Source organism: Erwinia artemisiae (genome assembly GCF_051400835.1).
In the GTDB taxonomy this organism is placed as follows: domain Bacteria; phylum Pseudomonadota; class Gammaproteobacteria; order Enterobacterales; family Enterobacteriaceae; genus Erwinia; species Erwinia aeris.
This window is the reverse complement of record NZ_JBLFFM010000003.1, coordinates 448317-563130: the sequence shown is the minus strand read 5'-3', so window position 1 is coordinate 563130 and position 114814 is coordinate 448317. Positions and strand designations below refer to the sequence as shown.

The window sequence follows — 114814 nt, the reverse complement described above, 5'->3', positions numbered from 1 at the left end:
CTTTATTCAGTGGTTTGCCGAGCAGGCAAAGCGCGCTAACGGTGAAATCATTCCGCCGGCCAAAGCGGGATCGCGCATTCTGGCGACGCGCGAACCCATCGGCGTGGTCGCTGCTATTACGCCCTGGAATTTCCCGATGGCAATGCTGACGCGCAAGCTTGGCCCCGCGCTGGCCGCAGGCTGCACCGGCATTATCAAACCCGCTAATAACACGCCGCTGTCGGCTTTTGCTCTGGTGGCGCTGGCGAAAAAAGCGGGCGTGCCGGACGGCGTGCTGAACGCGGTGGCGGGCGATACCAAAGCCATCAGCGAAGCCATTATGGCCAGTTCGACGGTCAGGAAAATCTCTTTCACCGGTTCAACGGAAGTCGGCAAGCTGCTGATGCGTAACGCCGCTGAGACGATGAAAAAAGTGTCGATGGAGCTGGGCGGCAACGCGCCCTATATCGTCTTTGAGGATGCGGATATCGACGCCGCCGTTAAAGGTGCCATCGCCAACAAGTTCCGCAACGCGGGCCAGGTTTGCGTCAGCGTTAACCGCTTCTTTATTCACAACAGCGTTTACGACCGCTTTGTCAGCCAGCTGGCGGAAGAGGTAGGCAAGCTGAAGGTGGGTAACGGCATGGAAGAAGGGGTGATTGTCGGGCCGCTGATTGAGGCTTCTGCCGTAGATAAGGTGGAAGAGCATGTTAAAGACGCCAAAGCGAAAGGCGGCAAGATTGTCGTCGGCGGCGACCGGCACGCGCTCGGCGGCAATTTCTGGCAGCCGACGGTGATTGCCGAAGCCAATGAAAACATGAAGCTGGCCAAAGAGGAAACGTTCGGCCCGGTCGCCGCCTGTTTCCGCTTTGACAGCGAAGAAGAGGTAATCCGCCGCGCCAACGATACCGAATTTGGTCTGGCAGCCTATTTCTATACCCGTGATGTCCAGCGCATCTTCCGCGTAGCGGCGGCGCTGGAAAGCGGCATGATCGGCATCAATGAGTGCGCGGTATCCACCGAGCTGGCGCCTTTTGGCGGCGTGAAAGAGTCCGGGCTGGGACGGGAAGGATCGGTGCTGGGACTGGAAGAGTTTTTAGAGGTCAAAGCCCTGCATATCGGGGGACTGTAACTCACCGGGCGGCCACGCGTCGCCCGACCGTTTTCCTGTGGAGCGGCAGTATGAGAACAGAAATTTTTGATTTTAATGAAATCGTGGATCAGGCGCACTTCTTCCGACAGTTCAGCGATCGTTTTTCACTGGGCGATCGGCTTATTACCGATTTGGACAGCCTGTGGGAAGTGGTGAGCGACAGATCGCTGCCGTTGCCGCTGGAGATCGAATTTGTGCATCTTGGCACAGGCCAGAGACGGCGCTACGGCGCGTTGATCCTGCTGTTTGACGAAGCGGAGGAAGAGCTGGAAGGGCAGCTACGATTTAACGTGCGCTGAAACGAAAAAAGGCCCCGGCGAACGGGGCCAAAAGGTTCGTCATATAACCGTCAGGGTAACGGTGACGAGGAATTACTTATACAGCTCGGCGGTGACGTGCCAGGTGTTGTCGTTGCGCGCTTCGATAACGCGATAGGCGCTGGCGCCTTGTTCATCCGCTTTCTGCGACAGCTGCTGACGAATATCCATCGGTGCGCCCGCCACGCCGCCTAATGAAATGGTGCCGGCGGATTGTAGATGCTGCGATTGCTCTGCGTTAACCAGCTGTGCAGCTGAAGCGCCGAAGGAAAGTACGGAGAGCAGGCTTAATACGGCTAAAGTTGTTTTCATGATTTTCTTCCTCATTGTCCTCAACAACCCGCGTCTGAAACCTGTCAGGTCGTCGATATAGCGGCAGGCTTTACGCCTGCCCGTCGCCCATCTTATTTATAAAGTTCTGCGGTCGCGTGATAGTTGCCGTTGTTGTAGGCCTCAATCACCCGATACGATTTCGCGCCCTGTTCGTCGGCTTTCTGTGAAAGCTGCTGACGGATGGTGGTTGGCGCGCCGTCGATGCCGCTAACGCTGATGGTACCCATAGACTGCAGATTTTCGTTGGCAACCTGCTGATCGGTTACCAGGTTGGCAGCGCTGGCGCCGAAAGAGAGAACGGAAGCCAGGCTTAGTGCGGCGATAGTAAATTTCGTGTTCATAACAGATGCTCCAGAAGTAGGGCGATAACCGAAAGGGCTAAAAAACTTTTATTATTCTTGGGGTTATCGTCAGAGTTAGGTTGATTATTTGTACAGCTCAGCCGTAGCGTGATAGTTGCCGTTTAAATAGGCCTCGACCACACGGTAGGCTTTAGCGCCCTGAGCGTCGGCTTTCTGGCTCAGCTGGGCATTGATATCCATAGGGGATGCGCTGACGCCGCTCACGCTAACGGTGCCGATCGATTGCATGTTTTGCGCCTGATCCGCGTTAACAGATTCAGCTGCAAAAGCACCAAAAGAGAGCAGAGAGAGCAGGCTGGCGGCAGCCACGGTAGTTTTTACGTTCATGAAAATTTTCCTCGTCATTATTTTTATCGTGTTGTTAGTGTGATTCACATCACGAAAAGGATTATAGATCTGATAACGTAAAATATTAATAGCAGGCTAATAATGTTTTGTTGCGATATTTAAGCCGTTAACCACTTTTTAATAACGTTCAGTTATAAAAAACGCTTATAAGTTGCTCTGGCTGCGTTAAATATGCGTAAAAACATTGAGATAGATCAATTTAACTATTTGTGCGCTTCTTTGTGGCAGATCACACTGCGAGACGGGAGTCCATAAAGTTTAACGGCGATGTCAGCGCAATAAGCCAGTGGATTATGCTGTTTTTAACGGAGTGGAGAGAGAAAAGACAACGCGCCAACGGTCGCCGGCGCGCGGGGAAAACGATAAAGAACTGCATAAAAACCGGCGGCTTATAGTTCCTGATCGAATAATTTCAGGACGGAATCACGCAGGTGTCTGATGGTAACGTGGCGGGCTGGGGTAATGAAAATCGTGTCGTCACCGGCGATGGTGCCGAGGATGCCTTCGGGCTTGCCCAGCGAGTCCAGCATGCGGGCAATCAGCTGCGCCGCGCCAGGGCTGGTATGGATCACAATCAGCGCGTCATTATAATCGATATCAAGCACCAGATTCTTGAGCGGGCTGCTGGTGGTCGGCACGCCCAGCTCGGCAGGCAGACAGTAAACCATTTCCATTTTGGCGTTGCGCGTGCGCACGGCGCCAAAGCGGGTCAGCATCCGCGAAACCTTGGACTGGTTGATATTATCAAAGCCCTGTTCCTGGAGCGCAGTGACGATCTCGCCCTGCGAGCTAAATTTTTCTTCTTTTAATAAGGCTTTAAACGCCTTAATCAGATCTTCTTGTTTTGCTGGATTACGCATAGTTTTTCGCTAAAGGTCGCAAGAGAATTCCCGGCTGGGATAACTTCTTATTATGCATTTTTTTGCATTTTTATGCAAATTAAGCCTCTTTTTTACACCCTGTTAACGTTCGTTGCCAGATCGCGGCCGTGAAAAATTCGCCTTATTCCGCGACGTCGCGCACAATAAGTGAACAGATTGTTATAAAATTGATGTTGTTTGGCTAAGTATTAACGGTGTAGTGTAACGTTGACCGCGTTGCCTGCAGCCTCGAATGGCCTTACCGGGCATATTGCGGTCAGTCTCTGTCGCTTTATCCTGTATGATGCGCCGTCGTGCATGAGGGTAAATGCTGTCGCTCAGGCCTCGCAGGTCAGATATGCTCATAAGCAAATGATTCCACGGCACTTCCCCCTCAAAATAATAAGGAGTTTAGGATGAAAGTTGCAGTTCTCGGCGCGGCTGGCGGCATTGGCCAGGCCCTTGCTCTTCTGCTTAAAACCCAGCTTCCGGCAGGTTCAGATCTCTCACTGTACGATATCGCTCCCGTGACGCCCGGCGTGGCTGTCGATCTGAGCCACATCCCTACTGCGGTGAAAATCAAAGGCTTTAGCGGTGAAGACGCGACGCCAGCCTTGCAGGGCGCTGACGTAGTCCTGATCTCCGCAGGCGTAGCGCGTAAGCCTGGTATGGACCGCGCAGACCTGTTTAATGTTAACGCCGGTATCGTGCGCAATCTGATTGAGCAGGTCGCCGCTACCTGTCCAAAAGCGCTGATCGGCATCATTACTAACCCCGTTAACACCACCGTGGCTATCGCCGCCGAGGTGCTGAAAAAAGCGGGCGTCTATGACAAGAACAAACTGTTCGGCGTGACCACGCTGGATATTATCCGCTCCAATACCTTTGTCGCCGAGCTGAAGGGCAAAGATCCGGCGGCGCTGAACGTGCCGGTGATTGGCGGCCATTCCGGCGTCACTATCCTGCCGCTGCTGTCGCAGGTGCCGGGCGTAAGCTTTACGGATCAGGAAGTGGCCGATCTGACTAAACGTATCCAGAACGCGGGTACAGAAGTGGTTGAGGCAAAAGCCGGCGGCGGGTCTGCCACGCTGTCAATGGGCCAGGCCGCAGCGAAATTTGGTCTGTCGCTGGTGCGTGCCCTACAGGGTGAAAGCAACGTGGTGGAGTGCGCCTACGTTGAAGGCGACGGCGCGCATGCTCGCTTTTTCGCTCAGCCGCTGCTGCTGGGGAAAAACGGCGTTGCGGAGCGTAAGCCCATCGGCGCTTTAAGTACGTTTGAAGAGCAGGCGCTACAGAACATGCTGGAGACGCTGAAGAAAGATATCGCTCAGGGCGAAGAGTTCGTGAAGTAAGCCACTCAGGGCCAGCTTTCGCTGGCCCTTGCCGTTTAGCTGCCCGGATATTCCAGTACGGTAATTTGCAGCGTCATCTTGCGATCGTTACGCAAAATATCCACATCAATCGCCGTTCCCGGACGGATTTCCGCCACCTGGTCCATGGTTTCCAGCGCGGAAACCGCAGGCTTATGGTTCACGCTGACGATGACGTCGTTCACCTGCAGGCCTGCTTTCGCCGCCGGCCCGCCCTGCGCCACGTTGGTCACCACAATGCCCTGAACGTGATCGATGCTGCCGTTCTGGCCATGCATTTGCGGAATTTCACGTCCGCTGATGCCGATAAACCCACGGATAACGCGGCCGTCGCGGATAAGCTTGTCCATGATTTTCGCCGCCAGCGCGGTAGGGATGGCAAAACCGATGCCTTCCGGCGTTTCGCCATCGTTGCTTTTATCGAACGACAGCGTGTTAATGCCCATCAGTTCGCCCAGTGAGTTAATCAGCGCGCCGCCGGAGTTGCCTTTATTAATAGAGGCATCGGTTTGCAGGAAGTTCTGATAACGGGAAGGGCTGAGGCCTACGCGGCCGGTCGCGCTGATGATGCCCTGCGTAACCGTCTGGCCAATGTTGTAAGGGTTGCCTATCGCCATCACCAGATCGCCGATATGCGCCACTCGCTTAGGATTAACAGGAATAACCGGCAGGCCGGAAGCGGTGATCTTCAGCACGGCCAGATCGGTCAGGCTGTCCGAGCCTACCAGCATGGCTTCAAAAATTCGGCCATCCTGCAGCGCGACGATAATCTGATCGGCATCGTTAATCACATGCTTGTTGGTCAGGATATAGCCCCGCCCGTCCATAATCACGCCCGAGCCCAGCGTGCGGATTTCCAGGTTATGGGCCGACGCGTTGGCGCTGCGATTATAGACGTTCACCACCGCAGGCGCGGCGCGGCGCACGGCGTCGTTATAGCTGACGGGCTTCTGGCTGGCGCTGTCATCTTTTAGCGTAAAAAAATTATTGCCGATGCGCAGCGCGGGCAGCGCGACCAGCAGCAGGCCCGCTACCACCAGGCCAAGAAGCACTGAACGCATAAGTTTAGGAAACATGGCTTTAACTGATGAATGAATAGACGATGGGCAGGATAACATGAGTCGGGCGGACGCGCAGGTGTCCGCCCGAAGTTTTAGCGTAAAAGCAGGTAGAGGCTTTCACCGTTGCGGATAACATTCAGCGCCAGCAGCGAAGGTTTTGCCGCCAGCTGCTTGCGCAGGTCGGCAAGATTTTCAACGCGTGTGCGGTTAAGTCCGACGATAATATCGTCTTTTTGCAGGCCGAACTGCGCGGCCGGCGTGCCTTTATCGACGCTGTCCACGCTGACGCCTTTGGTGCCGTCTTTCGCCGCGCCGTCGCTCAAGGTCGCGCCCTGTAGCGCAGGGTTCAGCAGCTCTGTGCTGGCGGTTTGGGTGCTGTTATCCAGCTTCACGGTCAGCGTCTGCGGCTTGCCGTCGCGCAACAGGCCTACCTTCACCTCTTTGCCCGGCGCGGTGGTGCCAATTTTCACCCGCAGCGCGGCAAAGCTTTCCACCGGCTTGTCATCCAGCGAGGTAATAATATCGCCCGCTTTGATGCCGGCTTTAGCCGCCGCCGAGCCTGGCAGCACTTCATTGACGAAAGCGCCGCGCTGGGCGTCAACGTTAAAGGCTTTCGCCATCTCCGCCGTCATCTCCGTGCCTTTAATACCCAGCTGGCCGCGTTTCACCTCGCCAAACTCGATCAGCTGCTGCGCCAGATTCATCGCCATATTGCCCGGAATAGCGAAGCCGATACCGATATTGCCGCCGGCAGAAGAGAGAATAGCGGTGTTAATGCCGATCAGTTCGCCGTTAAGATTAACCAGCGCGCCGCCGGAGTTGCCGCGATTGATCGCCGCATCGGTCTGAATAAAGTTTTCCAGCCCTTCCAGATTCAGCCCGCTGCGTCCCAGCGCCGACACGATGCCGGATGTGGCCGTCTGGCCAAGGCCGAACGGATTGCCGATCGCCACCGCGAAGTCGCCGACCTTCAGCTGGTCGGAATCGGCCACTTTCACCTGCGTCAGGCCTTTGGCGCCGCTGACCTGGATCAGCGCGATATCGGTCTGTTCGTCGTGGCCAATAAGCTTAGCGTCAAATTCCCGGCCGTCGCTCAGCTGGACGCTGATTTTATCCGCGCCGTTAACCACATGATTATTGGTAAGGATATAGCCCTTTTCGGCGTTAATGACCACGCCGGACGCCAGGCCTTCAAAAGGCTGGCTGCTGTCGCCGCCGTCCTGACCTTCCTGCCCGAAAAAGCGTTTCAGCTGCTCGGGAATTTCCTGCGTTTGCGTCGGCTGCGTGCCCGCCACGTGGACGCTGACCACCGCAGGCAGCACTTTTTCCAGCATCGGCGCCAGGCTGGGCAGCGGCTGCCCCTGAATTTGTGCCGGCAGCGTGGCCTGCGCCGCCGGAGCTGAACCCATGCTGATACTCAGGGCTAATGCGCTCAACAGTAATGATTTCTTCATCGCTAAGACTCGCAAAAAGTGGGGGAGAGCATCCGGGACGAAGCCAGGACACAAGGGTCAGAAGAGTAAAAAGGGGCGATTAACGCCCCCTTTACCACAGGACGCGTCCGTTCTATTTCTCGTGCGCCGTACGCTCGCCGCGCAGCAGGCCGGTAGCGCTGTCAGGGTAATCACGCGGCATCTGCACCGGCACCTGATCGTTATCCGCTTCCGATTCGGTCAGCTGATAAGCAAACGGATTTTTTTCGCCCGGCAGGTTCGGCAGCAGGTCGTTGGAACCTTTCGCCATATGCTGATAAAGCTGGCGGTAGTCGCGCGCCATATTATCCAGCAGCTCGGCGCTCTGCGCGAAGTGGCTGGTCAGCTCTTCGCGATAATCAGCCAGTTCGGCTTTGGTTTTTTCCAGTTCGTACTGCTGGCTGCGCTGCTCGCGCAGTTTCTTGTTACCAAAACGCATCGCCAGCGCACCGATAATTACTCCCGCTACCAGGCCAATAAGCGCGTATTCCCAGGTCATAATAACTCCCGTGTTGTCTTCATCGTTCCGTAAAAACCTCTGGCCTTATGCCAGTCCGTTAACAGCCACTATAACCGCTAATCTCATGGAAGTGGAATCCTGCGGCTGCATCGCTTAGTGTAGAACGGCCTTTTTTTCGACAATCAATCACCTGACGCACCGAATAATTCAGGGAATGGGAATCTATGCAAACGAAGTCTCCTCTTGCGCTTTACCAACGGGCGCTGGAAAACGGCGAGTATCAACCTGATGATATTCAACGTGAAGCCGTTACCCGCCTGGATGGGATTTATCAGGCGCTGAGCCGGCGCGAACCTGCCGCCGCCGCCCCAACCAAAGGGCTGTTTGGCCGGCTGAATAAGCTAATGGGAAAAGGCAAAAACGAGCCGCAGACGCCTGTTCGCGGCCTCTATATGTGGGGCGGCGTCGGCCGGGGCAAAACCTGGCTGATGGACATGTTTTTTCAGGCAATTCCTGGCGAGCGCAAGCAGCGGCTGCACTTCCATCGCTTTATGTTGCGCGTGCATGAAGAGCTGACGGGCCTTCAGGGCCACAGCGATCCTTTACAGATCGTGGCTGACCGCTTTAAAAGCGAAACGGATCTGCTCTGTTTCGATGAGTTCTTCGTTTCCGATATCACTGATGCCATGCTGCTGGGCACGCTGATGGAGGCGCTGTTCGCCAGAGGGATCACGCTGGTCGCCACCTCTAACATTCCGCCGGACGATCTGTATCGCAACGGCCTGCAGCGGGCACGCTTTCTGCCAGCCATAGAGATGATAAAGCAACACTGTGACGTGATGAATGTGGATGCGGGCATCGACTATCGCCTGCGCACGCTGACGTCTGCCCATCTGTGGATGATGCCGCTGAATGAGGCGACCACGAAAGAGATGGACCGCATGTTTGTTGCGCTGGCCGGCAGCGATCGCAGCGATAAGCCCGTGCTGGAGATCAACCATCGTAAGATGCCGACGCTGGGCGTGGCAGAAGGCGTGGTGGCGATGGATTTCCTGACGCTGTGCGGCGAAGGGCGCAGCCAGCACGACTATATTGAGCTGTCGCGCCGTTTTCACAGCGTGCTGCTGTTTAACGTGCCGGTGATGATCTACAAAACCGAAGACCAGGCGCGACGTTTTTTAGCGTTGGTGGATGAGTTTTACGAACGGCATGTTAAGCTGGTCGTCTCGGCGGAGGCTACGCTGTACGAAATCTATCAGGGCGCGCGGCTGAAGTTTGAATATCAGCGCTGCGTTTCGCGGCTGCAGGAGATGCAAAGCGAAGAGTATCTCCGACTGCCGCACCTGCCATGAGTCGTTAAATTTCCCGGCGTCGGGACGCATTTAATTGTAAAAAGGGGTCGCGCTTTGCGGGCGACTTCTCTATAATCTTGCGACCCCACGTTACAGCAAAGGTTTTTTTCCCAAAACTCTTTGTGTTCCAGTAACTCTATCCGAAGGGGTGGGCTTGCTGGTCGAGATGGTCGTGTGAGCCTCAACCGTTTATTCAAGCGTTTGGGATTTCACCAACGTGTAACTTAATTTGGGTAAGCTTTTAGATGAAAACTTTTACAGCTAAACCAGAATCCGTCCAACGTGACTGGTATGTTGTTGACGCAACGGGCAAAACTTTAGGTCGTTTAGCGACTGAGCTGGCTCGTCGTCTGCGCGGTAAGCATAAAGCGGAATATACTCCGCACGTAGATACCGGTGATTACATTATCGTTCTGAACGCTGACAAAGTTGCTGTAACCGGCAACAAGCGTACCGATAAGATTTACTATCATCACACTGGCCACATCGGTGGTATCAAGCAAGCGACCTTCGAAGAGATGATTGCTCGCCGTCCTGAGCGTGTGATTGAAATCGCGGTTAAAGGCATGCTGCCAAAGGGCCCGCTGGGTCGTGCTATGTACCGTAAACTGAAAGTTTACGCGGGCAACGAGCACAACCATGCGGCACAGCAACCGCAAGTTCTTGACATTTAATCGGGATTACAGGCAATGGCTGAGAATCAAAACTACGGCACTGGTCGCCGCAAAAGCTCTACCGCTCGCGTATTTATCAAGCCGGGCAGTGGTAACATCGTTATCAACCAGCGTTCTCTGGAACAGTACTTCGGTCGCGAAACTGCCCGCATGGTAGTTCGCCAGCCGCTGGAACTGCTGGACCTGGTCGGTAAATTCGATCTGTACGTCACCGTTAAAGGTGGTGGTATTTCTGGTCAGGCTGGTGCGATCCGTCACGGTATCACCCGCGCGCTGATGGAATATGACGAGTCACTGCGTGGCGAACTGCGTAAAGCAGGCTTCGTTACCCGTGATGCCCGTCAGGTTGAACGTAAGAAAGTCGGTCTGCGTAAAGCACGTCGTCGTCCACAGTTCTCCAAGCGTTAATTTATTCTGCGCTTGCAGAATCGATTATCGAAAAACCCGGTGCCTGCACCGGGTTTTTTCTTGCCCGATTTTCGGCCTGGCTCGTAAAAACGCGACGGGCTCCGTCATTTTCCCGTCAAATCCGTATTCCTGCCCCACAAGCTGGCTAAAATCTGGTAAACTGAGTGACACTTTGTGCCTATTAGCCGGGCGGCTGCACAGACGAAGCGTCGTCCGGGTTAGCCGAGGCAATTTAGCCGTCTGGTCGCCGTGTGGCGGGCTTGCGCAGTAATTTTCTGGATAAACTTGGAGGTTTACATGGCTGTCGCTGCCAACAAACGTTCGGTAATGACGCTGTTTTCTGGTCCGACTGACATTTTTAGCCATCAGGTGCGTATTGTGCTGGCGGAGAAGGGTGTCAGCGTAGAGATCGAGCAGGTAGAAATGGATAGCCTGCCCCAGGATCTGATTGACCTCAATCCGTACCGTACCGTTCCTACGTTAGTCGATCGTGAACTGACGCTGTATGAATCCCGCATCATCATGGAATACCTTGATGAGCGTTTCCCGCATCCGCCGCTGATGCCTGTCTACCCGGTCGCACGTGGCGAAAGCCGCCTGATGATGCATCGCGTCGAGCAGGACTGGTACAGCCTGATGCGTAAAGTGGAAAACGGCACGGCGCAGGAAGCGGAAGCCGCGCGCAAGCAGCTGCGCGAAGAACTGTTGGCGATTGCGCCGCTGTTCTCTCGTACGCCTTTCTTTATGAGCGAAGAATTCAGCCTGGTAGACTGCTACCTGGCGCCGCTGCTGTGGCGTCTGCCGCAGATGGGCATCGAGCTGATCGGCGCCGGCTCGAAAGAGCTGAAAGGCTATATGACGCGCGTATTTGAACGTGACTCCTTCCTGGCTTCTCTGACGGAAGCAGAACGGGAAATGCGCCTGCATACGCGGGGCTGATATGGAAATGTCGCAACTTACCGCACGTCGTCCCTATCTGCTGCGAGCCTTTTACGAGTGGCTGCTGGACAACCAGCTGACGCCTCATCTGGTGGTGGATATCAACCTCCCCGGCGTGCTGGTGCCGCTGGAGTATGCACGCGACGGTCAAATCGTGCTGAATATTGCGCCTCGTGCCGTAGGCAATCTGGAGCTGGGTAACGACGAGGTGACGTTTAACGCGCGTTTCGGTGGCGTCCCGCGTCAGGTTTCGGTGCCGCTGGCGGCCGTGATGGCTATCTACGCGCGCGAAAACGGCGCGGGCACGATGTTCGAGCCTGAGCCGGCCTACGAAGAGGCGGGCGAATATAACCCGGCTACGGAGCAGGATGGATCACCGGAAACAGTGATGTCGGTTATTGACGGCGATCGCCCTGACGACAGTGGCCAGGATGATGACGGCAATGACGAGCCGCCGCCGCGTGGCGGACGCCCGGCGCTGCGCGTGGTGAAGTAGACGTAACAGCGAAACCGGCCCCGAACAGGGCCGGTTTTTTTATGCCTGGTAACCAACAATAAAATAAATTTCGCTGCAGCTTTTTCTGAAAATATCCTCTTTTTTATCTTGTTAAGAAACGATTATTCAGGAAATAAGTTACAGTAGTTTCCTTAATTACTCTTTTCTGTGTTCCTTATGTGTTATCGCTTTTATTCTTCAATTGATCATTATCAAAAAACAGCAATAAAAATTATTTCCTTTAATTAACATTATTGAAATAGACGGAAAGGTTAATTATTGTTTATGTTTTCTGACTGACTCACTGTCAGGTGATTTGTGGCGCGCTAAGGAATACAGCGAATGGAAATAGCCGTAAGCGTAGTTATACCCACCTATAACCGAGAAGCTTTGCTGAATAAAACGCTACAGGCGCTGACGCGGCAAACGCTGGATAAACGCTTTTTTGAAGTTATCGTCGTGGATGACGGCGGTAGCGATAATTCCTGTCAGCTTTGTCAGGACTATCAGGACTGCCTGAATATTCGCTATTACTGGCAGTACGACAACGGTTTTCGCGCGGGAAAGGCGCGGAATATCGGTATTACGGCGGCGGAAGGGGACTATATCGTGCTGATTGATTCCGGCGTGCTGCTGCGGCAGGACGCGCTGGAAAAGCACCTCGGCATTCATCGGAAAAGCCGCACGCCGGGCGTCTGCATCGGCTACGTCTACGGTTTTGAAATGCCGGACGCCATGCTGGCCGATCTGGATGCTTTTATTCGTGCAGAGGATGTCGGCGCTTCCGTAAACTTTTTTAAAGAGATGAAGGCAGAAGATATTCGGCAACAGCAGTATAACGAGCTGGGCTATAATATTTCTTCCTGGCCCGCGCCCTTTGATATTTTCTGGACGTGCCACGTCTCGGCGGAGCGCCAGGCGCTGATAAAAGCCGGGCTGTTTGATGAGGATTTTAACGGTTGGGGCGGTGAAGATGTGGATTTAGGCGTGCGGCTGTTTTTACAAAATAACCGATTTATCGTTGACCGGGAAATATGTTCGGTACACTGCCCGCATCAAAAACAGATTGCGGACCATAAAAACGAATCGGAAATTGCCGGCAAGAAAATTCACCAGAAATATCAGCTCTGGCAGACCGCTTTTTACGGCTGCGATCTGGGCGAAAGCAAGTTTTCGCTAAATAAAGTTATCCGCCACTATGCCGATCAAAACCGGGAAGAAAACGATGCCTTTATACGAAAATATCTCTATCACGCCTGAATCGACCGCTTTTAAACACTGTTCTTCGGTAGCTAAAGGAGTGAGTTTCTCTGGCGAACCTGATATTACGCTTACCTGGATAAAAGATAAAACGTACCACAAAGACTATATCGATCTGGCGGATTTTTCCCGCTGCATTTCGCTGGGCGAGGGCGCTTATCTGGAATCGCTGGACCGGGTAGCCTTTCACTGCGGGCGGGTTAAGCTGACGGTGGTGAAGCGTAACGGCTTTGAGGCGGGGAAAATTATTATCGGTGCCGGCTGCGTGCTGCAGGGAACCGCCATTATCGCCTGGCAGAACGTGACGGTTGAGGATCATGTAACCTTTGGGCCAGGCGTCACGCTGATGGACAGCAGCGGTCATCCGCTGCTTGCTCGCGGGACGGACGACGAGGCGGCGAGAACGCCCGTCAGGCCGGTACTGATCAAGGAACACAGCTGGATCGGCATGAATGCCATTATTCTGCCTGGCGTCACGGTGGGGCGACATGCGGTGATTGGCGCGGGCAGCGTGGTAAGAACCAGCGTCCCGGACTACGCGGTTGCAGCAGGTAATCCCGCTGTCGTGGTGAGATATCTTACGGAAGAGCAGAAAGAAACGGCTGGCTGAGCGGCTGCCCAGCCAGCCGTGAAGATCAATAAACGTCGCGCAGGTAGCGTTTCTCTTTCTTCAGCTGATCGATATAGTCCGCCGCGCGCTCTGCCGACAGGCCGCCGAACTGGGCAATAACCTCGTACAGCGCTTTATCCACATCTTTGGCCATTCGTGACGCATCGCCGCAGACGTAAAAACAGGCGCCTTCCTGTAGCCACGTATACAGCTCCGCGCCCTGTTCCATCATACGGTTCTGCACGTAGATTTTTTTCGCCTGATCGCGCGAGAAGGCCAGATCCAGACGGTTCAACACGCCTTTTTCCTGCCAGTTCAGCAGCTCGTCGCGATAGATAAAGTCATGCTCAAGGCGCTGGTCGCCGAAGAACAGCCAGTTCTTTCCTTTAGCACCGGTTGCCTCACGCTCCTGCAAAAAGGCGCGGAAGGGCGCGATGCCTGTGCCGGGGCCAACCATAATCAGCGGCGTATTGCCGTCTGCGGGAACGCGAAAAGCTTTGTTAGGCGAAATAAAGATCGATGGTTTTTCGCCGCGACCCACGCGTTCCGCCAGATAGGTGGAACAGACGCCGCTGCGCGCGCGACCCGCGCTGTGATAGCGCACCGAAGCGATAGTGAGATGCACCTGGTTTGGATGCGCCTTCGAGCTGGACGAGATGGAATAGGCGCGATGCTGCAACGGACGCAGCAGCGCCACAAACTCAGGAATGCCGATGGAACGCGCCAGCTCCAGCTGCAGCAGATCCAGCGAATCTTTGCCCCACAGCCAGACGCCCATGGCATCTTTATCGTCATGCTGCAGCACGTGACGCAGCTCCTGGTTGGTGGTGTTCTGGCCTACCCACTCAATCAGCTTGCGTGAAGGTTCGGAAATTTCAAACTGATAGGTCAGCAGATCGCCCAGGCTGCGGTCATAGCCGGATACCGGCGTATCGTAGTCTGCCTTCAGCTGTGCCAGCAGCAGGCTAACCAGCGTCGGGTCGTTAACCGGGATAACGCCCAGCGCATCGCCCGCTTCATATTTCAGGCCGCTATCGGTGAGATCGAACTCATAGTGGCGGATATCTTTATCAGAATCCGGCCCCGACAGGCGTCGGTTGGTAACCAGCGCGGCCGCATAAGGATTCTGCTTGTTGCTGCCCGGAATAACCGGCGCTTCGGGACGGTTTTCCAGCGCTTTGCCGCTGCTGCCCGCGCTGGCGGCAAACTGCGGCATAGAGGCGGTCAGCCACTGGTGCGAAGGCTCTTCATAGTCAATATCGCAGTCAATGCGATCGTAAAGACGCTTCGCGCCCAGCTGCTCCAGACGCATATCGATAAATTTACCCGCCTGGCAGAAGCCGTCATAACCGGTATCGCCAATAGCCAGCACGGCGAAGTTCATCTGCTCAAGACGCGGCGCGGTGCTGGCGGAGATAGCCTGCCAGAACAGCTGGGCGTTATCCGGCATTTCGCCTTCGCCATAGGTTGAGGTGATCACCAGCACGTGCCGCATCGAGGCGAAAATCTCAATGTCCACTTCGCCCAGCGCCTGTACCACCGGCACCAGCCCGCTGTCGCGGGCGGCTTTCGCCGCGCTCTGCGCCAGCGCTTCCGCATTGCCGGTTTGCGAGCCGAACAGAATATGCAGCTGCGTGGTGGCCGCCGCGCCGGTGCCGCTGTCGGCCTGCGGGCGCTCTTCCAGCACCAGCAGACGTGAATGTAATCCGGCAAGGAAACCCGCCAGCCAGTATTTCTGCTCGCCGTTAAACGGCGCGTCTTCAGGAATGTAAGGAATTTTCATCTGTTTTCTTTACTCGATCCGTCATATAAACAGGAGCCGGTCGTCAGGAGAGTTTCCCGACGGCAGCAGCAATCTCCGGCAGCGCGGCGCGGGCGAACAGCTCCTCAAAGTCCGGCAGTCCTCCCAGCACTTCGCGGTTGCGCGCATCCTGATAGATAATCCAGCCATAGGTTGCCAGGCTATCCATCGAGCGGATATTGCGCTGCGTCAGCGCCGCTTTGTAATCCGCCATGCGTTTGGCGGCAATCAGACAGGCCAGCTCGTCATCGCTGTAGTTTTCAATTGCCGAGCGCGCATGACGCTGTAGCTTGCTGACCAGCGCGAAATCTTCCGTCATCAGCAGGTTGCGTACCGCTTTTTCCACGGCGACGTTATTCACCGAGGTGCCTTTCGGCAGGCGTGAAAGTGCGAGCTGTTGCGCAAAGCTGAGCACGGTGTAGTTGTTCAGCAGGACAAACATCTCCGGCGTATCGGTCGCGCCGTAAGCGGGTACCGCGCCGTTGGCGATAGCGGATTTGTTCCGCCAGGCGGCTTTAAACTTCGCCACCTGGTGGGCGGCCATCGCGGTAGACAGCTCTTCCAGCAGATCCTTACGCGCTTTCGCCTTGAGGATTTCCTTGCTGTCCTGATAAAGCAGCAGCGAACGCGGCATCACGTAGACAAAGTGCTGGCACTCGGTTTCCCAGTGCGCCAGCAGCCAGGCCGCACGCGGCGAACCGGTCGCCGCAAGATGCCAGCGCAGCATGGTCAGCACCGCATCTTTGTGGGTTCTGGCCATCTCGTCGTTATCCGTGATGGAGCCGAACAGCACGGAGTCGCCTGCCGCATGGCTCGCCAGCTTGCGGTACGGGTCGTACTGATAAGCGAAGCCGCCGCTCATGCCGTTGCCGAAGCCGGTGCCGAAGGTGCCCAGGTTCAGCACCGCGCCGTTGGTCATATATTCGCAGCAGAAATCGCCCACGCCTTCGACTACCGCCGTGGCGCCGGAGTTACGCACGGCGAAGCGGTCGCCCGCCTGGCCCTGGACGAACAGTCGGCCGCCGGTGGCGCCGAACAGCGCGAAGTTACCGATTAATACGTTGCCTTCCGCATCCTGCGAGCCGCCGCCTGGCGACATCACCACGATTTCGCCGCCGCACTGGCCTTTGCCCACGCCGTCGTTACAGGTGCCGCGATGGCGCAGCTGCATGCCGTCGTTGCAGAAGACGCCGTAGGACTGCCCGGCCGAGCCGGACGTGGCGATCTTCACCGTTTCCGGCGCCAGATAGTGGCGGCCCCGATCGTCGGCCAGCGCGGCAGGCATCGCCGCCAGTTCCGCTTTGCTCAGCTTATGGTTCAGCAGGCGTTCGATATCGATAGCCAGCTGGCCGCCGACGCTTTTGTTGCGGTTGTTCAGCGTGATGCCGTTGCCCAGTTCGATAACGCTTGCCGTTGCCAGCGCGCGCTCTACCTGCGCGATCCAGCCATCGTCCAGCTCGTAATCTTTTTCCAGATAGACCGGCTGCATGATTTTGATTTCCGGCACCACGGTAAGCATGGCGCGCAGATCCAGCTTGCCGACTTCAAGCGGGTGATCCATCAGGTGCAGCAGATCGGAACGGCCGCGCGCTTCGCGCAGCGAACGCAGGCCAAGACGCGCCAGGATCTCACGCACTTCATGCGCCACGTTCATAAAATACTGCGCCAGCTGGCGAGGATCGCCGTCAAAGGCTTCGGCGTTGGTGGTCAGACCGGCCGGGCATTTCACGTTGCAGTTTTTCGCCATTACGCACTTCAGCATCATCAGCGCCGTGGTGCCGAATTCGAAGCTGTCGCTGCCCAACAGCGCGGATTTCACCACGTCGCTGCCGGTTTGCTGCGCGCCGGAGCTGCGGAGCAGCACTTTGTCACGCAGGCCGTTGGCGCACAGCGCCTGATGCACTTCCGCGATGCCGATTTCCGCCACGCGGCCGGTATATTTCAGGCTGGTGACCGAAGCCGCGCCGGTGCCGCCGGTGTTGCCCGCCACGTTAATCACGTCCGCGCCCGCTTTCGCCACGCCGACGGCGATGGTGCCGATGCCTTCAGACGACACCAGCTTGACGATAACGCGCACGCGCGCCGCTTTACAGTCGTGGATCAGCTGCGCCAAATCCTCGATGGAATAGGTGTCATGGTGTGGCGGCGGCGAAACCAGCTCCACGCCAGGCGTGCCGCCGCGCGCTGCCGCGATCTCCACGGTGACTTTGGCCGCAGGCAGCTGACCGCCTTCGCCGGGCTTGGCGCCCTGGCCGATTTTGATTTCCAGCTCTTCCAGCATCGGATCCGCCAGATAGGCTGCCCAAACGCCGAAACGACCGGAGGCCAGCTGCTTGATGCGCGAAGCGCGGATAGTGCCGTGACGCGAATAGTGCTCGCCGCCTTCGCCGCAGTTGCTCATGCCGCCGACCATATTGGTGCCGTGCGCCACCGCCTCATGGGCCGGGGCCACCAGCGCGCCGTGGCTCATTGCGCCGGAAGCAAAGGTGCGGGTGATTTCGCTGGCCGGCTGCACTTCGCTTAACGGCAGCGAAGGCGACGTGGTAAACATACGCGACAGATAGTCCGCCGCTTTGCCGCTGGCAATAATATGCAGACCGTTCGCCGTGACTTCACCGCTGGCGATCTCGTCGGCGAAACGGCCTTTCAGCGCGCCCAGCAGGGCGGAAAGACGTTCCACCTCGGTTTTCAGCCCCTTGATGGTGTCGGAAAGCCGCAGCGTAAAGCGGCCTTCGCTGCCGTCAGTGGCTTCGCACAGCAGGCCGCGCACGGCAAACCCGTTGTTGATCAGCGAGTAACGGCCCAGCTTGCGCGAAAACTCCGCTTCGCTGTCCACGTGGGTCAGATCCGCCGGGAAGGTCAGGATATCGCGCAGCGCCGCCGGACGACGTTTACGCTCTTCCTGCATCTGGCTGGAGAACTCACGGTAGTCCTGCGTGATGGTAAAGCTGTCGATGGTCGCATTCGGGATACGCTTAAAGCTGCTGTCGGCGAAGGAGTCCGGCTTGATATTAAAAGCGTTATCCAGACGGGCCAGCGTCAGCAGACGAATAAACTCATCTTCTTCACGCGGCTTGTCGACAAAGCGCAGCGGCTGCTCCGTCATATCGATAAACGTCCGCACCGCGATAGTGCCGTAAGAGTGACCCGCGCCTTCGGCACGCTCTTTAAACAGGCCCAGCAGCGGCACCTCTGATTCGCCCTGAATTCTCAGCGCGCTCTGGTGCCAGTCCACGGCCATTTGCGCGATAGTGGCGAAGCCCGCGCCGCCGACCGGCGTTTTGATATTCGGGAAATATTTCTTCAGCACCCGATCTTCCGTATCCAGGAAGTTAGGCTCGAAGAATTCGCCGCAGCTGTAGCTTTCAACCGTACAGAGGCCAACCTTGCCCATGGTTTTCATCAGCGCTTTTTCAGCCGCTTTGGCATAGCGCTTAAAGGCTTTGTTGCCTTCTTCGCCTTCGCCATATTTCTCCTCGGCGCGCATTTGCACGCCAAGTGGATAGATAGCGGACGCGCCAAAGCCCAGCGCGGCGGCGATATGGTGCGAAGAGATGCTCTGTCCGCTCTCGACCACCAGCGACACGTCCAGACGCAGGCCTTCCTGCACCAGACGCTGGTTAATGGCGGAAACCACCAGCAGCATCGGTATGGCGGCGCGCTCGCTCGAGATATGACGGTCGGTCAGCACCGCGATCCCGCCCTGTTCGCGGGCAAAATCCACCACCTGCTGCGCCAGATCGTCAATGGCCTGCTCCAGCGCGGCGGCGTTATCGGCACGGCTTTGCGCATCGCTGCCCACGACCGGACGATAAAGCATATCGAAACGGGCGTATGGCGCCACGTCCTGCTCGCGCAGCTGCAACATATCCAGATGCGTCAGGATCGGCGTCGGCACGATAATCTGCCGGCCTTTGCTGCGGCCCAGATGCGGCTTGGCGCCCAGCGCGACGCGCAGCGTCATGCCGTCCACTTCGCGGATGGAGTCCAGCGGCGGGTTGGTTACCTGCGCAAAACGCTGCGAGAAGTAGTGCGCCATGCCGCCTTCATGATCGGAAAGCCCGTTGATGGCGTTGCCGTAGCCCATGGCGGAAATTTTCTCCGCGCCGGTCGCCAGCATCGGATCCATCATGAACTTGAAGCTTTCCTGGTTGTAGTAGTAGGCCACAAAGCGCTGATAGGTTTTCAGGTCGCCGCCGTAGCGTAAAGGCGAACCCTGAATTTCCGCCGGCACCACCGGCAGATCGCTCAGCGTTACGCGCGCCTGCGCCAGCAGCGTCGGATAATCTTTTTCCGCCGCCAGTTTTTCCAGCGCCTCCAGCGTGGTGTAGCTGCGCTTTTCGCTGTGATCGTAATAGAGCATCCCGCCCGCTTCGATACGGCCGCGACGCAGCACGCTCTCCGGCGGGAAGGCGATCTGGCCGGCTTCGGACATCGCGCCGATATACTCGGCGGTTTCCACCGAGCGCAGCGGTCGCAGGCCAAGACGATCCAGACGCGCACCGATGACGTCGCCGTTGCCGAAAATCAGCGCGGCCGGGCCGTCGTTTTTCTCTTCGTACAGCGAGAAATACTCCAGCATGGCGCGCACTTCCGGCGACAGCGTATCGTCGTTTTCCCACGCGGGCGGCATCATTGAAACCACGGCGTTGATTAAATCGAGGTTATCTTCCATCAGACGGCTGTGGATGCTTTGATCCAGACGCGAGCTGTCGGACTGCCCCTTCGGCCGGACGATCTTCTTGCCGCGAGCCAGCGCCAGCGCGGCTTCGGCGATGCGGTTTTTACGATCGGTGTTCAGCTCGCCGTTGTGCGCCATCAGGCGGAACGGCTGAGCCATCGTGGTATGCGGATCGGTATTGGTCGAGAAACGGGTATGGAAAAACAGGCCGCGCACCTGGTGATCAGGATCGGTCAGATCTTTGAAATAGGGGATCACTTCATTGGAGTTCAGGCGCGCTTTGAACACCTGGGTACGTGACGAAAGAGAAAGCGGGTAAAGCCCGCCGAATTCGCTTTCGGTAAAGGCGCGCGCTTCGATAGCCAGCAGGGCGCGATAAATACGTTTTTCAAAGGCGGTCTGGTCTGCCACATCGGCAGGCGCGTTAAAAATCCACTGAACGATAGGCAGCTGGAACTGAAGGGCGGCCGGACGCAATACGCTGGTATCCAGCGGCAGCTCGCGCTTAAGGATCACCTCCAGCCCGTGTGCGGCCAGCGTCTCCTCTACCAGCCCTTCGGCGTTGGCGCGCAGCGCATCGTCTTTCGGCACGAAAAAGTTACCGACGCCAAAGCGACCGGAATTGAGCGGCATGCCGGTAATTTTGCGGAAAAAGTGCAGTGAAATATCAACGTTAACACCTGCGCCGTCGCCTACGCCCTCGGCAGACATGCCGCCGCGATGCGGCACGGTGCAGAGCGCGCTGTGCGCCATCTGAAGAATTTCATGGGTCTGCTCGCCGTCCTTACGGGTAATGAAACCGACGCCGCAGCTGTCGTTTTCTTTCGATGGGTCATACAGACCATAGGGAAACGCTTTTGGATTGGACATGGCAGACCTCCTGACTTCTTTGACATTACCTACGTTATTTCAGGCACAGAATGCAATGGAGAAGACTCCCCTGGCTCTGTATCGTTTTTTTCCTGACTGCTTTTAAGTGGGCGACTGTGCGCCGGGCATGTTCTCTTCAGGCCATGCTGAAGGGAGCTGCTCGTTATTTTCCGGGTCTCTGAGAGGAGAAAGCCTGGGGAGTCTTCTTGCTGCATAGATATGCCGAGACACTGGCCCGTCAGGAACGCTTCCAGCGAAATTCCAACTTATCGGGAAAGCGTACTCAGGTCAAATAGCGCGCTTAGGGGGGCTTTGTGGAGGTATCTTTTAGGTAAGTTATTGTTTTTATATATTTTATACCGATTTTTTCTGTGTATAGTTTCGTCATTTACCCCCCAGGAAGTGTGAACTGTCTCACTGTAGTGCAGGGCGCAAATCTCTGCACCATGCTGGTGCTGGGGGTATTGCCAGCAGAAAATGCTAATAAAGTAGCCTTAATCATTGAAAGCGGCTGTTTTTAACGGGGAGGCTTATTTGAATTAAACCCCCGTGCATCATTAGTAAAATTAATCAGGCTGGTTTTGATTGCATCCACGTTTAATGTGAATTTTTATTCATTGCGATTCAGGCGAAAGCGCGGCGGCAGGCGCTTATCGCTATGAATTGCAAAAACGGATAATGCACTTAAGGCAAAACGGGCTATGCACAGGTTAAACATCACTTTTCGCGTACCGATGGTGCTCAACCGCGTATACCCTGTACCGCTGTTACAAAGTCTGTTGGTAACCAAAGTCAACGGCCGCGCGGGTCGCGGTCACGCTTAATAGCGCAAAACAGCGGCGGTGTTCGCCAGACGGTCATGCTTTCCCAGCGCTAAATGGCGGCAGGCTTAGCGGATGGCCGGAGACGATACTGACCTGTCTTTTGACAGGCGCGCGGAACGTCAATTGTGGCATTGCTTTCAGGCTGCACCGCAGTGGTGCAGCCTGCGCAGGGGGCCGTGACCTTTGTCTTTTAAGCTTTTGCGGTATGATTGACGGTATTGCTCTCGAAGGGACCTTTTATGAAACAAATTCGTCTGTTAGCCCAGTACTACGTCGATTTAATGGTGAAGCTGGGGCTGGTGCGTTTTTCTTTGCTGCTGGCTTCTGCGCTGGTGGTGCTGGCAATGATCGTGCAGATGGCGGTCACGATGGTGCTGCGCGGACATGTAGAAAGCATCGATATGGTTCGCTCGGTCTTTTTCGGGTTGTTGATAACGCCATGGGCCGTCTATTTCCTGTCGGTGGTGGTTGAGCAGCTGGAGGAGTCGCGGCAGCGCCTGGCGCGCCTGGTGGATAAGCTTGAAGAGATGCGCCATCGCGATCTGGAGCTAAACCAGCAGATGAAGGAGAACATTACCCAGCTTAATCAGGAGATCGCCGATCGTATCAAGGCGGAAAAAGCGCGCCTGCAGGTGATGGACAAACTGACGGAAGAGATGACCAGGCGCGAGCAGGCGCAGATTGAGCTGGAGCAGCAGTCTTCTTTCCTGCGTTCGTTTCTGGACGCCTCGCCCGATCTGGTGTTCTACCGCAATATCGATCAGCAGTTTTCCGGCTGCAACCGGGCCATGGAGCTGCTGACGGGCAAAAGCGAGAAGCAGCTTATCGGCCTGACGCCGCACGATGTCTACGATCGTGATGCCGCCACCAAAGTGCTGGAAACGGACGAGAAGGTCTTTCGCCACAATGTTTCGCTGACCTACGAGCAGTGGCTGCAGTATCCCGATGGGCGCAAGGCCTGCTTTGAGATCCGTAAAGTGCCTTATTACGACCGCGTAGGTAAACGCAGCGGGCTGATGGGCTTTGGACGCGATATAACCGAGCGTAAACGCTATCAGGACGCTTTAGAGAACGCGAGCAGGGAAAAGACCACCTTTATCTCTACGATCAGCCACGAGCTTCGTACGCCGCTTAACGGCATCGTCGGTCTGAGCCGTATCCTGCTGGATACCGAGCTGAATCCGGAGCAGTTGAAATACCTGAAAACCATCCACGTCTCGGCCATCACGCTGGGCAATATTTTCAATGACGTTATCGAAATGGATAAGATCGAGCGCCGCAAGGTGCAGCTGGATAACCAGCCGGTTGATTTTACCGGCTTCCTGGCGGATCTGGAGAATCTCTCCGGCCTGCTGGCCCAGCCGAAAGGACTGAAGTTCGTGCTCGACGCCCATCCGCCGCTGCCGCATAAAATTATCACCGACGGCACGCGGCTGCGTCAGATCCTGTGGAACCTGATCGGTAACGCAGTGAAATTTACCCAGCAGGGCAGCATTATCGTGCGGGTGGCCTATCAGGGCGAGGATTGTCTGCGCTTTGAGGTGGAAGATTCCGGCATGGGGATCCCGCAGGATGAGCAGGACAAAATCTTCGCCATGTATTATCAGGTGAAAGATCAGCATGGCGGCAAACCGGCGACCGGCACCGGCATTGGGCTGGCGGTTTCGCGTCGTCTGGCGCAGAGCATGGGCGGAGATATCAGCGTGCGCAGCGCGCCCGGTAAGGGCTCCTGCTTTACGCTGACGGTTAATGCGCCGCGCGTCGTGACGCAGCATGAGGCCGAGCAGCCTGCGGACGATATGCCGCTACCGGCGCTGCACGTCCTGCTGGTTGAGGATATCGAGCTGAACGTGGTCGTAGCGCGTTCGGTACTGGAGAAGCTGGGCAACAGCGTTGAAGTGGCCATGACGGGCGCAGAAGCGCTGACGATGTTCGATCCCGAAGAGTTTGACCTGGTGCTGCTGGATATTCAGCTGCCGGATATGACCGGCCTTGACGTGGCGAGGGAAATCCATCGGCGCTACGGCCATCAACAGCTGCCGCCGCTGGTGGCGCTCACCGCTAACGTGCTTAAAGATAAAAAAGAGTATCTGGACGCGGGCATGGACGACGTGCTGAGTAAACCGCTGGCGGTACCGGCGCTGACCGCCATTATCCAGAAGTACTGGGACTACCAGGAGCAGGAGGACGAGCCGGCGGAAGCTTCTCACTCTGACGCGCCCGTGCTGCTGGATATCACCATGCTGGAGCAGTATATCGAGCTGGTTGGGCCGCAGCTGATTGTGCAGAGTCTGGAAATGTTTGAAAAGATGATGCCAGGTTATCTGGAAGTATTGGATTTGAACATGACCGCGCGCGATCAAAAAGGCATTGCGGAAGAAGGGCACAAGATCAAGGGCGCGGCGGGATCGGTTGGTCTGGTCCATTTACAGCAGCTGGCGAAACAGATCCAAAGCCCTGAGCTACCGGCGTGGTGGGACAATGTGCAGGAGTGGATTGACGAGCTGAAACACGAGTGGCGTAACGACGTTGCGGTACTGCGGGAATGGGTATCAAAGGCCCAAAAAAAATGACCCCGACCGAGGCCGGGGTGCGCGAATACTGCGCCAACACCAGGGAAACTTGAGGCCTACGCTGTTCTTAAAGTAAGAGTATCGAAGCGCAGGCGCGGTATTGGGTAAAACGCTCAGGAACTACCTTAGCAAAACTCCCATCACATGTTACAAGATTCATTAAAATGTGTGATGTGGAGCAGCGTTTCCAGACAGAAAACATTAATTTGATGATACAGTCAAGCACGGAATGAATTTATTCGCGATCTTGCGCAAAAATTGTACAATTGTGCCAGTTTTTGTCCGGTTTTGATTGACGTATTCAGGTAACCGGTTCCATTGATCGCTAGCAGTGATGCTAAAAGAATTTCACCTCGCCTGGCAAATATTTAACTCCATGTAAAACATGTTCTTTTTGTGAGATTGGTGTCTCTCTTGTGAAACCGCACGGTACAACAAAATGGAAAGTGATATTGGAAGGAATTAACGATTAATAAACATGTTTTTATCGTAATCCTTTTAACTTAAGGCGCAATTTTCGCTCACCAACCGAAAAGCATAACCTGGGCCCACAGCCATTCTGAGGGGCCTTTAAGATAAAATTAGCAAAAGCTAACTCACGCAATTTATAAGGTTCATGAATGAATTGGCTGGCATTGCGCGGACGGACCGCGTTGATTGTTTCTTCATCGCTACAGGTTCGTTTACGGCATGGAACCGATTCCGAATGCGCGGAAGTGATTGAAGCACTTAATACATTTACAAAGTGCTTCAAGTTGTAAGCGCATGCAAACGTTTACATTAAGTCAAATGCGTTGCGCCCCGCATCGCTTTTTTACATTGTACGAACGGGTTCCTATTACAGGAATTCATAAGATCATTATGGATAAATGTTAATGAAGCAGCGCAAAAACACCAGCGGACAGCGGCTAAAAACCTGGGCGTTACGAGTGACGATCGGCCTGGCCGGGATCGCGATCGCCGGGATCCTACTTTTTTCTTTTTTGCCCGTACCTTTCTCTGCCGTGATGGCAGAAAGGCAGATTGGCGCCTGGCTGAGCGGCGATTTCCGTTATGTCGCGCATTCAGACTGGGTAGAGATGAAAAATATCTCTCCCTGGATGCCGCTGGCGGTTATCGCCTCAGAGGATCAAAAATTTCCCGACCACTGGGGATTTGACGTACAGGCGATCCAGTCGGTGCTGGATGGTGAAGAGACCCGCATGCGCGGCGCTTCTACGCTATCGCAGCAGACCGCAAAGAACGTTTTTTTATGGGACGGGCGCAGCTGGATACGTAAGGGACTGGAAGCGGGCCTGACGGTTGCGATCGAAACCGTGTGGACAAAACGGCGCATTTTGACGGTCTATCTGAACGTAGCGGAGTTCGGCGAGGGCGTATTTGGCGTGGAAGCGGCATCGCAACGCTATTTTCATAAGCCCGCCAGTCGCCTGACAATGGCGGAAGCGGCATTGCTGGCGGCCGTGTTGCCGAACCCGATCCGTTTTCGCGCCGACGCGCCGTCAGCCTATGTGCGCCAGCGGCAGCAGTGGATCTTACGCCAGATGCGCCAGCTGGGCGGAGAAGGCTTTCTGAACGCGCATAAGCTACGCTGACAGAAAGGTGGCCTGAAAGAAAGAACCGTGCTCAGAGGCGCATAAGTGTGTGCAGAGCATCACGAGCAAGGACAGCGCTCAGGGGCGTAATAAGCCACGCCGAGAGGAAAAGGTACGCTTGAGGGTCAAGAACCGCGCTCAGGGGCGCTGAGCGCGTCTGAGCGGCTGATTAATCCTCGTCGAAGCCGGCGTTAAAGAGTTCGATCACCGCCGCCAGCGCTTTTTCTTCTTCCGGCCCGCTGGCTTCAATCTCAATCTGTCCGCCTTTCGCCGAATCCAGCATCAGCAGTGCAATAACGCTGCTGGCTTCCGCTTCCGTGCCGCTCTCGTTGCGCAGCAGCACCTCGGCATCAAAGCTTTGCACCAGTTCAAACAGCTTCATCGCCGGTCTGGCGTGCATACCCAGCTTGTTTTTGATCTCAACCACTTGTTTAACGGTCATGATTTGCGCTTTTCCAGAGTACGATGACGGGACTGCACGTTCTTGCCGCGCGAGCGGAAATAGTCAGCAAGCTGTTCGGCAATATAAACCGAGCGATGCTTGCCGCCGGTACAGCCAATCGCCACGGTAAGATAGCTGCGGTTGTTGGTTTCCAGCATCGGTAGCCAGAGTTCAAGATAGCTGCGCGTCTGATAGATAAAATTGTGCACTTCGGTATGACGATCCAGGAAAGCGGCCACCGGACGATCCAGCCCCGTCATCGGCCGCAATTTCGGATCCCAGTGCGGGTTCGGCAGAAAGCGGACGTCGAACACGTAATCGGCATCGATCGGAATACCGTGCTTGAAGCCGAAGGATTCAAACACCATCGTCAGTTCACGTTCCCGCTTGCCTAACAGGCGCGTGCGCAGCATTTCGGCCAGCTCGTGCACCGACATCTCGGAGGTATCGACGATCAGATCCGCACGCGAGCGCAGCGGCTCCAGCAGATCGCTCTCTTCATCGATGGCGCTTTCCAGCGAAAGATTTTTACTGGAAAGCGGATGCAGGCGTCGGGTATCGCTGTAGCGCCGGATCAGCGTATTGCGATCGGCATCCAGGAACAGCAGCTGCGGCGAAAAGCTGTCGGGCAGGCCGGTCAGCGCTTTCTCAAAGATTTCCGGCGACTCTGGCATATTGCGCACGTCAATACTGACGGCCGCCGAGATGTTACGATCCGCCAGTGACCTGGCCAGCTCCGGCAGCAGCACCACGGGCAGATTATCCACGCAGTAGAAGCCCATATCCTCCAGCGCCCTCAACGCGACGGACTTACCGGAACCAGAACGCCCGCTGACGATCATCAGCACCATGACTTATTCTCCTGATTTGAAGCCTTTCCAAAGGGACGGGGAACTTCCCTGTGCATACGCTCGGGCCGACAGACCGGCCCACTAAAGGCTTAAGAGGCGGCTTGTGGTTCCTCTGCCATGATAGCAAACAGCTCTTCATCGCTTTGCGCAGCGCGCAGTCGGCGGCAGACCGTTTTATCGGCCAGACGTTTTGCGACCAGCGAGAGCGTGTGCAGATGCGTTTTACACTGATCGGCAGGCACCAGCAGGGCGAAAAGCAGATCGACCGGTTGATTATCGATAGCGTCGAAGGCTACCGGCTGATCGAGACGGATAAACACGCCTACCGCGCGCAGCGTATCTTCCACCAGCTTGCCGTGTGGGATCGCGATGCCGTTACCTATGCCGGTACTGCCCATACGTTCACGCGTCAGGATCGCTTCAAAGATCGTCTGATGCGGCAGATTAAGCTGTTTGGCCGCCAGCTCGCTGATAATCTCCAGCGCCCGCTTTTTGCTCTGGCAGTGCACGCCGTTGCGGGTACAGGAAAGGCTCAGGACCGAGCTCAGTTCCAGTGTCAGGTCATTGTTCATCATAGGTTCACTTAGGTATTCACTTCCGCCTGGCAAAACGGCGCTGCCCGATCGTTCGGCAGGCCATCAGTCGAATGCATTATGCCCGTTGATTAACGGCCCGCCTTCTGCAATCAGAAGACGAGCCGGTTAGTTTACACCACATTCTTATCAGATAAGGGTGGCGAAAAAATAATCAATGCTGCAAGGGTAATTAATGCTGCTTCAGCTTGTCTTTATGTTTATTCAGCTGGCGTGTCAGCTTGTCAATCAGGCCGTCAATCGCCGCATACATATCTTTTTCTTCCGAGGTGGCGTGCAACTCACCACCGCTGACGTGCAGCGTCGCATCGGCGACCTGCGTCACCTTTTCCACCTTCAACACAATATAAACCTGCCCGATACGGTCAGTGTATTGCTCCAGCTTGGCGAATTTAGCCACCACGAATTCACGTAAAGGCTCGGTAATTTCAACATTCTGCCCGGTAATATTGAGTTGCATAAGCTCTTCCTTATCTGTTCGTTCAGACCAGCTGCTTGCGCTGATTTGAGGGCGGGATGGATAAAGACTCTCGGTACTTCGCGACGGTGCGGCGGGCCACGATGATCCCCTGGTCGGAGAGCAGGGTGGTCAGCTTGCTGTCGCTAAGAGGCTTGGCGGGATTCTCCGCCGAGATCAATTTCTTCACCAGCGCGCGAATGGCCGTGGAAGAGGCTTCGCCGCCGCTTTCGGTGTTCACGTGACTGGAGAAGAAATATTTCAGTTCAAAAATACCGCGTGGGCTGTGCAGGTATTTTTGCGTGGTAACGCGTGAAATCGTCGATTCGTGCATCTCTACGGCGGAGGCGATATCCGCCAGCACCATAGGACGCATAAATTCTTCACCCTGCTCGAAGAAAGCCTGCTGCTGGTCGACGATGCAGCGCGTGACCTTCAGTAGCGTATCGTTGCGGCTCTCCAGACTTTTTATCAGCCAGCGGGCTTCCTGCAAATTGCTGCGAATAAACTGGCTGTCGCTGTCGCTGCGAGAGCTGCCGCCCAGCGAAGCATAGTGCTGGTTAATCTTCAGGCGCGGCACGCTGTCGGCATTCAGTTCCACCACCCAGCGGGCGCCGATTTTACGCACCAGCACGTCCGGGATGACATATTCCGGTTCGCTGGTATTAATCGACTGGCCGGGACGCGGGTCAAGCGACTGGATTAGCTGCATGGCGTTTTTCAGCACGTCCTCTTTCAGCCGCGTGACGCGCATCAGGCTGCGGAAGTCGTGGTTAGCCAGCAGATCCAGATGGTCGCTGACAATAAGCCTGGCCTCTTTCAGCCAGGGCGTGTCATCCACGAACTGCGACAGCTGCACCAGCAGGCAGTCGCGCAGATCGCGTGCGCAGACGCCGATCGGATCGAACCGCTGAACGCGCTTCAGTACCGCTTCGACTTCTTCCGCAGAAAGCTCTTCGTTGCCGATACTCTCCTGGATCTCCTGAAGAGAAACGGTCAGATAGCCGGTCGGATCCACGGCGTCGACAATGGCGGTGGCGATGGCGCGATCGGTATCGGTAAAAGGCGTCAGCTCTACCTGCCACATCAGGTAGTCCTGCAACGACTGGGTGGTTTCGCCCTGATAAACAGGCAGCTCGTCGTCGTGGTAGTCGGTGCCGGTGCCCGACGGCGTGCCGGCGGTGTAGATTTCGTCCCAGGTGGCGTCGAGCGGCAGCTCTTCCGGCATATCTTTTTGTTCCAGCGCCTCGCGGGTATCCAGCGCCTCTTTTTCCTGATATTCGCGGCTGTCGACTTCTTCGTGAAGATCGGTTTGTTCAAGCAGCGGGTTGCTTTCCAGCGCCAGCTGAATTTCCTGCTGGAGTTCAAGCGTAGAGAGTTGCAGCAGACGTATCGCCTGCTGCAGTTGTGGCGTCATGGCAAGCTGTTGGCTAAGCCTGAGCTGCAAACCTTGCTTCATATTCAGGATACTTATTCCTTAAAAATCTTGACCGGTCTGAACACCTTATCAGAGTCTGAACTCTTCGCCCAAATAGACGCGCTTAACTTGTTCATCCTGGAGGATTTGCTCAGGCGAGCCGTGAGCGATCAGGTGTCCCTGACTGACGATATAGGCTCGTTCGCAGACGGCCAGCGTTTCACGGACGTTGTGATCGGTGATCAGCACGCCCAGGCCGCTGTCGCGCAGGTGTTCGATAATCTTTTTGATATCGATAACCGAAATCGGATCGACGCCTGCGAAAGGCTCATCCAGCAGGATGAATTTAGGGTTCGCCGCCAGCGCGCGGGCGATCTCTACGCGACGGCGTTCACCGCCGGAAAGCGCCTGACCCATGCTGTCGCGCAGGTGCGCGATATGGAACTCTTCCATCAGCTCGTTGGCGCGATCGGTTCGCTGTTCCGCCGTTAAATCTTCACGGATTTGCAGCACCGCCATCAGGTTGTCGTACACGCTCAGGCGGCGGAAAATAGAGGCTTCCTGCGGCAGATAGCCGATGCCCCGACGCGCGCGCGCGTGCAGCGGCAGAATACTGATATCTTCATCGTCGATAACGATGCGGCCCGCGTCGCGCGGCACAATGCCCACCACCATATAAAACGTGGTGGTCTTACCGGCGCCGTTCGGGCCCAGCAGGCCGACGATCTCACCGGATTTTACCTCCAGGCTGACATCTTCCACCACGCGTCGGCCTTTGTAGGCCTTCGCCAGATTTTGCGCAATTAAAGTCGCCATGGCTTAGTTACTCTTCTTGGGGGAGGAGGCGTTTTTATCCTGCAGCTGCGAAGGCACCAGCACGGTAGTGACGCGCTTGCCGGTATTGCCGTAGGCCTGCATTTTCTGCTCTTTCACCAGATAGGTGATGCGATCGCCTTTGACGTTGCTGTCCAGCTGCTCCAGATAAGCGCTGCCCGTCAGCTCGACGAAATCCTTCGCCAGCTCGTAGTGCATTTTCTGCGCATGGCCTTTAACGGGCTTGCCGTTGTCCTGCATCTGATAAAACGTCGCCGGATTGCCCCAGGCATCCACGATGGTTTTGTTGCTGTCGCCGTTCGGACGCGTGACCACAACCTTATCCGCGGTGATTTTGATCGAGCCCTGGGTCACGATGACGTTGCCGGTAAAGGTCGCCACGTTGCCCTGCATATCCAGCGCCTGATTTTCGGAGTCCACGTTGACCGGCTTATCCGAATCGCCCGTCAGGGCAAGAGCGGGCAGGCTGGCAGTCAGCAGCAGGCCGAGCGTCAAAAACTTAAGGTTGGTTCGCATTCTGAATTTCATAGGAGGTTTTGACCTTTTCAATCAACTCGGCGGTTTTCTTCCGTAAATTGCCACGCATCTTCATGCCGCTAGAGCTGAAGCTGGTGCCGTATAAGGTTACCCGATCTTCTGAGGTAACGTCCTGCGTGACAAGGTTCACTACGGCGTTATCGGTTTTAATTCGTTGTAGCTGGGCGTCCTGGGCCAGACTGTTGACCTCGACGTGGCCGTAAAGATAGAGCATACGGTCATTGGTTAGTTTGGCCTTGTCTGCCCGTACCGACCAGGTGGGCACTTTGTTTTCGTCATAGGTGGTCATGACCGGATTATCGAACCAGCTTACCGCGTCGGCGGAAAAGTAGGTTACTTTCTCGGATACCAGCTTGTAGCTCAGTCCGCCTTCCGGGTTATACACCACCGTATTGGACGACTGGCTCGTATAGGTCGGCTCCAGCGCGTTGCTGGCCGCGGGCGCAGGCTTATCCGTATCGGCCAGGTTCCAGCCAATCAGCACGATCGCTACCAGCGCCAGCAGGAGCGTAATCCAACGCCTTGTTTTACTCATACAGACTGCCCTTTGGCCTTATCAAACTTATCCTGCGCGATTAGGATCAGATCGCAAATTTCACGTACGGCGCCGCGTCCGCCCGCGAGGCGGGTAACGTAGTCGGCACGAGGAAGCAGCACGGGATGCGCATCGGCTACGGTCACGCTCAGGCCGACTTCCGCCATTACCGGCCAGTCAATCAGGTCATCGCCAATGTAGGCGACCTGCTCCGGCATCAGCGACAGTTTATCCAGAAGTTCGCGGAAGGCCAAAAGCTTATCCGACTGGCCCTGGTAAAGATGCGTAATGCCCAGCGTGGCGCAGCGATCTTCCAGCAGCTTTGCCTTGCGACCGGTGATAATAGCGACTTCCACGTCCGAGGTCAGCAGGCAGCGAATGCCGTAGCCGTCCCGCACGTTGAAGGCTTTTAGCTCCTCGCCGTTATTGCCCTGGTAAATCACACCGTCGGACATCACGCCATCTACGTCACAAATCAACAGCTTAATTTCACGCGCGCGCGCCATCACGGTCTCGCTCACGTCGCCATAACAGGTACTTATCCAGCTTGCGCCAGCCATTTTTTATTCCTTGTTAAACCACGCCGGCACGCAGCATGTCGTGCATATGCACTACGCCAAGCAGCCGATCGCCGTCGGCTACCATTAAAACGGTAATATTACGGCTCTGCATCAGATTCAGGGCATCGACCGCCAGCGTATGGGGCCGCACCCGTACGCCGCCCGAGGTCATAACGCTGGCGATACTGGCATGTTGAATATCAATGCCCATATCAAAGACGCGTCGCAGATCGCCATCGGTGAAAATCCCTTCGATCTTCATCAAATCGTCACAGATTACCGTCATACCTAAATTCTTACGGGTGATTTCCAGCAGGGCGTCACGCAGTGAGGCGTCACGGCCGACGCGAGGAATTTCATCGCCGCTATGCATAATATCGTCAACGGTCAGCAGCAGCTTGCGGCCCAGTGCGCCACCCGGATGGGAGAGGGCGAAATCCTCAGCCGTAAAGCCGCGCGCCTTCAGCAGCGCTACCGCCAGCGCGTCGCCCATCACCAGCGTTGCCGTGGTGCTGGTGGTCGGCGCCAGCCCCAGCGGACAGGCTTCCTGCGGTACTTTAACACAGAGATGGATATCTGCCGCGCGGCCCATCGCGCTGTCGGGACGGCCGGTCATACAGATAAGCGAGACGCGCAGCCGCTTCAGCACCGGGATCAGCGCCAGGATCTCGGAGGATTCGCCGGAGTTGGAAATGGCGATAACAATATCGCCCGAGCTGACCATGCCAAGATCGCCGTGGCTGGCCTCTGCCGGATGCACGAAAAACGCCGGGGTGCCGGTGCTGGCGAAGGTGGCCGCCATCTTTTTGCCGATGTGGCCCGATTTCCCCATGCCCATCACCACCACTTTGCCGTGGCAGTTGTAAATTTGCTTACAGGCTTCGGTAAAGTCTTCGTTAATGTACCGATCGAGCTGTTCCAGTCCCTGACGTTCAATCGTCAGAACATCTTTCCCCGCCTGCTGAAAATCAAAGTCGGGCCGTAGAGTAACAGGTGACATAGGTTCTAATCCTTTTACCAAAAGGTGGCCGAAGGAAGCCAGTAGAGTAACGCGACCCAGGCAACAAAGCCTGTCAGCAGCAGCGCGCCCGCCACTCTGCCGATACAGCGGCTACGGCGCAGGCAGATAAGCGTAAACAGCGCGCTGACGCCCAGCATGATCCAGTAGTCGCGGGCAAAAGCATGCATATCCACCGCGCCCGGATGCAGCAGCGCCGGAATGCCAAGTACAATGGCAATATTGTAGATGTTAGAGCCGATCAGATTGCCGATGGCGATATCATCTTCGCCTTTCAGCGCGCCGGCAATCACCGTAGCCAGCTCCGGCAGGCTGGTGCCGACAGCGATCACCGTCAGGCCGATCACCAGTTGGCTGACGCCAAAAAAATTGGCGATAACCGTTGCGTTGTCGATAACCATACGGGTCGACATCGGTAAAATAATCAGCGCCACGCCCAGCCAGAGAAACGCCACCGTGTTGCCTGTATCGTCACGCGGCAGTTCGGCAAGCTGTTCGCGCGTCAGCGAATCCGTATCGCCACGCTCCGCTTTGCGGGCAATGTTGATAATAAACAACAGGTAGCCTGCCGCAAAGGCAATCAGGATCAGGCCGTCATTGCGGCTTAGCATATTATCAAACAGCAGCAGGCCGCTGATTAATGTAATCAGCAGCATCAACGGCAGCTCGCGCGCCAGCAGCCTGGAATACAGCCTTAAGGGATGCAGCAGCGCCGCGCCGCCGAGGATCAGCAGAATATTGGTGATATTGGAGCCGACCGCCGTGCCAACCGCTAAATCCATCTGGCCGTGCAGGGAAGCGGAGAAAGAGACGATCAGTTCAGGCAGCGAGGTGCCTATGCTGACCACGGTCATGCCGATAATCAGCGGAGGAACGCCAATTGCGCGGCACAGGATAGCCGCGCTGAACACCAGACGATCTGCACCATATACCAGCAGGACCAGGCCGATAATCAATAGTGCGGTAGCTACAATCATGAAATGTCCTTTGATCGGGTATAATCGTCGGCTTGCCTTGCACGACGAGCAAAACGGGCCGGTAAAATGGCCGCGAACGCGCTGATTTTGACGGTCTGAAAGCAAAAAGTAAAACTTATGCCAACTTTCGCTACGTCAGACGGATAAGTTTCTGTAAAAGTGTCCAGTTCCGCTGGTTATACGTTACCATCGGTAGAGGATGAAATGCCTGGAAAAGAGGATAAGAGGTCACAATGAGCCAGACGGAGACGAATTTGGTGGACGTTCGGGGCGTCAGCTTCGCTCGCGGCGATCGCCCGGTTTTCGATAACATCTCGCTTACGGTGCCGAAAGGGAAAGTCACAGCCATTATGGGCCCTTCAGGCATTGGTAAAACCACGCTGCTGCGTCTGATCGGCGGTCAGCTGCGTCCCGATGCCGGCGAAATCTGGTTTAACGGGGAAAATATCCCCGCGCTTTCGCGCTCGCGTCTCTACGAAGCGCGTAAAAAAATGAGCATGTTATTTCAGTCCGGCGCGTTGTTTACCGATCTGACGGTGTTTGACAACGTCGCCTGGCCGCTGCGCGAACATACGCAGCTGCCGCCCGCGCTGCTGCACAGCACGGTGATGATGAAGCTGGAAGCCGTCGGCCTGCGCGGCGCGGCTCAGCTAAAGCCTTCCGAGCTGTCCGGCGGCATGGCGCGGCGCGCGGCGCTGGCCAGAGCTATCGCGCTGGAGCCGGATCTGATTATGTTCGACGAACCTTTCGTCGGGCAGGACCCGATCACCATGGGCGTGCTGGTCAAGCTGATTGACGAGCTGAACCACTCGCTGGGCATGACCTGCATTGTGGTTTCACACGACGTGCCGGAAGTGCTGAGCATTGCCGACTACGCCTACATTATCGCCGGACAGAAAGTTATCGCTCAGGGAACGGCCAGCGCGCTGCATGAAAATGAAGATGCCCGGGTTCGCCAGTTTATCGACGGCATCGCCGACGGCCCGGTTCCTTTTCGTTTTCCCGCAGGCGACTATCTGCAGGATCTAACCGGCTCAGGGAGTTAATCTGATGTTACTACGTGCACTGGCGTCCGTCGGACGTCAGGGGATCAATATTTGCGCCTCGTTTGGCCGCGCCGGGCTGATGCTTTTTCACGCGCTGATAGGCATTCCCCGCTTCCGCAAACATGCGCCGCTGGTGATCAAGCAGCTGTACAGCATTGGCGTGCTGTCGCTGCTGATTATCGTGGTTTCCGGCCTGTTTATCGGCATGGTGCTGGGTTTGCAGGGCTACCTGGTGCTGAATACCTACGGGGCCGACAGCAGCCTGGGGATGCTGGTGGCGCTGTCGCTGCTGCGCGAACTGGGGCCGGTCGTCACGGCGCTGCTGTTTGCCGGCAGGGCAGGCTCGGCGCTTACGGCGGAAATCGGTCTGATGAAGGCGACCGAGCAGCTCTCCAGCATGGAGATGATGGCGGTCGATCCGCTGCGCAGGATTATCTCTCCTCGCTTCTGGGCCGGTTTTATCAGTATGCCGCTGCTGACGCTAATTTTCGTCGCGGTAGGTATACTGGGCGGCGCTATCGTGGGCGTCAGCTGGAAAGGCATCGACGGCGGCTTTTTCTGGTCGGCGATGCAAAACGCCGTGGATATCCGTACCGATATCGTCAACTGCGTGATCAAAAGCGCCGTTTTCGCCTTTACCGTCACCTGGATTGCCCTGTTTAACGGCTACGATGCCGTGCCGACTTCTGAAGGCATTAGCCGGGCGACGACGCGTACTGTAGTACATGCTTCTCTGGCTGTGCTCGGTTTGGATTTTGTGCTGACAGCACTGATGTTTGGGAACTGATTCGATGCAAACGAAAAAAAGCGAAATTTGGGTAGGGGTCTTTTTACTGCTGGCGCTTTGCGCGGCGCTGTTTCTCTGCCTGCGCGTGGCGGATCTGAAATCCCTGGGCAGCGAACCCACCTGGCGGCTCTACGCTACCTTTGACAATATCGGCGGGCTGAAAAGCGGTTCGCCGGTGAAAATTGGCGGCGTGGTAGTTGGCCGCGTGACGGATATCGGCCTGGATGAGAAAACCTATCTGCCGCGCGTCTCGATGGATATCGAAGACAAATATAATCAGCTGCCGGATACCAGCTCGCTGGCGGTCAGAACCTCTGGCCTGCTGGGCGAACAGTATCTGGCGCTCAACGTCGGTTTTGACGATCCGGAGATGGGAACGGCTATGCTTAAGGATGGCAGCACCATTCAGGACACCAAGTCGGCAATGGTGCTGGAAGATCTGATAGGCCAGTTCCTGTATAAGAGCGGCAACGGTAACGAGAGTAAAAACGCGGCGCCGGAGAACGGCGGCGAGCCTGCCCCGGCCGCAGCGACTAACCCTTAAGAGGAGCAGTAATGTTTAAACGTTTCCTGATGGTGGCCATGTTAATCATCGCCCCGGTCGCGGCTAACGCTGCCGCCGACCAGACCAACCCTTACAAGCTGATGAACGAGGCGGCGGAGAAAACCTTTACCCGTCTTAAAAACGAGCAGCCTAAAATCAAGCAGGATCCCAACTACCTGCGCCAAATCGTGCGTGAAGAGCTGCTGCCCTATGTGCAGATTAAATATGCCGGCGCGTTAGTGCTGGGACGTTACTACAAAGAAGCGACGCCTGCCCAGCGCGAAGCCTATTTCAAAGCCTTTAGCGACTACCTGGCGCAGGCTTACGGCCAGGCGCTGGCGCTCTACCACGGTCAGACTTACCAGATCGCACCTGAGCAGCCCTATGGCGATGCCAATATTATTGCCATCCGCGTCTCCATCATCGATCCTAACGGCCGCCCGCCGGTTCGCCTGGACTTCCAGTGGCGTAAGAACAGCCGCACCGGCGACTGGCAGGCCTACGATATGATCGCGGAAGGCGTCAGCATGATCTCCACCAAGCAGAACGAGTGGGCGGGCATTCTGCGTCAGAAAGGCGTCGACGGCCTGACTGACGTACTGAAAAACGCGGCCAGCCAGCCGATTACGCTGGACAAGCAGCAGTAATGGATCAGCTTAACTGGCGCATCGAGGGCAACCGCCTGCATCTGGCGGGCGAGCTGGAGCGGGAAACGCTGGCCGCACTGTGGCAGCAGCGCGAAACGGTCATGAAACAGATTGATACCATTGATGTCTCCGCGCTGGACAGAGTCGATTCAGCCGGGCTGGCGCTGCTGGTGCACCTGCGTCAGATCGCGCTGGGGCAGGGGAAAGCGCCGGGATTTACCGGTATTACCGACAAACTGCGTTCGCTGATCGCGCTGTATAATCTGCAGCAGTTTATTACCGCCGAACGCTGACGGCCCGCGCCCGTTCCTGATGAAAAAGCCTCTGCACACGCGGAGGCTTTTTTGCCTGTTTAAGATAGCTCCGCTTTCCACTACTATGTAGGCCTGTTTATCCTCAACCGAATTTAGAAAATCCCATGGAAACTAGTGAAATCCAATCCGTGCTGATGGCCGCGCTGCCGCTGCAGGAAGCCATTGTAACCGGCGACGGCAGCCACTTTCAGGTGATCGCCGTAGGCGAGATATTTGGTGAACTGAGCCGCGTGAAAAAGCAGCAGGCGATTTACGCGCCGCTGGCGGCCTATCTTGCCGACAACCGTATTCACGCGCTGTCCATCAAAACCTATACGCCGGAAGAATGGGCACGTGACCGTAAGCTGAACGGTTTTTAAGTCGCCGTTTTCATCGCTTCGGGCGGTGAAGCGGCCGTACTCTATTGCTGATTAATTGAGAGCAGGTTTAATGGATAAATTTCGTGTGCAGGGCCCGACCCGTTTAAGCGGGGAAGTGACCATTTCCGGTGCTAAAAACGCTGCGCTGCCGATTCTTTTCGCTGCTCTGCTGGCGTCCGATCCCGTAGAAATTCAGAATGTCCCGAAGCTTAAGGACATCGATACTACCATGAAGCTGTTGAGCCAGCTGGGCGTAAAAGCGGAGCGTAACGGCTCGGTGCACCTGGATGCCAGCAACGTCAATATTTTTTGCGCGCCTTACGATTTGGTAAAGACCATGCGCGCTTCGATTTGGGCGCTTGGCCCGCTGGTGGCGCGTTTCGGTCAGGGGCAGGTTTCTCTGCCTGGCGGCTGCGCTATCGGCGCGCGTCCTGTCGATCTGCACATTACCGGCCTTGAGCAGCTGGGTGCCGAGATCAAGCTGGAAGAAGGCTATGTTAAAGCGTCCGTCGACGGCCGCCTGAAAGGCGCGCACATCGTGATGGATAAGGTCAGCGTAGGCGCAACCGTCACCATCATGAGCGCCGCCACGCTGGCTACCGGCACCACCGTGATTGAAAACGCCGCCCGCGAGCCGGAAATCGTCGATACGGCGAACTTCCTGAATACGCTGGGCGCGAAAATCACCGGTGCCGGCAGCGATCGCATTACTATCGAAGGCGTTGAGCGCCTGGGCGGCGGCGTTTATCGCGTATTGCCGGATCGTATTGAAACCGGCACCTTCCTGATCGCCGCCGCGATTTCCGGCGGTAAAGTTGTCTGCCGCGACACGCAGCCGGCTACGCTGGACGCGGTGCTGGCCAAGCTGCGTGAAGCGGGAGCAGATATCGAAACCGGCGAGGACTGGATCAGTCTGGATATGCACGGCAAGCGGCCAAAAGCGGTCAACTTCCGCACCGCGCCGCATCCTGGCTTCCCAACCGATATGCAGGCGCAGTTCAGCCTGCTGAATCTGGTGGCGGAAGGCACGGGCGTGATCACCGAAACCATCTTCGAAAACCGCTTTATGCACATACCGGAGCTGATCCGTATGGGCGCGCATGCGGAAATTGAAAGCAATACGGCGATCTGCCACGGCGTGGAGAAACTGTCCGGCGCTCAGGTCATGGCCACCGATCTGCGCGCTTCCGCAAGCCTGGTGCTGGCTGGCTGCATCGCGGAAGGCACCACGATTGTGGATCGTATTTACCATATCGATCGCGGTTATGAGCACATCGAAGACAAGCTGAAAGCGTTAGGCGCTAATATCGAGCGCGTAAGCGGCGACGAATAACGCCGTTTGAAGCTGACTGGCAACGGGGCGGTAGCGATCTACCGCCTTTTCTTTATGAGCGAATAAGCTTTTTACGGTCGAGCAGGGCATGGGTGACAGGATCGTAATAGCGGCTGGGCCAGATCTCGGCCGGATGGATGTTCAGGGCATTGGCGATAATCCATTCGCCTTTAGGCCACGGCCTGAACAGTGCGTTAGCAAGCGTGGACGAGCTTAATCCGGCCTCTCGTGATACCTCGGCCAGCGTGGTGCCTTTCTTTTTCAGACCTGCAATAATATCCGCGTTATGCCAGTCCGCTTTCTTCTCTAGCATCTGCTTTTTCCTCCATGGACGCATCGCTATTTCTGGAAACATCAGGACGCAACATTGCCGTCTCTACGGCAGGGATTGCGAACATGATGTGAATATTTAAGGCGTTAGCCTTTAAATATCGCAGTCAGATTTATAACAATAATCGCTAAGATATTTCCAATAAAATTTAAGCAGCGTTTTGTTTTTGAGGCGTAATGCGCAAAAGTTACGTAACAGCGTGATGCATTACATTACAAAAAGGGATCCAGGAGGCGTTGTACAGAAGGGAAAAAGCGCGGCTGACCGCGCTCAGGGATTAAAATTCGCGCTGCACCGACATATGCGCCAGCGCTTCCAGCGCGCTGCGCCACGGCGATTCCGGTAGGGCATTCAGACAGGCGATGGCCTTGTCTGCTTCGCGTTCTGCCGATTCCCGTGTCCAGGCCAGCGAGCCGCACTGTTGCATGGTTTCCAGTACGGGTTCCAGCAGATGGCGACCGTTACCTTGCTCAATCGCGCTGCGGATCATCGCTGCCTGCTCCGGCGTGCCGTTACGCATGGCGTGCAGCAGCGGTAAGGTTGGTTTGCCTTCGCTAAGGTCGTCACCAACGTTTTTACCCAGCGTTTTACCGTCGGCGCTGTAATCAAGAAGATCGTCGATAAGCTGGAAAGCGGTGCCGATATAGCGGCCATAATCCTGCAACGCCTTTTCCTGCTCCGGCGTGGCCTCGGCCAGGATAGCGGAAGATTGGGCGGCGGCTTCAAACAGGCGAGCAGTTTTACTGTAGATCACCCGCATATAGCTCTCTTCGGTAATATCGGGATCGTTACAGTTCATCAGCTGCAGCACTTCGCCTTCCGCTATCACGTTAACCGCTTCCGACATCAGCTCCAGCACGCGCAGCGAACCAATGCTGGTCATCATCTGAAAAGCACGCGTGTAGATAAAATCGCCGACCAGCACGCTGGCCGCATTGCCGAAAGCAGCGTTGGCGGTGGCTTTGCCGCGGCGCATATCCGATTCGTCCACCACGTCATCGTGCAGAAGGGTGGCAGTGTGAATGAATTCTATCAGGGCTGCTACGGTAACGTGTTGTTTACCGGAGTAATTCAGCGCGCGCGCGGCCAAAACGGCGATCGTTGGGCGGATGCGTTTGCCTCCACCGCTGATGATGTAGTAACCCAGCTGATTGATGAGGGAAACCTCAGAATTCAACTGCTCGAGTATGGTTGCATTGACGTCCGCCATGTCCTGCGCGGTGAGTTCGTTTATCTGTTCTAAGTTCATCAGTCTTTTCAGCTATTGCCCACTTTGCGGCTATGATAAGCGTCTTTACCCGTGCCTGCGGCATGTAATGTATAACAGATTGTACTTGAAAATGGCGACTGTGAAACATTTGGCTGTGCTTTGCGTTTTTTTTCTGCAATACCCGCTACCTGGCACTTGTCATCGCGTGCGAAGTTGCGTAGAATTCGCGCCCTATTGTGAATATTTATAGCGCAGCCTGAACTCAAGACGGCAAGCGCGAGAGCGGAGTTTATATGTACGCGGTTTTCCAAAGTGGTGGTAAACAACACCGAGTGAGCGAAGGTCAGACCGTTCGCCTGGAAAAGCTGGACATCGCAACCGGCGAAACGATTGAATTCGACCAGGTTCTGATGATTGCCAACGGCGAAGAAGTAACGATCGGCGCACCTTTAGTTTCAGGCGGCGTGATCAAAGCAGAAATTATTGCTCACGGTCGTGGCGACAAAATTAAGATTGTTAAGTTTCGTCGTCGTAAACACTACCGTAAGCAGCAGGGTCACCGTCAGTGGTTCACTGATGTGAAGATCACTGGCATCAGCGCCTAAGAGGAGATCTGACAAATGGCACATAAAAAGGCTGGCGGTTCCACTCGAAATGGCCGCGATTCCAACGCAAAACGCCTGGGCGTTAAGCGTTTCGGTGGCGAAAGCGTTCTGGCAGGTAGCATCATCGTTCGTCAGCGTGGCACCAAATTCCACGCGGGCACCAACGTAGGCTGCGGCCGTGACCACACCCTGTTTGCTACGGCAAACGGCAAGGTCCTGTTTGAAGTGAAAGGCCCGAACAACCGTAAATACATCAGCATCGTTGCTGAGTAAGGTTTTCGTGCCTGAAGGCGGTACCTGATACCGCTTTCAGCAGCGAATCAAAAAGCCCCGCTATGATTGCGGGGCTTTTTACATTCTGCATCTGGCGCGCCAATCAGGTTGCCAGTAAAACCCTTTGCTGTACACTTTGTATTCAGCTGCATGATGTCTTAAGGCGGATCCCCTGTCTGGAAATGACGCGAGGGCTGCGCCCCCGGACAGCCGTCATAAGGCCTGCGAGCCACGACGGATCATCCTGCCAGCAGCGGGCAAATGATTTACGGAGAAGTAACATGAAGTTTGTTGATGAAGCGACGATCCTCGTTGCTGCGGGTGATGGCGGCAATGGCTGCGTTAGTTTCCGTCGTGAGAAATATATTCCAAGAGGCGGCCCGGACGGCGGCGATGGTGGTGATGGCGGCGACGTCTATATGCAGGCCGACGAGAACCTGAACACCCTTATCGATTATCGCTTTGAAAAATCTTTCCGTGCCGAGCGCGGGCAGAACGGTCAGAGCCGCGACTGCACCGGTAAACGCGGTAAAGACATTATTATTAAAGTGCCGGTCGGCACCCGTATCATCGATCAGGGCACTGGCGAAACGCTGGGCGATATGATGAAGCACGGTCAGCTGCAAATGGTCGCGAAAGGCGGCTGGCACGGCCTGGGGAACACCCGCTTTAAATCTTCCGTTAACCGTACGCCTCGTCAGAAAACGATGGGAACGCCGGGCGAGAAGCGCGATCTGCAGCTGGAGCTGATGCTGCTGGCCGACGTCGGAATGCTGGGCCTGCCGAACGCGGGTAAATCCACCTTTATCCGCGCCGTTTCCGCCGCGAAGCCTAAAGTAGCCGACTATCCGTTTACCACCCTGGTACCTAGCCTGGGCGTGGTGCGTATGGACAGCGAGCAGAGCTTTGTGATCGCCGACATTCCGGGCCTGATTGAAGGCGCTTCTGACGGTGCGGGCCTGGGTATTCGTTTCCTTAAGCACCTTGAGCGCTGCCGCGTGCTGCTGCACACCATTGACCTGGCGCCAATTGATGAAACCGATCCGGTAGAAAACGCCCGCATCATTCTGGGCGAGCTGGAAAAATACAGCGAGAAGCTTTTTAATAAGCCTCGCTGGCTGGTTTTCAACAAGGTCGACCTGCTGGATCAGGAAGAAGCGGAATCCCGTGCGAAAGCCATTGCCGATGCGCTGGGCTGGACGGATAAATACTATCTGATTTCTGCCGCCAACCGCGTTGGCGTAACGCCGCTTTGCTGGGACGTGATGTCCTTCCTGAACGCCAATCCAAAAGAGGCGGAAGTGGAAGAGAAGCAGCCGGAAAAAGTGGAGTTCATGTGGGACGACTATCATCGCCAGCAGCTGGAAGAAGCTGAAACGGCGGTGGAAGAAGACGATGACTGGGATGACGACTGGGATGACGAAGACGACGAAGGCGTCGAAATCATCTACCAGCGTTAATCCCTGAAGGGCGCCAATCGGCGCCCTTTCTGTTATGGGAACCGCACGGAGTACCGATGGCAGCCTCACTGAGCAGGAACCCAGCTTCATGAGCGTTGACCTTCGCAGCAGTAATTATTTCTTCCCGCTAATAAAGATAATCATTATCATCTGCTCTATCCGATCCTTCGCGAAGCCCCGCGCTTTGCCCCGTCTGAATGAGTTGATCCATGCGCACTCCCATCCAAATGTTTCCCCTGATAATTTTTGCTCTCTCGCTGCTGTCGAGCGGTGCAGCGCGTGCCGAAGAAGGCTGGCCACGGCATATCACCAGCGTTAAGGGCGAAATGGTGCTAAAGAAGCAGCCTGAACGGATTGTCTCTACCAGCGTGACGCTGACCGGCTCGCTGCTGGCGATAGACGCGCCGGTTATCGCCAGCGGTGCCACCATGCCAGGCCATCGTATCGCCGACGGCCAGGGATTTTTCCGTCAGTGGGGGAACGTGGCGGCGGCGAAGGGCGTTAAGCGCCTTTACAGCGGCGAACCTAACCTTGAAGCGATTGCCGCAGAAAATCCGGATCTGATTATCGTCAGCGCGACGGGAAACGACTCCGCGCTGCCGTTTTACGATCGTCTGGCCGCGCTGGCGCCGACGCTGGTCGTTAACTACGACGATAAAAGCTGGCAGGAAGTAGAGCGCGTGCTGGCGCAGGCCACAGGTAAAGAAACCGAGGCGGAGGCATCGATTCAACGCTACGCGCAGCGGGAGAGAGAGGTCAAAGCGAAGCTGCAACTGCCGCCGCAGCCCGTTTCCGCGCTGGTTTATAATCCTCATATCCATCTGGTCAATCTCTGGACGCCGGAATCTGCCCAGGGAAAACTACTGGGATCGCTGGGCTTTACCCTGGCTGAGCCGACGGCCGTGGTACGTCAGGCCAGCCAGCGCCTTAAGCGTCGGGATATTATTCCCATAAGCGGAGAAAATCTGGTCACCGGCCTGACGGGGCGGTCCGTGCTGATGTTTGCCGCAGGTGATAAAGAGCAGGCGGCGCTGCTGGCCGAGCCGCTGGTCGCCAACTCCCCGGCGGTAAAAAACAAGCAGGTTTATGCGCTGGGCGAAGACAGCTTCCGGCTGGACTACTACAGCGCCAACAATGTCCTGACCCGCCTGGAACAGCTGTTTTCCGGCAAATAGTTTTTCATGCCTTCGCGTCCGCGAAGGCATCCGCTCTCCGCTGCGTTTTCCTGCCTGCTCACAAAATCATCACGCTAATAAGAATACGACAAACAATCGAATTGATAATTGTTTGCATTTGAAATAATGTATGGCCGCCTGGTCAGAGACGCCCGTGCGTACCGCAAACCAGGCGTGGGCGGACAGCAACGCCTGTTTATTTATCTACTTGCCTCTGTAGAGACTGGCGGAGGCGGATCTACAGGGAATGAGAACGTTGAACACATTATCAAGACTCTCACTGGCAATTTTGCTTGGCCTGGGCGCAATGGCAGGCGCAACGGCGGACGATAGCACCCAAACTAACGCTGAAGCAGGGGCGCCCGCGGCGGCGGCCTCCGGCGAACATGTCGATGCGGAAGGCGGCACCCTGATGGTCACGGCGGAGCAGCAGAACTTGCAGGCGCCGGGCGTATCCACCATCACCGCCGACGAAATCAAAAAACGTCCGCCTTCACGCGATCTTTCTGAAATCATCCGTACCATGCCGGGCGTTAACCTTACCGGCAACTCCACCAGCGGCCAGCGCGGCAATAATCGTCAGATCGACATTCGCGGTATGGGGCCAGAAAATACGCTGATCCTGATCGACGGAATGCCGGTCGCCAGCCGCAACTCGGTACGTCTGGGCTGGCGCGGCGAACGCGACACGCGTGGCGATACCAACTGGGTGCCGCCGGAAATGGTTGACCATATCGAAGTGATCCGCGGCCCGGCGGCGGCACGCTATGGCAACGGCGCGGCGGGCGGCGTGGTGAATATCATCACCAAACAGACCGGCAACGAGTGGCACGGCAGCTGGAACACCTACCTGAATATGCCGGAGCATAAATCCGAAGGCTCCACCAAACGCTCTAACTTCTCTTTGAGCGGCCCGATGGGCGATGATGTCAGCTTCTCGCTGTGGGGCAACCTGAGCAAGACGCAGGCGGACGCGCAGTTTATTAACGAAGGTCATCAGTCGCTGCGCACCGGCACCTATGCCGATACCGTTCCGGCGGGACGCGAAGGCGTGGTGAATAAAGATATACACGGTAAGCTGCGCTGGGAGTTTGCGACCAATCAGAACCTGGAGTTCAGCGCGGGCTACAGCCGTCAGGGTAATCTCTATGCAGGCGATACCCAAAACACCAATACCAGCGCGCTGGTGCAGAGCAAATACGGCGACGAAACCAACCGCCTTTATCGTCAGGACTATGCGGTCACCTGGACCGGCGTCTGGGATAATGGCGTCAGCACGCGCAGCTATGCTCAGTATGAGAATACGCGCAACTCGCGGATGAACGAAGGACTGGCAGGCGGTACGGAAGGGATCTTCTCAGACAGCGGGTTCTCCACTATCGAGCTCAACGACGTGCTGCTGCACAGCGAAGTCAGCGTGCCCTTTGAGTTTCTGGTTAACCAGACCGCGACGTTTGGCGCCGAATGGAACCAGCAGCATATGAAGGATGGCGCCTCTAATACTCAGGCGCTCTCTGGCGGCGCTATCGACGGCATCAGCAGCAGCAACCGCAGCCCTTACTCCTCGGCAGAAATCTTCTCGCTGTTTGCGGAAGACAATATGGAACTGACCGACAGCACCACGCTGGTGCCGGGGCTGCGCTTCGATCATCACAGCATCGTCGGCAATAACTGGAGCCCGTCGCTGAATCTTTCGCAGATCCTGGCGGACGACTTTACGCTGAAGCTGGGGATCGCCAGAGCCTATAAAGCGCCGAGCCTCTACCAAACCAACCCGAACTACGTGCTTTACAGCCGTGGTCAGGGCTGTGCCGACAGCGCCGGCGCCTGCTACCTGATGGGTAACGACGACCTTAAAGCCGAAACCAGCATCAATAAAGAAGTGGGCGTGGAGTATAAGCATGAGGGCTATCAGGCCGGTTTGACCTGGTTCCGCAACGACTACCGCGACAAGATCGAATCGGGTTACGTGCCGACAGGCTCTACCGGCAGCACCGACATTTACAAATGGGAAAACGTGCCAAAAGCCGTGGTGGAAGGGCTGGAAGGAACGGTGAACCTGCCGGTGACGGAAGCCATCAGCTGGAACAATAATCTGACCTATATGCTGCAAAGCAAAAACAAAACCACGGGCGATCGCCTGTCTGTTATCCCGGAATATACGCTGAACTCGACGCTCTCCTGGCAGGCGACGCAGGATCTGTCGCTGCAAACCACCTTTACCTGGTACGGTCGGCAGACGCCGAAGAAGTATAACTACAAGGGAGAAGCGGTAAGCGGAACAGAAAAATCCACGGTCAGCCCGTATTCCATTTTGGGACTTAGCGGCACCTATGATGTGAATAAGTACGCCAGCGTGACCGTCGGTATCGATAACCTGTTCGATAAGCGTCATTTCCGCGAGGGCAATGCGCAAACCACGGGTAATTCGACGACCGGCGCCTATATGTATGGCGCAGGCGCCAATACCTTTAACGAGTCAGGCAGGACTTATTATATGAGTCTGAATACGCATTTTTGATAAAAAGGGCGGGAGATAATCCCGCCCTTAATCTTAATAATTCTGATAAATATCTTTATAAAGGCGGCTTTCAAAGCGAACCAGCGGAATGCGACGCTGCTTGAAATTCTGCGGCGGCACCGCATAGCCCGAAAGATATTGCACAAAGGCGACCCGCTTGCCGCTGGCGGTGGTAATAAAGCCCGCCAGGTTATACACGCCCTGTAACGATCCCGTTTTCGCCGAAACTTTACCATCTACGCCGGCTTCATGCAGGCCACCGCGATAGCGCAGCGTACCGTCGTAGCCTGCCAGCGGCAGCATGGAAATATAGTTCAGCTGCTGATCGTTTTGCGCAATGTATTGCAGCACCTGCATCATGGTATCGGGCGAAATCAGGTCGTGACGCGACAGGCCGGAACCATCCACCTGAATGCTGTTGCCCATATCGATATTGGCTTTTTGCCGCAGGATCTGACGGATAGCATCAGAACCGGCTCGCCACGTGCCGGGAACGCCAAAACGCTCATGACCAATGGTGCGGAACACCGTATCGGCAATCATGTTGTCCGACTTCTTCAGCATAATCTTCAGCAGATCGTGCAGCGGCGCGGACTGCGTCTCAGCCAGTACGGTGGCCGGCGGCGTCGCCAGCGTCTGCCGCACCAGATGCCCGGAATAGTCGATACCGGCCTGTTGCAGTTCTCCTTTCAGGATCGCACCGGCGTAGCTGGCACCATCCTGAATAGCAAAGGCCAGCGGCAGAGGTTCAGCGCGCTGGCTCATGCAGCCGGTCAGCGTAAAGCGGTTCAGCTCGCCAGGCACCACGTCCAGCTCACAATATTGCGCTTCCGACGAACCGCGCGCCAGCGTGCGTACCTGGCTGAACATATTGACCGGATAGAACGAAGCCACGCGAATAAAGGCTTTTTCGCCCGGCGTCTGCGCGCTGTAGAGCGAAACGGAGAAACAGTTACGATCCACGATAGCGGCCGCGGGCGGCGCGCTGAAGCACTGCGTCATATCGTTCCACGGCCAGCCCGGCGCTTTATCATGGCTGGCGAACACCGAGGTGTCGATCACCAGGTTACCCTGAATATGGTCGACGCCCTGCTTTTTTAAGACGGCAACCATATTGCGCAGATCCTGACGCGTTAACGTCGGATCGCCGCCGAATCGCGCCACAAGGTCGCCTTTTAGCGTCCCGTTGCTGATGGAGCCTTTACTTTCCAGCTGCGTATGAAAACGGTATTCCGGCCCAAGCTGGAGCAGGGCGGCCAGCGCGGTAATGACTTTCATCGTACTGGCGGGCAGCGCCATCTGCTTGCTGTGATAATCAATAGAAGGCGTATCCGCGCCGACTTTTTGCACAATCAGCGCCAGATTCGCGCCATCGGGCAGATACTGCATATAGTCTTCGACCGTGGCCGCGTTGGCATTCAGCATAAATGCGCAAGCTAAGCCGGTAACAATTCGTGAAAATCGCATAATCTCGCGTTTACTGGCAGGTGATGTTGCCATACTACGGTGCATCATGGTGGAAAGTAAACGATGACCCATAGGGAACTCTGGGGTAAAATACGTATCAAAATGCAAAACCACCAGGCCCTGGGTTTCCTCCGGGCCAGGTTTCTTTCGTTTGTAAATCAGTGGCAAGCGCCGCAGAACGCTTTTTCTGCACTTACCTGTCAGGATGACGAAAATTTTGCACAGGATCAGTTGACGAGGTATTGAGATGAATCAGATTCCGATGACGCTAAGGGGCGCCGAGAGACTGCGCGAAGAGCTTGAAGAGCTGAAAACCGTTAAACGCCCCAGAATTATTGCCTCTATCGCGGAAGCACGCGAGCATGGCGACCTGAAAGAAAATGCAGAGTACCACGCCGCACGCGAAGAGCAGGGCTTCTGTGAAGGTCGTATTCAGGAAATCGAAGCCAAGCTGTCCAACGCTCAGGTGATTGACGTCACTAAAATGAATGCGAATGGTCGCGTGATCTTTGGCGCTACCGTTACCGTATTGAACGTGGACACGGATGAGGAGTCGACCTACCGTATCGTGGGCGATGACGAAGCGGACTTTAAACAAAATCTGATTTCTGTTAACTCGCCGATGGCGCGCGGTTTGATCGGCAAAGAAGTGGATGATGTGGCCATCATCAAAACGCCGGGCGGCGACGTTGAGTATGAAATTCTGAAAATAGAGTATATCTGATTTACTCTTAAGCTATTTTTCAGACATAGTGTAAAGAAAAGAAAAAGGCCGCTTTGCGGCCTTTTCCTGACATCACGAGCGTGTCACTTTCTTCTGCGGCTAGCTTTTAGCGAGGAAGAGCGATTTTACGTTCCTTCGTCGGACGGTACAGCACCAGCGTCTTGCCGATAACCTGCACGTTTGCGGCTTTGGTTTCGCGCACGATAGCCTCTACCACCAGGGTTTTTGTCTCACGGTCTTCCGTCGCGATTTTTACCTTGATGAGCTCATGGTGCTCCAGTGCCTGTTCGATTTCGGCCAGCACCCCTTCGGTCAGACCGTTGTTGCCTAACATCACGACAGGCTTCAGCGGATGGGCCAGTCCTTTCAGGTGCTGTTTTTGTTTGGTACTCAGATTCATCGTATTTTTTACTTACATTGGGATTGAAAACGGGTCATTCTACCGCCATCTCGGGTATATCACCAAATCGGCATGCTGATTTGTGCGGTTTATTTATCGCATACGTTGAATCATAGTTGGAAATTGTATGACTGGTAAAAAGCGTTCGGCCAGTTCCAGCCGCTGGCTACAGGAACACTTTAGCGATAAATATGTGCTGCAGGCGCAGAAAAAAGGGCTGCGTTCGCGCGCCTGGTTTAAACTTGATGAAATACAGCAGGGTGACAAGCTGTTTAAGCCGGGGATGACGGTTGTCGATCTCGGTGCGGCGCCAGGCGGATGGTCTCAGTATGTGGTGACGCAAATTGGATCAAAAGGTCGCGTGATTGCCTGTGATATCCTGCCGATGGATCCTATCGTCGGCGTCGATTTCCTTCAGGGCGATTTTCGTGATGAACTGGTGCTGAAAGCGCTTATGGATCGCGTTGGCGATACCAAAGTGCAGGTAGTAATGTCCGATATGGCGCCCAACATGACGGGAACGCCGGCGGTAGATATTCCAAGGTCAATGTATCTGGTTGAGCTTGCGCTGGAGATGTGCCGGGACGTTCTGGCACCCGGCGGCAGTTTTTTAGTGAAGGTGTTTCAGGGAGATGGCTTTGAAGATTACCTCCGGGAAATTCGCTCCCTGTTTACGAAAGTGAAAATTCGTAAGCCGGACGCTTCACGTTCTCGTTCACGTGAAGTGTACATTGTAGCGACAGGGCGCAAACTATAGTACCCTACGCTGTCTGTTAACACAGTTGTAATAAGAGGTTAATCCCTTGAGTGACATGGCGAAAAACCTGATTCTCTGGCTAGTCATCGCAGTCGTGCTGATGTCGGTCTTCCAGAGCTTTGGGCCCAGCGAGTCAAATGGCCGTAGGGTTGATTACTCAACCTTCCTGTCGGAAGTGAACCAGGATCAGGTCCGCGAGGCACGTATTAACGGGCGTGAAATCAACGTTGTCAAAAAAGACAGCAACAAATACACCACCTACATCCCCGTCAACGATCCTAAGTTGCTCGATAACCTGTTGACCAAAAATGTCAAAGTGGTAGGCGAACCGCCTGAAGAGCCAAGCCTGCTGGCTTCCATCTTCATTTCATGGTTCCCGATGCTGCTATTGATCGGCGTGTGGATTTTCTTTATGCGTCAGATGCAGGGCGGCGGCGGCAAGGGCGCGATGTCCTTCGGCAAAAGCAAAGCCCGTATGCTGACGGAAGATCAGATCAAGACGACGTTTTCGGACGTTGCAGGCTGTGACGAAGCGAAAGAGGAAGTCGCCGAGCTGGTGGAATACCTGCGCGAGCCGAGCCGTTTCCAGAAGCTGGGCGGTAAAATTCCAAAAGGCGTGCTGATGGTCGGTCCTCCGGGTACCGGTAAAACCCTGCTGGCGAAAGCCATCGCGGGTGAAGCGAAAGTGCCTTTCTTTACTATCTCCGGTTCTGACTTCGTTGAAATGTTTGTCGGCGTGGGCGCATCCCGCGTACGCGATATGTTTGAACAAGCCAAGAAGGCGGCGCCGTGCATCATCTTTATCGATGAGATCGATGCGGTAGGTCGTCAGCGCGGCGCGGGTCTGGGCGGTGGTCACGATGAACGTGAGCAAACGCTGAACCAGATGCTGGTTGAGATGGACGGCTTTGAAGGCAACGAAGGCATTATCGTCATCGCGGCAACTAACCGTCCTGACGTGCTTGACCCTGCGCTGCTGCGTCCGGGCCGTTTCGACCGTCAGGTTGTGGTCGGTCTGCCAGACGTGCGTGGCCGTGAGCAGATCCTGAAAGTGCATATGCGTCGCGTGCCGCTGGCTACCGACATTGATGCGCTGGTTATCGCACGCGGTACGCCGGGCTTCTCCGGTGCCGATCTGGCGAACCTGGTGAACGAAGCCGCTCTGTTTGCCGCCCGCGGCAACAAGCGCGTGGTTTCAATGGTTGAGTTCGAGAAAGCGAAAGACAAAATCATGATGGGTGCGGAACGTCGCTCCATGGTGATGACGGAAGCGCAGAAAGAATCTACCGCTTATCACGAAGCGGGCCATGCCATTATCGGCCGTCTGGTGCCAGAACACGATCCGGTACACAAAGTCACGATTATTCCACGTGGCCGTGCGCTGGGCGTGACCTTCTTCCTGCCGGAAGGCGATGCTATCAGCGCCAGCCGTCAGAAGCTGGAAAGCCAGATCTCCACGCTTTACGGCGGCCGCCTGGCGGAAGAGATCATCTATGGCGTAGAGCATGTGTCTACCGGCGCGTCTAACGACATCAAAGTAGCGACCTCCATTGCACGTAACATGGTTACGCAATGGGGCTTCTCCGAGAAGCTGGGTCCGCTGCTTTATGCGGAAGAAGAGGGCGAAGTGTTCCTGGGACGTTCCGTCGCGAAAGCGAAGCATATGTCTGATGAAACGGCACGCATTATCGATCAGGAAGTGAAAGCGCTGATCGAAGGCAACTATCAGCGTGCCCGCCGTATCCTGAACGAGAATATGGACATCCTTCACGCGATGAAAGACGCGCTGATGAAGTATGAAACCATTGATGCGCCTCAGATCGACGACCTGATGGCTCGCCGCGAAGTGCGTCCGCCAGCCGGTTGGGAAGATCCGGGCAGCAGCAGCTCTGACAACGGTACGCCTAAGGCGCCGCGTCCGGTCGACGAACCGCGTACGCCAAACCCTGGTAACACCATGTAAGCGTGACCGAGCAACAACAAACCCCGGCGATGACCGGGGTTTTTTTTTATGATTATCTCACCACACTGAAGGAGAACCGCCGCCATGAAGCTTCACGCCCGAGATTCCGTGCTCGATATGACTCATCCTCACGTTATGGGCATTCTGAACGTGACGCCGGACTCTTTTTCGGACGGCGGCAAGCATAACGATTTAGTGCAGGCCCTGACGCACGCTAACGGCATGATTAACGCTGGCGCGACCATCATTGATATCGGCGGCGAATCTACGCGTCCTGGAGCGGATGAGGTCAGCGTTGAACAGGAGCTGGCGCGCGTTATCCCCGTTGTGGAAGCTATCTCGCAGCGCTTTGAGGTATGGATCTCTGTGGATACCTCCAGCCCGGAGGTTATCCGGGAAGCCGCAAAGGCTGGCGCGCATATCATTAACGATATCCGCTCCCTGCAGAAACCCGGCGCGCTGGAAGCGGCGGCAGAGACGGGGCTGCCGGTCTGCCTGATGCATATGCAGGGCGATCCTAAAACGATGCAGCAGTCCCCTCAGTATCGTCATTTGTTGCAGGAAGTGGACGCCTTTTTCGTGGAGCAGATCGCTCGCTGCGAGGCGGCAGGGATCAAAAAAACGCAGCTGCTGCTCGACCCGGGATTCGGTTTCGGTAAGAATCTCTCCCACAATTATCAACTGTTAGCGCACCTGGCCGATTTTCACCGCTTTGGGCTGCCGCTGCTGGTCGGCATGTCACGCAAAAGCATGATTGGGCAGCTGTTGAACGTCGGGCCGACGCAGCGGCTGACGGGCAGCCTGGCCTGCGCGGTTATTGCCGCTATGCAGGGCGCGCATATTTTGCGCGTCCACGATGTTAAAGAAACCGTTGAGGCGATGCGCGTCGTCGAGGCGACACTGTCAGCGAAGGAAAAGTAGCATGAGCAACCGTAAGTATTTTGGTACAGATGGCATTCGTGGCAAGGTCGGCGAAACGCCGATTACCCCAGACTTCGTTCTGAAGCTGGGCTGGGCGGCAGGCAAAGTGCTGGCGCGCAACGGCTCAAAAAAAATTATTATTGGTAAGGACACGCGTATTTCCGGCTACATGCTGGAATCCGCGCTGGAAGCAGGCCTGGCGGCGGCAGGTTTGTCAGCCGCTTTTACCGGCCCAATGCCGACGCCCGCTATCGCCTATTTGACCCGCACTTTCCGCGCGGAAGCGGGTATTGTGATTTCCGCGTCGCATAACCCTTTCGACGACAACGGCATCAAATTCTTTTCGATCGACGGCACCAAGCTGCCGGATGAGGTCGAAGAAGCGATTGAAGCGGAAATGGAAAAGCCCATTACCTGCGTTGACTCTGCCGAGCTGGGACGCGCCAGCCGTATTGTGGATGCCGCAGGCCGCTATATCGAATTCTGTAAAGGCACCTTCCCCAGCGAGCTGAGCCTGAACGGCCTGAAAATCGTGGTGGACTGCGCCAACGGCGCCACCTATCACATTGCGCCAAACGTGCTGCGCGAGCTGGGGGCGGAAGTGATTACCCTTGGCGTCAATCCGGACGGAATGAACATCAACAAGGAATGCGGCGCAACCGATCTTCGCCAGCTGCAGGCTCGCGTACTGGCCGAAAAAGCCGATATCGGGCTGGCCTATGACGGCGACGGCGACCGTATCATGATGGTCGATCACCTGGGTGAAAAGGTCGACGGCGATCAGATCCTCTATATCGTGGCTCGCGAAGGCTTGCGCCAGGGCCAGCTGCGCGGCGGCGTGGTAGGCACGCTGATGAGCAATATGGGGCTTGAGCTGGCGCTGAAACAGCTGGGCATTCCTTTCGCCAGGGCGAAAGTGGGTGACCGCTACGTGCTGGAGAAGCTGCAGGAGAAAGGCTGGCGGCTGGGCGCGGAAAACTCCGGTCACGTTATCCTGCTGGACAAGACCACTACCGGCGACGGCATTGTGGCAGGTTTGCAGGTACTCACTGCCATGGTACGCAACCATATGAGCCTGCACGACCTGTGCAGCGGCATGAAGCTGCTGCCGCAGATCCTGGTGAACGTGCGCTTTAGCGGCGCAACCGATCCGCTGGAAGATGCGCAGGTGAAAGCGGTGACGGCCGAAGCGGAAAAAGAACTGAAAGGGCGTGGTCGCGTCCTGCTGCGTAAATCGGGCACCGAGCCGCTGATCCGCGTGATGGTGGAAGGCGAAGACGAAGCGCAGGTCACGTCGCTGGCACACCGCATTGCCGATGCGGTCAAGGCTGTCTGAGGCAAATAATAACCGGGCCGGGCACGACAGGGTGCCCGGCTGAAAGCGTCGTAGCCGTGTGATAGTTGGCGCTTTTTTCAGCTTTGTCGTCGCTTTTGCCGCTTTTTTCTGCAATTGACGTGGCCGTGCTAAATTGCCCTTGCGCAATCAGGCCGCTTTGGTTAGTATTCACACCCGCTTCTGATGGGTAGCGACAACGCTATCTGCTCACTGGTTTTGAAGCTTAAATGCGCGATAACGCGCAAGGAAACAGGTTGATTATGTACGAAGCTCTTTTGGTAGTTTTCCTTATTGTGGCAATCGGCCTTGTAGGTCTGATCATGCTGCAGCAAGGTAAAGGCGCTGATATGGGCGCATCGTTCGGTGCAGGTTCTTCAGCAACGCTGTTCGGCTCTAACGGTTCTGGCAACTTTATGACCCGTATGACCGCAGTGCTGGCGACGCTGTTCTTTGTAATCAGTCTGATCCTGGGCAACCTGAACAGCAACAAAACGCAGAAAGGAAGCGAGTGGGAAAATCTGTCTCAGCCTGCACAGCAGCAGAGTCAGCCAGCGAAACCGGCCGCGCCGGGTAGCGATATCCCACAGTAAGCTGTAAATTTCGACGCGACAGAAAAGAAAAAGTCGCAACCTTTTAGTGCCGTGGTGGTGGAATTGGTAGACACGCTACCTTGAGGTGGTAGTGCCCGCATGGGCTTACGGGTTCAAGTCCCGTCCTCGGTACCAAATCTCAGTTTTGCTTGCATTTTATGCAAGATCGGCGTAGTATTTGCCACGTTTTCGGACGCGGGGTGGAGCAGCCTGGTAGCTCGTCGGGCTCATAACCCGAAGGTCGTCGGTTCAAATCCGGCCCCCGCAACCACTTTCCCTTAGAGTTCTTTTTCAAATATACTGTATGCATTGCACGGCGCTAACAGCGAATTTTGAAAAAAATTCTATGGATTGTGCCGAACCGCCATTTATGGCGTACAGGGTCCAGTCGCATAAAGCCCCGATTTATCGGGGTTTTTTGTTATCAGGAAACAGCATACTGGGCTATTAAGCCCTTTTTTTATGTCTTGGGGGTGGGATTGTCCACATTAGAGCAAAAATTAACAGAGCTGATTACGGCACCGGTAGAAGCGCTGGGCTACGAGCTGGTTGGCATTGAGTTCGTTCGCGGTCGCACATCTACGCTGCGCATCTATATTGATAGTGAAGATGGCATCAATGTTGATGATTGTGCTGATGTCAGCCACCAGGTCAGCGCGGTGTTTGATGTTGAAGATCCCATCACCGTGGCTTATAACCTTGAAGTCTCCTCGCCAGGCCTTGAGCGCCCACTCTTTACCGCAGAGCACTACGCGCGATTCACCGGCGAGGAAGTAAGCCTGGTGCTGCGTATGGCCGTACAGAACCGCCGCAAGTGGCAGGGAATCATTAAATCCGTAGATGGTGAAATGGTAACCGTTGCCGTTGAGGGTAACGACGAAGTGTTCGCGCTGAGTAACATCCAGAAGGCGAACCTGGTTCCCCACTTTTAAAAGTCCGGATTGAGGCATACCAGGATGAACAAAGAAATCTTAGCTGTAGTCGAGGCAGTATCGAACGAGAAATCCCTCCCGCGCGAGAAGATTTTCGAAGCGCTGGAGAGCGCGCTGTCCACGGCTACCAAGAAAAAGTACGAGCAGGAAATCGACGTCCGCGTCAGCATCGATCGCAAAAGCGGCGATTTTGACACGTTTCGCCGCTGGGTCATTGTTGACGAAGTCACCATGCCAACGCGTGAAATCACCCTGGATGCCGCGCGATTCGAAGACGAATCGCTGAATCTGGGCGATTATGTTGAAGATCAGATCGAATCTGTCACCTTTGACCGTATCACCACGCAGACGGCAAAACAGGTTATCGTGCAGAAAGTGCGCGAGGCAGAACGCGCGATGGTCGTTGACCAGTTCCGCGAGCAGGAAGGTGAGATCATCACCGGCGTCGTGAAGAAAGTGAACCGCGACAACATCTCTCTCGAAGTGCGCCCAACCGATGGTTCTAATACCAATGCGGAAGCGGTAATCATTCGTGAAGATATGCTGCCGCGTGAAAACTTCCGTCCGGGCGACCGCATCCGCGGCGTACTCTATGCAGTACGGCCGGAAGCGCGTGGTGCACAGCTGTTCGTTACGCGCTCCAAACCGGAGATGCTAATCGAACTGTTCCGCATTGAAGTGCCGGAAATTGCTGAAGAAGTGATTGAGATTAAAGCTGCCGCGCGCGATCCAGGCTCCCGTGCCAAGATCGCCGTAAAAACCAACGACAAGCGTATCGACCCGGTCGGCGCCTGCGTGGGTATGCGCGGTGCGCGAGTTCAGGCGGTGTCCAGCGAGCTGGGTGGCGAACGTATTGATATCGTGCTGTGGGATGACAATCCTGCGCAGTTCGTGATCAATGCGATGGCCCCGGCGGACGTCGCCTCTATCGTGGTGGATGAAGATAATCACACCATGGATATCGCCGTAGAAGCCGGAAATCTGGCTCAGGCGATTGGCCGTAACGGCCAAAACGTGCGTCTGGCTTCGCAGCTGAGTGGCTGGGAGCTGAACGTGATGACGGTCGACGATCTGCAGGCCAAGCACCAGGCTGAAGCCCACGCTGCCATCGACGTCTTTACCAAACATCTCGATATTGATGAAGATTTCGCAACCGTGCTGGTTGAAGAAGGCTTCTCTTCTCTGGAAGAGCTGGCATACGTGCCTATCAACGAGCTGTTGGAAATCGACGGTCTGGATGAAGAGACAGTAGAAGCGCTGCGCGATCGTGCGAAAAATGCGTTAACCACCCTTGCTCTGGAAAAAGCCGAGAGTCTGGGCGACAAACAGCCGGCAGAAGATCTGCTGAACCTGGAAGGTCTTGACCGTGAGCTGGCATTTAAGCTGGCAGCGATTGGCGTTTGCACGCTGGAAGATCTTGCCGAGCAGGGTGTTGACGATCTGACAGATATTGAAGGCCTGAACGACGAAAGGGCCGGCGAGCTAATTATGGCTGCACGAAATATCTGCTGGTTCGGCGACGACGCGTAATAAACTGTAGCAGGAAGGAACAGCATGACAGATGTAACTGTAAAATCGCTGGCGGCAGAGATTCAGACACCGGTAGAACGCCTGGTACAGCAATTTGCTGATGCAGGGATCCGCAAGTCTGAAACCGACTCTGTGACCCAGCAGGAAAAAGAGACGCTCCTGACGCACCTGAATCGCGACAACAATGGCGGTTCTGGTAAACTGACCTTACAGCGCAAAACGCGCAGCACCTTGAATATTCCGGGCACCGGCGGTAAAAGTAAATCGGTGCAAATCGAAGTCCGCAAAAAACGCACCTATGTAAAAGGCGATCCTGCAGAAGCCGCTCAGGCAGAAGCAGAAGAGCAGGCACAGCGCGAAGCGGAAGAAATGGCTCGTCGCGAGGCTGAAGAAAAAGCCCAGCGCGAAGCTCAAGAAAAAGCGCAGCGTGAAGCCGAGGAGCAGGCTAAACGTGAGGCGGCAGAGAAAGCCAGGCGTGAAGCAGCGGAAAAAGACAAAGTGAGCAACCAACAAACCGACGATATGACCCGCAATCAACAGTCTGATAAAGCCCGTCGTGAAGCGGAAGCCGCTGAACTGAAGCGTAAAGCTGAAGAAGAAGCGCGTCGCAAGATCGAAGAAGAAGCGAAGCGCGTAGCGGAAGAGGCCCGTAAAATGGCGGAAGAAAAAGGTTCAGAATGGGCGGAAGCGGAGAAAGAAGTGGAAGACACTTCTGACTATCACGTGACCACCTCTACCCACGCCCGTGCGGCAGAAGACGAGAACGATGCGCAGGTTGAAGGCGATCGCCGCACTCGCGCTGCTCGTCCGGCTAAAGCCCCACAGCGTAAGAAAGGCAACAAGCATTCCGAAGCGAAAACCGACCGTGAAGAAGCGCGTGCGCAATTCCGTGGCGGTAAAGGCGGCAAGCGTAAGAGTACGCTGCAGCAGGGCTTCAACAAGCCGGCTCAGGCTGTTAACCGTGACGTGGTTATCGGTGAAACCATCACCGTAGCGGAACTGGCTAACAAGATGGCGGTGAAAGGCTCCCAGGTCATCAAAGCGATGATGAAAATGGGCGCTATGGCCACCATCAACCAGGTTATCGATCAGGAAACTGCCCAGATGGTCGCGGAAGAGATGGGTCACAAAGTGACGCTGCGCCGCGAGAACGAGCTGGAAGAAGCGGTAATGAGCGATCGTGATACCGATGCGGCCATGGAATCCCGTGCGCCGGTCGTGACCATCATGGGCCACGTTGACCACGGTAAAACCTCACTGCTGGACTACATTCGCTCCACTAAAGTCGCCTCTGGCGAAGCGGGCGGCATTACCCAGCACATCGGTGCTTACCACGTCGAAACCGACAACGGTATGGTGACCTTCCTGGATACCCCTGGCCACGCCGCGTTTACCGCAATGCGTGCTCGTGGTGCTCAGGCAACGGATATCGTTATCCTGGTTGTCGCCGCCGATGACGGCGTGATGCCACAGACCATCGAAGCTATCCAGCACGCCAAAGCGGCGAAAGTGCCGGTTGTGGTTGCGGTGAACAAGTGCGATAAGCCAGAAGCCGATCCGGATCGCGTTAAAAACGAACTGACTCAGTACGGTATCATTCCGGAAGAGTGGGGCGGCGAGAACATGTTCGTTAACGTTTCCGCGAAAGCCGGAACCGGTATCGACGACCTGCTGAACGCTATCCTGCTGCAGGCTGAAGTCCTGGAGCTGACCGCTGTTCGTCAGGGTATGGCCAGCGGCGTCGTGATCGAATCCTTCCTGGATAAAGGTCGCGGCCCTGTTGCTACCGTGCTGGTACGTGAAGGTACGCTGAACAAAGGCGATATCGTGCTGTGCGGCTTCGAGTATGGCCGTGTGCGTGCGATGCGTGACGAGCTGGGCCGCGAAGTGCTGACTGCGGGTCCTTCGATCCCGGTCGAAATCCTAGGCCTGTCAGGCGTGCCTGCTGCCGGTGATGAAGCGACCGTGGTGCGTGACGAGAAGAAAGCGCGTGAAGTGGCGCTCTATCGTCAGGGCAAATTCCGTGAAGTTAAGCTGGCGCGTCAGCAGAAATCCAAGCTGGAGAACATGTTTGCTAACATGACCGAAGGCGAAGTTTCCGAGCTGAACATCGTGCTGAAAGCGGACGTACAGGGTTCTGTCGAAGCTATCGCCGACTCGCTGATGAAGCTTTCCACTGACGAAGTGAAAGTGAAAATCGTTGGCTCCGGCGTAGGTGGTATCACCGAGACCGACGCCACGCTGGCTGCGGCTTCCAACGCCATCCTGGTAGGCTTTAACGTTCGTGCCGACGCGTCCGCGCGCCGCGTGATCGATTCAGAAAGCCTGGATCTGCGTTACTACTCCGTCATCTATAACCTGATTGACGAAGTGAAGCAGGCGATGAGCGGTATGCTGGCGCCGGAATACAAGCACCAGATCACCGGCCTGGCCGAAGTGCGTGACGTGTTCAAATCACCTAAGTTTGGCGCGGTTGCCGGCTGTATGGTGACGGAAGGCAACATCAAGCGTCACAACCCAATCCGCGTGCTGCGCGACAACGTGGTTATCTATGAAGGCGAGCTGGAATCCCTGCGCCGCTTCAAGGATGACGTTAACGAAGTCCGTAACGGCATGGAATGTGGTATCGGCGTGAAGAACTACAACGATGTGCGTGTTGGCGATATGATCGAAGTCTTCGAGATCATCGAAATCCAGCGTACCATCGCTTAATGGTTGCCTGACCAACCTGTTCGGGAGGCCTTTGCGCCTCCCGTATTTATTTGGAGAGAATAATTATGGCGAAAGAATTCGGTCGCCCGCAGCGCGTCTCCCAGGAACTGCAGAAAGAGATCGCGATTATTTTACAGCGTGAGATCAAAGATCCGCGTCTGGGCATGATGGTCACGGTTTCCGGCGTGGAAGTTTCCCGCGACCTGGCCTATGCAAAAGTGTTCGTTACCTTTTTAAACGATAAAGACGAAGACGCCATCAAAGGCGGCCTGCGCGCGCTGGGCGACGCTTCCGGCTATATCCGCTCCCTGCTGGGCAAAGCGATGCGCCTGCGTATCGTGCCTGAACTGACCTTCTTCTACGACAACTCGCTGGTTGAAGGGATGCGCATGTCTAACCTTGTCACTAACGTGGTTCGCAACGACGCCGAGCGCCGTGGCCCTGCGGAAGACGACAAGGAGGAGTAATGAGTCGTCCTCGTCGTCGCGGACGCGATATTCACGGTGTCCTGCTGCTGGACAAGCCCGGCGGCCTGTCGTCTAACGACGCGCTGCAAAAAGTTAAGCGGCTGTTTAACGCCAACCGCGCGGGCCATACGGGCGCGCTCGATCCGCTGGCGACCGGTATGCTGCCAATATGCCTGGGCGAAGCGACGAAGTTTTCCCGCTATCTGCTCGATTCCGACAAGCGCTATCGCGTGATCGCGCGGTTAGGCCAGCGTACCGATACTTCGGATGCGGACGGTCAGATCATCAGCGAACGACCGGTGAACTTCACGCAGGCGCAGCTTGACGCCGCGCTGGATAGCTTTCGTGGCGAAACGCAGCAGGTGCCGTCAATGTATTCGGCGCTCAAGTATCAGGGGCGCAAGCTCTATGAATATGCGCGTGAAGGCATTGAAGTCCCGCGTGAAGCACGCAGCATTACCGTTTACGAACTAAAATTTATTCGCCTTGAAGGCGACGAGCTGGAGCTGGAAATTCACTGCTCAAAAGGCACTTACATCCGCACCATTACGGACGATTTAGGCGAAATGCTGGGCTGCGGTGCGCACGTGATTTTCCTGCGTCGTTTGCAGGTCGCGACCTATCCGATCGACGCAATGGTCACGCTGGAGCAGCTGCAGGCACTTAGCGAAGAGGCCGCGCGTAACGAGCGTCCGGCGGCAGAGCTGCTCGACCCGTTGCTGATGCCGATGGACAGCCCGGCGGCGGCTTATCCTGAGGTAAACCTGCCTGTCAGCGCGGCGGCTTACTTTAAACAGGGCATGCCGGTGCAGGCGGCGAACGTGCCGGACTCGGGGCTGGTGCGCGTCACGGAAGGCGAGGCGCGTCAGTTTATCGGCATGGCGGAAGTGGCGGAAGATGGCCGCGTTGCGCCGCGTCGGCTGGTAGTAGAATATTCCGATGCATCATTTGCGAAAGCCTCAGGCTCAGAGTAGAATGGCGCGGCTTTACATTGGGTGGCTGAATTAGAGATCGGCGCCTGTACATTTATCTTAAAATTTGGAGTAGTAAAATGTCTCTAAGTGCAGAAAACAAAGCGCAGATCGTTGCTGATTACGGCCGTGATGCTAACGACAGTGGTTCTACCGAAGTTCAGGTTGCTCTGCTGACCGCTCAGATTAACCATCTGCAGGGTCACTTCTCTGAGCACAAAAAAGACCACCACAGCCGTCGCGGTCTGCTGCGCATGGTTTCACAGCGTCGTAAGCTGCTGGATTACCTGAAGCGTAAAGACGTTGCACGTTACACCAGCCTGATCGAGCGTCTGGGTCTGCGTCGCTAAGTCTTACAGTCTGCTCTCCTCGCTTTCGTCGTCCGACGAAGGAAAAGGGGGAAAAAGGCAGATTTGTGCGAGTTTCGCTAAAAAGGGGCCTTTATGGCCCCTTTTTTCAGTCGGGCGGCAGCAATCCAGGCCAAACTATTGTATTGTTGCTGAGTGTGATCTTCAGTTGCAGAGATTCGCGCGGCTAATGAGAGGCTTTGTCCCATAAGGGATTAGGGTTGTCATTAGTCGCGAGGATGCAATGAAGATTTAAGAGTCACGGCAGGAGAAAGCTCTTGCCAGGAACGTTAAGGACATTATTTTGCTGAATCCGATCGTAAAAAAATTCCAGTATGGTCAGCATACCGTCACGCTTGAAACCGGTATGATGGCTCGTCAGGCCACCGCTGCCGTTATGGTCAGCATGGACGACACCGCTGTATTTGTAACCGTAGTTGGCCAGAAAAAAGCCAAGCCGGGTCAGGACTTTTTCCCTCTGACCATCAACTATCAGGAGCGTACCTACGCTGCTGGTCGTATCCCGGGCAGCTTCTTCCGTCGTGAAGGCCGTCCAAGCGAAGGCGAAACGCTGATTGCGCGTCTGATTGACCGCCCGCTTCGTCCGCTGTTCCCGGAAGGTTTTGTTAACGAAGTCCAGGTGATTGCCACCGTGGTTTCCGTTAACCCACAGGTTAACCCTGATATCGTAGCGATGATCGGCGCTTCTGCCGCGCTGAGCCTGTCCGGTATTCCTTTCAACGGCCCAATCGGCTCTGCCCGCGTGGGTTACATCAACGACCAGTACGTGCTGAACCCAACCACCGACGAGCTGAAAGAAAGCAAGCTGGATCTGGTTGTTGCTGGTACCGAAGGTGCCGTGCTGATGGTGGAATCCGAAGCGGAACTGCTGAGCGAAGATCAGATGCTGGGCGCCGTGGTATTTGGCCACGAGCAGCAGCAGGTTGTTATCGAAAACATTAAGGCACTGGTTGCCGAAGCGGGCAAACCTCGCTGGGAATGGCAGCCGGAAGCGGTTAACGAAGCGCTGAACAGCCGCATCGCCGCGCTGGCCGAATCCCGTCTGAGCGACGCTTACCGCATCACCGAAAAACAGGAGCGTTACGCTCAGGTTGACGTGATCAAATCTGAAACCACAGCGGCGCTGCTGGCGGAAGACGCAAGCCTGGACGAAGGCGAAATCAGCGATATCCTGCACGGTCTGGAAAAGAACGTGGTGCGTAGCCGCATTCTGCGTGGTGAGCCGCGTATCGACGGTCGTGAAAAAGATATGATCCGTGGTCTGGACGTGCGCACCGGCGTGCTGCCGCGTACTCACGGCTCCGCGCTGTTTACCCGTGGCGAAACTCAGGCGCTGGTAACGGCGACGCTGGGCACCGCGCGTGACGCACAGAACCTGGACGAGTTGATGGGTGAACGCACCGACAACTTCCTGTTCCACTACAACTTCCCTCCGTACTCCGTGGGTGAAACCGGTATGGTTGGCTCGCCTAAGCGTCGTGAAATTGGTCACGGTCGTCTGGCGAAGCGCGGCGTGCTGGCCGTAATGCCGAAAGGCGACGCGTTCCCGTACACCGTACGTGTAGTGTCAGAAATCACCGAATCCAACGGTTCATCGTCTATGGCTTCCGTATGCGGCGCTTCACTGGCGCTGATGGACGCGGGCGTGCCGATCAAAGCGGCCGTAGCCGGTATCGCGATGGGTCTGGTTAAAGACAACGATAACTTTGTCGTGCTGTCAGATATCCTGGGCGATGAAGATCACCTGGGCGACATGGACTTCAAAGTAGCCGGTAGCCGTGAAGGCATTACCGCGCTGCAGATGGACATCAAAATCGAAGGCATCACCCGCGAAATCATGCAGGTGGCGCTGAACCAGGCTAAAGGCGCGCGTCTGCATATCCTGGGCGTAATGGAACAGGCTATCAGCACGCCACGCGGCGATATCTCGCAGTTTGCTCCGCGCATCCATACCATCAAGATCAGCCCGGACAAGATCAAAGACGTGATCGGTAAAGGCGGTTCTGTTATTCGTGCGCTGACCGAAGAGACCGGCACCACCATCGAAATCGAAGATGACGGTACCGTGAAAATCGCTGCGACCGACGGTGACAAAGCGAAGTTCGCTATCCGCCGTATCGAAGAGATCACGGCAGAAATCGAAGTGGGCCGCATTTACAACGGTAAAGTGACCCGCATCGTCGACTTCGGCGCCTTCGTCGCTATCGGCGGCGGTAAAGAGGGTCTGGTGCACATTTCTCAAATCGCCGACAAGCGCGTTGAGAAAGTCACTGACTATCTGCAGATGGGCCAGGAAGTCCCGGTGAAAGTTCTGGAAGTTGATCGTCAGGGCCGCGTGCGCCTGAGCATCAAGGAAGCGGCCGAGCCGGAAGCGGCTGCGGCGCCTGCGCCAGAAGCTTCAGCAGAATAAGCAGCACACTAAGCTCTTCGCGGCGACGCGAAGAGCTGTTCCATCGCGAGGACAGGACGACACCTTGTGCACGGCAGGCGGATGAAAGGATGATCATCCCATTGTTTGTATTTGGGAGTGGTGAATGAAGCCTTTTTTGCGCTGGTGTTTCGTTGCGACAGCTTTAACGCTGGCAGGATGCAGCAACCCGGATTGGCGTAACAACGAGGTTTTGGCTGTTCCGCTACAGCCTACGTTGCAGCAGGAAGTGATCCTGGCGCGCATGGAACAAATACTTGCCAGTCGGGCATTAACCGATGATGAACGCGCACAGCTGTTATATGAGCGCGGAGTGTTGTATGATAGTTTAGGTTTGAGAGCACTGGCGCGAAATGATTTTTCACAAGCGCTGTCTGTCAGACCGGATATGCCGGAAGTATTCAATTACTTAGGCATATATCTGACGCAGGCAGGCAATTTTGATGCTGCCTACGAAGCGTTTGATTCTGTACTTGAGCTTGATCCAACTTACAATTACGCGCGTTTAAATCGCGGAATCGCACTCTACTACGGTGGAAGATTTAAACTAGCGCAAGATGATCTGCTGGCGTTTTATCAAGACGATCCTAACGATCCTTTCCGCAGCCTGTGGCTCTATCTCGATGAACGTGAGATGAGCGCCGACAAGGCAGAAGTGGCGCTGAAGCAGCGTTACGATAAGGCGGACAGAGACCAATGGGGATGGAATATTGTCGAGTTCTACCTGGGCCGTATCAGCGAAAAAACGCTGATGGAGAGGCTCAAGGCGGACGCAACGGATAACACCTCGCTCGCTGAACATCTCAGTGAAACCAACTTCTATTTAGGTAAGCACTACCTAAGTCTGGGGGAGAAGGACAACGCAGAAGCGTTGTTCAAGCTGACGGTTGCCAACAACGTCCATAACTTTGTTGAGCACCGATATGCATTGTTGGAGCTGGCGCTACTCGGCCAGACACAAGACGATTTATCAGAATCTGACCAGCAATAGCTGACGAACTTTTTTTGCCTGATTTTTGAAATGTCATCATCTTCACGGGTGAGGGCTTTCTTGTTCGTCGAAACCACTAATTTGAGCCGGTTCACACTTTTTGATGAAAATGACTGAATGTTTTCACGACGAGTTATGTAGACTGGCCGCCGCAATCTAAGAGGCACGTGTACTACATGACTGAAATTGAAACCACTTTTGCTGACCTGGGTCTGAACGAATCCATCCTCGAATCACTTAACGGCATGGGCTATGTTAAGCCATCTCCGATCCAGGCAGAGTGTATCCCACATCTGCTGGCGGGCCGTGACGTATTGGGTATGGCACAGACCGGTAGCGGCAAAACCGCAGCGTTCTCGCTGCCACTGCTACACAACATTGACAGCAACCTGAAAGCGCCACAAATCCTGGTGCTGGCACCAACTCGTGAGTTGGCGGTTCAGGTTGCGGAAGCCGTAACTGAATTCTCTAAACACATGCGCGGTCTTAACGTAGTGGCCCTTTACGGCGGCCAGCGTTACGACGTACAGCTGCGTGCGCTGCGCCAGGGTCCACAGGTTGTTGTGGGTACGCCTGGTCGTCTGCTGGACCACCTGAAACGCGGCACGTTAGACCTTTCTAACCTGCGCGGCCTGGTGCTGGACGAAGCCGATGAAATGCTGCGTATGGGCTTCATCGAAGACGTTGAAACGATTATGGCGCAGATCCCGGCCGATCATCAGACCGCGCTGTTCTCTGCCACCATGCCAGAAGCGATTCGTCGTATCACCAAACGCTTCATGAAAGATCCACAGGAAGTGCGTATTCAGTCAAGCCTGACCACGCGTCCTGATATCAGCCAGAGCTACTGGACCGCTTACGGTCGTAAGACTGATGCGCTGGTACGCTTCCTGGAGTCGGAAGATTTTGATGCGGCGATTATCTTCGTGCGCACCAAAAACGCCACGCTGGAAGTGGCCGAAGCGCTGGAGCGCAGCGGTTATAACAGTGCGGCCCTGAACGGCGATATGAATCAGGCGCTGCGTGAGCAGACCCTGGAGCGTCTGAAAGACGGCCGTCTGGATATTCTGATCGCTACCGACGTAGCGGCACGTGGTCTGGATGTTGAGCGTATCAGCCTGGTTGTGAACTACGACATCCCAATGGATGCCGAATCTTACGTTCACCGTATCGGCCGTACCGGTCGTGCAGGTCGTGCCGGCCGTGCGCTGCTGTTCGTTGAGAACCGTGAGCGTCGTCTGCTGCGTAACATCGAACGCACCATGAAGCTGACTATTCCTGAAGTAGAGCTGCCAAACGCAGAGCTGCTGGGTCAGCGTCGTCTGGCCAAGTTTGCCGCTAAAGTTCAGCAGCAGCTGGAAAGCAGCGATCTGGAACAGTACCGTGCGCTGCTGAGCAAAATGCAGCCTGCGGAAGAAGAGCTGGATATCGAAACGCTGGCTGCCGCGCTGCTGAAAATGGCGCAGGGCGAACGTCCGCTGATCGTACCGGCAGATCCGGCTCCACGTCCGCGTCGTGAGTTCAAAGAGCGTGACGATCGTCGCGGCGACCGTCCGGACCGTGGTCCTCGCGAAGCCCGTGATGGCGATCGTCCACGTCGTGAACGTCGTGACGTTGGCGATATGGAAGTTTACCGTATCGAAGTGGGTCGTGATGACGGCGTTGAAGTTCGTCATATCGTTGGCGCTATCGCTAACGAAGGCGATATCAGCAGCCGCTACATCGGCAACATCAAGCTGTTTGGTACGCACTCAACTATCGAACTGCCAAAAGGCATGCCGGGCGACATTCTGTCTCATTTCACCCGCACGCGTATTCTGAACAAGCCGATGAATATGCAGCTGATTGGTGATGCGCAGCCTCGCAGCAACGATCGTGGCGGTGAGCGTCGCGGTAGCGGTGCGCCAGGTCGCGGCGGTTTCGGCGGCGCGCGTAGCGAAGGCGGACGTAGCGAAGGCGGTCGTCGTTTCAGCAACGAGCGCAGCGGTAGCGGCGAGCGTCGTCCGGGCGGCTTCAGCCGTGACGGTCGTGCACCACGTCGTGAAGACGGCGCAGCGCCGACTCGTCGTCGTGATGCCTAATCACTGCTAGCCAGTCTGATGCCGGTCACTGAAAAGTGACCGGCATTTTTTTTGCCTTTAAGAAAGCGAATAGTTGCAGCGGGGCGAGTACGTCAGGCGGGAATCGTTTTAACAGCGGGCGAGGGAATGGCTTCCCCCGCCATTTTTGTTACAGTGAGCGGTAGGCTTCCATGGCCAGCGCAAACGAGCGCAGCCGCGCCTCTTTATCAAAAATCTGGCCGTTTACCATGATTTCATCCGCCTGGGTTTCCCGCATCAGTGCAGACAGGCCGTGACGCACTTTATCCAGATCGCCGACAATCGACATGCTTAACGCCTGCTGCACGCCATACTGCTCGGAAGGCGACCACAGGTTATCCATATTTTCCACCGGCGCAGGCAGCGGGCCCGGCTGACCGCGACGCAGATTGACGAACTGCTGCTGCATGGAGGTAAACAGGAAACGGGCATCGCGCTCGCTGTCGGCGGCGACCACGTTAACGCAAACCATCGCGTGCGGCTGCGCCAGGCGAGCCGAAGGCTTAAAGTTTTCGCGATAAAGGTGAAGCGCCTGGAACAGCATCTCGGGCGCAAAATGCGAGGCGAAAGCGAACGGCAGGCCCAGCTTCGCCGCGAGTTGGGCGCTGTAAAGGCTGGAGCCAAGCAGCCAGACGGGGATTTTCAGGCCCAGGCCCGGCACCGGCTGAACGGCAGGCGCCTCGCCCTGTTCGGCGTCGAACCAGCCGACTATCTCCGCCACGTCGGCCGGGAAGTTATCCACGTGACCGCCCATATGCCGACGTAGCGCCATCATGGTGCGCTGATCGGAGCCGGGCGCGCGTCCCAGGCCTAAATCAATGCGTCCCGGATAGAGAGATTCCAGCGTACCGAACTGCTCGGCAATCACCAGCGGCGCGTGGTTTGGCAGCATCACGCCGCCGGAGCCGAGCCGTAGCGTGCTGGTATTAGCGGCAAGATAGCCGATCAGCACCGACGTCGCCGCGCTGGCGATGCCGGTCATATTGTGGTGTTCAGCCAGCCAGTAGCGGTTGAAACCCAGTTGTTCCGCCTGCTGCGCCATCGCCAGCGAGGTATGAAAAGCGTCACGCGCGGTCGCGCCCTGAGGGATCGGGGCCAGATCGAGCACGGACAGAGAGGCAGTTTTTTTATCAGACATAATCGCTCACTTTATTTCCAGGCTACGCGCCTGCGCAAATACACAGCCTAAGCGATCTTCAGGGAAGCGGATTGGCAATTTGCAGCACTTTACGCGAGCCCGGGACGTGAAGAAAGATAAGTGTGCCTCTACCGCGCTAAACGAAATGGCGGCTGGCCGACGGCGCGTTACTCCACCAGCGTCAGACCGGCCATTTGCCGCCAGTAGCCGTTGCAGTGCTGCTGGTCAATCAGCGTTAACGGCGCATGGCCCGTTTCATTAGCGTGAAAGGCATTTATCACTTCCAGCGTGTCGGTTCCCTGCGGTGAGAAACGGACAATGTCCACCAATCCCTGCATGGAAACCAGATCGTTCCCCAAATTATAGCAGTAGCCGCTCATGGTCTGGATACCGTTCAGCACAAACACCTGCTGATCTTCCTGAGAGCGCACCGCTCTGCCGTGAGGGTAGTTAATACAACAGGTCTGGCAATCGTCTTTGCTGCGATCTTCTGCGCGGGCGGTAAAGCAGCGGGCGGAGAGCGCCAGCGGCAGATAGCCGTACCCCAGCACCTCTACGTCGAACCGGCCGCGGATCCCCAGCTCTTCGCACTGGGCTAACAGCGCGCAGAGCCAGTCGCGCGAAAGCTCGACCGGCATACACCAGCGCACCATACCCAGCTTATGCAGCAGGCGCAGCGTCATGGCGTTATAACAGTTCAGCGCATGACCGGCGACAAAAGGCAGGCCCGCTTCCGCGGCCATATGCACCGTGCCCATATCGTTGGCTTCAATCAGAAATTCGCCGTTATCGACATAGCGCTTCAGCTCGGTCAGCTCGGAAGGCGACTCAACCAGCGCCAGAGTGCTTAGCGCAACCTGCTTGCCCGCGCCGACCAGTTCTTTCGCCAGCGCCATCCAGTCGGCAAATTTAACGGCGCGGCGTTTGCTGCACACCGCCTCGCCCAGATAGATAATGTCCGCCTGGCTGGCGGCGGCGGCCTGGTAGAAAGCGTACAGATCTTCTTTCGGCCAGTACCAAAGCACCGGCCCTAACGCATACTTCATGATTTTTCCTACTGCCATTGACGATGATAAGCACCCAGCGTGGTTTGCGTCCCTTCGCTCAGGGCGCTGAGCGCGGCCATCCAGTGCTGCTGCACGGCAAAATTCTGCGGATCGGCCTTGCAGCGATCGATAGCCTGTCGCCAGATTTGCGTCACCTGCTGCACATAGGCCGGGCTGCGCTGACGGCCTTCGATTTTCACCGAGGCGATATTCATGCCCAGCAGCGTGGGAAGCAGCTCAAGCGTGTTCAGGCTGGTCGGCTCCTCCAGCGTGTGGTAAGCCGTCTGCTCCACCTTATAACGGCCTTTACACAGGGTAGGGTAGCCGGCGTTTTCCTGAGCGCCGTAGCGGTCAATCAGCACGTTATTCAGGCGGGATTCCAGCCCGTCTGGCGTTTGCTGCCAGCGAACAAAACGGGCGGGCGAGCAGGCGCCTACGGTATTAGGCGACTCGCCGGTCAGCCAGGAAGAGAGGTAGCAGCGACCTTCGGCCATAATGCACAGGCTGCCGAAAGCGAACACTTCCAGCGGCACGGGCGACGTGCGGGCAAGCTGGCGAACCTGATGCACGGAAAGCACGCGCGGCAGCACCACGCGCGCAACGTCAAAATGGCGCTGATAGAATTTTATCGCTTCGCTGTTGGTGGCCGAAGCCTGCACGGAAACGTGTCGCTCGATGTGAGGATAGCGGCTTGCTGCGTATTCCAGCATGGCGATATCGGCCAGGATCAGTGCGTCCACGCCCGCGTCGGCCGCGCTGTCTATGGCGTTTTCCCAGCGGGCATAGCCGGATGGATGGGCGAAAGTATTAATCGCAACATGCAGTTTGCGTCTATGCTGATGAACGTAGCGAGCGGCCTCTTCCAGCCGTTTTGCCGTGAAGTTAAGGCCGGCGAAATGACGGGCGTTGGTATCATCTTTCAGCCCAACGTAGACAGCATCTGCGCCGCTGGCGATGGCCGCCTTCAGGGCCGGTAGATTGCCGGCAGGACAAAGCAGTTCCATATAAGATCCCGTAAGCAAGAGAACAAAGAAGTTTACGCTTCTCCACCGTGCCATTTTTTGATGCAGGGCAGTGAAAAGCGTAACGATCGCCATAATTTTTATGACGAAGCCGGCAAGGTTTGCGCACTTTGTTGATCCATCTGCCTTACAGGATCCTGCAATATGGCAAAATAGCTGAAATTTTATCTGAAGGAGTGATAATGGTGCTTAACCCGTTACGCGCGCAGCTGGTTCGCAAAGGCCCGCAGTGGCTGCGTCTGCCGCTACAATTTGCCCCCTTTGCCGCTAAAAAGCATTTTTTGCAGCAGCTGCTGAGCTGGCAATTTCACTATGCACTGGCGGAAGGTGAGTTAAACTTTTTGCAGGGGCACTGGTTAGGTGTTGAAATCCGCGATCTGGGGCTGAGTTGGGCAACCACCGTTGAGCAGGGCGCGTTACGGGTGGCCGATCGGGCCGAGGCGGATGTGTGGTTTCGCGGCGACGTCAACGACCTGCTGCTGGTGGCGGCGCGTCGGCGCGATCCGGATACGCTGTTTTTTCAGCGTCGGCTGGTGATTGAAGGCGATACCGAGCTGGGGCTGGAAGTCAAAAATCTGATGGATGCTATCGAGCTTGAGACTATGCCGAAGCCGCTGCGAATCGGATTGATGCAGCTGGCTGATTTTATTGAGGCAGGACTGACTGAGGACGCGGCTGCGACAGCAGATCGCGCAGGTGTAACATGTTAATTCGTACGGAAATCGGCGTCGATGCGGCCAGCATAGACAGTTTGTTGCGCCGCAGCTTTCCCACCTCCGCAGAGGCGGAGCTGGTACAGCAGCTGCGTGAAGATGGCTTACTGACGCTGGGCATTGTGGCGACCGATGATGAAGGACAGGTGCTGGGCTATGCTGCCTTCAGCCCGGTCACCCTGAATGGCGAAGACAAGCAGTGGGTAGGCCTGGCGCCGCTGGTGGTGGATGAAAGCGTACGCGACCAGCCGTTAGACAAGCAGCTGATTTACGAGGGGCTGGATACGCTTAACGAGTTCGGCTACGCCGCCGTAGTGGTGGTGGGCGATCCCGACTATTACGGGCGCTACGGTTTTGAACCGGCCGCCCGCCATCAGCTACGCTGCCGCTGGCAGGGCGGTGAAGCCGCTTTCCAGGTCTACAAGCTGGCGGATGATGCTTTTAGCGGCGTGGAAGGCCAGATCGATTTCGCGGCGCCGTTTAACCGCCAGTAAGATCGGTCAGCCAGGCTTCAAGTGAAACAGGCTGGTGCGTCACCAGCCTGATTTTTTCCTGCCGTTTCAGCTGCTTTATCCGGTATTCCAGCCTGGAGGCGCTGGCGCGGTCGCCCGCTTCGCAGTGAAACAGCAGCGTCAGCGGCCCTTTGCCGCGCAGCGCCTTCGCGCCCGTGCCCGCCTGATGCTGCTTAAAGCGTCGCGGCACATCATTAGTAATGCCGGTATAGAGCGCGCCGCCTGCTGTCTGCACGATATAAAGGTGCCAGGGCGCTGTTGCCTGTGTTGCCATCCGTTATTGCCCGTCGCCAGTCGTGGCCGAAAGTTTATCAGCTCGCGCACGGCGCGAAAGGTTTTTTGCGTAGTTTTCAGGGAGTCATCATGTCCGAACCAGAGCCGTTACAGGCCATTACCCGCTATTTACAAAAGCAGCATGTACTGTCGGTGTGCGGCGGTAGCCCCGTCTGGTGCGCCAACTGTTTTTATGTCTTTGATGCAGAGAACGTTGCGTTCTGGCTGATGACGGAGGAGAAAACGCGTCACGGCAGCCAGTTTGTCCGCGATCCGCAGGTTGCAGGCACGATTAACGGCCAGCCGAAGTCGGTGATGTTAATCAAAGGCGTGCAGTATACGGGGCAGGTCAGCCTGTTGACGGGGGCGGCAGAAGAGAAAGCACGTAGGGCCTATATCAAACGATTTCCGGTCGCGGCGGCAGCTTCAGCGCCCCTTTGGGAAATTGCCGTCAGCGAGCTGAAAATGGTGGATAACGCGTTGGGATTTGGCAAAAAGCTGAGCTGGCGGCGGGAATAAAAGAACGGCCAGGCGAACCTGGCCGCTACTCTCAAACGGTTTCGAGAATGCGCAGCGATTCACGGTTGAACGCAGGCAGGTCGTCCGGCGTACGGCTGGTGACCAGCTTGTCGTTGTCCACCACCACTTCTTTGTCGTAGAAGTCGGCACCGGCATTTTTCAGATCGATAGCGATAGCCTTCACCGAGGTCATTTTGCGGCCTCGCGTGGCGTTGGCGCTAATCAGCAGCTGTGGGCCGTGGCAGATAGCGAAGATCGGCTTACCGGCATCCACAAAGGCTTTGGTGAAGTTTACAAAGCGATCGTCGCCGCGCAGGCTATCCGGCGAATGACCGCCCGGCAGCAGCAGCGCGTCGAAGTCGTCCACGTTTACATGGTCGATATCTTTATCGATCTTCACCTGGGCTTTACCCTGCTTGCCGGTGACGGTGACGCCCGCTTTTTTATCAATAGTCACAACCTGGTGGCCAGCTTTGGTATAGGCTTCGGCTGGCGAAGTAAATTCGGAGTCTTCGAATTCATCAGTGATCAGGACAGCAATCTTCTTGCTCATCTTTTCCTCCGGTTATTATTGTGAAGTCAGTTAAGCCTGGTTGAAAACACTGAAAAATCAAGCCGCGTCGAAGTAATGCGCTGCATGTTACTGATTACAGGGGGGAGTTAGCTGCCGCTAACCGCTTTGGGAGGCGAAGGCTACACTCAGTAAAAAGGAGAAACGGATGAGAGTACTGATTACCGGTGCGACCGGCCTGGTGGGACAACATCTTCTGCGCCTGCTGATTGACGATCCGCGCGTCAGCGAGATCGTGGCGCCAACAAGACGTAAGCTGCCGGAGATGAACAAGGTAACTAACCTGGTGGAGGCCGATCTCACCGACGTGCTGGGCCCGCTGCAAACGCCGCTGGATATTGTCTTTTGCTGTCTGGGCACCACGCGGCGCGAGGCGGGCAGCAAGGCGGCCTTTATCCACGTCGACTATGCGCTGGTGGTGGATACGGCCATTGCCGGTCAGCGGCTCGGCGCCAAACATCTGCTGGTGGTCAGCGCGCATGGCGCAAATATGCATTCGCCTTTCTTCTACAATCGGGTGAAGGGCGAGATGGAGAACGCGCTGCAAAAGCAGGGCTGGCCGCGCCTGACCTTAATCCGGCCGTCGCTGCTGCTGGGCGAAAGAGAAAACAGCCGCGCGGGCGAGTCGCTGATGGCGCCGCTGTTTCGTCTGCTGCCGGGCAACTGGCGCGCCGTTGCCGCCAGAGACGTCGCCGCCGTGATGCTGCGCGAAGCTTTTGCGCCAGCACGGCAGGAGGTCACCGTCATCGAGTCGTCAGCGATCCCGCGCGCGCGGTAAGCGCGACCGAAACGACATAGTAATGTGACCGCTGCGTCGGCGATCTGCAAACACTGTGAGTAGCTGCTCCGCATGGAGCGGTCAGTTCGATATTTACAGCGTCCCGCCCGCGTCGGTAAATAAGATTTAGCCGTGCCGGGAAAGGCGAACGGGATAAGCAAGCCGCGCCGTCCTTAGCGCAGATAGTGGATAACCTGATTGCTGCTGCCTCGCCAGCGCAGCGCCGGATCGCGCAGCGCCTCAATAAATTTACCGTCCACCAGCACGTCGAGCAGCTCTACCACACGGCGCTGTTCTGCGCTCAGTTCCGCCAGACAGTAGCCCGTCCACAGCCAGATATCTTTTCCCGCACAGTCGCGACGCACCCGTTGTACCAGCCGGTAAATATCGGCCACGTTAGCCGGATGCAGCGGATCGCCGCCCGACAGCGACAGACCCTGGCGCGGGATGCGCGTATCGTTCAGATCGGCAATCAGCTGCTCTTCCATTTGCACGGTAAAGGGATAGCCGGAATTGAGCCGCCAGGTGCTTTTGTTATAGCAGCCGACGCACTGGTGCTCGCAGCCGGCCACGAACAGCGTGCAGCGCGTACCCGGCCCGTTAACGATATCGACCGGGTAATATTGATGAATATTCACCCCAGCTGGCCTGCGGCCAGATGCTTAACGCGGCGCTTCACTTCCTCCTGCTTGCCGGCGTTGAACGGCCGCGCGTCCGGGCTGCCCAGGTAGCCGCAGACGCGCCGGGTGACGGAAACGCGTTCAGGATCGTGGTTGCCGCATTTGGGGCAGGTAAAGCCCTTGCTGGTGCAGTCAAACTCTCCGGTAAAGCCGCACTCGTAGCATTCGTCGATCGGGGTATTGGTGCCGTAATAGGGCACGCGGCTGTAGCTGTAGTCCCAGACATCCTCCAGCGCCTTCAGGTTATGCTGGATATTGGGATATTCGCCGTAACAGATAAAACCGCCGTTGGCGAGCGGCGGATAGGCCGCTTCGAAATCGATTTTGTCGTAAGGGTTCACCTTCTTCTCGACGTCGAGATGAAAACTGTTGGTGTAGTAGCCTTTGTCGGTCACGCCTTTGACGATGCCGAACTGCGCGCGATCCAGACGGCAGAAGCGGTCGCACAGGTTCTCGCTTGGCGTGCTGTAAAGGCTGAAGCCGTAGCCGGTTTCCTCTTTCCAGGCCTCGACCGTTTCGCGCAGGCGGCTGACGATAGCCAGCGCCTTGCGCCGCAGCGCCGCATCATCGTAAAGATGGGTTTTGCCGCCGCTCAGGGCGTTAATGGTTTCATGAATGCCGATATAGCCCAGCGAGATCGAAGCGCGTCCGTGTCTGAAAATTTCCGCCACGTTATCGTCTGCCTTCAGCCGCACGCCGCAGGCGCCTTCCATATAGAGGATCGGTGCCACGCGCGCTTTGACGTTTTCCAGCCTGGCGATACGGGTCATCAGCGCTTTTTTCGCCAGCCGCAGACGGCTGTCCAGCAGATCCCAAAAGCGAGCTTCATCACCTGCCGCCTCCAGCGCGATGCGCGGCAGATTCAGGCTAATCACGCCGATATTATTACGCCCTTCATGCACCTGTTCGCCGTTCTCTTCCCACACGCCCAGGAAGCTGCGGCAGCCCATCGGCGTTTTAAACGAGCCGGTCACTTTCACCACCTGCTCATAATTAAGGATATCGGGATACATGCGCTTGCTGGCGCACTCCAGCGCCAGCTGTTTGATATCGTAATTGGCGTCGCCCGGCGAGCGGTTCAGCCCCTCTTTGATGGCGAAGACCAGCTTGGGGAACACCGCCGTTTTATGGTTTTTCCCCAGCCCGGCAATGCGGTTGCGCAAAATGGACTGCTGCACCAGCCGTGCCGCCCAGCTGGTGCCAAGGCCGAAGCCAAAGGTCACAAAAGGCGTCTGGCCGTTGGCGGTATGCAGCGTATTCACCTCATACTCCAGCGACTGGAAGGCGTCGAAGCACTCCTTCTCCGTGCAGCTCTGCGCGTAGGCTTCCACATCGGCAATTTGCCATTTACGCGCCGCCTGCCGATGTTTTTCCCGGCTTGCCTCGACAAAAGGCGCCAGCACCTCGTCAATCCGGTTAATGGTGGTGCCGCCGTAAATATGGCTGGCGACCTGAGCGATAATCTGCGCGGTCACGGCGGTAGCGGTCGAGATCGATTTAGGCGGCTCTATCTCGGCGTTGCCCATCTTAAAGCCCTGGGTCAGCATGCCTTTAAGATCGATCAGCATGCAGTTGAACATCGGGAAGAAGGGCGAGTAGTCCAGGTCGTGATAGTGAATTTCGCCGCGCTCGTGAGCCAGCACCACGTCGCGCGGCAGGATATGCTGGGTGGCATAGTGTTTGGCTACGATACCGGCCAGCAGATCGCGCTGCGTGGGGATCACTTTACTGTCTTTATTGGCGTTTTCGTTCAGCAGCGCCGGGTTGCTTTGCTCGACCAGCCCACGGATCGCCTTATTCAGCTTGCCGCGCAGCTCGCGGGCAATATCGCGGTCGTGACGATATTCTATATAGGTTCTGGCCAGCGCAGGATAGGGGCCGGCCATCAGCGCGTTTTCAACGGCGTTCTGAATAACATGGATATCCACTTCTTCCTGCGTCAGCTGCCGACAGATGTGTTCGGTCACCTGCGCGCAGTAATCATCATCATGAATAGCCGCCGCGCTGGCCGCGCCTTTTATCGCCTCCAGAATGCGTGCTTGCTCAAAAGGCGCGCGGCAGCCGTCCCGTTTAATCACTAATGAAGCCATAGCGTATCCCTGTTTCAATATCTACATATAGGTATAGCGTGGCATGATAGTATCTATATGTTGTGCTTTCCTGCGATTTAACCGCCTGGTTTTTGATTTGGAACAAAGATCGCAAAAGGGTGACGCAATGTCAGACACTTAAGCCGCTGGCCATTTTTCCGAACGCGCAAAAATCGTTCTGTGCAGGATGAAGGCAGCGTGATTAATCGATTTTCGCACGTTCAGCGCCTTTCCGGAGTTGCAATCACCCGCCCGGACTTCATATTATTGCCTGTTACGCAAAGCGGTTATCTGCTCAGGCCATTCCGGGATACAGACTGATGTCTTCTGTAACGTACAACGAAAAACAGGTGAGCCGCTGGCTGGGCGCGCGCACCGTGGCCAGAGCAAAAGAGCTGGTGGATAAAGCGCAGCACCTGCAATGGCAGAACAATCTGTTGACCGGCGAGGTGCCCGGCAGAAAAATCGAACCTTTCCAGGTTATGGTGCATTTCAGCCGGCCACAGGGCAAACTGCACGCCAGCGGCGAATGCACCTGTCCGGTTAAAAACAACTGTCGTCATGCCGCTGCGGTCATGCTGGCCTGGCTGCAACGTCAGCCCGTCAACAAGGCCGCTTCCGCGCCCGCGCTGGTGACTGCCGAGCCGCAGCCCATGCTACGGCTGGAATCGCGCGCGAAATTTATTAGCGGTTTTGGCCGTTACGGACATCGACAGAAACGGCTCGATTTTGCCGCGGTGCATTTTGACTACGCCGGCATTCTTGTGCCAGCTGGCAGCAGCGGCGAAGACTTTCCCGATCGTCACGGCAGGCTTTTCCGCGTCAGCCGCCGGATGGAGCAGGAGCAGCGCTGGCTAAGCGAGCTTAACGCTGCCGGGCTGCAGACCATTCCTTCTGGCCATATCTATACGCCGCATTCAGCGCCGCTGCCGCCTGCTATTTTCGCCCCGGACATGCCCGAACAGTGGCGCGATGTTATCCATCATGTGCTTCCCGACCTGCGCAAGCGCGGCTGGCAAACCAGCGTGGACGATGATTTTACCTGGAACATTACGGAAATTGCGGCCATCGATGGCCGCGCCGTGCAGCAGCAGGATGGCTGGTATGCGCTGGAGATAGAGGCCAACACCGGTGCGTATAAGGTGAATATGCGGCCGCTGCTGGCGGGGCTGTTCCGTCAGGATCGCCGCTGGCTGTCGAGCGACCTCTCGGTGATAGCCGATGACGAGACGGTAGAGCTGCGCAGCGAGCGTAACGAACGACTGCATATTGGCGCCGGTCGCCTGAAAACGCTGGTGGGCAGCCTGGCCGATCTGCTGGCGCAGGATGAAGCCGCACCGCTGCGTATCGCGCCTTACGAGGCCGGCAGGCTGACGGCGCTAAGCGAAACGGGCCGCTGGCAGTTTAACGGCGACAACGGCGTCCTGCAGCTGGCGGAGAGCCTGAGGGCGGGCAAAGGGATCCAGCCCGTTGCGCCGCCTGCCGGTCTTGAGGCCCGGCTGCGCGACTATCAGCTCCAGGGCATCAGCTGGATGCAGTTCCTGCGCGCCAATAATCTGTCCGGCGTGCTGGCCGACGATATGGGGCTGGGAAAAACCATTCAGACGCTGGCGCACCTGCTGCTGGAGAAAGAAGCGGGCAGGCTGGATCGTCCGGCGCTGATCGTGGTGCCGACCACGCTGGTGTATAACTGGATGCAGGAAGCCAGCCGCTTTGCGCCGACGTTAAAAATGCTGGCGCTGACCGGGCCGCAGCGAAAATCCTTTTACGATCGCATTGAGCACTATGACGTGGTGCTGACCACCTATTCGCTGCTGTGGCGCGATCAGCCGCAGCTGCTGGGCCACAGCTATCATCTGCTGATCCTGGACGAGGCGCAGTACGTGAAAAACAGCGCGTCGCGGGCCGCCTCGGTGATCCGCACGTTAAAGTCGCGCTACCGGCTTTGCCTGACCGGCACGCCGCTGGAAAACCACCTGGGTGAACTTTGGTCGCAGTTTGATTTCCTGCTGCCCGGTTTTCTGGGCAGCGAAAAAGCTTTTACCCAGGAGTGGCGTATTCCCATTGAGCGCGACGGCGATCGGGTCAGGCGCGAGCTGCTGGCTAAGCGCGTGCGGCCTTTTATGCTGCGTCGTCGCAAGCAGGAAGTGGCGAAAGAGCTGCCGCCGAAGAACACCATTGTGCGTTCGGTAGAGCTGGAAGGCGCGCAGCGCGAGCTTTACGAAAAAGTACGCGGCGCAATGCAGGATCGCGTAAAGCTGGCGGTAGAGCAGCAGGGCGCGGGACGCAGCCATCTGCTGGTGCTGGATGCGCTGCTGAAGCTACGGCAGATCTGCTGCGATCCACGGCTGATCGACAGCGACAAAACGACCAGAGTTAAACAGTCGGCCAAGCTGGCGCTGCTGCGGGAGATGCTCAGCGATCTGCTGGCGGAAGATCGCCGTATCCTGATCTTCTCTCAGTTCACCACCATGCTGTCGCTGATTGCGGAAGAGTTACAGAAGGCGCGTATTCCCTACGTGATCCTGACCGGCAGCACGCGCGATCGCAGCGAGCCGGTACGCCGCTTCCAGAACGGCGAAGTCCCGGTGTTTTTAATCAGCCTGAAGGCGGGCGGCGTGGGCCTGAACCTGACGGCGGCCGATACGGTGATCCATTACGATCCCTGGTGGAATCCGGCGGCGGAGAATCAGGCTACGGATCGCGCCTATCGTCTGGGCCAGGACAAGCCGGTATTTGTCTATAAGCTGATCGCCGCAGGCAGTATTGAAGAAAAGATCGTTGCGCTACAGCAGCGTAAAGCGGAGCTGGCCGAAGGGATTTTGGAAAACGACCTGAGCGAAACAACAAGTTTTACCAGCGAAGACCTGACCGCGCTGTTCGCGCCGCTGTAAATGCGGCATCTGCTAACGTCAGCCGTGCCTGATCTGAACGTGGCGTTACGTTTGTAGATGCCATGTCCGATAACGTCAGTCATGACTGTGCCGAACGCGGCGCTACGTATGTAGTCGCCGCAGCCTGCTTGCCACCGAAGCGGTTTACGCCTTGTTGGCGCCGCCGTCCCAGCGCTTCTGATACCACCAGACCGCTTCCCACGGACGCAGCATCACCTCACCAGGGGTAACATGCGTATCAGGATAGTTACTGATTAGCACATCCCAGTGACCGCTGTAGGCCGGCGGGTGCCAGACCTGCGTTTCGCCGCTGAAGTTAGCAGCCACCACCAGCACCTCTTTCTCGAAGCGGCGGCAGTAGCACCACAGATAAGCGTGATCCGGCAGCAGATCGAGGTAATCGCCCCAGGTCAGGATCGGATAGGCTTTCCTGAGTTGGATCAGCTTCTGATAGGCGTAAAACACCGAGTTTTCATCAGCCAGCGCCGCTTCTGCGTTTATCGTTTCCATATTGTCACACATGCCGATCCACGGCGTGCCGCTGGTGAAGCCGCCGTTTTCTCCCGCGTGCCACGGGATCGGCGTTCTGCCGTTGTCGCGCGATTTGCTGGCGAGGATCTCCAGCAGGTTATCGCTGTCGCGCCCCTGCGAGCGCAGTTCGGCGTACATGTTGTGGCTTTCGATATCGCGATAGTCCAGGATGCGGGTGAAATGCGGGTTGGTCATACCCAGCTCTTCGCCCTGGAAAATATAAGGCGTGCCCTGCATCCCGTGCAGCACCAGCGCCAGCATCTTCGCCGACTGCACGCGATATTGCCCCTCGTCGCCCCAGCGCGAAACCACGCGCGGCTGGTCATGATTACACCAGAACAGCGCGTTCCAGGCCTTGTTATGCATGCCATGCTGCCAGTGGGTGAAGATAGCCTTCTGCGCCACCAGATCCAGCGGCGTCAGCGTCCATTTCTGGCCGTTAAAGAAATCGACCTCGACGTGATCGAAGCTGAACACCATCGACAGCTCTTCGCCCTCCAGCGAACCGTACTGCTGGCAGTGCTCCAGCGTGGCGGAAGACATTTCGCCTACCGTCATCAATTCACGCGGACGGAACACGTCGCGGCTCATTTCGCGCATATATTCGTGGATGCGCGGCCCGTCGGTATAGAACCGCAGCCCGTCGCCGTTGGGATCGTTGGGAAAATCCTGGTCCTTGGAAACCAGGTTCACCACGTCCAGCCGCAGCCCGTCGATGCCGCGATCGGCCCAGAAATTAACGATCTGCTTCAGCTCGGCGCGCAGATTATCGTTTTCCCAGTTGAGATCGGCCTGTTCCGGCGCCCACAGGTGCATATAGTACTGGTTGCTCTCCGGGTGCCAGCGCCAGGCATGGCCGCCAAACTTCGACTGCCAGTTGTTTGGCGGCTCGGCCGGCGTGCCGTCGCGCCAGATGTAGTAGGAGCGATAGGGGCTTTCGGGATCCAGCGCTTCGTGAAACCAGTGGTGCTGGGTGGAGCTGTGGTTAAACACCATATCCAGGATCAGCCGCATCCCGCGCCGGTGGGTTTCTTCCACCAGGTTATCAAAGTCGTTAAGCGTGCCAAATAACGGATCGATGGCGGTGTAGTTCGCCACGTCGTAGCCGTTGTCTACCTGCGGCGAGATATAAAACGGCGTCAGCCAGATGGCGTCCACGCCCAGCTTTTTCAGGTAGTCCAGATGTTGGATCACGCCGGCCAGATCGCCCGTTCCGCTGCCGGTAGTGTCCTGGAAACTCTTGGGATAAATTTGATAGATAACGCCGTTCTGCCACCACGGTGGATTTTTAGTCATTGCTCAATCCCGATATAAAAGGTCCGTTTGCGCTGTTATCGCCTTTTTGTTCTTTCCTAAGGTTAGCTATTAACTGGCAAGTGGAGATACGGGCGCAGTGAAAATTTTTTAGGCGAGGCCGAAAGGCGCACAAAGAGAGAATAAAAACTGACGGCCGGGGAAAACTTTCCTCTCCCGACGGGAGAGGAGAAGGCTTTAGCGACGTACGGCGATCGCTTCGATCTCGATTTTGACATCTTTTGGCAGGCGGGCCACTTCTACGCAGGAGCGTGCCGGGAAGCTGGCCTGGTGCTCGGTAAAGAAAGCTTCATAGGCCGCGTTCACGGTAGCAAAATCGTTAAGATCCTTCACGAATACCGTGGTTTTAACGATGTCGCCTACCTTCAGGCCCGCCGCTTCCACGATGGCCTTGACGTTCTCCAACGACTGACGAGCCTGCGCGGCAACGTCTTCTGCCACGCTGCCGGTTTTAGGATCGACCGGGATCTGGCCAGAAGTGATGATCATGCTGCCCAGATCGACGCCCTGCACGTAGGGGCCGATAGCCGCCGGTGCGTTTTCGGTGCTGATTTCGCGAGACATAATTTCTCCATATTAAATGAGGCCGGTAAAAGCCCGGATCCGCCCCATTATAAGCCGCCCGAAACTGATTACCAGTTCGCCATGACCACGTGACGCGCGAACTCTTTCTCGCAGTATTTGCACTTTAACTGCACGTTATCGTTACGTTTTTTCACCGCAAAGCTGGAGTTGACCGGCTCGCTGCGGCTGATGCAGTTGCTGTTGGGGCAGATCAGCACGCGTTCGATGGTGTCCGGCAGCGTCGGCGAAATTTTGCCGACCACGTCGTAGTTATCGATGCGGTTCACCGTGGCATGCGGCGCGTAAACCGCCAGCTGGTTGATTTGATCATCCGTCAGAAACGTGTTTTCAATTTTGATCAGATCTTTGCGGCCCATCTCGCCGGAGGGCAGGTTCAGGCCGATGGTGATGCGCTGATCGGTTTCCGTCAGGCGAAACAGCGACAGCAGCTTAAAACCAATCTGCGCCGGGATATGATCGATTACCGTGCCGCGCTTAATTGCTTCAACCTGTAATTTATTATCTTGTGTCATCGTCAGTTCCTCTTACAGAGCCAGTTCGCTGTTCAACACCAGCGCCAGCAGCGCCTGGCGGGCAAAAATACCGTTGCCCGCCTGTTGGAAATACCAGGCGTGCGGCGTGGCATCGACATCCGTCGTAATCTCATCAATACGCGGCAGCGGGTGCAGCACCTTCATGGTTTCGCGCGCGCCGACCAGGTCGGAAGCCCGCAGCACGAACTGCGCTTTGACGTTGGCGTACTCTGACGGATCCAGACGCTCTTTCTGCACGCGCGTCATATACAGAATATCCACCTGCGGCACCACTTCCTCAATGCTGTCGTGGCGGCTCCACGCAATGCCTTTCTCATCCAGCATATCGGTGATATAGGCGGGCATCGCCAGCGCGTCGGGTGCGATAAACAAAAAGCGATTGCCTTCGAACTTCGCCAGCGCCTGCGTCAGTGAATGCACGGTACGGCCATATTTCAGGTCGCCGACCATGGCGACATTCAGATTGCTCAGGCGGCCCTGAGTTTCCTGAATGGTAAAGAGATCCAGCAGCGTTTGCGTTGGATGCTGATTAGCGCCGTCGCCCGCGTTGAGGATCGGTACGCCGCCGGAAAACTCCGTGCCCAGACGCGCCGCGCCTTCCTGCGGATGCCGCATGACAATGGCATCCACGTAGGTGCTGATAACAGAAAGCGTATCCGCCAGCGTTTCGCCTTTTTTACCCAGCGAGGTATTGCTGCCGTCGGCAAACCCCACCACGGACGCGCCCAGACGATGCATGGCGCTTTCAAACGACAGGCGCGTGCGGGTAGAGGCCTCGAAAAAGCAGCTGGCGATAACCTTATGCTTCAGCAGCTCCGGCTGCGGCTTCGCCTTCAGGCTGGCGGCGGTACGCAGCACCAGCTCCAGCTCTTCACGACTGAGATCGTTAATTGAAATGATATGTTTATGATACAGCGGGTTAGCCATGTTCATTCTCCTCTACGCGTGCCGATAAGCGGAAAAACGGGCAAAAAAAAGCCCCTCAATGAGGGGCTTTTTCTACAGATCGGGAAGGAGGAAAAACGGCACTGCCGGCCTGCATTCAGGCGCGTCATTTTTACTCTGTCAGCAGTGGTCAGTTTCATGCATCCTCCAGACAAACGGGGGGCATTATACGCATTCGGTCAGCGGCGGCAAGCAAAAGTAATCGATTGCCTGGCGCTGATTCAGGGTAGCCGGGCCACCGTGGCCACCATCACCGCCTTGATGGTATGCAGCCGGTTTTCCGCCTGGTCGAACACCACGCTATGCCTGGATTCAAACACCTCATTGGTGACTTCCATGCCGCCGTGCAGATTGTATTGCTCAGCCATCTGCCGGCCCAGCGTGGTTTGATCGTCGTGAAAAGCGGGCAGGCAATGCAGGAATTTCACCTCTGGATTGCCGGTAAGCGCCAGCATCGCGCTGTTGACCTGATAATCCCGCAGCAGGGCGATACGCTCTTCCCACACCGCTTTCGGTTCGCCCATCGACACCCAGACGTCAGTATAGATAAAATCTGCACCGTTCACGCCTTCGGCAATATCTTCCGTCAGGGTGATTTTTCCGCCGCTTGCCTGCGCGGCCTGGCGGCACTCGCTTACCAGCGCTTCGTCCGGCCAGCAGCCTTTCGGCGCGACCAGGCGCAGATCCAGGCCCGTCAGCGCGGCGGCCTCCATCATGCTATTACCCATATTATTACGCGCGTCGCCCACGTAGGCGAAAACCATCCCGCTGAAGGGTTTTTCCGGCAGATGTTCTTCCATAGTCAGCAAATCCGCCAGCAGCTGCGTCGGGTGGAACTCGTCGGTCAGGCCGTTCCACACCGGCACGCCCGCATGTTCCGCCAGCGATTCCACCAGCGACTGCCCGTGACCGCGATACTGAATGCCGTCATACATGCGTCCCAGCACGCGCGCGGTATCCTTCATTGATTCTTTATGGCCGATCTGGCTGCCGCTTGGGCCAAGATAAGTGACGTTGGCGCCCTGATCGTAAGCGGCAACTTCGAAAGAGCATCGGGTACGGGTCGAGTCTTTTTCGAAGATGAGCGCGATGTTTTTGCCTTTCAGGTGCTGCACTTCCTCGCCATTTTTCTTATCGGTTTTAAGCCGTGCGGCCAGCGCGAGTAAAGCGGTAATTTCAGCCTGCGTAAAATCAAGCAGCCTGAGAAAGTGGCGTTGATATAACTGACTCATAAAGCGCTCCAGAGGATATTTAATGAATTTAAATTCAACTTAACTGTATCAATATGCATTTTCAACCCTGGCGTGAAGAAACTTTTGTATAAAGGTAGTGGCGCAGAGGACAGTGTGGGAAAATACTTAACAGATATGCCACACACAGAGGAACGGATCATGGCAAATGAAGCATTGCTGGAAGAGCAGCGTGAAGAGACGCGGCTGATTATTGAAGAGCTGTTGGATGATGGCAGCGACCCGGATGCGCTCTACACCATCGAACACCACCTCTCCTGCGACAGCTTCGACGCGCTGGAAAAGGCGGCGGTTGATGCGTTTAAGCTGGGCTACGAAGTTACCGAGCCGGAAGAACTGGAGCTGGAGGACGGCACGAAAGTGATGTGCTGCGATATTCTGAGCGAAGGCGCGTTGAATGCCGAACTGATCGACGCCCAGGTCGAACAGCTGATCGATCTGGCCGCGAAGTACAACGTGGACTACGACGGCTGGGGCACCTACTTTGAGGATCCGGACGCCGAGGACGAAGACGAAGGCGACGACGACGACCTTATCGACGAAGAAGACAACGGCACGCGTCACTGATGCCCGTGGGCGGACGCCGTTCCGCCCGTTTGCGCCGGTCTGCTCCCCGCAGAGCGGCGCAATGTTTTTAACCTGATTTTTACGGATTGTTTGCCCGCATGATCACCGAAGACCTCCTTGCTCCCGTTCACGCTTTTCTGCACTGCCGCACGCCGCAAAAGTGGATCGACGAAGCCCGCAAGCCGGAAAACCTGCCGCTGCTGCTCACCGACCATCTTGTTTGCGAGCTGAAGGCCGCCCAGACCGCCATGTGGCTGATCCGCAAATACGTGGCGGATAAAGAGAGCGGCGACGCGCTGCTGGCCTGGCTGAAACCGTGGGAGCAGTTTGTGCACAGCGAAAACGCGGATTTAGCCTTTCTGGAACAGCATAAAGGGCTGTCGAAAACGATTATCAGCCGTACGGATGTGCCCTACGGTGATACGCTGGTAGACAAAATGGTGCTGCTGATTAAAGAAGAGCTGCATCATTTTTATCAGGTACTGGAAATTATGCAGGCGCGCGCCATTCCCTACGTCAAAATTACCGCCAGCCGCTATGCCAAAGGGTTACTGCGAGAGGTGACCACGCACGAGCCGCAGACGCTGGTGGACAAGCTGATTTGCGGCGCCTATATCGAAGCGCGCTCCTGCGAACGCTTTGCCAGCCTGGCGCCTTATCTGGATAAGGAGCTGGCCGCGTTCTATCTTTCGCTGCTGCGTTCGGAAGCGCGCCATTATCAGGACTATCTGGCGCTGGCCGCCGAGATATCCGCCACGGATATTACTTCCCGCGTGCGTAAAATAGGCGAAACGGAAGCAAAGCTAATTAGCGAACCGGATAGCGAGCTGCGTTTTCACAGCGGGCTGCCTGCCTGGTGATAATATTGACAGCTTTATTCTGGCGTTATTATTTCAGGAAGCCGTTTATTAGCGTTGCCACCTTTAATAAATAATATTAATGGCGCTAATGGTTTAAAGGGAATAATAACGCCTACGCGTAACCTGTTTTTTTTCAATCTCCCCTCTTTTTTATTTTGCGGCGCGCTTCACATAACCTGATTTTTATTATGGCTGAAAAGATTTTCAGGCGTATATTCCTGCCATTATCAGGATTGTTACCAACCGGCAAAACCTGATCCCACTTGCGATATTATTACCGCAACGGGATCGGGTTTTTTTGTTTCTTTTAGATGGAGTCATTTATTTAACGGCTGACAAGGAAGGCTATAATGAAAAACAGGAACGTTTTTTTACTGGCGCTGCTCGCCGCCGTGGCCGCCCATGCTGAAGAAAGCGGCGGCGATTTCCAGCGATTTTTAAAGGAGACGCAGCTCGATCTTACGTTGCGCAGCCACTGGAAATACCTGAAAGAGAATGAGGCGCAGCCCAAAGCGGTGCACAACGCCTGGGGGGCCGCAACCACGCTGGATTTCCGCTCCGGCTGGCTGGGTGATACCCTGGGCTTCGACGCCAGCTACACCAGAGCCGCTAAGCTGGCGGCCAGCGACTACTTCGCCACGCGCGGCATCCTTTACAATCACAGCGCAGGCTTCGATAAAAGCAACGCCGGCGGCTTCAGCCGCTTCGGGCAGCGCTACCTTAAGCTAAAGCTGGGTGACGACGCGTTCGGGCTGAAAGCAAAAGGCGGCTGGCACCAGTTGAAAAACGTGGGCGTGCTGACCAACACTTACCGCCTTTCGCGCAACAGCTATCAGGGCTACAGCGGCTCGCTGCGCTGGCAGAACCTGCAGTTGGATATGGCCTGGGTAACGCGCTCCATCATGTATGATTCACCCGATAGCGTGCATTTTCTTACCCTTGATGGCAAAGAGATCGACAGTATCCTGACCGGCGGCCTGAGCTGGGAAAAACAAAATGCTGTGTTCTCCTGGGCATGGGGCGAGTCGAAGGATTATCTGCGCCGTCACCTGGTGGAAATTACGTATCCGCTGACGCCGAAATGGGCGCTGGCGTCACAGATTTACGGCAGCCAGGCGTTGGAAAAATATAAAGCGATGCCGCAAAGTAAAAAACAGTTTAACGACAGCGCCTGGCACTATGCCGGAGAAGTACGCTGGCAGGATGACAGCTGGATACAGAAAGTCGGTGTTGCCTGGACACGGGCAGAAAAGCGCAACGGGGTGGGCTATTACGATCGCTATATAGGGAAAAATACCCGTGGCCGGTTTAATGCCTTAACCTCCGCCGGAAAAGATTATCTGCGCGACGGCGAACTGGCGCTGACCTCTTTTACCGAATATCAGTTTACTGAAAGTTTAGCCAGCGGTATTCAGGTTAACTACGGCCAGTTTTCTTATAAAAATAATAAAATCCGCACCGGGGAAATTACCTGGCTGAACCGCTGGCAGCCACGTGAGGGTCAGCTAAAAGATTTAACGCTGGCCGCACAGTTAGGCTATGGCTGGTCATATAAAAATATTAACGCCACGCCGATCCTTAATTCTGCGGGCGAGTATCAGCGCTCGCCGAGCCTTTCTGCTGAAGTCGGTGTGACCTGGAAGTTCGGTCTTTTATAATCAGGGGGAAATATGAAAGGAATAACACAGGCGATGCTCTTTGCTTTTTTACTGTTAAGCAGCTGGGCCAGCTTTGCTGCTGACGTTGAGCTCTATGTGGTGCGCCACGGCAAAACCTTGTTTAACACCGTGCATCGCGCGCAGGGCTGGAGCGATACGCCCTTAACGGCGGAAGGCGTGGAGGTAGCCAAAAAAGCGGGGCGCGGGCTGAAGCCGGTAGACTTTATTGCCGCATGGAGCAGCGATTCGGGCCGGGCCAGGGAAACCGCAAAGCTGATTCTGGCAGAGCGTGATAAGTCGTTACCTCTTCAGGAGCGTGAGGCGTTAAGAGAAGTCTTTTTTGGCTCTTTTGAAGGCGACACCAATGAAAATATGCTGACGGTGGCGGGGAAAAAGAGCGGTTACGCCTCGTCAGCCCAGCTGATGGCGGCTTTCAACAGCAAGAAAGTCGACATTGTGGAGATCGTGCAGATGATCCATGCGGCCGATCCTTCCGGTCAGGCAGAAAGCTATCAGCAGGTGGCGCAGCGGGTTAACAAGGTAATTAAGGAAATTGCCCGACAGGCGCAGCAGCAGGGCGGCGGCAACGTGCTGATCGTCACGCACGGTATGACCATCATGACGCTGCTGCACGAGCTGGGCGATAAAGCGAAGACGCACTCGCTCAGCAATGCCAGCGTCACCCGTATCCGCTATACCGATGCCGGGAAGTTTATTATTGAAGCGATCGACGACCTAAGCTACGTGAAAAAAGGCTCGCAGCTGGCCGTGACGCAGTAGTCTGCGTCCGCTGTGCTACAGCGAACGAATAGCCTACATCTGGTGTGATACAGCGATGCCGCGAACGAATAGCCTGCGTCCGCTGTGATACAGCGATACAGCGATACAGCGAACGCAGTAGCCTGGATCCACTATGCTACAGCGAACGCAGCATAGTAACTTCGCAGTCCACGTGGCCGGTGTTGCCCATCGGCCCGTCAATATGCTGAAAGCCCAGGTACTCATAAAGGCGCACGGCGCGGGTCAGCGACGCGGTAGTCTCCAGGTAGCAGCGCTTAAAGCCCAGATCACGCGCATGTTCCATGGCCCGCAGCGCCAACGCTTTCGCCACGCCCAGACCGCGCAGCTCGGGCATAAAATACATTTTTTGCAGCTCGCAAACGTCCGCTTCGCTACCCTGGAGGGGAGCCACGCCGCCGCCGCCCATAATTTTTCCGTCCAGCTCAATCACCCAGTAGGCGCTGTTGGGCTGGCGATAGAGTTCGCAAAGCTGGTCAAGATTGGGATCGGCGACCGTAAAGCCTTTGTCGGCGGTCAGGCCAAATTCCGCCGAAACCTGACGGATAACGTGAGCGATATGCGGATTATCAGCGGGTTGAATAAGCCGAACCCGGATATCGGCTGAAGAGGTGCTGGTCATAACCTGGGGCCGTTTTTTAGATAGTTTGGCAGTGTAATACCATCCGTTGGCCGAGGATGCAATCTTCCGCTTCCATGCAAAAGGGAAACCTGGCCGGGAAAATAAGAGTGGGAAAGCAGGCGGTGATGGCGGCAGCGCAGGCCAAAGCCGCCTTTACGGCTTTGTGGCGCGCCGCGCGGGCATCATGCGCGCCAGCGTATCATCTTTCAGAAAATAGTGATGGAAGAGGGCGGCCAGCGCGTGGAGGCCAATCAGCCAGTAGCCGAGCGGCGCCAGCGTCTCGTGCCAGTGGATAAGCGTTCGCGCCAGCGCCGGATCGGGATTTGCAGATACCGGCATAGTCGCGCCAAACAGCCACCACTGCCGTCCGGAGAGATAGCGCGAAGAGAGGCCCAGCAGCGGCAGCACGATAAACAAGGCGTACAGCGTGGCGTGCACCAGGTGTGAAAGCCCTTTTTGCCAGCTCGCTATCGGCGGCGCAATAGCCGGGCTGCGATGGCGAAAGCGCAGAAAGATACGTGCCAGCATCACCAGCAGTACGCCAAACCCTGCGCTGAAGTGCGTAATAATCATGGCGAACCCTTGCCAAAAACCGCGCTGGGCAAAGCCCCGCAGTTCAATGGTGGCGTAGGCAACGGTGAGCAGGAGCACGGTCAGCCAGTGGAGCGCGATCTGCGGCCTGGCGTAGTTGTCAGACATGGTTTTATCCGTAAAAAATAACAGACCGTTAATGTATCACCGCTTTCTTAAAGATTTGTTTGGCTGCGTTTTTTAACGCATAAAAAAACGCTCCGCAAACAGGTTACGGAGCGTTCAGTATTAACGGCGCGGTTAACGCCGTCCGGCTGGCATGGTTACAGCGCGGCGATAACGGCCTGCTGCTCGATCAGCTTGAGCTTAGCCTGCTCGAACTCGGCCATGCGCTCGCGCTCTTTCGCCACCACGGCTTCCGGCGCGCGCGAGACAAAGCCTTCGTTGGAAAGCTTGCCTTCGATCTTGCCGATTTCCACTTCCAGCTTGCTGACTTCTTTCGCCAGACGCTCCAGCTCGGCGGTTTTATCCACCAGGCCAGCCATTGGGATCAGCAGCTCCGCGCCGTCGATGATCTTGGTGACCGATACCGGGCCTTTCTCGTCGGCGGCCAGGCAGGTCAGGCTGTCCAGACGCGCCAGCGATTTCAGGAAGTTATGGTTGTCGGTCACGCGACGTACCACGTCAGCGCTTGCGCCGCGCAGCAGCACATCCAGCGGTTTGGACGGCGACAGGTTCATCTCGGCGCGAATATTACGCACCGCGACAATCGCCTGCTTCAGCCATTCGGTATCGCTCAGCGCCGCCTCATCCACCTTCGCCTCTTCAAATTCCGGCATCGGTTGCAGCATGATAGTGTCGTCGCTGATGTTCTTCAGCACTTTCACCTGCTGCCAGATGGTTTCGGTAATAAACGGAATAATCGGGTGCGCCAGGCGCAGCAGCGCTTCCAGAACCACCACCAGCGTATTGCGGGTGCCGCGCAGCTGGGCTTCAGAACCGCCGTTCATCACCGGCTTGGTCAGCTCCAGATACCAGTCGCAGAACTGGTTCCAGGTGAACTCATACAGGATGTTGGCGGCGATATCGAAGCGGTAGCTGTCCAGCGCGCCACGGTAAGCCTTCACCGTCTGGTTGAATTCGGCAAGGATCCAGCGATCCGCCAGCGACAGCTCCAGCTCGCCGCCGTTAAAGCCGCAGTCCTGCTCCTGAGTGTTCATCAGCACAAAACGGCTGGCGTTCCACAGCTTGTTACAGAAGTTGCGGTAGCCTTCCAGGCGCTTCATATCCCAGTTGATATCACGACCGGTAGAGGCCAGCGCCGCCAGCGTAAAGCGCAACGCGTCGGTGCCGTGCGGTTCGATACCGTTCGGGAACTGCTTCTCGGTGCGCTTGCGGATTTTCTCCGCCAGCTGCGGCTGCATCATATTGCCGGTGCGTTTCTCCAGCAGATCTTCCAGCGAAATGCCGTCAACCATATCCAGCGGATCGATGACGTTGCCTTTCGACTTGGACATCTTCTGGCCTTCTTCGTCGCGGATCAGACCCGTCATATAAACGGTCTTGAACGGCACCTGCGGCTTGCCGTCTTCATCTTTGATAAAGTGCATGGTCAGCATGATCATGCGGGCAATCCAGAAGAAGATGATGTCGAAGCCGCTGACCAGCACGCTGGTCGGATGGAAGGTGCTCAGATCCGGCGTTTTTTCCGGCCAGCCCAGCGTGGAGAACGTCCACAGCCCGGATGAGAACCAGGTATCCAGCACGTCTTCGTCCTGGTTCAGCGCTACATCCGCGCCCAGGTTGTTTTCCGCGCGCACTTCTTCTTCGGTGCGGCCGACGTAGACGTTGCCTTCGGCATCGTACCAGGCCGGAATACGGTGTCCCCACCACAGCTGACGGGAAATACACCAGTCCTGAATATCACGCATCCAGGAGAAGTACATGTTCTCGTACTGCTTAGGCACAAACTGAATATCGCCCTGCTCAACGGCTTCCACCGCGACTTTCGCCAGCGGCGCGGTACGCACGTACCACTGGTCGGTCAGCATTGGCTCAATCACCACGCCGCCGCGATCGCCGTAAGGCACGGTCAGGTCGTGCGGTTTGATTTCTTCAAGCAGGCCAAGCGCATCTACGGCGGCAACAATGGCTTTACGCGCGGCAAAACGCTCCAGCTTCTGGAACTCTGCCGGAATGTCGCTGCTGTAAACGTCAGACTCTTCGCCGTTGGTGTCATAAACCTGAGCGGCTTCACGGATGTCGCCATCAAAAGTCAGGATGTTGATCATCGGTAGCTGGTGACGACGGCCCACTTCGTAGTCGTTGAAGTCGTGCGCTGGCGTGATTTTCACGCAGCCAGTGCCTTTTTCCATGTCGGCGTGCTCGTCGCCCACGATCGGAATGCGGCGGTTGACCAGCGGCAGCACGACAAATTTACCAATCAGATCTTTATAGCGTGGATCTTCCGGGTTAACGGCTACGCCGGTATCGCCCAGCACCGTTTCAGGACGGGTCGTGGCCACTACCAGGTAATCTTTGCCGTCAGCGGTTTTCGCGCCGTCCGCCAGCGGATAGCGGATATGCCACATAGAACCTTTGGACTCGCGGTTTTCCACTTCCAGATCGGAGATAGCGGTGCGCAGTTTCGGATCCCAGTTCACCAGGCGTTTGCCACGGTAAATCAGGTTCTCTTTGTAGAGGCGCACAAACACTTCTTTCACCGCGTTGGAAAGGCCGTCGTCCATGGTGAAGCGCTCGCGCTCCCAGTCCACGGAGTTACCCAGACGGCGCATCTGACGGGTAATGGTGCCGCCGGATTCCGCCTTCCACTGCCAGATTTTTTCGATAAAGGCGTCGCGACCGTAGTCTTTACGCGTTTTCCCTTCTTCAGCGGCGATTTTGCGCTCCACTACCATCTGCGTGGCGATGCCCGCGTGGTCCGTGCCCGCCTGCCACAGGGTGTTTTTTCCCTGCATACGCTGGTAGCGGATCATGGTATCCATGATGGTTTGCTGAAACGCATGACCCATATGCAAGCTACCGGTGACGTTCGGCGGCGGGATCATGATGCAGAAGCTTTCCTGGCTGGTGTCGCCGTTTGGCTTAAAGTAGCCCTGCTGTTCCCAGTGCTCGTAGAGCGGCTGTTCGATATCTTGCGGGTTATATGTCTTTTCCATTTCTGCTATGTCGTTGGGGGCACGGGCGGCGTGGCCGTATTCAAGTGGAATCCGACGCTGCGATAGGCTTTATAGCGATCGCGCGCCAGCTGTTTCAATTCTTCTTCGTAAGGCACGAAGTCTATCACTTCCTGGAAAGCGGTGGCAAAATCTGCGAACTGCGGCAGCAGGCTGATCAGCAGATCTCTTGGCGCGTTGCCGCGGCGCTGCGGCCAGGCCAGCTCGACCGGCGCGCCGTATTTCGGCCCTTCGCCCGCCAGATTGTGCGGCACAAAGGCGCTGGCCGGACGGCGCCACAGCGCTTCATCCAGGCGGATCGCCTGCGCTTCATCTTCGCAGGCGACCAGCACGCGCTTTCCCTCGCGCCAGCGCGTTTCCGCCAGCTCGCAGACCAGCGCTTCCAGCGCGCTGAGCCCGTCAACCGGCGTGTCGCTTTCCAGCAAATAGAAGGTGGCGTTTTTCATGATTTAGTCGTCGCCGTTCAGACCGGCGCGGTTCAGCAGGAACTGCGACAGCAGGGCGACCGGACGACCGGTAGCGCCTTTGGCCTTGCCGGAGCGCCACGCCGTACCGGCGATATCCAGATGTGCCCAGTTATATTTGCGCGTAAAGCGAGCCAGGAAGCAGGCTGCGGTGATTGCGCCGCCGGGACGGCCGCCGATGTTTGCCATATCCGCAAAGTTAGAATCCAGCTGCTCCTGATATTCGTCGGCCATCGGCAGACGCCAGGCGCGGTCGCCCGCCTGTTCAGAAGCGCCGATCAGCTCGTGCGCCAGCGGGTTATGGTTCGACAGCAGGCCGCTGACGTGATGGCCCAGCGCAATCACGCAGGCGCCGGTCAGCGTCGCCACGTCGATAACCACGTCCGGATCGAAACGTTCGACGTAGGTCAGCGCGTCGCACAGCACCAGACGGCCTTCCGCATCGGTATTCAGCACTTCAACGGTCTGGCCGGACATAGTGGTCAGCACGTCGCCGGGACGATAGGCGCGGCCGCCAGGCATGTTTTCACAGCCCGCCAGCACGCCAACCACGTTCAGCGGTAGTTTCAGCTCGGCCACCATGCGCATCACGCCGTAAACGGAGGCCGCGCCGCACATATCATATTTCATCTCGTCCATGGCTTCGCCAGGCTTAATCGAGATACCGCCGGAGTCAAAGGTCACGCCTTTGCCGACCAGCACGATAGGACGACTGTCCGCGTCCGGGTTACCTTTGTATTCGATCACCGACATCAGCGATTCGTTCTGCGATCCGGCGCCGACGGCGAGATAGGCATTCATGCCCAGCTCTTTCATTTGCTGTTCGCCAATCACGCGCGTGGTGACGTTGCTCCAGCCGTCCGCCAGCTGGCGCGCCTGAGAGGCAAGATAGGCGGCGTTGCAGATGTTCGGCGGCATATTGCCGAGATCCTTGGCGGCTTTGACGCCGGCGGCCACGGCCAGGCCGTGCTGGATGGCGCGCTCGCCGCTGGTCAGCTCGCGACGGGTCGGCACATTAAACACCATTTTACGCAGCGGGCGACGCGGTTCGACTTTGTTGCTTTTCAGCTGATCGAAGCTGTAAAGCGTCTCTTTCGAGGTTTCCACCGCCTGGCGGACTTTCCAGTAAGTGTTGCGGCCTTTCACGTGCAGTTCAGTCAGGAAGCAGACCGCTTCCATCGAGCCGGTATCGTTCAGGGTGTTAATTGTCTTCTGGATCACCTGCTTGTACTGACGTTCGTCCAGCTCGCGCTCTTTGCCGCAGCCGATCAGTAAAATGCGCTCGGAGAGAATATTCGGCACATGATGCAGCAGCAGCGTCTGGCCGACTTTTCCTTCCAGCTCGCCGCGACGCAGCAGGGCGCTGATATAGCCGTCGCTGATTTTATCCAGCTGTTCAGCAATGGGTGACAGCCTGCGCGGCTCAAACACGCCTACCACAATGCAGGCACTGCGCTGCTTTTCCGGGCTACCGCTTTTTACACTGAACTCCATGCACTCTCCTGAATCTTAAAGACAACGGCGCTTGCTGCGGCTAGAATATAGCGCTTGTTAACCGCATAATGCCGGGGCAACGCGCCGTGTAGCGTTACGGGCGTCAGATTTTGTTCGGGTGATGCCCCTTAGGAATAATCGGGTAAACGTTTTTTTTTGCATCACCGGAACGCGATTATTGTCATACTAGTTTAGCTACGACCGAGGCCATTGATGAGAAAAAATGGCGTATAAGCGATGAAACTATCGATTTTCCTGCAAAAAGACAAGTTTTCACAGGCGTATTCAGCGTGATTATCATTAGATATCTGGTAAGAGAGACGCTCAAAAGCCAGCTGGCTATCCTCTTTATTCTGCTACTGATCTTCTTTTGTCAGAAGTTAGTCAGGATACTGGGAGCCGCGGCGGATGGCGAAATTCCCACAAATTTAGTTCTGACACTGTTAGGCCTTGGCGTTTCAGAGATGGCGCAGCTCATTTTGCCGTTAAGCCTCTTTTTAGCCATTTTGATGACGCTTGGCCGTCTGTACACCGAGAGTGAAATCACCGTGATGCACGCCTGCGGCCTGAGCAAGGCCGTATTGGTGAAGGCGGCGATGGTGCTGATGCTGTTTACCGCAGTGGTCGCCGCGGCGAACGTCGCCTGGCTTGGCCCGTGGTCGGCGCGCTATCAGAATGAGGTGACGAAGAACGCTAAGGCTAACCCTGGCGCGGCGGCGCTGGCTGCCGGGCAGTTCCAGCAGTCGGGCGACGGTCAGTCGGTGCTGTTTATCGAAAACGTGAAGGGCAACAATTTCGGTAACGTCTTCCTGGCGCAGCTGCGGCCTAAAGGCAACGCGCGTCCTTCTGTGGTGATGGCGGATAAAGGCCATATGACGCAGCGCGCCGACGGCTCGCAGATAGTGACGCTGGATAAAGGCACGCGCTTTGAAGGCACGGCGCTGCTGCGTGATTTCCGCATTACCGATTTCCAGAATTATCAGGCCATCGTCGGGCATCAGGAAGTGCTGCTGGATCCCAACGACGCCGAGCAGATGAACTTCAGCGCGCTGCACCATTCCGACAGGCCGGAGTTCCGCAGCGAGCTGCACTGGCGCTTTACGCTGGTGTTCTCGGTGTTGGTGATGGCGCTGATGGTGGTGCCGCTCAGCGTGGTGAACCCGCGCCAGGGCCGCGTGCTTTCTATGCTCCCCGCGATGCTGCTGTATCTGGTGTTCTTCCTGCTGCAAAGCTCGCTGCGCTCCAGCGGCTCGAAAGGACGTCTCGATCCGGCTATCTGGATGTGGGTGGTGAACCTCTCCTATCTGGCGCTGGCGATCCTTCTTAACCTGTGGGATACGGTGCCGATGCGCCGTCTGCGCGCCCGCTTCACCCGGGGAGGATCGGTCTGATGTTTGGCGTTCTCGACAGATATATCGGTAAAACGATTTTCAACACCATTATGGCGACGCTGTTTATGCTGGTGTCGCTCTCCGGCATCATTAAGTTTGTCGATCAGCTGCGCAAAACCGGACAGGGCGACTACACCGTGGTCGGCGCCGGGCTTTACACCATCCTCAGCGTGCCAAAAGATATTGAGATCTTCTTCCCTATGGCCGCGCTGCTGGGCGCGCTGCTGGGCCTGGGCGCGCTGGCGCAGCGCAGCGAGCTGGTGGTGATGCAGGCTTCCGGCTTCACCCGGATGCAGATTGCCGCTTCGGTGATGAAAACGGCGATCCCGCTGGTGCTGCTGACCATGGCTATCGGCGAGTTCGTGGCGCCGCAGGGCGAGCAGATGGCGCGTAACTATCGTGCGCAGCAGCTGCTGGGCGGTTCGCTGCTCTCCACGCAGAACGGGCTGTGGGCGAAGGATGGCGATAACTTTATCTTTATCGAACGCCTGAAGGACAACAGCGAGCTGGGCGGCGTCAGTATCTACAACTTTAACAAGGAGCGCCGTTTACAGACGGTGCGCTATGCGGCTTCTGCCAAATACAACACGGACAAAAAGCAGTGGGATCTGTCGGAAGTGGACGAGTCTAATCTGACCAATCCGCAGCAGGTTACGGGCAGCCAGACCCTGACCGGCGAATGGAAAACCTCGCTGACGCCGGACAAGCTGGGCGTGGTGGCGCTGGATCCGGACGCGTTGTCGATTAGCGGGCTGTATAACTACACCAAATACCTTAAGCAGAGCGGACAGGTTGCGGGCCGCTATCAGCTGAATATGTGGAGCAAGATCTTCCAGCCGCTGTCGGTGGCGGTGATGATGCTGATGGCGCTGTCGTTTATTTTTGGGCCGCTGCGCAGCGTCTCGATGGGGATGCGCGTGGTCACGGGCATCAGCTTCGGCTTCCTGTTTTACGTGCTGGATCAGATCTTCGGGCCGCTCAGCCTGGTATATAACATTCCGCCAGTGCTTGGCGCGCTGCTGCCAAGCGCCGCCTTTATGGCTATCAGCGTCTATATGCTGCTGAAGCGCCGTTAACGCTCCCGGCCGCAGGTGCTCCGCCTGCGGCCACGGTTCAGCCCCGCTTTTTATCCGCTTTTCTGCCTGCCAGCCGTCGTAGCTATCCAGTGGACTTTTCTTTGCACCAGCCGTCGTAGCCTTTTAGCCTCTTTTATCTGCACGACAGACATCCTGGCTCTTCCGCCGCCTTATCCTTTCTGGCAGCCGTCGTAGCTTTCCTGGCGGTTTTTCTTCACACCAGCCGTCGTGGATCTTCGGCCGCTTTATCCTTTCTGTCAGCTGTCGCATCTTTCCTGGCGATTTTTTTCACATCAGCCGTCGTGGCCGTTCAGCCGCTTTTTCAGTGCGTCAGCCGTTGTGGCTTTGTGGCTGTTCTTTCCTTTCAACGGGCGCCGTCGTTGCTCGCTTTCGCTGGCCTTAACGCTTTCCCGGCTGCTTTCTGCCTGCCGTTTTGCGCTTTCCGCTGGCAGCGTGCTGCGCCTTTCGTCAGTTTTGTCATCTCTGCGCGGCCCGTGGTTCAGAAGCGTTGCCCAGCCAGCGGCGTGCAGCCGCCGCCAGTAACAGCGCCGCAAAAGAGAGGCGTACGCATTATTTACCAGTATTTTTATGCTGTTAGAAAGAAGAGGTGGCCACTTATATAAGTAGCCTGTGCGCAAGGCAGTATAAAGCAGAAAAAGTTCAATCAATATTTAAAAATAGTTAATGTATATATAATTAAATCGCTTACAAAATCTGTTACATTTTGCCGCTTAATTGGGGAGGCAGTCTCGAAACAGTCTACTACTATTAATGGCGTGTGCAACAAAACGTGGCGCCGGATAAGAAGATTTTTTAGTCTGTGGGGCTTTAAATCTCAGGAGTTAATTTTATGGGAAATAAAAACGCGCCGCTTACTGGAAAAGTCAAAGAGACTGTCTCGATGCCGCTTGCTGAAGAGCAGGCTACCATCTCTAAGCAGCGCAAGGTTCACAGTCGGATTAGTCTGACGCGCTCTACGCAACAGGTAGAGAAATTACTGGAAACCGAGCTAACGCATGAGCATGTTGAAATCGAGCACGTTCCTATGAATTATCAGGTTGCCGATGATTATCCTGCTGAGATCCGTCAGGAAGGGGATGTTTTTATTATTCCCGTGATTGAAGAGCAGGTAGAAATAATCACTAAGCGGGTGCTTAAGGAAGAAATTCATATTCATAAGCATACCAGTAAAGAAGAGTTTCAGCAGAAAGTCACTCTGCGTAACCAGGAAGTAAAAATTACGAAGCAGAAACTTTAAACCTATTAACGAGGATCTATTTATGTCACATGAAAAAATCGTCACCGCATTTAATGAAGTTTCACAGGCGGAAGCGGCAAAACAGAAATTGATCGTCGAAGGTATTGCAGAGAAAAACATCGATATCATCTCCGGGGAAAGATTACGCGTAGAAGATAAAGAAATCCGTCATCCAAGCTTCTGGCAGCGCCTGTTTGGCGATGACGTTGATGATGATTACGCAAGCGAATACAGCAAGGCTATCCGTTCAGGCGGTGTGCTGCTGACGGTTCGCGCTCCGAAAGATGAAGCTGACCACATTGAACAGGAGTTGAGCGCCTTTGCCGCCGACTACTCTTCACTGAGCCATACGGATCGCGACCCGGTTAACCGTAACTATGCGGGTGAAACCAACGATCGCGGCCTGCTTACCGGTGACCAGACGGGTGCGCTGAATACCACTACCGCGCCGCTGTCCAATACCGGCACCACCGGCACCACCGGCACGCTGGCAGACGATACGCTGCTTAACGAACGCGATTCGCTGCGTAACGAACAGGATTCACTGCTTAATCGTGACCGTACCGACCTTGCCGTTTCTGAAACCGACCGCGATTCGCTGAAGCTGGCGGAAGAGCAGGTGGATATCGGCAAACGCCAGATTAATGATGGTTCCGTACGCCTGCGTCGTTTCACCGTAGAAGATGAAGTCTCGGAAGATGTTTCGCTGTACGACCAGCACGCAGAAGTCTTCCGTCACGCGGTGGATGAGCCAGCCTATCTGAACGACGTGGACTGGTCAGAAAAAACCATCGAAGTTGAGGAATCTCATGAGATCCCAACCGTTGCGAAAACCGCGCGTATTAAAGAAGAAGTGGGCCTGCGCGGCGAAGAGACCGCTCGCGTCGAAACCGTGAAAGACAGCGTGCGTCGTCAGGAAGTGGAGGTTGAGCATACTAATGAAAATCGTACGCACAACACCAACGCCCTTAAAAACGACGTAACCCGCACCGAGACCAACCTGCGGGAAAACGAGCTGACCGACGACAAGCTGGCACCGAATAAACTGACCGATGCCGACAAGAAGTACTAATCGCTAAACTGACAACGTTTTAGTGAAAGGCATGTAAGCCCGCGTCGAAAGACGCGGGCTTTGTCGTTATAGCAGCGCCGGGAGCTGCGACAGCAGCCACAGCAGCAGGCCAATTACGCCGCCCACCACCGTGCCGTTGATACGGATGCGCTGCAAATCCTTGCCGATATTTAACTCTACCTGGTGCGACATATCTTTCGCATCCCAGCTTTTCACCGTATCGCTGATATGACGGCTTAAAAAGTCCGAGAACTCTGGTGCAACGCTTATCGCCGCCTCTTCCATATGCTGATTCAGCGACGCCCGCAGCTGCGCATCCTGGGTTAAGGTTTCACCCAGCCACTGTGCGGAAGCGCTGACTTTGCCGTGCAGCACCGAGTCTTCTTTATCCAGATCCTGCTTCAGCCAGCTGCGTAAATCGCCCCACAGCTGCGCGATATAGCTGTTCAGCGTCTCGTCCTGCTTCAGGTAAGTTTTGATCTCTTCCGCTTTCAGCTGCATCTCCGGATCGCTGCGCAGCCGCTCGATCAGACGCTGTACCGCACGATTGAAGCCCTGACGTAGCTCGTGCGCGCCGTCCTGCTCTATATCGTTAAGGATCGATTTCACCGCGTTGGCCGCCAGCTCGGCACTTTTTTCACCTACCCATTCCGTCGGCAGCATCTTCTCTTTAATAGGATGCTCGCGCTTCAGCCAGCGCATCACCTGCTGCGCAATAAACTCGTGCGTGCCTGGCTTGTTGATCAGATGCAGCAGCTGGCTGATGGCGTCGTCCAGCAGCGCCTGATGACGATTGTTTTTGGTCAGGCTCTCCAGCACCAGCGCCGCCGACTGCGTCAGATCGACCTTATCAATAGCCTTGTGGATAGCGCGCCGCATAAACGCCTGGATACGCGAGTCGTCAGCCAGATCGAGAAAGCCGCGCACGACTTTCAGCAGATAGCCGCTGATGCGGGCGGCGTTAGCCGGTTCGCTCAGCCAGCGGGCGATGATCTGCGCCGGATCGTGACGGCGGATTAACGTCAACAGCGAATCGGTATTCAGGAACTTATCCTGCACGAACAGCGCCAGGTTATCGGCAATGCGATCCTTGTTGCGCGGCACAATCGCGGTATGGCGGCCAACCAGCGGGATCGGCACGCGCCTGAACAGCGCACTGACCGCGAACCAGTCCGCCAACGCGCCGACCATCGCCGCTTCCGACACGGCTTTTAAAGCGCCGATCCACAGGTTCGTCGGTCGCCAGAGGGGATAAAGCACGGTGGCGATAAACAGCAGCGCCGCGAAGCATAACAGCAGCAGCGGCAGACGTTTGGCTTGCGCCAGTTCGGTTTCTTTATTCATAAAAGCTTGCCTGCTCCCGGGCGGATTTAGCAAAAATTAAACGAGGCGGTTCTGGTCGGGCCTCAGTATAGCTCTTCAATGGGATCGGTTTTCCAGGTGTAGTTGCTTAACTGCCAGCTGTTAAAATCGACGAGGAAATGCGCCTGTTCGCCGTTGACGATATCGGTGACGATGCCTTCGTGTACGCTGCCGGTTTTCTCCCGCCAGCTGGCAATCAGCGCCGGCTGGCCCGCTTTTTCCTCCACGCGCAGCCAGACGCGAGCCAGAATCTCATCACCCTGTGCTTTCTGGCCGTCGGCGAGGATCAGTTGGGTGGTGGCCGCTGGCGTCATCATCAGCGTGGTTACCCACAGGCCGCGATCGGTTGTCTGGAAAAAATCACTGACTTTTTGCAGGCGGCCGGCGGTCAGCGGCTGCGCTTTGACGATGGCGTCCACCAGCGCAGCGTTGCCGAACAGACTTTCCGGCTGCTTAACGGCGCTGCTGGTTTTATCCAGAGAGAAGTGGAGATAGGGTTTGCCGTTGCTAAAATCGGAAAGGGCCAGCTGCAAACCCTTATCCATTTGCGTGGAGATAAATCGCGCCAGCGCGGGAACATCCGGCGCGGCAGCTTTCAGCCCGTGTTCGATGCGGGCGAAAATCAGCGAAGGATAATAACCAGACCAGACATAGCTTTCCTGCTGCTGCTGTGCCTGCTGCTGCCGACGCAGCTCGGCGATCAGCTTATCGATCTCAGGGCCGTCGGCGCCGATATCGATCAGGTAGCTGGCCAGCTCAACACGGTTACGGGGTGACTTAAAGGTGTTCAGGTTCGCTTCGGCAAACTGGCGCGCGCGTTGCTCGTCAAACTGCCGCACGTTGGTGAAAGCATCGGTCAGAATACTTTCGTCATAGCGGCCACTGCGATCGTCCAGCATTTGCAGCGTCAACGGATAAAGCGAGCGTTCCGCTTTCATCGCCTCCAGCACGGCCACTTTTTTATCATTGTTGAATGCATTGTTACCGAGGATATCGGCAATCTTTTTGCCCGTGTCATCCGCCATTACCCGACCAAATATGCCCCGGCTGGCGATAATCAGATGCAGCGCGTCTCTGAACTGATAGTCGTCGGAGGCGGGATTGAGGATGATGGCCATCAGGCGCTGTGTTTCAGCGGCGTTAAGATGGGGCTGGCTGCCGCCGCCACGGGCATTGTCTCTGGCAAAGCGCAGCGTCAGCGAGTCGAGCAGGGCGCTGGTGCGCAGCTCATCCATAACCCGATAACCGCCGCTGTTTTCATCGTCAAAGCGCAGCCAGCCGTTCACCTTATCGGTAACAATAGCCGTCATTTTGCTGCTTACGCCGGAGATACCGACAAAGCCCGCCAGCGTCAGCACGGTAGCGAAAACGGCGAACATGCCCAAAATCCATTTGCGGGTGTTATCCAGCACCGACAGGGTTTTGTTGATGGCGCTTTCGGTGATTTTTGCTTCAGCGTTATCAATTTTGTCGCTGACCTGTTGCAGCAGGCGAAGGTTTTCTTCGCGCAGCTTTTCCAGCTCGGCCTTGTGCTGCTGCGTATCCCGCTCTATCAGCAGCTTCGTTAGATCATGCATCGTTTTCTCACTACAGAAAAAGTTAACTGTTGGCGGTTAACGATAATGCAGGCTGGTGCCCGGAGATGCAAACCGTCGCGCTGTGGAGAAAAGTACATAGCGAAGGTGGCAACCGCAGCAAACTTCTGTAATTTGTTTATTTTTGCGGCGAGGAAAAAAGATGGATGCGAACATTATTGCAGTAGCCACGATTGGCGGCGCGCTGGCGCTGGGTGCCATGAGCCCTGGCCCGAGTTTTATTATGGTGGCGCGTACGGCGGTGGCGTCTTCGCGACGTGCAGGCATGGGCGCGGCGCTGGGAATGGGCATCGGCTCGATAGTGATTTCATTAATTGCGCTAATGGGCCTGCATACGCTGCTGGCGGCGGTGCCGTGGCTGTGGCTGGTGCTGAAGACCGGCGGAGGGCTTTATCTACTGTGGATGGCGTTTAAGATGTTCCGCCACGCGCGTGAGCCGCTGCATATGGAAAACAGCGGCAACATGGGGAAAAGCTTTCGCCGTGCCTTTTTAACTGCTTTTATTACGCAAATCAGTAACCCTAAAACGGCGGTGGTATTTGCCGGGATTTTTGCCGCGCTGCTGCCGAGCCACATTACGCCAGCGATGTACGTGGCGCTGCCGGTGGTGTCGATGCTGGTGGATGGCCTGTGGTATGCCTTTGTGGCCTGGGCGCTGTCCTCCAGCGGGCCGCGTAATACCTATTTGCGCTATAAGGCGACGTTCGACCGTATCGGCGGCAGCGTGATGGCCGCGCTGGGCATTAAGCTGATAGTGAAATAGGCAAGGCGGGGACTTCGAAGGCCGGAGGCGTGTATGGAAGAAGCGGTTTGCTGTGGGCCGCGTTTTTGTGTGAGGAGCGTGTTTAGAAACGGAGACGGGGCGAATTTTTGTGGCGCGGAGAGTGCGTCAGGGAAAGGGACGGATTTCTGTGGTGCACAGAGCGCTCTGTAAGAAAAGGGCCTGTTTTCTGTGGTGCCTGGAGCGCTCTGTAAGAAAAGGGCCTGTTTTCTGCGGTGTATGGAGCGCTCTGTAAGAAAAGAGCCTGTTTTCTGTGAAATCGGGGAATGTGCCGGGAACCCGATCGGATCGTAAAGAAGCAAAAAGCGTCGTCCCTGACAGCTCGGCCTGCGCCGTCCATGGCGCAGGACGCTTTACTAACCCGCTCGTGTTCCCGCCACTTCAAGGTTTGGCGTGGCCTGTAGGATTGATCGGGGGACGGCTGTGGCTTTGGCGTGGTTTATAAGTTTGGTCAGTGGGCTGTTGTGGCTTTGACGTGGTTTATAAGCCTGGTCTTTGGGCTATTGTGACTTTGACGCGGCCTGAAAGTCTGGCTGGTGAACGGTTGTGGGTTTGATGTGGTTTATAAGTGAGGCCGCTTTGGCTTTTGGCATTGTCTGCAAGCGGGAACGTTCGGCATTGTCTGCAAGGGTAGCTAGTGTTCTGCTGTAGCTTCGGTCTGGTTTACGAGCGTAACCAGGGGACGGCTGTGATTTTGGCGTGGTGAATGAGTCGCTGTAGCTTTTGGGCTGAAGTAAGGAGCAGCTTCTGCTTTGAGCACAACAGGACGCTTTCGCTAATCGGTTGATCTGTCTGTGCAGAGCGTGGAGGCATCTGCACCGTCCTTGGCGCAGAGGCTTGGTGATAATGGCCTAGGAGATAAACTGCTTGCTTTGTTTCAACACCAGATCGCAGGCTTTGGTTTTCACCTTCTTGCCTAATTCGGTGTTACCCAGGCTTTTCAGGTTTACCTGCTGATCGCTGCCGGTATTCAGCAGGCCCATCAGACCTTGTTTATAGTCGGTGGTTTCCTGTGCTTTCGCCGTGTCGGTCAGGCCCAGCTTGCTCAGCAGCTGATCCTTTACGGAACTCACATTGTTATTTACCACGTTGTTCTGCACGCAGTACTGCAACACGCCTGCGGCATTGGTCATGCTGTTAGCGCTGAGCTGCTGATTGCCGCCGTTCAGCAGGCCGGCCACTGCACCCAGCGACATACCGTTATTCTGCGTGGTAGTTGATGCAGAGTTAGCATTGTTCTGGCTCAGCGTGTTGGCAGCATTGCTGAGCTGATCCTGCCAGCTTGCGGCCGAAGCCACGCCAGCGAACAGGGAAGATGAAACCGTTAATGCCAACGCTATCTTGGTTGTTGCTTTCATTTTTATACCTTCTTTAAATTGTCCGGCACGACCTGTTCCCGGCGCGCGCCGATCTCCACAGTGGGACTGCGGGATTAGCCTGGAGTTCCGTATCGGGCGACAGCCCGGCTCGGCAAACCCGGCTTTAAGAGTAGTCCTGGAGCTGCTTATTCAGTAAGGCGCTCCGTCTTTATGTTGAAACTGCGGTTTGCCATCTTCTGTCATGACTAACTGTAGGTCGTCATCAGGATAGCTGACGCTGTCGCCAGCGGAACCTCCAGATAATGTACTTCCTCGCTGCCTGGATTCATCATCTGATGAGCATTGCCCGTTCTCGCTTTAAAACAGCACACATGCCGGGTGCCAGTTTCGTTTCGCCAGCGATCGGCACCGGGTGCCCGGAAAGGATATAGATAAACTCATCCTGCTTTGTATGCGAATGCCGCAGCGCCGACAGCCGCCAGGCAAAATGCGCGTAAGGTTAACGCCAAAGTTGCTAAGGCCAATCGCCAGGGCGATGCTTGATGTGTTGGTCGGCAAGTGCCGCAAAAGGCTGCGGATAAAGGGAAGGGCTGGTTACGGGAGTAGCTTCTGCTGCGGTGACAGCTGTGGGTAGGCTAAGAAAGGAGGAGTCGTGAGGTCGGAAGATTTGGAAGCGGCGGTCATAAAGTTTCCTTGTGACGATGATAAAAGCCAGGATAGACGTCAATACCGATAAGCCGCTTTCAGAAAGGTGAGGATGTCAGATAAATAGTAGTCGAGTAGCTGGCCGCGTTAGTGAAATGATAGACGTCTCCCTTAACGGAGAGATGGATGGCGCTGCTGTTTATCTGCATTTTGACGTTTTCGTCAGAGGTAGACAAAAATGACTTATATTTATCGCCGCTCCCTCTAAGAAATCGCTTTCCGCTACCTCAGAAGGAACGAGATAATATTGATAAACGTTCTTTGTAGTAGCGCCTGCGCTGCCTTCCGTTACGTACAGTGTAGTAGAGGAGTTGATCTGTTGTCGCTGTATAACCGACTCTTCGAAAGGCGAAAAATTCGCTACCTTCAGAATGCCGTATGCGACGATCGCCAGTAGTAATACCGCTATAACATACCGCTTCTTAAAATCCCGTGCGCTTCGCATAGTCTATCCCTGCTCTTATCCATGTTTGATCTTGAGGTTACGCCGTATAGGGCGGGGCGGGTGGTCCCATTTCCTTGTATGAACGTGCGGTTAAAACCACAAGGAGAGTGTATTTATTGTGCCGTGGTGAGTAAATGAGCAGTTGTGGCAAAATACGTGATAAAGCTTGAACGTGGCTTGAACGGCAAGGAAAGGGTAGTGCGTCTTTTTTTTAAGCAGTTGCGCGTTTGCCTGCTGATAGGGGTTGCGGAAACAGGGGGTAAAGGTATAATCCACAACGTTTTCCGCATACCCTTCAGTGCCGAAGTGGCGAAATCGGTAGACGCAGTTGATTCAAAATCAACCGCCGCAAGGCGTGCCGGTTCGATTCCGGCCTTCGGCACCAACAGTATGTAAATGGACCTCAACTGAGGTCTTTTTTTATGATTAAAATCCAGAAGTTACCCACCTTTTTCGCTATATTAACTCTCCCAGTGTCAACCGGCATCAACGTACATCTACCAACACATGTTGGTACAGATGATGGTATTTCCGGTTCGATAATGCTTGTACCAACAGGGAGGGGATAAGCATTGCCCTAACAGATATTAAAATCAGAACAGCCAAGCCAACGGATAAGCAATACAAGCTGACCGATGGCTCTGACCTGCTCTCTGGTGATTCGGTAAACTGATGAGCGTTCCTGTAGAAAAAGGCATATGGTGCTCAATTGTTAGCTTGTATAGAATAAGGGTATTCCTACTTTAGAGAACATGAAGTTATGAGCGCAATCACATTACGTAAAGCGTTGGGTGTACTTGCGAAGTCATCTTCGTTTTCAGTCACCACTGTAACACATCGTCAGAAAGATGAACTCGATCAGTTAAAAGAACAACTCTTTGTAAAACAAGACATTGAGACTGAATTGCAACGTTATCTCGATGTTGCTAAACCCGGTGAAATCATTTTTCTGTGTGGGAGCAGCGGAGATGGAAAGTCAGAAATTTTAGCCCGTTGCCAGTCAAATCCCCGTTATCAGCGGCAATTTAATTTCCACATGGATGCCACACACAGTTTTGCTCCTCGGCAATCAGCTATTGATGCCCTGAATAATCTATTTACTAATCATCATCAGCAATCATCCCCTCTTCTCATTGGTATCAACACCGGCATGATTGCAAATTTTGCCAGAGAAGGTGCTGAATGCCACCAAGCGATTCGATCTGCAATTGACTCTTTTTTATCCGCTCAGCAGAGTGCAAGGCGTCCTTATCAGAATGAGAATTGCATTTTTTTTGATTTTGAACATTATCCTAAATTTCATTTTGACGAAAATAAACAATACTCATCATTTATCAAAAAATTATTAGATAATTTAACTGGCGATAATAATAATAACTTATTCCAGTTTGTTTTTCGGAGAGATGAGGCAATCAATCCCGATCTGAAAGAGGTCGCGAACTTTAAATTGCTTTGTTTGCCGGGTGTGCAGAATGTTTTGATTACGCAACTTTTTAAAGCTCGATTAATAAAAGATCAATTTGTAACCACCAGAACATTGCTGGATTTCCTGCATCATCTTCTTATGGGGCCGGGATACTTATTTGATAACCTATTTATTGGTTCAGAAAATGATTTGATCAAAAAGGTCTCAGATTTCGATCCCGCCAGATTGCATACCTATGAACTTGATCAGTTTATTTTGCGCTATGAGCTTGGACTGATTGACAACGATCTCGATGATTTTTTAATTTCTCTTGAGACATTGCATATTAAGTTTGAACGCCAATGTGTTAGGTCTGGTGATGCGACCTCATTAGTCCGGCTGTTTTGGCTTCTTCAAGACGAATCTCTGGGGAATAATTACCATAAGAATTTTTCTGCATTCTTTAATGAATCGTTGTTTGAGCGTTACTCAGAAATTTGGCGTCTTCATAGAAATTATACTGGAGACCCGGAACAAAAAAAATTATTGAATCGTTTCTATAATTTTGAGCTTATTGCGGGTATACAGCGCTATGCTAACCGTAGAGCACCGGAATTAAGCATGCAGAAAGAAGAGTTTTTCCTGGGTGAGTTCGGTGGAGTAAAATTAACTGCGCCAGTAGAAATTAAGCCTGACTGGGACGCGATTCGTAATAAGAATACGGCCCATCCAACAGGTTTTGACGTTTATTTAAAGGTGGGGCAGAACGCACTTACTCCTGTTCATATTGGCCTTAATCTCTTTGAACTCTTGCACAAACTGAACAATGGCTATCGCCCGAATAAATACGATAAAAATGCCATAGTGCTATTGGATGAACTCGTAGAATTGATTACAAAACAGGCTAAATCGAGTAACGAAATAAAATTTTATGATGGTAGGACTCGGGTTTATCGCGCAAAGGCAGATGACGATATGATCACTATCAGCGGTATGGAGGGGTAATGTGATGTATCCCATTGCAACAGAATTAAAAGTAAATAAAAGCAATCCTCAACCTTGTTACCTTCCTGTGCGAAACAGCAACAATAATATTGATTGGAAATGTGTTACTGGGCTGGTGCTTAGTTACGCATTGAAGCGTAAGATTGAAGCTTACGATCCTAGCCAGTTTCGGGATGATTGCAAAATACACCTGCAAGAGCTGCTTGATGAGCCTGCATTCTGGTCAATGCTGGAGCGGATGTACTTTTCTAGCGCGGATATTTTTCGCATTTCACCTCTTTTTTTACTGTTTTACGCCCAGTTTGATGGTGAAAAAATAATCGCCGGTTCGATGGCGGACAAACGACTGGGCACACTGTTTGCCAATCTGATGGGGGATTTCAGCCTGAAATATCCTATACAGGACAAACTCAATTTCATAGAGCTGCAAATGTTGAATACGCTTAATGAAAAAATAGACTTTCTGGAAAAAAGTCCGTTTATCGAAGAGCAACCCTATCTCCCATATTTGGTGACATGTTTTCAATCTGATTTGGCGTTTCTGGAGGAACATCCGCAGTATCTGTTACAGGAACTGGCCAATACTTTGCGTTTGTACGCCTTTAGCTGGTGTGCTCAGCTGGCGCTCAATTTAGATAATTGGCAGGATGGTGAGCCACAAAGTAAATCATTATTCTTTATTCTCGATACAGAAAAAGCCAGCTCTGAACGGGATCAAATAAAACGTTTTGGGTATAAGTGGTTCGCCCGGCAAAGTGAAAAGCTTTTCCCGATACTTTCTGCGTTGGAAGTATTACAGGTAAAAGGGGAGAAAAAACGCCCTCTCTGGCAGGTGTATCAGGATTGCTTAAACTATTCTGATGATTCATCTCAACTCTTACGTGATCTCAATGGTTATTTGCAGGAGTTTATCGAAAAGCGCGAGCTTTCAGGATTAGAATATGAGCAAGAAGATACTCTTGAAGATGCCTTTAAAAAATTATTAACTGTTGCTGTTGAGCAATTTCAGGATAAAAAATCTGACCGCGCTTCAGTCAACCGTAAATATATCAACGAATTGGAAAGCCAGATTTGTGCCGACTTCATTCAGGTGCGCGGTCGGGCGGGAAAAGTATTGGTACTGAATCAGGATCGCCTGCTGTTATTGACCAATCTTACCGTTGGGAAAAATGACAAGCTCCGCCTGCATGAACTGCTGCGTGGTTTTGAGCAGCGTGGTTTTTATCTGGATAATCAGTCAGTACAAACGCTGGTGGCGTTTTATGAACGTATGGGAAATGTAGAGCGAATGAGTGACAGTGGAGACGCCGTGTATGTCCGTAAAACAGTTTGAAACTTTTCTTGCTGAAACCTTTATTGAGTGGGTTGGCGGCATCATCCAGCCGGGCGAACGCTACCAGTTCAAATCTCCCGATCCCGAAAATGCCTTAAAGCTTTGGGAAGCATTCGTTTCTTTGGCGGACGGAAATCAACTTGAGATTGCGCCAGAGCAGCACGTTGATTTCCTCTCATGCAATGGTATTCAGCTGATTCCGGTGCTGCATGGTAACGAGGCTCCGGCATTCACAGAAAACTATATTTCCCATCTGCGTGACGAAGTGGCAGGGCGTAGCGGAATTTTTGCCCAAACGGCGCTGTTAATTATTCACAACAGTATGCTGGATACCCTGATTAACAGCACGAAAGACGTGGCTGCACCGGATGCTATCTGGTATCCGCAAACCTTCAGTCATCAGCTGGAAAGGCTTATTACCACCGATAGTAACCGTTCGGACTTATCACGCTGCCTTCTGGAGGATCAACGGGAAACGGTGCTGGAAGAAGGGGCTACTGTATTTGGTTTCTCGTCACTGTATCGTCTGCTTGATGATGGCAACCTGGATTTTTCAGAGCTTCAATTGTTCAAAGATGATGAGCTACTAAATTATAGCCACAAACAGCTTCGCAGCAGACTCAATGAAAACCGGAAATTATATCGCCAGATTGAAGATAGTGTTGAACGCTACAGTGGACAGCTGGAGAATGTGCTGGCTGAATTTAGTACTAAATTCATTCAGGAGCACTTCGTCGATAAAGAAGACTGGCGTGAGCTTGATTTTGCCGACTATAGAAGAGAAAAAGAACAGAATAGTGAACAAAAACTGGTGCTGGAAAACATCTCCGTTGAAAACGGTGAATTTTGGCAGCGTGCTAAAAGCGCGAGCAAGGCGGGCAAACGTGACATCAGCCTGCTGGTGCAGGTACAGCCCGGACAATCAAAAGCAGAGTTAGAGTTCAGCTTTCAGGGGAACGATCTTCAGGACAGCCAGATTAAGATATCCCATCATCGGCAGCTAAAAAATACGTCTTTCTGGCGCACTAGCCGGGCGGGAGGAAAGACATCACGCATTATGGCATCGGTGCCCTTTGACGGGCGTCCATGCTTTTTTAGTCTTGAACTGACCAATCGTAATAACTCAGCTGAAGAATATAAGTTTCGACTGTTATTAGTTGAGCAGGGAAAATTCTGGCTAAACGATATTCAGCACAGCTATCGTATAGAGCCTGGTAAAGGGCAAATAACACTGCAACTTGAAGATAATACGCTGCGTATTGCCGAATCTGGCGATCTGACCTGTATGCTAGATGACGAGAGCGAAGACATCGATTGCCAGCATTATGCTCAAGTGAATTTTGAGAAACTGGCAAATCAAAGTGACCTGGTTCAGTTTGCGCTCATTTCTGGCGATTCTCGTTTGTCGTTTAACATCGAGGGACCAGGAGCCGAGGAAGGACTAACGCTGCCCCTGCTGTTTGATCAGAGTCGTTTCAATAAGTTGTTTAAAGAAGCGGGTAATGCAACCTGGAATCGACTGAAGAGTCGTATCATTCTTGATAACATTGAGCACAAAGTCGTTGGTGTTCGTCAGCAATTATTACAACTGGAAGCTTCATTAATTGAGGGGCGTCTTCTGGGTACCGGAAGTGACGGTACTGATTTTAAAATAGAAGAACTTCATGCCAGCTACCCCGAGCTACATAACGCCTATGAGCAGTTATTTGCCTACTATCAGCAGCGTAGTACGCTGCCTAGCCTGGTATCATGGTCGGCAGAATACCGCGCGGTGGTCAGCAACATCATTGCCATCTTTGAACAGGCCCTTCAGCAAATCAGCCTGAGCAGAGCACTGACGGCTCGGGAAAAACGGCTTCTATATGTTGGGATATGCCGTAGTGATAACCATGAACGCCTCTCGCCGCTGCATCCGCTAGTGCTCGCCTACCATTTACAACTTGCTGAAACGATAATTGATGAGTCGGAAAAGCACGCTTCAGCTTCATTTGCCACTCTACCGTCTATTACCCTGGATCGCCTGATGGTTTCAGGCTTAATGCCATTTGTTTATCAGAGTGAGCATGAATATGCACAATTGCAGCCAGTGGAGGAAAACCGCTTCTGGATTGATGTGATTCCTCAGCGGCAGGTCAGTCATGACTATGTTAAACGTCTGGTAAAAGACAAACTTAATGAGTTCACAGATGCTTATGCTCGGTTGTTTCAGAGTGCCGGAAACAATGCGTTGATTATTAATGCCATTAATCAAGGGAACGCTAAAGAGTTATTTTTGGGTTTAGTGGATTATTTTAAGCAGGAAAGAGAGCACGCTATTTCGGTGCATGTGAACTGCTACGATGAACGCCTTCTTCCCAATATGTTCGATCACTTTGCTGAAAGTGGCAGCTATGAACAGCTAAAAAATGATCTCGATCTGAACAGCGGCGTATGGCGGGCAGAGGCAGATATGTTGATTGATCTGCTACGCAGCCGTTTAACATTCAGCAAATTTGTCCTGCCTTCAGAAAGTGACAAGCTGGCCTATGCGCATCTGGCGTTTTTCACCAACACAGTACCTGTTGATTGCCGACAGATACGTATCGAAGATGCGTCCAGCGGGGTGCTTTGCCATGGACTCATCGCTGGTGAAGGAGCTGAAACACAGGGGGACGCATACTTTACCGCGTTTGGCCTGCGTGACGTGGACACCGAGCCCTACATCGCGCTGCGTCTTGCGCAATTAATCGGCTGCCTGTGGCAACCTGCACGTCAAAGCAACAGCCAGTATCATGGACAGGGGATCGGCTTAGCCGTAAGCGGTAATTTTAAAAAGCTGCTTAATTACTCATTTAACAGTGCGCTCTGGACCACGATCATTGATCCTAAAGTCACTCTCGACTTTTTCACCAGCCAGAAAGATGTTGTTCTTATTCATTATTCTGACCAATACACCAGTTGTGCAGGCTATGATGCCGTCACCGTCACGAAGCAGGTTGATTTGTTTCTACGCTTGCTCCAGACCGGAAGCCAGCCCGGGCAATCCACCGTTGACAGTAATCATCTGCTGGCTGAATTTAACGCGTTCAATGGCGAATGGCTGTTGAAAATGCTGCGCTCCAGTGAAAGAGAGCGTAAAGAGAAACACGGCATTATTGGCGCGTACAAGTTTGTACAATCAATGCTGCGTGAATCTGATATTTGCTGGGTTCCATTATCGGTAGCTGAAATGATTCGCGTGTCCGGCAATGTCGGACTCAAAATGAAAGAGAGCGATTTATCGAGGAATTTGCAGGGGTATCGCAATGGCGCGATCTCTGATGATGTGCTCTTTGTCGGATTCAAAGAAAACTGCCTCTATCTGTTACCGCTGGAAGTGAAAACCGGGGCTCGACCAGACTATAGTTACGCAGGCCAACAGGCTCGTGAGTTAAAACGTTACTTACAGCAAGATATTCTGGAGCCTAAAACGCTGGCATCACAACTCTACCGAGCGCTTTTTATACGTCAGGTGCTGATGCAGGTGGAGAAGTTGCGTTTGTACGGCGTGCTCGACAGCGACAAACTTGTCCCCTTGATTGATCGACGCGAATGGTGGTTAACAGGCGACTATCAGTTAGGTCAGCTTGCGGATTATGCAAACGGCTTCGTGGTAGCACATGTAGACAGCGCAACTTGCTTTGATATCTCCTATAAAGAGACGGTAGATAATATTTTACAGATTGAAATCCCTTATTCACTGCTGCCTTCTCTAATCACTGCTCAGGGAGATCAATCACCGCTAGCGGAACGTTTCCAGGTTCCGGAAAAATATCGGCTTAAGCCAGAATGTGATGTAAGTCCGTTACAACCAGATGTGATTGTAGAAAACACTGAGTCGACACCTACACAACAACCCGTTTCGGAACAACAGCCCTTAAATTCTGAAATTACAAAAACTGCACCAGATATCATTGATACTCCATTACAGATATTGTTCGGTCACGATGCTGTGCGCCAGAGCCCGTTGTATTGGGAGCCAACGAATACGGCTAAGTTCATGAACACCAATACCGGGATTATTGGCACAATGGGTACTGGAAAAACTCAGTTTACAAAGTCTTTAGTTACTCAGCTGATGCGCAATCAGTCCTGTAATGTTGATGGCAAACCGATTGGCCTGCTAATTTTTGACTATAAGTCGGACTATGTAGATGACGCTTTTCTGGAAGCAACAGGCGCTAAAAAGTATAAGTTATTCAAACTGCCCTACAATCCACTCTCCCTGTTTGGCGATACGCCAATGCTACCGATCCACACTGCTGGTGGACTCTCGGAAACAATGGCGAAAGCTTATGGTCTGGGCCATAAACAGCAACTTAAATTAGAAAATTTGATTCTGGAATGCTACGAAGCTGCGGGTATTTCACCTGAAGATCCTTCTACGTGGTCAAGAACTCCACCAACCATTGAAGATGTGTGGCAGCGCTTTATTAATCAGGAAAAAGTTGAAGAAGATTCTCTTTATGCTGCGTTATCCAAATTAGCGCGCTACAAGATATTCGAGACCGATCCTGAGCGGATGACTAGCCTGTACGAATTGATCGAGGGAGTAACTGTGATCGAACTGGCGGGTTATCCACCAGAAGTTCAAAACCTAGTGGTTGCGCTCACATTAGACCTGTTTTACGCGCAAATGCAAAAGCGTGGTAAGCCGATTGTTAGAGGAGATTATCGGCAACTCACCAAAATGATTCTGGTAGACGAAGCTGATAACTTTATGCGTCAGGATTTCTCAAGCCTGCGAAAGATTCTTAAAGAGGGTCGTGAATATGGTGTAGGGATTATCCTTTCAACCCAAGAGATTACTCACTTTAAGACTGGTGAAAACAACTATGCTTCATACATTTTAACCTGGGTGATCCATCGTGTTTCTGAGATTCGTAATGCAGATATTAAAGCTGTATTTAATGTAGATGATAAAGGCGAGCAAGAGTCATTGATGGGACAAATTCGGCAGCTTGAAAAGCATTTTAGCCTGTATGTGGATGGAGATAAGCGGGTTAAGAAAATGCGGGATCGTGCATTTTGGGAGCTGATATGATTCTATTTATGATTTATGGAGGTGTTAGATGAGTGATGACTCTAATACTATTACATCAAGTGACAGTTACATTAAGTCTACTAGGATAAGATGTGTAAATGCTGTGTGTGCTCTTTCTTTCTGGCGAGAGTTTATTGCAT

At 55.2% G+C, this 114814-nt stretch carries 102 protein-coding genes, 3 tRNA genes and 1 pseudogene (2 of these 106 only partly in view); 62 read left to right on the top strand and 44 right to left on the bottom strand.

Annotated elements, in window-relative coordinates; genetic code table 11:
• Together ACMGEE_RS10430 and ACMGEE_RS10425 are read left to right on the top strand one after the other, a co-directional pair.
• Nucleotides 1–1111: the 3' portion of an NAD-dependent succinate-semialdehyde dehydrogenase gene (locus ACMGEE_RS10430; RefSeq protein ID WP_301250735.1), read on the top strand. It extends 341 nt beyond the left edge of the window; the window shows 1111 of its 1452 coding nt (coding positions 342–1452); its start codon lies beyond the left edge, outside the window; its stop codon occupies nt 1109–1111.
• 50 nt (nt 1112–1161) lie between these two features.
• Nucleotides 1162–1431 (top strand): barstar family protein, encoded by a 270-nt coding sequence (locus tag ACMGEE_RS10425; RefSeq protein WP_253457826.1) that lies wholly within the window; start codon nt 1162–1164, stop codon nt 1429–1431.
• A gap of 72 nt (nt 1432–1503) precedes the next feature.
• Here ACMGEE_RS10425 and yhcN (ACMGEE_RS10420) read toward each other — a convergent pair whose 3' ends face one another.
• From yhcN (ACMGEE_RS10420) to argR, 4 genes are all read right to left on the bottom strand, one after another.
• Nucleotides 1504–1761 (bottom strand): peroxide/acid stress response protein YhcN, encoded by a 258-nt coding sequence (yhcN, locus tag ACMGEE_RS10420; protein WP_253457828.1) that lies wholly within the window; start codon nt 1759–1761, stop codon nt 1504–1506.
• A gap of 92 nt (nt 1762–1853) precedes the next feature.
• Complete coding sequence (yhcN, locus tag ACMGEE_RS10415) at nt 1854–2123, bottom strand: peroxide/acid stress response protein YhcN (protein WP_253457830.1); 270 nt, start codon at nt 2121–2123, stop codon at nt 1854–1856.
• An 84-nt stretch (nt 2124–2207) separates the two neighbouring features.
• The gene (yhcN, locus tag ACMGEE_RS10410) at nt 2208–2471 is read right to left on the bottom strand and encodes a peroxide/acid stress response protein YhcN (RefSeq protein ID WP_253457832.1); all 264 of its coding nucleotides are present in this window, start codon (nt 2469–2471) and stop codon (nt 2208–2210) included.
• Nucleotides 2472–2881: 410 nt separating this feature from the next.
• Nucleotides 2882–3352, bottom strand: coding sequence for a transcriptional regulator ArgR (gene argR / locus ACMGEE_RS10405; protein ID WP_125287067.1), 471 nt, complete (start codon nt 3350–3352; stop codon nt 2882–2884).
• A 416-nt stretch (nt 3353–3768) separates the two neighbouring features.
• Between argR and mdh the strand changes: the two genes are divergently transcribed.
• Nucleotides 3769–4704, top strand: a complete 936-nt coding sequence (gene mdh, locus ACMGEE_RS10400) for a malate dehydrogenase (RefSeq protein ID WP_253457834.1) — start codon at nt 3769–3771, stop codon at nt 4702–4704.
• A 35-nt stretch (nt 4705–4739) separates the two neighbouring features.
• Here mdh and degS read toward each other — a convergent pair whose 3' ends face one another.
• The 3 genes from degS to zapG all read right to left on the bottom strand — a co-directional run bounded on the left by degS (nt 4740) and on the right by zapG (nt 7754).
• On the bottom strand, nt 4740–5798 hold the full coding sequence (gene degS, locus ACMGEE_RS10395; RefSeq protein ID WP_253457837.1) for an outer membrane-stress sensor serine endopeptidase DegS: 1059 nt from the start codon (nt 5796–5798) through the stop codon (nt 4740–4742).
• A 77-nt stretch (nt 5799–5875) separates the two neighbouring features.
• On the bottom strand, nt 5876–7237 hold the full coding sequence (gene degQ, locus ACMGEE_RS10390) for a serine endoprotease DegQ (RefSeq protein WP_253457839.1): 1362 nt from the start codon (nt 7235–7237) through the stop codon (nt 5876–5878).
• Between the two features lie 112 nt (nt 7238–7349).
• A complete protein-coding gene (zapG, locus tag ACMGEE_RS10385) occupies nt 7350–7754 on the bottom strand; it encodes a Z-ring associated protein ZapG (RefSeq protein ID WP_125287071.1) in 405 nt (134 codons plus the stop codon).
• A 185-nt stretch (nt 7755–7939) separates the two neighbouring features.
• Here zapG and zapE point away from each other — a divergent pair, with 185 nt between their 5' ends.
• From zapE to ACMGEE_RS10350, 7 genes are all read left to right on the top strand, one after another.
• Complete coding sequence (gene zapE, locus ACMGEE_RS10380; protein ID WP_369896361.1) at nt 7940–9067, top strand: cell division protein ZapE; 1128 nt, start codon at nt 7940–7942, stop codon at nt 9065–9067.
• Nucleotides 9068–9312: 245 nt separating this feature from the next.
• Nucleotides 9313–9741, top strand: coding sequence for a 50S ribosomal protein L13 (gene rplM / locus ACMGEE_RS10375; RefSeq protein ID WP_125287073.1), 429 nt, complete (start codon nt 9313–9315; stop codon nt 9739–9741).
• 15 nt (nt 9742–9756) lie between these two features.
• On the top strand, nt 9757–10149 hold the full coding sequence (rpsI, locus tag ACMGEE_RS10370) for a 30S ribosomal protein S9 (protein ID WP_125287074.1): 393 nt from the start codon (nt 9757–9759) through the stop codon (nt 10147–10149).
• Between the two features lie 297 nt (nt 10150–10446).
• Nucleotides 10447–11088, top strand: coding sequence for a stringent starvation protein SspA (gene sspA / locus ACMGEE_RS10365; RefSeq protein WP_125287075.1), 642 nt, complete (start codon nt 10447–10449; stop codon nt 11086–11088).
• A 1-nt stretch (nt 11089) separates the two neighbouring features.
• The gene (gene sspB / locus ACMGEE_RS10360) at nt 11090–11584 is read left to right on the top strand and encodes a ClpXP protease specificity-enhancing factor (RefSeq protein ID WP_125287076.1); all 495 of its coding nucleotides are present in this window, start codon (nt 11090–11092) and stop codon (nt 11582–11584) included.
• Nucleotides 11585–11926: 342 nt separating this feature from the next.
• Nucleotides 11927–12844, top strand: a complete 918-nt coding sequence (locus ACMGEE_RS10355) for a glycosyltransferase (RefSeq protein ID WP_436829998.1) — start codon at nt 11927–11929, stop codon at nt 12842–12844.
• Nucleotides 12810–13454 (top strand): acyltransferase, encoded by a 645-nt coding sequence (locus tag ACMGEE_RS10350; RefSeq protein WP_436829997.1) that lies wholly within the window; start codon nt 12810–12812, stop codon nt 13452–13454. Before ACMGEE_RS10355 ends, ACMGEE_RS10350 begins: the two co-directional genes overlap by 35 nt.
• Nucleotides 13455–13479: 25 nt before the next feature.
• Here ACMGEE_RS10350 and ACMGEE_RS10345 read toward each other — a convergent pair whose 3' ends face one another.
• Together ACMGEE_RS10345 and ACMGEE_RS10340 are read right to left on the bottom strand one after the other, a co-directional pair.
• A complete protein-coding gene (locus tag ACMGEE_RS10345; RefSeq protein WP_436829996.1) occupies nt 13480–15237 on the bottom strand; it encodes a sulfite reductase subunit alpha in 1758 nt (585 codons plus the stop codon).
• A gap of 43 nt (nt 15238–15280) precedes the next feature.
• Entirely contained in the window at nt 15281–20806 is a 5526-nt protein-coding gene (locus ACMGEE_RS10340) for a glutamate synthase-related protein (RefSeq protein ID WP_436829995.1), read from the bottom strand.
• Nucleotides 20807–21869: 1063 nt separating this feature from the next.
• On the opposite strand from ACMGEE_RS10340, the gene arcB reads away from it, so the two are divergent.
• Together arcB and mtgA are read left to right on the top strand one after the other, a co-directional pair.
• Nucleotides 21870–24203, top strand: a complete 2334-nt coding sequence (arcB, locus tag ACMGEE_RS10335) for an aerobic respiration two-component sensor histidine kinase ArcB (RefSeq protein WP_253457859.1) — start codon at nt 21870–21872, stop codon at nt 24201–24203.
• Nucleotides 24204–25078: 875 nt separating this feature from the next.
• The gene (mtgA, locus tag ACMGEE_RS10330; protein WP_253457862.1) at nt 25079–25798 is read left to right on the top strand and encodes a monofunctional biosynthetic peptidoglycan transglycosylase; all 720 of its coding nucleotides are present in this window, start codon (nt 25079–25081) and stop codon (nt 25796–25798) included.
• A gap of 169 nt (nt 25799–25967) precedes the next feature.
• On the opposite strand, the gene npr is transcribed toward mtgA, so the two are convergent.
• The 11 genes from npr to ACMGEE_RS10275 all read right to left on the bottom strand — a co-directional run bounded on the left by npr (nt 25968) and on the right by ACMGEE_RS10275 (nt 34019).
• The gene (gene npr, locus ACMGEE_RS10325) at nt 25968–26240 is read right to left on the bottom strand and encodes a PTS phosphocarrier protein NPr (RefSeq protein ID WP_125287082.1); all 273 of its coding nucleotides are present in this window, start codon (nt 26238–26240) and stop codon (nt 25968–25970) included.
• Nucleotides 26237–27091, bottom strand: a complete 855-nt coding sequence (gene rapZ, locus ACMGEE_RS10320) for an RNase adapter RapZ (RefSeq protein ID WP_125287083.1) — start codon at nt 27089–27091, stop codon at nt 26237–26239. The genes npr and rapZ overlap by 4 nt, the downstream gene beginning before the upstream one ends.
• A gap of 89 nt (nt 27092–27180) precedes the next feature.
• Nucleotides 27181–27663 carry a PTS IIA-like nitrogen regulatory protein PtsN gene (gene ptsN / locus ACMGEE_RS10315; protein ID WP_199746329.1) on the bottom strand — a complete coding sequence of 161 codons (483 nt, stop codon included), beginning with the start codon at nt 27661–27663 and terminating at the stop codon, nt 27181–27183.
• Between the two features lie 193 nt (nt 27664–27856).
• Nucleotides 27857–28144 (bottom strand): ribosome hibernation promoting factor, encoded by a 288-nt coding sequence (gene hpf, locus ACMGEE_RS10310; RefSeq protein ID WP_125287085.1) that lies wholly within the window; start codon nt 28142–28144, stop codon nt 27857–27859.
• A 22-nt stretch (nt 28145–28166) separates the two neighbouring features.
• A complete protein-coding gene (rpoN, locus tag ACMGEE_RS10305; protein WP_253457865.1) occupies nt 28167–29600 on the bottom strand; it encodes an RNA polymerase factor sigma-54 in 1434 nt (477 codons plus the stop codon).
• Between the two features lie 48 nt (nt 29601–29648).
• On the bottom strand, nt 29649–30374 hold the full coding sequence (gene lptB / locus ACMGEE_RS10300) for an LPS export ABC transporter ATP-binding protein (RefSeq protein WP_253457868.1): 726 nt from the start codon (nt 30372–30374) through the stop codon (nt 29649–29651).
• 3 nt (nt 30375–30377) lie between these two features.
• On the bottom strand, nt 30378–30920 hold the full coding sequence (lptA, locus tag ACMGEE_RS10295; RefSeq protein WP_125287088.1) for a lipopolysaccharide ABC transporter substrate-binding protein LptA: 543 nt from the start codon (nt 30918–30920) through the stop codon (nt 30378–30380).
• The gene (lptC, locus tag ACMGEE_RS10290) at nt 30892–31464 is read right to left on the bottom strand and encodes an LPS export ABC transporter periplasmic protein LptC (protein WP_436829994.1); all 573 of its coding nucleotides are present in this window, start codon (nt 31462–31464) and stop codon (nt 30892–30894) included. The genes lptA and lptC overlap by 29 nt, the downstream gene beginning before the upstream one ends.
• Nucleotides 31461–32024: a 3-deoxy-manno-octulosonate-8-phosphatase KdsC gene (kdsC, locus tag ACMGEE_RS10285; protein WP_253457874.1), complete on the bottom strand. Its 564-nt coding sequence runs from the start codon at nt 32022–32024 to the stop codon at nt 31461–31463. Before kdsC ends, lptC begins: the two co-directional genes overlap by 4 nt.
• A gap of 13 nt (nt 32025–32037) precedes the next feature.
• Nucleotides 32038–33024 (bottom strand): arabinose-5-phosphate isomerase KdsD, encoded by a 987-nt coding sequence (kdsD, locus tag ACMGEE_RS10280; RefSeq protein WP_253457877.1) that lies wholly within the window; start codon nt 33022–33024, stop codon nt 32038–32040.
• A gap of 14 nt (nt 33025–33038) precedes the next feature.
• Nucleotides 33039–34019, bottom strand: a complete 981-nt coding sequence (locus ACMGEE_RS10275) for a calcium/sodium antiporter (protein ID WP_436829993.1) — start codon at nt 34017–34019, stop codon at nt 33039–33041.
• 233 nt (nt 34020–34252) lie between these two features.
• Between ACMGEE_RS10275 and mlaF the strand changes: the two genes are divergently transcribed.
• From mlaF to murA, 7 genes are all read left to right on the top strand, one after another.
• Entirely contained in the window at nt 34253–35065 is an 813-nt protein-coding gene (gene mlaF, locus ACMGEE_RS10270) for a phospholipid ABC transporter ATP-binding protein MlaF (RefSeq protein WP_125287093.1), read from the top strand.
• Between the two features lie 4 nt (nt 35066–35069).
• The gene (mlaE, locus tag ACMGEE_RS10265; RefSeq protein ID WP_253457882.1) at nt 35070–35852 is read left to right on the top strand and encodes a lipid asymmetry maintenance ABC transporter permease subunit MlaE; all 783 of its coding nucleotides are present in this window, start codon (nt 35070–35072) and stop codon (nt 35850–35852) included.
• A 4-nt stretch (nt 35853–35856) separates the two neighbouring features.
• Complete coding sequence (gene mlaD / locus ACMGEE_RS10260; RefSeq protein WP_301250721.1) at nt 35857–36396, top strand: outer membrane lipid asymmetry maintenance protein MlaD; 540 nt, start codon at nt 35857–35859, stop codon at nt 36394–36396.
• An 11-nt stretch (nt 36397–36407) separates the two neighbouring features.
• The gene (gene mlaC, locus ACMGEE_RS10255; RefSeq protein ID WP_253457885.1) at nt 36408–37043 is read left to right on the top strand and encodes a phospholipid-binding protein MlaC; all 636 of its coding nucleotides are present in this window, start codon (nt 36408–36410) and stop codon (nt 37041–37043) included.
• The gene (gene mlaB / locus ACMGEE_RS10250; protein WP_253457888.1) at nt 37043–37336 is read left to right on the top strand and encodes a lipid asymmetry maintenance protein MlaB; all 294 of its coding nucleotides are present in this window, start codon (nt 37043–37045) and stop codon (nt 37334–37336) included. The genes mlaC and mlaB overlap by 1 nt, the downstream gene beginning before the upstream one ends.
• 125 nt (nt 37337–37461) lie before the next feature.
• Complete coding sequence (ibaG, locus tag ACMGEE_RS10245) at nt 37462–37716, top strand: BolA family iron metabolism protein IbaG (protein WP_436829992.1); 255 nt, start codon at nt 37462–37464, stop codon at nt 37714–37716.
• Nucleotides 37717–37786: 70 nt separating this feature from the next.
• Nucleotides 37787–39049, top strand: a complete 1263-nt coding sequence (gene murA, locus ACMGEE_RS10240; protein ID WP_253457891.1) for a UDP-N-acetylglucosamine 1-carboxyvinyltransferase — start codon at nt 37787–37789, stop codon at nt 39047–39049.
• A 52-nt stretch (nt 39050–39101) separates the two neighbouring features.
• Here the strand turns inward: murA and ACMGEE_RS10235 are convergent, their stop codons facing one another.
• Nucleotides 39102–39362: a helix-turn-helix domain-containing protein gene (locus tag ACMGEE_RS10235; RefSeq protein WP_253457894.1), complete on the bottom strand. Its 261-nt coding sequence runs from the start codon at nt 39360–39362 to the stop codon at nt 39102–39104.
• Between the two features lie 295 nt (nt 39363–39657).
• The gene (gene ispB / locus ACMGEE_RS10230) at nt 39658–40629 is read right to left on the bottom strand and encodes an octaprenyl diphosphate synthase (RefSeq protein WP_253457897.1); all 972 of its coding nucleotides are present in this window, start codon (nt 40627–40629) and stop codon (nt 39658–39660) included.
• Nucleotides 40630–40883: 254 nt separating this feature from the next.
• On the opposite strand from ispB, the gene rplU reads away from it, so the two are divergent.
• From rplU to ACMGEE_RS10205, 5 genes are all read left to right on the top strand, one after another.
• Entirely contained in the window at nt 40884–41195 is a 312-nt protein-coding gene (rplU, locus tag ACMGEE_RS10225; RefSeq protein WP_125287102.1) for a 50S ribosomal protein L21, read from the top strand.
• 15 nt (nt 41196–41210) lie between these two features.
• Nucleotides 41211–41468 carry a 50S ribosomal protein L27 gene (rpmA, locus tag ACMGEE_RS10220; RefSeq protein WP_012666719.1) on the top strand — a complete coding sequence of 86 codons (258 nt, stop codon included), beginning with the start codon at nt 41211–41213 and terminating at the stop codon, nt 41466–41468.
• Nucleotides 41469–41749: 281 nt separating this feature from the next.
• Entirely contained in the window at nt 41750–42928 is a 1179-nt protein-coding gene (cgtA, locus tag ACMGEE_RS10215) for an Obg family GTPase CgtA (RefSeq protein ID WP_253457900.1), read from the top strand.
• Nucleotides 42929–43137: 209 nt separating this feature from the next.
• On the top strand, nt 43138–44103 hold the full coding sequence (gene fepB / locus ACMGEE_RS10210; protein WP_436829991.1) for a Fe2+-enterobactin ABC transporter substrate-binding protein: 966 nt from the start codon (nt 43138–43140) through the stop codon (nt 44101–44103).
• Between the two features lie 256 nt (nt 44104–44359).
• Entirely contained in the window at nt 44360–46624 is a 2265-nt protein-coding gene (locus tag ACMGEE_RS10205; RefSeq protein ID WP_370734977.1) for a TonB-dependent siderophore receptor, read from the top strand.
• A gap of 33 nt (nt 46625–46657) precedes the next feature.
• Here ACMGEE_RS10205 and dacB read toward each other — a convergent pair whose 3' ends face one another.
• Nucleotides 46658–48091, bottom strand: a complete 1434-nt coding sequence (gene dacB, locus ACMGEE_RS10200; RefSeq protein WP_301250762.1) for a serine-type D-Ala-D-Ala carboxypeptidase — start codon at nt 48089–48091, stop codon at nt 46658–46660.
• Between the two features lie 247 nt (nt 48092–48338).
• On the opposite strand from dacB, the gene greA reads away from it, so the two are divergent.
• Complete coding sequence (gene greA / locus ACMGEE_RS10195; RefSeq protein WP_125287106.1) at nt 48339–48815, top strand: transcription elongation factor GreA; 477 nt, start codon at nt 48339–48341, stop codon at nt 48813–48815.
• Between the two features lie 106 nt (nt 48816–48921).
• Here the strand turns inward: greA and yhbY are convergent, their stop codons facing one another.
• Nucleotides 48922–49215, bottom strand: a complete 294-nt coding sequence (gene yhbY / locus ACMGEE_RS10190; RefSeq protein ID WP_125287107.1) for a ribosome assembly RNA-binding protein YhbY — start codon at nt 49213–49215, stop codon at nt 48922–48924.
• A 127-nt stretch (nt 49216–49342) separates the two neighbouring features.
• Between yhbY and rlmE the strand changes: the two genes are divergently transcribed.
• From rlmE to ACMGEE_RS10105, 17 genes are all read left to right on the top strand, one after another.
• Complete coding sequence (gene rlmE / locus ACMGEE_RS10185; RefSeq protein ID WP_125287108.1) at nt 49343–49972, top strand: 23S rRNA (uridine(2552)-2'-O)-methyltransferase RlmE; 630 nt, start codon at nt 49343–49345, stop codon at nt 49970–49972.
• Nucleotides 49973–50027: 55 nt separating this feature from the next.
• Complete coding sequence (ftsH, locus tag ACMGEE_RS10180; protein WP_253457909.1) at nt 50028–51935, top strand: ATP-dependent zinc metalloprotease FtsH; 1908 nt, start codon at nt 50028–50030, stop codon at nt 51933–51935.
• An 84-nt stretch (nt 51936–52019) separates the two neighbouring features.
• Nucleotides 52020–52856, top strand: coding sequence for a dihydropteroate synthase (folP, locus tag ACMGEE_RS10175; protein WP_253457912.1), 837 nt, complete (start codon nt 52020–52022; stop codon nt 52854–52856).
• Nucleotide 52857: 1 nt separating this feature from the next.
• Nucleotides 52858–54192 carry a phosphoglucosamine mutase gene (gene glmM, locus ACMGEE_RS10170; protein ID WP_253457915.1) on the top strand — a complete coding sequence of 445 codons (1335 nt, stop codon included), beginning with the start codon at nt 52858–52860 and terminating at the stop codon, nt 54190–54192.
• A 260-nt stretch (nt 54193–54452) separates the two neighbouring features.
• On the top strand, nt 54453–54782 hold the full coding sequence (secG, locus tag ACMGEE_RS10165; protein WP_253457917.1) for a preprotein translocase subunit SecG: 330 nt from the start codon (nt 54453–54455) through the stop codon (nt 54780–54782).
• 48 nt (nt 54783–54830) lie between these two features.
• Nucleotides 54831–54917, top strand: a tRNA-Leu gene (locus tag ACMGEE_RS10160).
• A gap of 59 nt (nt 54918–54976) precedes the next feature.
• Nucleotides 54977–55053, top strand: a tRNA-Met gene (locus tag ACMGEE_RS10155).
• 208 nt (nt 55054–55261) lie between these two features.
• Nucleotides 55262–55714, top strand: coding sequence for a ribosome maturation factor RimP (gene rimP, locus ACMGEE_RS10150; protein WP_148101243.1), 453 nt, complete (start codon nt 55262–55264; stop codon nt 55712–55714).
• 24 nt (nt 55715–55738) lie between these two features.
• Nucleotides 55739–57244, top strand: a complete 1506-nt coding sequence (nusA, locus tag ACMGEE_RS10145) for a transcription termination factor NusA (RefSeq protein WP_253457920.1) — start codon at nt 55739–55741, stop codon at nt 57242–57244.
• A 24-nt stretch (nt 57245–57268) separates the two neighbouring features.
• Nucleotides 57269–59956 carry a translation initiation factor IF-2 gene (gene infB / locus ACMGEE_RS10140; RefSeq protein ID WP_253457923.1) on the top strand — a complete coding sequence of 896 codons (2688 nt, stop codon included), beginning with the start codon at nt 57269–57271 and terminating at the stop codon, nt 59954–59956.
• Nucleotides 59957–60021: 65 nt separating this feature from the next.
• Nucleotides 60022–60423, top strand: coding sequence for a 30S ribosome-binding factor RbfA (gene rbfA / locus ACMGEE_RS10135; protein WP_125287116.1), 402 nt, complete (start codon nt 60022–60024; stop codon nt 60421–60423).
• Complete coding sequence (gene truB / locus ACMGEE_RS10130; protein WP_253457926.1) at nt 60423–61397, top strand: tRNA pseudouridine(55) synthase TruB; 975 nt, start codon at nt 60423–60425, stop codon at nt 61395–61397. Before rbfA ends, truB begins: the two co-directional genes overlap by 1 nt.
• A 77-nt stretch (nt 61398–61474) precedes the next feature.
• Nucleotides 61475–61744 carry a 30S ribosomal protein S15 gene (gene rpsO / locus ACMGEE_RS10125; RefSeq protein WP_125287118.1) on the top strand — a complete coding sequence of 90 codons (270 nt, stop codon included), beginning with the start codon at nt 61475–61477 and terminating at the stop codon, nt 61742–61744.
• A 301-nt stretch (nt 61745–62045) separates the two neighbouring features.
• A complete protein-coding gene (gene pnp / locus ACMGEE_RS10120; RefSeq protein ID WP_253457929.1) occupies nt 62046–64172 on the top strand; it encodes a polyribonucleotide nucleotidyltransferase in 2127 nt (708 codons plus the stop codon).
• 124 nt (nt 64173–64296) lie between these two features.
• Nucleotides 64297–65181: a lipoprotein NlpI gene (gene nlpI, locus ACMGEE_RS10115; protein WP_253457932.1), complete on the top strand. Its 885-nt coding sequence runs from the start codon at nt 64297–64299 to the stop codon at nt 65179–65181.
• Nucleotides 65182–65284: 103 nt separating this feature from the next.
• Entirely contained in the window at nt 65285–65341 is a 57-nt protein-coding gene (gene yrbN, locus ACMGEE_RS10110; RefSeq protein ID WP_106382000.1) for a protein YrbN, read from the top strand.
• A 16-nt stretch (nt 65342–65357) separates the two neighbouring features.
• A complete protein-coding gene (locus ACMGEE_RS10105) occupies nt 65358–67262 on the top strand; it encodes a DEAD/DEAH family ATP-dependent RNA helicase (RefSeq protein WP_253457935.1) in 1905 nt (634 codons plus the stop codon).
• Nucleotides 67263–67410: 148 nt separating this feature from the next.
• On the opposite strand, the gene ACMGEE_RS10100 is transcribed toward ACMGEE_RS10105, so the two are convergent.
• The 3 genes from ACMGEE_RS10100 to ubiU form a co-directional block, all read right to left on the bottom strand.
• Nucleotides 67411–68418, bottom strand: a complete 1008-nt coding sequence (locus ACMGEE_RS10100) for a luciferase-like monooxygenase (RefSeq protein WP_253457938.1) — start codon at nt 68416–68418, stop codon at nt 67411–67413.
• Nucleotides 68419–68585: 167 nt separating this feature from the next.
• Complete coding sequence (locus ACMGEE_RS10095; RefSeq protein WP_253457941.1) at nt 68586–69464, bottom strand: U32 family peptidase; 879 nt, start codon at nt 69462–69464, stop codon at nt 68586–68588.
• 8 nt (nt 69465–69472) lie between these two features.
• Nucleotides 69473–70468, bottom strand: coding sequence for a ubiquinone anaerobic biosynthesis protein UbiU (ubiU, locus tag ACMGEE_RS10090; RefSeq protein ID WP_253457943.1), 996 nt, complete (start codon nt 70466–70468; stop codon nt 69473–69475).
• 200 nt (nt 70469–70668) lie between these two features.
• On the opposite strand from ubiU, the gene ubiT reads away from it, so the two are divergent.
• Entirely contained in the window at nt 70669–71196 is a 528-nt protein-coding gene (gene ubiT, locus ACMGEE_RS10085) for a ubiquinone anaerobic biosynthesis accessory factor UbiT (RefSeq protein ID WP_301250714.1), read from the top strand.
• Complete coding sequence (locus tag ACMGEE_RS10080) at nt 71190–71693, top strand: GNAT family N-acetyltransferase (protein ID WP_253457949.1); 504 nt, start codon at nt 71190–71192, stop codon at nt 71691–71693. The genes ubiT and ACMGEE_RS10080 overlap by 7 nt, the downstream gene beginning before the upstream one ends.
• Here the strand turns inward: ACMGEE_RS10080 and ACMGEE_RS10075 are convergent.
• Entirely contained in the window at nt 71680–71985 is a 306-nt protein-coding gene (locus ACMGEE_RS10075) for a GIY-YIG nuclease family protein (RefSeq protein WP_253457952.1), read from the bottom strand. The two genes, ACMGEE_RS10080 and ACMGEE_RS10075, sit on opposite strands and share 14 nt — an antisense overlap.
• An 89-nt stretch (nt 71986–72074) precedes the next feature.
• Between ACMGEE_RS10075 and ACMGEE_RS10070 the strand changes: the two genes are divergently transcribed.
• Complete coding sequence (locus ACMGEE_RS10070; RefSeq protein WP_253457955.1) at nt 72075–72503, top strand: YhbP family protein; 429 nt, start codon at nt 72075–72077, stop codon at nt 72501–72503.
• A gap of 31 nt (nt 72504–72534) precedes the next feature.
• Here ACMGEE_RS10070 and ACMGEE_RS10065 read toward each other — a convergent pair whose 3' ends face one another.
• Complete coding sequence (locus ACMGEE_RS10065; RefSeq protein ID WP_125287129.1) at nt 72535–73056, bottom strand: type 1 glutamine amidotransferase domain-containing protein; 522 nt, start codon at nt 73054–73056, stop codon at nt 72535–72537.
• A gap of 166 nt (nt 73057–73222) precedes the next feature.
• Between ACMGEE_RS10065 and ACMGEE_RS10060 the strand changes: the two genes are divergently transcribed.
• On the top strand, nt 73223–73852 hold the full coding sequence (locus ACMGEE_RS10060; protein ID WP_253457958.1) for an NAD(P)H-binding protein: 630 nt from the start codon (nt 73223–73225) through the stop codon (nt 73850–73852).
• A gap of 173 nt (nt 73853–74025) precedes the next feature.
• Here ACMGEE_RS10060 and nrdG read toward each other — a convergent pair whose 3' ends face one another.
• Together nrdG and nrdD are read right to left on the bottom strand one after the other, a co-directional pair.
• On the bottom strand, nt 74026–74490 hold the full coding sequence (nrdG, locus tag ACMGEE_RS10055) for an anaerobic ribonucleoside-triphosphate reductase-activating protein (RefSeq protein ID WP_301250711.1): 465 nt from the start codon (nt 74488–74490) through the stop codon (nt 74026–74028).
• Nucleotides 74487–76622 carry an anaerobic ribonucleoside-triphosphate reductase gene (gene nrdD, locus ACMGEE_RS10050; protein WP_436829990.1) on the bottom strand — a complete coding sequence of 712 codons (2136 nt, stop codon included), beginning with the start codon at nt 76620–76622 and terminating at the stop codon, nt 74487–74489. The genes nrdG and nrdD overlap by 4 nt, the downstream gene beginning before the upstream one ends.
• Nucleotides 76623–76942: 320 nt before the next feature.
• On the opposite strand from nrdD, the gene ACMGEE_RS10045 reads away from it, so the two are divergent.
• Nucleotides 76943–79516, top strand: a complete 2574-nt coding sequence (locus ACMGEE_RS10045; protein WP_369896375.1) for a DEAD/DEAH box helicase — start codon at nt 76943–76945, stop codon at nt 79514–79516.
• Between the two features lie 144 nt (nt 79517–79660).
• Here the strand turns inward: ACMGEE_RS10045 and treC are convergent, their stop codons facing one another.
• The 5 genes from treC to argF form a co-directional block, all read right to left on the bottom strand.
• On the bottom strand, nt 79661–81343 hold the full coding sequence (gene treC, locus ACMGEE_RS10040; RefSeq protein WP_253457968.1) for an alpha,alpha-phosphotrehalase: 1683 nt from the start codon (nt 81341–81343) through the stop codon (nt 79661–79663).
• A 195-nt stretch (nt 81344–81538) separates the two neighbouring features.
• Nucleotides 81539–81925, bottom strand: coding sequence for a 2-iminobutanoate/2-iminopropanoate deaminase (gene ridA / locus ACMGEE_RS10035; protein ID WP_253457971.1), 387 nt, complete (start codon nt 81923–81925; stop codon nt 81539–81541).
• Between the two features lie 68 nt (nt 81926–81993).
• Nucleotides 81994–82458, bottom strand: coding sequence for an aspartate carbamoyltransferase regulatory subunit (gene pyrI, locus ACMGEE_RS10030; protein WP_125287136.1), 465 nt, complete (start codon nt 82456–82458; stop codon nt 81994–81996).
• A 12-nt stretch (nt 82459–82470) separates the two neighbouring features.
• A complete protein-coding gene (pyrB, locus tag ACMGEE_RS10025) occupies nt 82471–83406 on the bottom strand; it encodes an aspartate carbamoyltransferase (protein WP_253457974.1) in 936 nt (311 codons plus the stop codon).
• Between the two features lie 239 nt (nt 83407–83645).
• Entirely contained in the window at nt 83646–84656 is a 1011-nt protein-coding gene (argF, locus tag ACMGEE_RS10020) for an ornithine carbamoyltransferase (RefSeq protein ID WP_436829989.1), read from the bottom strand.
• Between the two features lie 159 nt (nt 84657–84815).
• Here argF and rraB point away from each other — a divergent pair, with 159 nt between their 5' ends.
• The 4 genes from rraB (at nt 84816) to ACMGEE_RS10000 (ending at nt 88539) form a co-directional block, all read left to right on the top strand.
• Nucleotides 84816–85241: a ribonuclease E inhibitor RraB gene (gene rraB, locus ACMGEE_RS10015; protein ID WP_253457981.1), complete on the top strand. Its 426-nt coding sequence runs from the start codon at nt 84816–84818 to the stop codon at nt 85239–85241.
• 98 nt (nt 85242–85339) lie between these two features.
• The gene (gene miaE, locus ACMGEE_RS10010) at nt 85340–86101 is read left to right on the top strand and encodes a tRNA isopentenyl-2-thiomethyl-A-37 hydroxylase MiaE (protein ID WP_253457984.1); all 762 of its coding nucleotides are present in this window, start codon (nt 85340–85342) and stop codon (nt 86099–86101) included.
• A 350-nt stretch (nt 86102–86451) separates the two neighbouring features.
• Nucleotides 86452–87759, top strand: coding sequence for an OprD family porin (locus tag ACMGEE_RS10005; RefSeq protein ID WP_436829988.1), 1308 nt, complete (start codon nt 86452–86454; stop codon nt 87757–87759).
• A 12-nt stretch (nt 87760–87771) separates the two neighbouring features.
• On the top strand, nt 87772–88539 hold the full coding sequence (locus ACMGEE_RS10000; RefSeq protein WP_253457989.1) for a histidine phosphatase family protein: 768 nt from the start codon (nt 87772–87774) through the stop codon (nt 88537–88539).
• Between the two features lie 136 nt (nt 88540–88675).
• On the opposite strand, the gene ACMGEE_RS09995 is transcribed toward ACMGEE_RS10000, so the two are convergent.
• From ACMGEE_RS09995 to pepA, 5 genes are all read right to left on the bottom strand, one after another.
• Nucleotides 88676–89179 carry a GNAT family N-acetyltransferase gene (locus ACMGEE_RS09995; protein WP_369896381.1) on the bottom strand — a complete coding sequence of 168 codons (504 nt, stop codon included), beginning with the start codon at nt 89177–89179 and terminating at the stop codon, nt 88676–88678.
• 153 nt (nt 89180–89332) lie between these two features.
• Nucleotides 89333–89878 carry a cytochrome b561 gene (gene cybB / locus ACMGEE_RS09990; RefSeq protein WP_436829987.1) on the bottom strand — a complete coding sequence of 182 codons (546 nt, stop codon included), beginning with the start codon at nt 89876–89878 and terminating at the stop codon, nt 89333–89335.
• A 155-nt stretch (nt 89879–90033) separates the two neighbouring features.
• The gene (locus ACMGEE_RS09985; protein ID WP_436829986.1) at nt 90034–92889 is read right to left on the bottom strand and encodes a valine--tRNA ligase; all 2856 of its coding nucleotides are present in this window, start codon (nt 92887–92889) and stop codon (nt 90034–90036) included.
• Nucleotides 92890–92894: 5 nt separating this feature from the next.
• Nucleotides 92895–93353, bottom strand: a complete 459-nt coding sequence (locus ACMGEE_RS09980; RefSeq protein WP_253458001.1) for a DNA polymerase III subunit chi — start codon at nt 93351–93353, stop codon at nt 92895–92897.
• A 3-nt stretch (nt 93354–93356) separates the two neighbouring features.
• Complete coding sequence (pepA, locus tag ACMGEE_RS09975) at nt 93357–94865, bottom strand: leucyl aminopeptidase (RefSeq protein WP_253458004.1); 1509 nt, start codon at nt 94863–94865, stop codon at nt 93357–93359.
• Nucleotides 94866–95155: 290 nt separating this feature from the next.
• On the opposite strand from pepA, the gene lptF reads away from it, so the two are divergent.
• From lptF to ACMGEE_RS09955, 4 genes are all read left to right on the top strand, one after another.
• Nucleotides 95156–96256, top strand: a complete 1101-nt coding sequence (gene lptF / locus ACMGEE_RS09970; protein WP_436829985.1) for an LPS export ABC transporter permease LptF — start codon at nt 95156–95158, stop codon at nt 96254–96256.
• Nucleotides 96256–97332, top strand: coding sequence for an LPS export ABC transporter permease LptG (gene lptG, locus ACMGEE_RS09965; protein WP_253458011.1), 1077 nt, complete (start codon nt 96256–96258; stop codon nt 97330–97332). Before lptF ends, lptG begins: the two co-directional genes overlap by 1 nt.
• Nucleotides 97333–98182: 850 nt before the next feature.
• On the top strand, nt 98183–98590 hold the full coding sequence (locus ACMGEE_RS09960) for a YsnF/AvaK domain-containing protein (protein WP_436829984.1): 408 nt from the start codon (nt 98183–98185) through the stop codon (nt 98588–98590).
• Between the two features lie 22 nt (nt 98591–98612).
• A complete protein-coding gene (locus tag ACMGEE_RS09955; RefSeq protein WP_436829983.1) occupies nt 98613–99662 on the top strand; it encodes a YsnF/AvaK domain-containing protein in 1050 nt (349 codons plus the stop codon).
• A 66-nt stretch (nt 99663–99728) separates the two neighbouring features.
• Here the strand turns inward: ACMGEE_RS09955 and ACMGEE_RS09950 are convergent, their stop codons facing one another.
• The gene (locus tag ACMGEE_RS09950) at nt 99729–101006 is read right to left on the bottom strand and encodes a DUF445 domain-containing protein (RefSeq protein WP_253458035.1); all 1278 of its coding nucleotides are present in this window, start codon (nt 101004–101006) and stop codon (nt 99729–99731) included.
• A gap of 62 nt (nt 101007–101068) precedes the next feature.
• Nucleotides 101069–102601 (bottom strand): hypothetical protein, encoded by a 1533-nt coding sequence (locus tag ACMGEE_RS09945; RefSeq protein WP_394149569.1) that lies wholly within the window; start codon nt 102599–102601, stop codon nt 101069–101071.
• Between the two features lie 160 nt (nt 102602–102761).
• Here ACMGEE_RS09945 and ACMGEE_RS09940 point away from each other — a divergent pair, with 160 nt between their 5' ends.
• Nucleotides 102762–103382, top strand: coding sequence for a LysE family translocator (locus tag ACMGEE_RS09940; protein ID WP_370734974.1), 621 nt, complete (start codon nt 102762–102764; stop codon nt 103380–103382).
• Between the two features lie 869 nt (nt 103383–104251).
• Here the strand turns inward: ACMGEE_RS09940 and ACMGEE_RS09935 are convergent.
• The gene (locus tag ACMGEE_RS09935) at nt 104252–104758 is read right to left on the bottom strand and encodes a YjjA family protein (protein ID WP_436829982.1); all 507 of its coding nucleotides are present in this window, start codon (nt 104756–104758) and stop codon (nt 104252–104254) included.
• Nucleotides 104759–106169: 1411 nt separating this feature from the next.
• Here ACMGEE_RS09935 and ACMGEE_RS09930 point away from each other — a divergent pair.
• The 6 genes and pseudogenes from ACMGEE_RS09930 to ACMGEE_RS09905 form a co-directional block, all read left to right on the top strand.
• Nucleotides 106170–106254: transfer RNA gene (locus ACMGEE_RS09930), tRNA-Leu, on the top strand.
• Nucleotides 106255–106440: 186 nt separating this feature from the next.
• Nucleotides 106441–106518, top strand: a pseudogene (locus ACMGEE_RS09925) (Arm DNA-binding domain-containing protein); the annotation flags it as partial.
• A gap of 111 nt (nt 106519–106629) precedes the next feature.
• Nucleotides 106630–108279 carry a DNA phosphorothioation-dependent restriction protein DptF gene (gene dptF / locus ACMGEE_RS09920; RefSeq protein WP_436829981.1) on the top strand — a complete coding sequence of 550 codons (1650 nt, stop codon included), beginning with the start codon at nt 106630–106632 and terminating at the stop codon, nt 108277–108279.
• A gap of 4 nt (nt 108280–108283) precedes the next feature.
• Nucleotides 108284–109612, top strand: coding sequence for a DNA phosphorothioation-dependent restriction protein DptG (gene dptG / locus ACMGEE_RS09915; RefSeq protein ID WP_436830009.1), 1329 nt, complete (start codon nt 108284–108286; stop codon nt 109610–109612).
• Nucleotides 109593–114674, top strand: coding sequence for a DNA phosphorothioation-dependent restriction protein DptH (gene dptH / locus ACMGEE_RS09910; protein WP_436829980.1), 5082 nt, complete (start codon nt 109593–109595; stop codon nt 114672–114674). Before dptG ends, dptH begins: the two co-directional genes overlap by 20 nt.
• 28 nt (nt 114675–114702) lie before the next feature.
• Nucleotides 114703–114814, top strand: partial view of a hypothetical protein gene (locus tag ACMGEE_RS09905; protein ID WP_436829979.1) — the start only. Its footprint extends 380 nt past the window's final position; 112 of the gene's 492 nt are visible here — the first part of the coding sequence; it begins with the start codon at nt 114703–114705; its stop codon lies off the right edge, out of view.

Excerpts from the sequence above, each read along its gene's own strand:
- ACMGEE_RS10425 (WP_253457826.1), top strand. The coding sequence starts at position 1,162 with ATGAGAACAGAAATTTTTGATTTTAATGAAATCGTGGATCAGGCGCAC.
- yhcN (WP_253457828.1), bottom strand. The coding sequence starts at position 1,761 with ATGAAAACAACTTTAGCCGTATTAAGCCTGCTCTCCGTACTTTCCTTC.
- yhcN (WP_253457830.1), bottom strand. The coding sequence starts at position 2,123 with ATGAACACGAAATTTACTATCGCCGCACTAAGCCTGGCTTCCGTTCTC.
- yhcN (WP_253457832.1), bottom strand. The coding sequence starts at position 2,471 with ATGAACGTAAAAACTACCGTGGCTGCCGCCAGCCTGCTCTCTCTGCTC.
- argR (WP_125287067.1), bottom strand. The coding sequence starts at position 3,352 with ATGCGTAATCCAGCAAAACAAGAAGATCTGATTAAGGCGTTTAAAGCC.
- mdh (WP_253457834.1), top strand. The coding sequence starts at position 3,769 with ATGAAAGTTGCAGTTCTCGGCGCGGCTGGCGGCATTGGCCAGGCCCTT.
- degS (WP_253457837.1), bottom strand. The coding sequence starts at position 5,798 with ATGTTTCCTAAACTTATGCGTTCAGTGCTTCTTGGCCTGGTGGTAGCG.
- degQ (WP_253457839.1), bottom strand. The coding sequence starts at position 7,237 with ATGAAGAAATCATTACTGTTGAGCGCATTAGCCCTGAGTATCAGCATG.
- zapG (WP_125287071.1), bottom strand. The coding sequence starts at position 7,754 with ATGACCTGGGAATACGCGCTTATTGGCCTGGTAGCGGGAGTAATTATC.
- zapE (WP_369896361.1), top strand. The coding sequence starts at position 7,940 with ATGCAAACGAAGTCTCCTCTTGCGCTTTACCAACGGGCGCTGGAAAAC.
- rplM (WP_125287073.1), top strand. The coding sequence starts at position 9,313 with ATGAAAACTTTTACAGCTAAACCAGAATCCGTCCAACGTGACTGGTAT.
- rpsI (WP_125287074.1), top strand. The coding sequence starts at position 9,757 with ATGGCTGAGAATCAAAACTACGGCACTGGTCGCCGCAAAAGCTCTACC.
- sspA (WP_125287075.1), top strand. The coding sequence starts at position 10,447 with ATGGCTGTCGCTGCCAACAAACGTTCGGTAATGACGCTGTTTTCTGGT.
- sspB (WP_125287076.1), top strand. The coding sequence starts at position 11,090 with ATGGAAATGTCGCAACTTACCGCACGTCGTCCCTATCTGCTGCGAGCC.
- ACMGEE_RS10355 (WP_436829998.1), top strand. The coding sequence starts at position 11,927 with ATGGAAATAGCCGTAAGCGTAGTTATACCCACCTATAACCGAGAAGCT.
- ACMGEE_RS10350 (WP_436829997.1), top strand. The coding sequence starts at position 12,810 with ATGCCTTTATACGAAAATATCTCTATCACGCCTGAATCGACCGCTTTT.
- ACMGEE_RS10345 (WP_436829996.1), bottom strand. The coding sequence starts at position 15,237 with ATGAAAATTCCTTACATTCCTGAAGACGCGCCGTTTAACGGCGAGCAG.
- ACMGEE_RS10340 (WP_436829995.1), bottom strand. The coding sequence starts at position 20,806 with ATGTCCAATCCAAAAGCGTTTCCCTATGGTCTGTATGACCCATCGAAA.
- arcB (WP_253457859.1), top strand. The coding sequence starts at position 21,870 with ATGAAACAAATTCGTCTGTTAGCCCAGTACTACGTCGATTTAATGGTG.
- mtgA (WP_253457862.1), top strand. The coding sequence starts at position 25,079 with ATGAAGCAGCGCAAAAACACCAGCGGACAGCGGCTAAAAACCTGGGCG.
- npr (WP_125287082.1), bottom strand. The coding sequence starts at position 26,240 with ATGACCGTTAAACAAGTGGTTGAGATCAAAAACAAGCTGGGTATGCAC.
- rapZ (WP_125287083.1), bottom strand. The coding sequence starts at position 27,091 with ATGGTGCTGATGATCGTCAGCGGGCGTTCTGGTTCCGGTAAGTCCGTC.
- ptsN (WP_199746329.1), bottom strand. The coding sequence starts at position 27,663 with ATGAACAATGACCTGACACTGGAACTGAGCTCGGTCCTGAGCCTTTCC.
- hpf (WP_125287085.1), bottom strand. The coding sequence starts at position 28,144 with ATGCAACTCAATATTACCGGGCAGAATGTTGAAATTACCGAGCCTTTA.
- rpoN (WP_253457865.1), bottom strand. The coding sequence starts at position 29,600 with ATGAAGCAAGGTTTGCAGCTCAGGCTTAGCCAACAGCTTGCCATGACG.
- lptB (WP_253457868.1), bottom strand. The coding sequence starts at position 30,374 with ATGGCGACTTTAATTGCGCAAAATCTGGCGAAGGCCTACAAAGGCCGA.
- lptA (WP_125287088.1), bottom strand. The coding sequence starts at position 30,920 with ATGAAATTCAGAATGCGAACCAACCTTAAGTTTTTGACGCTCGGCCTG.
- lptC (WP_436829994.1), bottom strand. The coding sequence starts at position 31,464 with ATGAGTAAAACAAGGCGTTGGATTACGCTCCTGCTGGCGCTGGTAGCG.
- kdsC (WP_253457874.1), bottom strand. The coding sequence starts at position 32,024 with ATGGCTGGCGCAAGCTGGATAAGTACCTGTTATGGCGACGTGAGCGAG.
- kdsD (WP_253457877.1), bottom strand. The coding sequence starts at position 33,024 with ATGTCACCTGTTACTCTACGGCCCGACTTTGATTTTCAGCAGGCGGGG.
- ACMGEE_RS10275 (WP_436829993.1), bottom strand. The coding sequence starts at position 34,019 with ATGATTGTAGCTACCGCACTATTGATTATCGGCCTGGTCCTGCTGGTA.
- mlaF (WP_125287093.1), top strand. The coding sequence starts at position 34,253 with ATGAGCCAGACGGAGACGAATTTGGTGGACGTTCGGGGCGTCAGCTTC.
- mlaE (WP_253457882.1), top strand. The coding sequence starts at position 35,070 with ATGTTACTACGTGCACTGGCGTCCGTCGGACGTCAGGGGATCAATATT.
- mlaD (WP_301250721.1), top strand. The coding sequence starts at position 35,857 with ATGCAAACGAAAAAAAGCGAAATTTGGGTAGGGGTCTTTTTACTGCTG.
- mlaC (WP_253457885.1), top strand. The coding sequence starts at position 36,408 with ATGTTTAAACGTTTCCTGATGGTGGCCATGTTAATCATCGCCCCGGTC.
- mlaB (WP_253457888.1), top strand. The coding sequence starts at position 37,043 with ATGGATCAGCTTAACTGGCGCATCGAGGGCAACCGCCTGCATCTGGCG.
- ibaG (WP_436829992.1), top strand. The coding sequence starts at position 37,462 with ATGGAAACTAGTGAAATCCAATCCGTGCTGATGGCCGCGCTGCCGCTG.
- murA (WP_253457891.1), top strand. The coding sequence starts at position 37,787 with ATGGATAAATTTCGTGTGCAGGGCCCGACCCGTTTAAGCGGGGAAGTG.
- ACMGEE_RS10235 (WP_253457894.1), bottom strand. The coding sequence starts at position 39,362 with ATGCTAGAGAAGAAAGCGGACTGGCATAACGCGGATATTATTGCAGGT.
- ispB (WP_253457897.1), bottom strand. The coding sequence starts at position 40,629 with ATGAACTTAGAACAGATAAACGAACTCACCGCGCAGGACATGGCGGAC.
- rplU (WP_125287102.1), top strand. The coding sequence starts at position 40,884 with ATGTACGCGGTTTTCCAAAGTGGTGGTAAACAACACCGAGTGAGCGAA.
- rpmA (WP_012666719.1), top strand. The coding sequence starts at position 41,211 with ATGGCACATAAAAAGGCTGGCGGTTCCACTCGAAATGGCCGCGATTCC.
- cgtA (WP_253457900.1), top strand. The coding sequence starts at position 41,750 with ATGAAGTTTGTTGATGAAGCGACGATCCTCGTTGCTGCGGGTGATGGC.
- fepB (WP_436829991.1), top strand. The coding sequence starts at position 43,138 with ATGCGCACTCCCATCCAAATGTTTCCCCTGATAATTTTTGCTCTCTCG.
- dacB (WP_301250762.1), bottom strand. The coding sequence starts at position 48,091 with ATGCGATTTTCACGAATTGTTACCGGCTTAGCTTGCGCATTTATGCTG.
- greA (WP_125287106.1), top strand. The coding sequence starts at position 48,339 with ATGAATCAGATTCCGATGACGCTAAGGGGCGCCGAGAGACTGCGCGAA.
- yhbY (WP_125287107.1), bottom strand. The coding sequence starts at position 49,215 with ATGAATCTGAGTACCAAACAAAAACAGCACCTGAAAGGACTGGCCCAT.
- rlmE (WP_125287108.1), top strand. The coding sequence starts at position 49,343 with ATGACTGGTAAAAAGCGTTCGGCCAGTTCCAGCCGCTGGCTACAGGAA.
- ftsH (WP_253457909.1), top strand. The coding sequence starts at position 50,028 with ATGGCGAAAAACCTGATTCTCTGGCTAGTCATCGCAGTCGTGCTGATG.
- folP (WP_253457912.1), top strand. The coding sequence starts at position 52,020 with ATGAAGCTTCACGCCCGAGATTCCGTGCTCGATATGACTCATCCTCAC.
- glmM (WP_253457915.1), top strand. The coding sequence starts at position 52,858 with ATGAGCAACCGTAAGTATTTTGGTACAGATGGCATTCGTGGCAAGGTC.
- secG (WP_253457917.1), top strand. The coding sequence starts at position 54,453 with ATGTACGAAGCTCTTTTGGTAGTTTTCCTTATTGTGGCAATCGGCCTT.
- nusA (WP_253457920.1), top strand. The coding sequence starts at position 55,739 with ATGAACAAAGAAATCTTAGCTGTAGTCGAGGCAGTATCGAACGAGAAA.
- infB (WP_253457923.1), top strand. The coding sequence starts at position 57,269 with ATGACAGATGTAACTGTAAAATCGCTGGCGGCAGAGATTCAGACACCG.
- rbfA (WP_125287116.1), top strand. The coding sequence starts at position 60,022 with ATGGCGAAAGAATTCGGTCGCCCGCAGCGCGTCTCCCAGGAACTGCAG.
- truB (WP_253457926.1), top strand. The coding sequence starts at position 60,423 with ATGAGTCGTCCTCGTCGTCGCGGACGCGATATTCACGGTGTCCTGCTG.
- rpsO (WP_125287118.1), top strand. The coding sequence starts at position 61,475 with ATGTCTCTAAGTGCAGAAAACAAAGCGCAGATCGTTGCTGATTACGGC.
- nlpI (WP_253457932.1), top strand. The coding sequence starts at position 64,297 with ATGAAGCCTTTTTTGCGCTGGTGTTTCGTTGCGACAGCTTTAACGCTG.
- ACMGEE_RS10105 (WP_253457935.1), top strand. The coding sequence starts at position 65,358 with ATGACTGAAATTGAAACCACTTTTGCTGACCTGGGTCTGAACGAATCC.
- ACMGEE_RS10100 (WP_253457938.1), bottom strand. The coding sequence starts at position 68,418 with ATGTCTGATAAAAAAACTGCCTCTCTGTCCGTGCTCGATCTGGCCCCG.
- ACMGEE_RS10095 (WP_253457941.1), bottom strand. The coding sequence starts at position 69,464 with ATGAAGTATGCGTTAGGGCCGGTGCTTTGGTACTGGCCGAAAGAAGAT.
- ubiU (WP_253457943.1), bottom strand. The coding sequence starts at position 70,468 with ATGGAACTGCTTTGTCCTGCCGGCAATCTACCGGCCCTGAAGGCGGCC.
- ubiT (WP_301250714.1), top strand. The coding sequence starts at position 70,669 with ATGGTGCTTAACCCGTTACGCGCGCAGCTGGTTCGCAAAGGCCCGCAG.
- ACMGEE_RS10080 (WP_253457949.1), top strand. The coding sequence starts at position 71,190 with ATGTTAATTCGTACGGAAATCGGCGTCGATGCGGCCAGCATAGACAGT.
- ACMGEE_RS10075 (WP_253457952.1), bottom strand. The coding sequence starts at position 71,985 with ATGGCAACACAGGCAACAGCGCCCTGGCACCTTTATATCGTGCAGACA.
- ACMGEE_RS10070 (WP_253457955.1), top strand. The coding sequence starts at position 72,075 with ATGTCCGAACCAGAGCCGTTACAGGCCATTACCCGCTATTTACAAAAG.
- ACMGEE_RS10065 (WP_125287129.1), bottom strand. The coding sequence starts at position 73,056 with ATGAGCAAGAAGATTGCTGTCCTGATCACTGATGAATTCGAAGACTCC.
- ACMGEE_RS10060 (WP_253457958.1), top strand. The coding sequence starts at position 73,223 with ATGAGAGTACTGATTACCGGTGCGACCGGCCTGGTGGGACAACATCTT.
- nrdD (WP_436829990.1), bottom strand. The coding sequence starts at position 76,622 with ATGGCTTCATTAGTGATTAAACGGGACGGCTGCCGCGCGCCTTTTGAG.
- ACMGEE_RS10045 (WP_369896375.1), top strand. The coding sequence starts at position 76,943 with ATGTCTTCTGTAACGTACAACGAAAAACAGGTGAGCCGCTGGCTGGGC.
- treC (WP_253457968.1), bottom strand. The coding sequence starts at position 81,343 with ATGACTAAAAATCCACCGTGGTGGCAGAACGGCGTTATCTATCAAATT.
- ridA (WP_253457971.1), bottom strand. The coding sequence starts at position 81,925 with ATGTCTCGCGAAATCAGCACCGAAAACGCACCGGCGGCTATCGGCCCC.
- pyrI (WP_125287136.1), bottom strand. The coding sequence starts at position 82,458 with ATGACACAAGATAATAAATTACAGGTTGAAGCAATTAAGCGCGGCACG.
- pyrB (WP_253457974.1), bottom strand. The coding sequence starts at position 83,406 with ATGGCTAACCCGCTGTATCATAAACATATCATTTCAATTAACGATCTC.
- argF (WP_436829989.1), bottom strand. The coding sequence starts at position 84,656 with ATGAGTCAGTTATATCAACGCCACTTTCTCAGGCTGCTTGATTTTACG.
- rraB (WP_253457981.1), top strand. The coding sequence starts at position 84,816 with ATGGCAAATGAAGCATTGCTGGAAGAGCAGCGTGAAGAGACGCGGCTG.
- miaE (WP_253457984.1), top strand. The coding sequence starts at position 85,340 with ATGATCACCGAAGACCTCCTTGCTCCCGTTCACGCTTTTCTGCACTGC.
- ACMGEE_RS10005 (WP_436829988.1), top strand. The coding sequence starts at position 86,452 with ATGAAAAACAGGAACGTTTTTTTACTGGCGCTGCTCGCCGCCGTGGCC.
- ACMGEE_RS10000 (WP_253457989.1), top strand. The coding sequence starts at position 87,772 with ATGAAAGGAATAACACAGGCGATGCTCTTTGCTTTTTTACTGTTAAGC.
- ACMGEE_RS09995 (WP_369896381.1), bottom strand. The coding sequence starts at position 89,179 with ATGACCAGCACCTCTTCAGCCGATATCCGGGTTCGGCTTATTCAACCC.
- cybB (WP_436829987.1), bottom strand. The coding sequence starts at position 89,878 with ATGTCTGACAACTACGCCAGGCCGCAGATCGCGCTCCACTGGCTGACC.
- ACMGEE_RS09985 (WP_436829986.1), bottom strand. The coding sequence starts at position 92,889 with ATGGAAAAGACATATAACCCGCAAGATATCGAACAGCCGCTCTACGAG.
- ACMGEE_RS09980 (WP_253458001.1), bottom strand. The coding sequence starts at position 93,353 with ATGAAAAACGCCACCTTCTATTTGCTGGAAAGCGACACGCCGGTTGAC.
- pepA (WP_253458004.1), bottom strand. The coding sequence starts at position 94,865 with ATGGAGTTCAGTGTAAAAAGCGGTAGCCCGGAAAAGCAGCGCAGTGCC.
- lptG (WP_253458011.1), top strand. The coding sequence starts at position 96,256 with ATGTTTGGCGTTCTCGACAGATATATCGGTAAAACGATTTTCAACACC.
- ACMGEE_RS09960 (WP_436829984.1), top strand. The coding sequence starts at position 98,183 with ATGGGAAATAAAAACGCGCCGCTTACTGGAAAAGTCAAAGAGACTGTC.
- ACMGEE_RS09955 (WP_436829983.1), top strand. The coding sequence starts at position 98,613 with ATGTCACATGAAAAAATCGTCACCGCATTTAATGAAGTTTCACAGGCG.
- ACMGEE_RS09950 (WP_253458035.1), bottom strand. The coding sequence starts at position 101,006 with ATGAATAAAGAAACCGAACTGGCGCAAGCCAAACGTCTGCCGCTGCTG.
- ACMGEE_RS09945 (WP_394149569.1), bottom strand. The coding sequence starts at position 102,601 with ATGCATGATCTAACGAAGCTGCTGATAGAGCGGGATACGCAGCAGCAC.
- ACMGEE_RS09940 (WP_370734974.1), top strand. The coding sequence starts at position 102,762 with ATGGATGCGAACATTATTGCAGTAGCCACGATTGGCGGCGCGCTGGCG.
- ACMGEE_RS09935 (WP_436829982.1), bottom strand. The coding sequence starts at position 104,758 with ATGAAAGCAACAACCAAGATAGCGTTGGCATTAACGGTTTCATCTTCC.
- dptF (WP_436829981.1), top strand. The coding sequence starts at position 106,630 with ATGAGCGCAATCACATTACGTAAAGCGTTGGGTGTACTTGCGAAGTCA.
- dptG (WP_436830009.1), top strand. The coding sequence starts at position 108,284 with ATGTATCCCATTGCAACAGAATTAAAAGTAAATAAAAGCAATCCTCAA.
- dptH (WP_436829980.1), top strand. The coding sequence starts at position 109,593 with ATGTCCGTAAAACAGTTTGAAACTTTTCTTGCTGAAACCTTTATTGAG.